We start from the raw sequence: 115,343 nt of genomic DNA, 5'->3' as shown, positions 1-115,343 counted from the left end.
GAGCACCGGCGTCAAGGTGCTCGTCACCGACGATGCCGGCACCGAGCTGCTCATCGAGCAGAGTCCCACACCGTGGCGGCACGGCCCGGGCGGAACCACCGACCTTGCCGCCGAGGACTTGCTGACCACCATCGGGCAGTTGCTCGACGCCGTCGCGCGTCGGCTGCCCGACGTCACCGGCGATGCGGCCGCCCGCATCGACGCCATCGCAGTGTCCGGGATGGGCGAAACGGGCTTCCTTCTCGATAAAGACAACGTTGTCCGCGCGCCGGCCTTCGCCTGGTTCGATCCTCGCGGTCAGCAGCAGGTCGACAACCTGCCGGCCGAATTGCGCGATCGGTTCGCCGGCAAGACGGGCCTTCCCGTCGGCGTGCAGGTCTCCGTCGTCAAGATCGCACACCTTCGCGACAACGGACTGAGCTTGAACGGGCTTCGCTGGTTCAACCTGCCGGAGTTCGTCGTACTGTCCCTCGGCGGCCGCGCCGTGGCCGATTACTCGCTGAGTTCGCGCACCGGACTACTCGATCAGGATAGCGGCGAACCCTGGTCGGAGATGTTGGCGCACTTGGGCGTCGGAGCCGATTTCATTCCGCCCTTGGTCGACGCCGGAACAGATCTCGGAACTGCCGACGCACCAACACTTCCCGAGACGATCGCCGGCGCTCGGTTGACCGTGGCCGGTCACGACCATCTCGTCTCCGCAGTATCCGGCGGGGCCATCCCTCACGACCGGTACCACGTGTCGATGGGCACCGCCGAGGTTCTGCTGCGGGTACTCGACGCTCCGTTGACCACGGCCGCGCGGAGCAGACTCGCCGAGCATCTCATCAATTCGGTCCGCCACGTGGTGCCGGGCCAACACGTACTCGTTGCCGGAGTCAAGACCGGCTTGCTGATGCGACGGGCATTGCAGCTCTGCGACATCAACGATCGAGCCGGACGCGATCTGCTGGATCAGCGAGTGTGCGCTCTGCCTGCGGGTGGGCCGTTCACCGATGGCGGTATCGACATCGCGGGTGCCCGTAACGACGACGGCGTTCTGTCCATCACGGTCCGCACCGACGGGATCGATTCGGCGGAGCTGTTCCGTTCGATTCTGTTGCACGGCAACGACGAAGTGGCTCGACTCATCGAGGCACTCGACGCGGAGGTGCCGCCCGCCAGGACGACATTGCTCACCGGTGGCTGGGCCGGGATGGCCAGCGTGCGAGACGCACGAGCTCAGGTGCTGCCCGGCGTTTCGGTCTCGACCCGCTCGCAGGACACCGCCTACGGTGCAGCACTGTTCGCTGCCCGCCTACTGACGCTCATAGGAATCTGAGCCCACATTTCTGCAGTGAGACAACGTTGTCTCCCTTGCGCTCGACCCCAACACCCACCAGGAGAAGAAGATGAACGAACTCACCACCCTCGAACGTCGCGGAATGGCTGCCATCTCCACCGCAGACGGCAACATGCTCATCGTCGCCGGAGATCAGCGCAACGGCATGAAGGCCGTCATGAAGGACGCCACCGACGGACCGGGCTCGATCACCGTCGATCAGCTCGCCGAGGCCAAGGCCGATCTGGTTCGCTACCTCGGCAATCACGCACCGGCGATCCTGCTGGACCCGGAGGTTGCACTGCCGAAGATCGTCGACGAGGGCGTGCTCTCGCGCAACACCGCTTTGGTGGTCGGCATGGATGCGTCGGGCTTCGAGGAGACCGACGGTTTGCGGTACACCCGCTTCGTCGACGGTGTCACTCCGCGCGTCGTGCGTGACCTCGGCGGCGACGTCGCCAAGATGCTGTTCTACATGCGCCCCGAGCAGCAGGGCGTCGATTCCCGTGTTGCCGAGGAGATCCGGGATCTCGTCAAGGCATGCTCCGCCGAGGGTCTGCTGCTCATCGTCGAGATCCTGACCTACCAGCTCGAGGGCGAGTCGGACGAGGATTACAAGGCCGGCTTCGGCAAGATCATCGCCGACTCCACGCGCATCTCGGTCGAGTGCGGTGCCAAGGTACTCAAGCTCCCGTACCCCGGTTCGGCCGAGGCCTGCAAGGCCGTTACCGAAGCGGCACAGGGTGTTCCGTGGGCCGTGCTCTCGGCAGGTGTCGATCACGAGACGTTCATCGAGCAGGTCCGCATCGCCGTCGCCAACGGTGCCCGCGGAGCAATGGCAGGCCGCTCGCTGTGGAAGGACAGCATGGCTGTCTCCGCCGAGACCCGCGAGGACCTGCTCACCAACCGCGCACTGCCCCGTCTGCGTGAGCTGAACGAGGCCGTCGACGCCTGATTCGCGTCCTTCGACCGAGCCCGAACTCGCCGTTCGGGCTCGGTCGACGCCCGGTGGGTAGCGTGAAACCCATGAACGACGTCTCGAAACACATCGACATCATTGCCGCGCCCGGGGTGTTCGCCGATCTCGCCACCGCGCAAGAACTGGCGGCCAGGGCTCTCGACGCACGCGGGCTGTCCGGCGGAATCGTCGACGCCGCAACCGGATCCGATGAGGCGATCGTCGTTCCCGGCGACAGAATTCCCGTCGACACGTCCTCGTACAGCAGTGTCGTTCGAGTCGACCTCGGGCAGTGCGCACCGGATCGATCCGATGGAATTCGCACTCACATTCGTGGCCGCGGACTCGACGGGCTGCGCTTCGCGATCGACAGCGTGTATTTCCACCGCTTCCACCCCGGCACGATCGTGTCGTACGGGGATCACCCGGAGCAACGCGGCGAACTGCGCGTGCCGGTCGGTGATGGCCCCTTTCCCGTTGCCGTGCTGATTCACGGTGGGTATTGGCGTTCGCGGTGGGAGTTCGATCTGATGGACGCGATGGCCGTCGATCTGACGGAGCGCGGCTTCGCGACCTGGAACGTCGAATACCGTCGCCCCGACGAGCACGAGTGGGATGCGATGACCGGCGATGTCGCGTCCGCCCTCGCTGCCTTGGAGACGGCACCCGGTGATCTGGATCTGTCTCGCGTAGTTCTGTTCGGCCACTCAGCAGGCGGTCAGCTCGCACTGCGAGTCGCGGCCGATTCCGTTGGACAGCCCGTGACACCTGCTCTCGCGGTCAGCCTGGCCGGTGTGCTCGATCTGCGGGTCGGCGACGAGCGCTGGCTCGGCGAGGGCGCGGTGTCGAATGCGATCGGTGCGCGATTCGCCGGAGCGCAGGAGACGTACGAGGCGTCGTCTCCGATCTCGAGGCTCCCGCTCGGTGTCCCGCATCTGGTGGTGAGTGCGGTATCTGACGACCCCAACCTGCTCGAGATCAGTCGGGCGTACTACGCCGCCGCTTCAGCCGGCCCGGATTCCGTCGACTACGTCGAGGGACCGGGTGGCCATTTCGCCGTCATCGATCCCGCGTCGGACATCTATCGAGACACCATTCGCGAGGTCGACGCCCGAATCCGAGGTACCCGCGACCACGCGTCCGAGTAAGTCCGTATCGTGCATGGTGTGACGCGCAGCACAACGACGTGTGTGCCGAGACTTCAGGAGCGAGATCGATGAAGAGCACCATGCAGGACACCCCTCTGTCCATCGGCCAGCTGGTTCGATTCGGGACGTCCATTCACTCCTCGGCCGAGATCACCACCTGGACGGACACTGGTCCGACCACAGTGACCTTCGGGGAATTGGGCAGGCGGGCAGCGCAACTGGCACACGGTCTGCGGTCGATCGGCATCGACGACGATCAGCGCGTCGGCACGTTCATGTGGAACAACGCCCCGCACATGGAGGCATACATGGCGATTCCTGCGATGGGCGCGGTGCTGCACACGCTGAACATTCGACTCTTTCCCGAGCAGCTCACCTACATCGTCAACCATGCCGAGGATCAGGTGATCATCGCGGACGCCAGCCTGCTTCCCCTCCTGACGCCGTTGTTGCCGACGTTCGAGACCGTCCGTCATCTCATCGTGGTTGGCGTCGACCCGGCACAGGTAACTGCACCCGACGGCATCGAAGTACTGGGCTACGAGGACCTGCTGGCGGGCCAGCCCGAGGAGTTCGACTGGCCCGAACTCGACGAACGATCAGCTGCCGCAATGTGTTACACCTCGGGCACCACCGGTGACCCCAAGGGGGTCGTGTATTCGCATCGCTCGATCTACCTGCATTCGATGCAGGCCTGCATGACCGACGCGATGGCGATCGCGCAGTCCGACAAGGTCTTGGCCATCGTGCCGATGTTCCACGCGATGTCGTGGGGCTTGCCCTATGCAGCGCTGATGGTCGGTGCGTCGCTGATCATGCCCGACAGGTTTTTGCAGCCGGCACCGTTGGCGGAGATGATGTCGACGTTGCGTCCGACGGCGGCGGCCGCGGTTCCGACGATCTGGCAGGCCCTGCTCGCTCACCTGGACGAGCACCCAGCCGATCTGTCGAGTCTGCGTGACGTGGTGGTCGGCGGTGCCGCGTGCCCGCCGAGTCTGATGAAGGCATTCCACGAGAAGTACGGCGTGCACATCTCCCAGGCATGGGGCATGACCGAGACCTCCCCACTGGGCACCTCCGGCAAGCCCGATGCTGGCCTGTCCCCGGAGGACGAGTTCGACTTGCGTTGCACACAAGGGCGATTCGTCGCCGGAGTCCGGGCGCGACTCGTCGACGATGCGGGAACGGTGTTGCCCTGGGACGGCAAGACCGTCGGCGAACTCGAGGTGCGTGGCCCGTGGATCACCGGCAGCTACTACCGCGCCGATGCGGACGACAAGTTCGACGACGGCTGGCTGCGGACCGGTGACGTCGGCACCATCTCCGAGGGCGGCTACCTTCGCCTGACCGATCGCTCGAAGGACATCATCAAGTCCGGTGGCGAGTGGATCTCGTCGGTGGAACTCGAGAACCAGGTAATGGGACATCCGGCAGTTCGTGAGGCCGCGGTCATCGGTGTGCCGGACGCCAAGTGGGACGAACGGCCTCTGGTGGCTGTCGTTGTCCGCGAGGGTGCGTCGGTGACGGCCGAGGAACTGAAGGAGTTCCTCGACAGCCGCGTCGCGCATTGGCAGTTGCCGGAGCGCTGGACCTTCATCGACGAGGTTCCGAAAACGAGTGTGGGCAAATACGACAAGAAGCGACTCAGGAGTTCACACGCCGACGGTGCGTTGGACGTCATCGAGCTGGTCTAGCGACACACGACAAGCCCGGTCGCTGCGAAGTGTCAGTAGCGACCGGGCTTGTACTGTGTCGAGAACTATCCGGTCACTCCGGTCAGTTCGTTGGGCGTGTGAGCGAGTTCGCCCGTAGCCGTGACGGTTCCGGTCGCCAGATCGACGGCGTGCACGGCGCTGTCGGCAGGCTCGGACACGTAGGCGGTGCCGTCCTGGACGAACAGAGCCGGACGTGGTTCTTGCCATTCGGTGGGCTCTTCCCACGCCTCGACCACCGGAATCGTGCGTGTGACGGCCTTGGTGTTCACGTCGATGACGTGCAGCGCACCGTCGGTGCCGAGGACGATGGCCTCACCGGCCGGGCCACGCCCGAGGGAGCGGAACGTGTAGCTGCTGCCGAGGTTGACGAGCGACAATTCGCCGGTGACCGTGTTCGTCAACGACACGCGGGTAGGACGCTCGAGCTCCGCATCGGGATCGACCTTGTAGTCGCCGAGGAGGATGGGTGACTCCTCGTCGCCGGCCTGGTTGCCGATGCGGCCGTACGTATCCGGGCTCTGCACCTTGGTGATGGCACCGTTCCGGTAGATCAGCAATCCGTCTTCGCAGCCGACGACGACGGTCTCGTCGGCGGCCACGGCTTCGCCGTGCACGCCGGGGCACTCTTCGTTGCGAGCGATCTCCTTGCGGTCGGCGTCGAGAACGACGATGCCGGTACGCTCGTCCTCGTTGCCCACTGTCGTCAGCAAGGATCCGTCCGACAGTTCCACGGCCACGCCGTGATGCGCCTCGGGCGTGGTGTAAGACTCGGTCTCGGGCTTGCTACCCGTGAGCAGTGCGGCAGAATCGAACACCTCGACCTTGCCGGTACCGTCGTCGAACAGGACGGTCTTACCGTCGTGACGAACGACGTGTCCCGGGGTCGCGGCATCGAACGCGATGTCGGTCATGGCGGGGGTCGAGGTGAAATGCTCCGAGCCTTCGGTCCAGGTGCCGGCGTCGAGCGCCGTGAATGCGCCTGAGCCGCTGACGAACACATGACGACCGTCTCCGGCCGGGTTGAGACGAGTGAATCCCTCGATACCACTGATGTCCTCGACTGTCTCCAGAGTCTGGGCGTCGAGAATCAGTACGCCGCCGTCGTAGCTGGTGGCAATACGCGGCGTCGCGTCCGAGACGCTTTGCGCTGCTGCGGTTTCGGCGGTGGTGGTGGACTCCGCTTCGGGGGCCGAGTCCGACGAGCAGGCCGCAAGTAGGGCCACCGAGGTGCCCAACGCGATGACTGCGCCGACAGTTCGTTGAGTGCGATAGTTCTTCATGACCCAAAGAAGTACAGGTTTTTGCAAACGATTGTCAAAGAGCCTGATGCGTACAAGTGCATGTGTCACAACGCCTTTCGACTTCAGGACAGACCGGAAGCGATGGCCGCAGTATTGAAGTCCATCATGTCCAGGTATGTCGGAGCCTCGGAATTCTCGTCTCCGAGCGATTCGGTGTACAGCGAAACAACGTTGATCCGGACCCCGGCCTCCGAGGCCATCACCTGCGCGAGTCGATCCGGTTGCGAGGTGTCGACGAAGATCGCCCGTACGCCTGCCTCCCGTACGGTGTTTGCGAGCTCCGAGAGGTCGGACGCACTGGGTGACGCAAGCGTGGTCCCGCTGGGAATCACCGCCCCCACCACCTCGAAGTCGTAGCGGTCAGCCAGGTAGCCGAACACGTGATGATTGGTCACGAGCTTGCGTTTCTCTGGAGCGATCGCCTCGAACTGCTCGGTCATTCGGGCATCGAGTTCGACCAGTCGTGAATCGTATTCGGTCGCAGCAGAATCGACGTCCACGCCCTCGATGTTGGTCGTGATCGCGTCTCGGATCAGGGCGACCACGTCGCGCATCCGCTGCGGGTCGGTCCAGATGTGCGGATCCTGTGCGCCCGACGATTGCCCGCTCACATACGGAATCGGGTCTGCGGCCGGGCCGGCCTCGACAATCGGGATTCCCTCCGCTCGGGCCGCATCGATCGTCGACACGATGCCCTCTTCCAACCCCAGCCCGTTGGCTATCAGAAGATCCGCTCGGGAGACACGGGCGGCGTCCGAGGCCGAGATCTCGAACGAATGCGGGTCGGAGTTCGCCGGCATGAGCACCATCACCTCGGCCTGATCCCCGACGATGTTCGAGGTGATGTCGCCCAGAATGTTGGTCGTCACCACGATCGTCGGCGGTCCCGTTGTGTCGGCATCGGCGCATGCACTCAGCAGAAAAAGCAGCGGCAACGCCAGCAGCAGAGCCCTTTTCATGATCCGACCACACCGATCGAGGCGGGCACGAAATCGAAGTCGAAGGTGCGCGCGACGCGGCCGCTGTCTCGATAGTCGATTTCGATCACGGCGCTCCCCGCCGGGTCTGCGACGTAGGCGCGAGTGCCCGCCACGTGCAGCGAAGGCTTGGGGTTCGTCTCGGCGTACGGTGCCGACAGCACCGGCGTCGAGGAAAGTTCGGCCCCGGTGGCAGCGTCGAACACTCGAAATGTGCCGTCGGCCTGCAGAGAGAGAATGGTCTTGCCGTCGCTCGACACACCGGTCGAGAGTGACTCACCCGCGGTGCGCGCCTGGACCCACTCGCCGGTTCTGGTGTCGAGCACCAGCACACCGGTCTCGGTCGGGGCCGCGACCAACGAGCCGCGTGTTCCTTCGGCGAAAGTGAACGCGCGAGCGTCCGGGTTCGGATAAGGGAACTTCGTGGTGGAGAACTCGTCGTTCGTCGCGTCCACCTTGACCACTCCGTCGGCGCAGGCCACCACGAAATAGCTCGAGAACACCGCCTCGCCGTGCATCTCGGGGCACGAGGCATCCAGCGCACGAGCAGGATTGCCCGCGGAGTCGCGTAGCTCGAGTCCGGTGGGCAGATCGTCCTGGGTGCCGCCGGTCGAGACGACGAGGTGATCGGACAACGGGACGGCGATGCCATGATGGGGATTGGTGTCGACGGTTGCTGCGACGGTCGTGTCACCGGCACCGAGGGAGTCGAAATCGACGACGTCCGCGGTACCGGCACCGTCGAAGAAGACTGCAACCTTACGATCTCCCGCGATGACATGGGCGGGGCTTTCTCCATCGAGTGCACCGAGCTCGACGGGATCCTTGGTGTACGAGTGCGAGTGGTCGCCGTGCTCGATGGTCCACGATCCCGGGTCGAGAAAACGTGCTCGGTCGTCGTCGGTCGCGACGATGTATCGGCCGTTGATCGTCGTCAGGCGCGATGCACTTTCGACGTCGAACGAATGCACGGTCTCGTCGGAAGCGAGATCGAGAACGTCGATCTTTCCGGAATCGGCGTCGGCCACAACGAGCCTCGGCTCGGGACCCTGCACTTCGGTGGAGCCGGCCTCGGCCGCGAGGTCGCTGCCCGGCTGAGCGGAACCGGTCGCCTCGACGGGCGCGTCCTCGGCGGTGTCGGCACTGCTGCATCCGGTGACGACCAGTGCGATCGCTCCGAGGGTCAGAACACTTCTACGCACGCACGAACTCCCAATCTTTATTGATAACGATTGTCGTTCACGTTAGACCATCATGGAGCAATTGTCCGAATCGACTCCCGTGCCGATCGAGCCGCGAACACGACGAAGAACTGCAGCACTGCAAGGCCGGCGATGGTCGCACCGGCCGCGGTGTCGGCGTTCCAGGACACCAGCAGGCCTATCGCCGTGGCCGACCATCCGAAGAGCGTGGCGATGATCATCGACACCGCAATGGATCGGCCGAACAGATACGCGGTGGCGGACGGGGCCACCAGCAACCCGAACACCAGCAACGTCCCCACGATGCGAAAAGAGGCGACGACGGCCAACACCACCAGGGCCAGCAGCAGGACGTGCGCGAGGCGAGGCCGGAACCCGAACGTGTGAGCTTTGCGCTCGTCGAACACCAGAGCAACGAAAGGTCGATACGCGAACACCGAGACCACAAGCGCTACCGCCGTCGCCACGACCAGGAAGGCGAGGTCGGCATAGGTCGCCGACAGCACATCGCCGAACAGGAAGGACGTGAGGTCGGTGGCGAACGATCGTGCCCGCGAGACGATCACCACCCCGAGGGCCAACATTCCGACGAACAGCAAACCAATTCCGGTGTCCTCGGACAATCGCGAATTGCGGGTCACCCAGGCCACTCCCCCGATCATCGCGACCGCACTGATGGCGGCTCCGACGAGGAGGTTGGCACTGAGAAGGTACGCGACGGCAACGCCGGGGAGCATGCCATGCGACACTGCCTCGCTGAGAAACGCCATGCCGCGCAACACAACCCAGGTTCCGACGAGGGCGCACAGAACCGACACGAGCATGCCCGCAACAAGGGCGCGCTGCACGAAGGAGACAGCGAAGGGGTCCAGTAGCCAATCCACGAGATCGAACCCTATGCGATAATGATTATCGTGAGCGAATCAATAGTCGTGCAATCCCTCTCCGTTCGGTACCGAAACACGACCGCTCTGCACAACGTGAGTGCCCGCTTCGAACCCGGTTCTCTCACAACTCTTGTCGGACACAACGGCTCCGGAAAGTCGACGCTGCTGCAGGTTCTTGCCGGGATCGTCGCGCCATCGACAGGTTCGGTGCATACCGGGAGTCGACGCGTCACCTACGTACCGCAACGCAGCGAGGTCGACGACCGGATGGCCCTCAGCGTCGGCGAGGTCGTCGCCATGGGCACGTGGCCTCGGCGCGGTCTGCTCGGGCGTGCGTCCGCTGATGATCTCCGAGCTGTAGAGCATGCGCTCGAACGACTGGGACTGACCGCACTGCGTTCTCGCCGATTGTCGGCGCTCTCCGGCGGACAACGTCAACGCGCGCTACTCGCTCAAGCGCTCGTCGAGAGCGGTGAACTCGTACTGCTCGACGAACCCACCACCGGCCTCGATGCCGAGGCGCGACAGATCATCGACGGTGTGATCGACGACGAGGTCGGTCGCGGCGCAGTCGTGGTGGTCGCGACACACGACGCCGAGAGTGCCGGCCGCGCCGATACGACCATCACCCTGGGACGCGGTGAGGTCTTGTCGGTTACTCGATGACGGCTTATCGACCGAACCACCCTCGCGCCCTGGTCAGCTGTGCGATAGTGACCTCCACTCTCCACACCCACGCGGGGAGCCACCGGTGAGGACTCGCTGCCATGAACATGCGACCAGGGTTTCGGATCGCCGTCTCGGTTGTCGTTCTCGTGCTCGCGGTCGGCTGTGCGAGTACCGATTCGGAGCAGGCGCCTGCTCCCGATTCGGCATCGCCAACCGCTGCATCGGTGCCGAATCCGGGCGCAGTGTTCGAGGGAACGTACGAGCTCGAGCAAGTCCAAGAGGTTCGGGCAGACCTGACACCCCTGGCACCCGAGTACCGAACGACGACCTTCGCGGTCAAGTCGTATTGCCCAGAGGCAACCGGCGCGTGTGTTGCGTCGGCATTGGTCACCTACCCCAAGATCGTTCCACTGCCTCCTCCTCAGCCCATCGCGCTGGACTACATCGACGGGAAGTGGGCTCTGAACGTCCCATCGTCGGGGCTCACCTGCGCCACCCAGGACGGCGCACCCCTGTCAGCACCGTCGTGGCAAGTGGCCGCATTCGAGCAATCGGAGGGAGTCGAAGACGGCTCGCTGATCGCAGGCACCGCGACAACACACGCCGGTCCTCCGTGCACGAAGCAATTCACCACCACATACACGTTCACACGCACCGGGCCACTCGACCCGGCGCTGAACATCCCGCCGCCCGAAGCCGTGCCTGCACTTGTGAACTCGCCCGGCTCCGCGTTGTCGGGAACCTACAGTTTCGACCTGAGTCCCCTCTCGGCGACGAATGGGCTGTCCAACTCGCCCGTTCAGGCGACGGGCAACTACCAGAGCTTCTGCACACGCACCGGCGACCGCTGCGTATCCGTGATCGACTCGACCACCGACGTTCTGCCTATGCTGGAGTGGTCGAACGGAGCATGGACGTCCGAAGCGACCTACGCAACGGCCTCCTGTGACGACGGATCGGGTCAGCAACAGACAACGATCCGAGTGTCCCTGACCAACCCCGATCCAAATGCTGCTCCAGCGCAGAGACTTTCGGGTGAGATCAGAAAGATCTACGTCGGCGATTGCCCCGGCGAGGTGGAGTGGAGTATCGACGCAACTCGCACCGGTGGCTGATAGATTCATTTCGCGTCGGCCATTGGCCGACGGTTCGTGCTACAGACATCTTCCTGGTCGATTATGGGTCGACGCACAGGGAACCAGCGGGGCGCGTTGGCCAGCTCGGTACCCGTCAGACCACAATGGTTCGCGGGATATCGGATCATCAGGATCGGTCAGCAGCAGGAAACCGGCTACCACCTCGTTGGCTGGTAGCCGGCACTTCCGACTGAACCCATCTCACTCAACCGGATTTTCAACCGACCCGGATAGTCTGCTGAAAGGTGGTGGGATGGAAGCTCTGACTGATTGTTCGATAACCGGCCGCTACCCAGATCGGACCGCGCTTGACTTCACACCGAACCTGCAGGCTCACGTTGTTTCTTACATTCTTGCACACCAGTGGATAGATGACGGAATCACCATTGTCCCAGGAGGTGGTCGTCCAACCTGTGGGCTGTACATTCCCGAGAATTCCACGCGGAGTTGCTGTTCCGCAAGCAGAGTTGCAAGCACAAGGAGCAAATGTGGCCACCCCGCGACGACGAACCCGACTGCATTCGAGTGAGCTGGCTGAATCCTCCGTCGCTCGTCGGCATCAATTGCGCCTCACTCGAGCAGAACTGGCATTGCTTGCAGGAGTTGGTCGATCGACAGTCCAAGCTCTCGAAGGCGGTAAGGACTCGGTCCAACTCGATGGTGCTATCGCAATTGCGGATGCGCTGGGCTGCAGGATCACTCTGAACAATCGATCTGGCATTCCTGTGCCGCCGCTCGATCCGCGTTGACCACAGGCTGCACGCCCCTCGGCAATCTGTTCGACTGACACGGATTGCATTCACAGTTTGCAGACTCCCAGGAGGAACCGTGACCGATCCCGCACGCACCGATGAGTACTTCCTCGGACTCGCAACAGAGCAAGCACAGATCGGCTGGGCTGAAGGCGGCGTTCCGATCGGCGCGGCACTTGTCCACGACGGCGAAGTTCTTGCTGTGGGGCGGAACCGCCGCGTGCAGATGGGCAGCGCAATCCGTCATGCAGAAACCGACTGTATCGAGCGGGCGGGTCGACTGCCGGCTTCGGTGTACCGCAACTCTGTCCTGTACACCACCTTGTCTCCGTGCTTCATGTGCGCGGGAACTGCTCTGCTGTACGAGATTCCTCGGATCGTCGTCGGCGAGAACCGGTCGTTCGAGGCATCGGAAAGCTTGCTACGCGAACATGGGGTTCAGGTCGACGTCCTCGACGACGCTGAATGTGTGCGACTGATGGAACGCATGTTGGCAGAGCGACCGGGCCTGTGGCTCGAAGACATCGGCGAAGAGGCGTGAGCAGCGCAGCCGACCATGAACCCACCGCTTAGGGTTATGGACGCGACTGTTGACCCAGTGTGTCGCGAACACTCAGAAACCAGTGTCGATCGAAGGAGGTAGGCGAAGCCGATGATCATCACCGGGTTGTTTTTCGCGGAGTATGCGCGAGCCTCCAACGACATGCTCGACATTCTCGGCGGCGTCTGGGATTCCTGCACAGTCCCTCGCGACACGCGCATGCTCGAATGCCGACTGGTCGCGCTCCTACAGACCGGGCCCGACGACATCGGCAAGGACTTCCCCGCGACGCTCGAAGTGCTCGACTCGAAAGGCGAACACATCGTCAATCAACGCGGCCTCCAGATCCCCGGTGCCGGCTTCACCGGCGAGAATCGGTTCTGGTTCCTGCCGATGCAGATGGTGTTTCGCGACGAAGGACGGCACAACTTCATCCTCAGCGCCGGTGGGGCCACGGCGAGCGTCGGGCTTCGCATCGCCTTCGGCTGATGGCGGGCCGCGATGCTCGTGCCCGCGCCGTCATCCGATTCCGACGGCGTTCTCGATGCCCGTCGCTATCGGACTTTCTGTGCCAGACGCCGTCCAGCAGCGATCAACCATCGTCGCGGATCCGCCATGGCCGCCTCGCTACTGCCGGCAAGGTCCGTCAGCGACACGGTCCGCACTTCGACGTCCGAATCCACTGCCCCGGCGACCACCGACACCGGAACTGAAGCGTCCGAACATATCTGGACCACATGTCCGACGAGTTTGCCCGTCAGCGACGTGCGGTCGAACTTGCCCTCACCCGTCACCACGAGGTCCGCTGCAGGAACAGCAGCCGACAGTCCTGTCAGCTCTGACACCCGTTCCGCCCCGCCGGATACACGAGCCCCCAGCGCGCACAGCCCAAATCCGACTCCGCCGGCAGAGCCGGTCCCCGGCATGAACGGGTCGGCCGGCAAGCCGGCGTCGGCGAGCAACTCGGCCCAGCGCTGCAATGCCCCGTCCAGCATCTCGATATCCGCGGCCGACGCACCCTTCTGCGGCCCGAATACCTGCGCGGCACCGTCGGGTCCGAACAACCCCGCGCGCGTATCGGTCAGCAATTCGATGTCGGACGGCACTCCCGCGAGGCCCGACGCGTCCACCGATCGGGCGACCAGCAGACCGGCACCGCCCTCCGGAACGTCCTGACCCGATTCGTCCAGCACCCGAACACCCAGTGCCCGGAGCACTCCCAACCCACCGTCGGTGGAGGCCGAGCCCCCGAGTGCCACCGAGATTCGATCCGAACCGCACTCCCGGATCACGTCTCCGAGCCCGCGCGTCGTCGCGGTCAGTGCATTCAGCGACTCCATCATCGCGATGCCCGAGGACTCCGCCAGCTCGATCACCGCCCGGCCGCTCTCGAGCGTCAACCATCGCGCGTCGACGGGCCGACCGTCCGGGCCGCAGACACCGGACACCGACGACCACGTCGGGTCAGCCGAGCACGCTGCAAGCACATCGAGTGTCCCTTCACCCCCGTCGGCCTGCGGCATCGACACCAGGTCGTCACCGGTGCGGACGGCAGCCCACCCCTCGATCAGCGCCGCGGCGGCGTCGACAGCGTCGATGGTGCCTTTGAAGGAATCGGGGGCGAAGAGAATTCTCATGCGATCAGACTGGGCAGAACCAGATCGCGGTAGCGCTGCTTCATCGTCTCGATCACCTGGTCCCCGTCGGTCGCCCACACAGCAGCGTTGAAGATCTCCACTTCCACATCACCCCGGTATCCAGCGCCTCGAACCCATCGGCCGATGGACTCGAAGTCGATCACACCGTCGCCCATCATTCCGCGAGAGAGGAGGGGGTCGGCTTCCATCGGCACCAGCCAGTCGCACACCTGGTACGAGCTGATGCGGCCACGCTCACCAGCTATTCGGATCAGCGACTCCAGCTCCGGATCCCACCACACGTGGAAGGTGTCGACGACGACGCCCACGGCCTCCACCGGGTGCGGCTCGGCCATCGACAATGCTTGTCTCAGTGTGGAGATGACCGCGCGGTCGGCCACGAACATCGGATGCAAGGGTTCGAGCGCGATGCGCACACCCCGCTCGAGTGCGTACGGAACGAGCAGGGCCAGCCTCTCCTCCACCCGAGCCCGAGCTCCGACGAGGTCGCGATCGGGGATGCCACCCATGACCATCACGAGCTCGGGCGCTCCGAGTTCGGCGGCTTCGTCGAGAGCGCGACGGTTGTCGTCGAGACCGTCGTCGTCGAGCGCCGTGAGGAAACCGCCGCGGCAAAGGCTCGACACCCGCAGACCGGCGTCCGAGATCAGCTTGGCCGACTCGCTCACACCGGCTTCCTGAATTCGATCCCGCCACGGACCTATTGCACCCAGCCCGGCTCGCGCGGCACCGTCGACGGCTTGCTTCAGCGTCCAGGCGTTCGTCGTCTTGGTGTTGAGAGACAGTGCTGCGTAGGGGTTGTCGAGGTCGAACGGTGCGATACTCACGACGCTGCCCCGTTCAGTTCGAGGTAGAGCCCCATGCGGTGCGCGGCCAGCGATGGATCCGCCAGCAACCCTGCGCGATCGGCCAGGACGAACAGCGTCGTCAGATGCTGCACGCTGCGTCCGGATGCCAAGCCGCCCACCATCGAGAACCCAGGTTGCTTGCCGTTGAGCCACGACAGGAACGCAATTCCGGTCTTGTAGTAATACGTGGGAGCGCCGAAGATGTGCCGGCCGAGTTCCTGCGTCGAGCGCAGAATATCCTCGGCGCGAGCGGTGTTGCCGAGGTCGAGTTCCTGCAGGGCCGTCGACGCCGCAGGGTAGATGCCGGCGAAGATACCGAGTAGTGCATCCGAATGATGCTGTCCGTCACCGATGATCAGCTCGGGATAGTTGAAGTCGTCGCCTGTGTAGAGGCGGACGCCGTCGGGTAGCCCGGCTCGCAGGGCGATCTCGTGCTGGGCGTCGAGCAACGACACCTTCACGCCATCGACCTTGGATGAATGCGAGCCGATCAGGCTCTCGAAAGTCGCAGTGGCCGAGGGGATGTCTGCGCTTCCCCAGTACCCGGCGAGCGCCGGATCGAACATCGTTCCGAGCCAATGCAATACGACTGGCTCATCGACCTCGCCGAGCAGGGTCGAGTAGACCGACAGATAGTCGTCGGGTGACGTCGCCACCCGAGCCAGGGCGCGTGAGGCCATCACAATCACCTTCGCGCCCGACTCGGTGACCACCGCGATCTGCTCACGGTAGGCGTCGAGTACAGCAGCGAGACCGTCCTTGCCCGACGGCAGCGCATCCAGGTCGAGTTGGTCCGTGCCCGCACCGCAGGCGAGTGACCCGCCGACGCGCGCCGCTTCGGCTCCGGAGCGGCGGATCAGCTCGGACGTCGCGGCCCAGTCCAGGCCCATTCCGCGCTGGGCGGTATCCATCGCGTCGGCGACGCCCAGTCCGTAGGACCAGAGTTCGTGGCGGTACGCCAGGGTGGAGTCCCAATCGATGTCGGCGAAAGCCCCCGGAGTGTTGTCCCCCGCGGCCTTTGGGATGACGTGCGCGGCGGCATATGCGACGCGTGAGGTGATGGGTGCAGTGGGCTTGGTCCACTCGCCCGGCTCACCGAGCGCGTGGACCCCGTGGCCGGGGAGGGTGATCGACACCCGGGAGTCGACGGCGGTCACAGCGCGATCTCCGGGACGTCGAGGCGACGGCCCTCGGCCGAGGATCGCAGACCGAGCTCGGCCAGCTGCACACCGCGGGCGGCAGAGAGCAGACCGTAGCGGTGCGGCCGTTCGGCGACGACGTCGCGCAGAAACTCTTCCCATTGCAACTTGAAACCGTTGTCCAGGTCGGCGTTGGCGGGGACCTCGAGCCACTGATCGCGGAACGGTTCGGTGACGGGCAGATCTGGGTTCCACACAGGCTTGGGGGTGTGCGAACGATGCTGAGCGACGCAGTTTCGCAACCCCGCGACCGCGGAGCCCTGCGTACCGTCGATCTGGAATTCGACGAGTTCGTCCCGGAACACCCGCACCGCCCACGACGAGTTGATCTGGGCGACAACGCCGTTCTCCATCTCGAAAATGCCGTATGCGGCGTCGTCGGCGGTGGCGGCGTATTCGTTGCCCTGTTCGTCCCAGCGCGTCGGAATATGGGTGGCGGTCTTCGCGGTGACCGTCTCGACCTTGCCGAGGATGCCTTCGAGAACGTAGTTCCAGTGGCAGAACATGTCGACGACGATGCCGCCGCCGTCCTCGGCCCGGTAGTTCCAGCTGGGACGTTGGGCGGGCTGGCCGTCACCTTCGAAGACCCAGTAGCCGAATTCGCCTCGCAGGGAAAGGATGCGACCGAAGAATCCTTCGTCGACGAGCCGCTTGAGCTTGACGAGTCCGGGGAGGTAGAGCTTGTCGTGCACGACGCCGGCCGTGATTCCAGCGTTCTGTCCGATGCGGGCCAGTTCGATGGCTTGTGTCAGTGTTTCGGCGGTCGGCTTCTCGGTGAAGATGTGTTTGCCGGCCTTCATCGCCGACGAGAGTGCCTCGGCGCGCCGCGAGGTGACCTGGGCGTCGAAGTAGATGTCGATGGAGGCGTCGTCGATGACGGATGAGCTGTCGGTGGTGTACTCGGCGATACCGTGCCGGCTGCAGAGCTCTTGGAGCTTGGCCTCGTTGCGTCCGACCAGGATCGGCTCGACCTGGATGCGCGTGCCGTCGTCGAGAAGGAGTCCGCCGGCGTCGCGGATGGGCAGAATGGACCGAAGGAGATGCTGACGGTAGCCCATGCGGCCGGTGACGCCGTTCATGGCGATGCGCAAGGTACGGGTGGGTGTGGGCATGAGAGATTGCCCTTTCTGTGCACTGATGACGAAGGACGTGGGACGACGGCGAGCCATGACGGATGGGGCCGTATCGACGGTGTGGCGGAAAGTCCACTACGCGTCGTGAGGGAAAGTCAGCTTCGGAATGCGCTTTCCAAGCTATGCTGTCGAAGTCGATCGGTCAAGAGGTGACCGTCGATCGCAATGATTTCGCAGGGGGTGAGGGGTGCATGGCCGCAGTACGACTCAGCGATGTGGCCGCGGCTGCGGGCGTCTCGCAGGCCACAGCGTCGCGGGTGCTCAACGGCTCGTCCCGAGTACCCGGCGAGGGTGTCGCCGATCGCGTCCGCGCAGCCGCGGCGGACCTCGGGTACGTCGCGAACGCGCAGGCCCAGGCGCTGGCTCGGGCGTCGACCGGCCTGATCGGGCTGGTGGTGCACGACGTGGCCGATCCGTACTTCTCATCCATCGTCAGCGGCGTACAGAACGAGGCGCGCGACGCAGCCAAGCTGGTACTCCTGGCCAGCACGGAGCGCGATTTTGCTCTCGAACGGCAATCGGTCGCCACCTTCATCTCGCACCGCGCCGACGCCATCATCCTGGCCGGCTCGAGGCAGAGCGGCGACTTGGACCGAGCACTGGAACAGGAGTTCGCGGCATACCGCGACAACGGCGGCAGGGTGGTGGTGATCGGGCAACCGGTACCGTTCGCCTCTGCGGTCGAACCCGAGAACTTCGCAGCATCAGCGGCTTTGGCAAAGGCCCTGTACGAACACGGCCATCGTCGCTTTGCGATCATCGGCGGCCCAGGAAACATCCGGACCTCGGCCGATCGTCGTAACGGCTTCGTCGAGACCCTGTGCACCCACGGCATCACACCGGAAATCGAAGTGTCCGGGGACTTCTCGCGAGACGGTGGCTACAGCGCGGCGCGGCGTCTGGCGGCTGCGCTCGAACTCTCCCCCGGCCACGGGGCTCCACCGTGCGTGTTCGCAGTCACCGACGTCATGGCCATCGGAGCAATCGCAGCGTGGCGTGAGCTGGGCCTGAGCGTGCCGGAGGACGTCTGCGTCGCCGGATTCGACGACATCCCCACACTGCGCGATCACTCCCCGAGCCTGACCACCGTCGCACTCTCTTTGGTGGATATCGGCGAGCGAGCCGTGCAGCTCGCCCTCGATCCGGATAGTCGCCCTGGAAGCCGGGAGTGGGCACCGGGCACCGTCGTCCTGCGGAGCAGCACGGCCCTGAACAGCTGATTGTCCGAATTGCTTGACACTGTGGGCGCGATCACACTACGTTGGGCGACAGCTTCGGAAAGCGCATTCCAGCGGGAGTAGACGGACCCGCCTCCTACTAGATCGAGGACTCCTTATGACGACAACATCGTCGGTCGAAGTCCGTTCTGCCACTGCGTCGGTTCCTCAACCCGCACCGACCCGTCGTCGACGGTTCCCTTCGCTCCGCAACACCTGGTCCGGCCTCTGGCGACCCTTGGCCCTCGTGGCTGTGCTCGTCGCGGCATGGTGGGCCGTCACGGCCTCCGAACTCGTTGCGCCCTATATTCTTCCGTCACCCGGTGACACGTGGTCGACGATGGTGGACAACGCGTCCTACCTCGCCGGCCACACCTGGGTTACGACGTACGAAACCGTCGCCGGCTTCATCATCGCCAGCGGCGTCGGTATCGCCGTCGCAGTGGTGATGATCTACTCGTCCTCGATCGAGAAGACGATGTACCCGCTCATCCTGTTCGCCCAGGTGATCCCGAAGATCGCCATTGCGCCGCTGTTCGTCGTGTGGCTCGGATTCGGTCCCAGCCCCAAGATCCTCGTGGCCGTCCTCATGGCCTTCTTCCCCATCGTCATCGCCGGAATGGCGGGATTGCGTTCGGTCGATCCCGAGATCCTCGAACTCACCTCGACAATGGGTGCGAGCAAGTGGAAGACGTTCTGCAAGGTGCGTTTTCCCGCGTCGTTGCCGCAGCTCATGTCCGGTCTCAAGATCGCCGCAACACTCGCGGTGACCGGAGCTGTGGTCGGTGAGTTCGTCGGTGCCAACGAAGGTCTGGGGTACGTGATCCTCCAGGCGAACGGAAACATCGACACAGCAATGCTTTTCGCCGCGCTCATCATCATGTCACTCCTGGGAATTCTCCTCTTCCTGATCATCGAGATTGCCGAGAAGTTCCTCATCCCCTGGCACGCATCGCGTCGCTCCACCGCGTCCGTCGGCGCTGTGTGATCCGCATGCTCTCCCTCCATCGAAGGACACATTTCATGAAGCTCAAGAACGTTCTGGTGGCGACCGTCGCGTCGTCCGCTCTCGTACTCGCCGGATGCAGCGGAGGAGGTGGAGGCGAGGAGAAGGCCCCGGGTGCCGACGGTGAAACCACCGCGACCTCGCTGATGCTCAATTGGTATCCCTACGGCGAGCACGCCCCGTTCTACTACGGAGTGCAAGAAGGCATCTTCGCCGAGCACGGTATCGACCTCACCATCACTGCGGGCCAGGGATCGACCAAGACCGCACAGGCCGCGGGCTCCAACCAGACCGATTTCGGCTGGGCCGACACTGCGGCCGTGATGTCCAACATCGACAAGGGGGTCAAGGTCAAGAGCCTCGGCGTATTCCTGCAGACGACGCCATCGGCCGTGCAGGTCTACGCAGACGGGCCTATCCAGACCACCGCCGACCTCGCCGGCAAGACCATCGCCGTCTCCGCCGGGGATGCGCCCACCACTACATTCCCCATCTTCCTCGACCGCGTAGGCGTTCCCGAGGACCAAGTTCAGCAGCAGAGTCTGGACTCCGCAGGCAAGATCGCCGCGATGCTCTCGGGTCAGGTCGACGGTCTCATCGGTTTCGCCCACGACCAGGGGCCCAACATCGCGAACAAGTCCGGACGCGAGATGCGCTACCTCCGCTACTCCGACGAGGGCCTGAACTTCTACAGCAACGGCCTCATCGCCAACACGTCCACCATCCAACGCTCCCCCGAACTTGTTCAGGCCATGGTCGACGCCACCCGCGAATCGTTCGAGGCAGCCATCGCCAATCCTGAAGCGGCCGTGGCATCGATGGTCGGTAAGGACCCGCAGACTCCGCCGGAGTCGGTGCTTCTGCAGCAGTGGCAGGAAACCATTCCGCTGCTCACCACAGACAACACGGAAGGAATGGCTCCGGGTGTCAACAGCGACGAGGACTGGGCCAACACCATCAGCATCCTCAGCGATGCCGGACTCACCGAGGCTGGAGCCGAGTCCTCGACCTACTGGGACTCGACCTTCACCTCCAACGAGGAATGAGACGTGACCATGAATGCGATCACCAGCGAACGGCCTCCCACCGTGACGGAGACCGCGGTCTCCGTCGACAACCTCAGCGTCCAGTTCTCGTCCAAACGAGGTGACGTCACCGCTCTCTCCGATGTCGACCTCCGGGTCGGGAAGGGTGAGTTCGTCTCCATTGCAGGGCCTTCCGGTTGCGGCAAGTCCACCCTTCTCAAAGTGGTCGCCGGTCTCACCGGTGCCTCACGTGGGTCCGTCCAGCTGGTCGGCAAGGAGGTCAAGGGCCCGCAACGCAACATCGGCTACGTCTTCCAACGTGCTGCACTGCTCGAATGGCGGACCGTGCGCAAGAACATCCTGCTTCAGGGTGAGATGCGCGGGATGAACAAGAAGGCAGCGGCCGCGAAGGCCGATCAGCTCATCGAGATGACCGGGTTGACCGGTTTCGAGGGAGCACTCCCCCATGAGCTGTCCGGCGGCATGCAGCAGCGCGTATCCCTCTGTCGCGCATTGCTTCACGAACCCGAAGTGTTGCTCATGGACGAGCCTTTCGGAGCTCTGGACGCTCTCACCCGCGAGAAGATGAACGTCGAGCTGCACCGCATCTGGCGAGAAACCGGAACGACGGTCATGCTCGTCACCCACTCCGTCGCCGAAGCGGTGTACCTCGCCAACCGAGTGGTCGTCATGAGCCCGCGGCCCGGACGAATAGTGGACATCCTCGATGTCGACCTGCCGGCACACCGGGACTACAGCGCGACGATGGAGAAGCCCGAATTCATCAGTGTTGCAAACACTGTGCGCGATCTGCTGGGAGCGACAACGAGCGCGGACTGAACGCTTCTGTGCGGCAGCCCCAGCAGACTTGTTCGTTCTGCAGGGGCTGTCGCGGTCAGACGGTGACACACTGTGGCAGACTCCCGTCGACGCTCAACGGGTCAACTGTTCTACTGGATTGACTAGGCTCGGGAACCATGACGAGTCTCGATCTCTCCCGCGTCATCTCCCGAATACTCGACGCAGTGTCAAGCGAATCGGAGGACGGGGACCTCGCCGCGTTGCTCGAGGAACTGGAGATCGATGATCGGACTCGCAGCTCGACTCTCGACCGCACGCGTTCGACTCGCGAGGAACTCTCTCGGTTGCGTCGCCGTGAGCACGAACTCGGTGCTCTGTTCGCCAGCGCGCGCGATCTCGCCGAAGTCAGGGACATAGACGGCCTGTTGGAACGTCTTGTGTCCCGGGCCCACGACATGATGGGCAGCGACGTCACATACCTGTCCGAGTTCGATTCGGAGACAGAAGATCTGCACGTACGAAAGACCACCGGATCGGTCACGCCGCAGTTCCGAAACTTGCGGGTGCCCGCGGGCACGGGTCTTGCCAGCCGTATTGCCGAGTCGAGAAGCGCGCAATGGGTCCGTCGTTACAGCGAATACAACGAGGGAACTCACGACACCGACATCGACGATGCTGTGTCTCTGGAGGGCATCGTCTCCATACTCGGGGTGCCGATGCTCTCGGACGGCCAGGTTCTCGGTGTACTGTTCTCGGCCACGCGACAGGAGCACGTCTTCGCGCCGGAGCAGATCGCACTGCTCTCCGCTCTGGCCGATCACGCGTCGATCGTCCTGCAATCTGCAAACACCCTCGCCCGCCTCCGTGCTTCCGAGGAGGATGCCCAAAGTGCGCTGCGACGATTGACGGACCACGTCGCGGTGCGTGATCGATCCAACACCGTCCATCAAGAATTGGTCCAGGCGGTGCTCGTCGGCGGCGGATTCATCGAGGTGACAACGACTCTGGCGAGGGCACTCGGGAGATGCGTCACCGTCGTCGATTCGGACATGCGGGTCCTCGCCTCGTCGGAAGCCCTTGTCCAAGTTCCGGCGACTGTCAGTGCATCCAGCGGCGTGCGCCTCGCAATCGAACGGAGTCGCGCAACCGGCCACTGCTCGTATGTGGAGCCTGGTACCTCCGATATCGAAGTCGTAGCGGCAGTGACCGCGGGCGAGCTCTTCTTCGGCGCAGTCCTTCTCAGCACGGGCGATTTGGAGTTGGGTGCAGTAGACGACCGCACGATCGAGCGGGCAGCACAAGTCGCTGCGCTACTGACGCTGCAGCAGAATGCCGTCGACGATTCCGACCGGCGCGCCAGACACGAATTGATCGCGGACGCACTCGACCCGTCCGCCGGACGCCGACGCGACTTCGATCGGCGTGCTCGCGCCCATAACGTGGACGCGTCAACACTCGATACGGTGCTGCTTTTCGTGGTCCCGTTGCAATCACGTTCGATCGCAACATCCCTCATAGCGTCACGATTCCACGATGGAGGCTTGGTCAGCACATACTCTGATGCCATCGTCGCGCTCGTGCACAGTTCGACACCCGCCGAATCGGCCGAGGAGGTACGGCAGGCGCTTCTAGCCGGGGGCGTCCGCCCTGCTCTTGTGATCGTTCCGACGCGTGCCGACTCTGTCGAGCTCTTATCCGCACGTTTCGAAGTTGCTCATCGGACTGCTCGGTTGTTGGAAGCATTGGGGATCGACGACCGAGTGGTCACCACCGAATCGTTTCTGCCGTACGTCGCGATGTTCGGGTCGGATCCCGAAAACGTCCACACTTTCATCGACCACGTCATTGGACCGGTCATCTCCTACGACGAGGCTCACGGTACCGACCTTCTCGCGACACTTCGCGCGTTCGTCCGCAGTGATTCGAGCCCGACCAAGGCTGCGCGCGCACTGAATTACCACACCAATACGATCCTGCAGCGACTCGACAGAGTGAGACTGATTCTTGGAGACCACTGGCGGGAGGACGAATCGCTGTTCCGCATCTCTACTGCGGTGCGACTCGAAGCCCTGCGATCACCGAGCACCCCCCGAACATAGGCTGATGGCCCATATTTCCAGCTAGATGATGTGCTGATACTACATATTCCAGGTCACACTTCGTCCGTAACGTTGCGCTCGCTTGCCAACGGACCGTGTCGCCACATGGGTCGAACCGAACGCGCGGAGGAACTGAAGTGCCGATCAGCAGTCGAATTGCGGGATTCAAAGATTTGTCACCAATGGAGCGTCGCCTAGCTCTGTCGGATCGCACGGGTCTCGACATCTCGGCCTTTGCCCCACTCGACCCCACTGCAGGATTGTCCGTCGAGCAGGCTGATCACATGGTCGAGAACGTCGTCGGTGTCCTCGGCATCCCGGTGGGCATTGCGACCAACATCGTGGTCGACAATCGCGAATACCTGGTTCCAATGGCAACCGAGGAGCCGTCGGTCGTAGCCGCTGCAAGTAACGCGGCCCGCATGACGCGTCCTCACGGCGGCTTCTTCGTGTCGCACACAGGCCCCATCATGCAGGCGCAGATTCAGTTGCTCGATGTGCAGGATCCAGAAGCAGCACGCCTTCGAATTCTCGAAGCACGCGATGAGATCATCTCGCTGTCCAACGCACAGGACCCCACCCTCGTCCGATTCGGCGGCGGAGCCCGCGACCTCACCGTCCGCGTCCTGCCCACCCGCACGGGAATTCATGTCGTCGTACACATCGTCGTCGACGTACGGGATGCCATGGGTGCCAACGCCGTCAACACGATGGCCGAGGCCGTCGCACCACGCATCGCCGACATCGCGGGCGGGCGGTCGCTCTTGCGGATTCTCACGAACAAGGCGGACCTCCGCATCACACGGGCCCGTGCGGTGTTCGATCGCGACCTGCTGGGCGGGCCGGAAGTAGTGGACAACATCGTTCATGCATCTGCGTTCGCAGAAGCCGATCCCTATCGCGCCGCTACTCACAACAAGGGCATAATGAATGGGATCAGCGCTGTGGTATTGGCTACCGGCAACGACACTCGCGCCGTCGAGGCCGGGTGCCACTCGCACGCAGTCGGTGCCGACGGCCGCTACACGGCACTGTCGCACTTCGAGAAGACAGCGGACGGTCACCTGTCGGGAACCTTGGAAGTTCCAATGGCCGTCGGCCTGGTCGGAGGTGCCACCAAAGCTCACCCGGTGGCACGCACGGCGATCGATATTCTCGGTGTCACATCCTCGACAGAGCTGGCATCGGTGATCGCCGCCGTCGGGTTGGCTCAGAACCTGGGTGCCTGTCGGGCGTTGTCCGCCGAAGGCATCCAACAAGGACACATGCGGCTGCACGCCCGAACGGTTGCTGTCACCGCCGGTGCCACGGCAGACGAATTGGACAGTGTCGTTCAGCGGTTGATCGGCGACCGATCGATCCGAGTCGAGCACGCCGAACTGGTGCTCGGCGAACTACGTAACGGCAGCTTCGTATGACCCCGGTCCAGGACGCGGCTCGTGTCCCGAGCCCAGACGTCTATCGTGCTGCAGCGCTACCCGACGCCGTCCGCGTCTACGAAGTCGGACCGCGCGATGGCCTGCAGGCCGAGCCCCACATCGTGCCGACTGAGACCAAGATCGAGTTCTGCCGAAGCCTAGTGGCAGCCGGCGTCACGAATCTCGAACTCACCAGCTTCGTCTCACCTCGTTGGGTGCCACAACTAGCCGACGCCGAAGATGTGATGACACAGGTGAACTTACCGGAATCCGTCCGCCGGATCGTGCTGGCCCCCAACGCACGCGGGCTGGATCGAGCGTTGCGCTCCGGTGCCTCCGAGATCGCCGTGTTCGTCAGTGCCACTGAAACATTCGCCCAGAAGAACCTCGGCACAAGTGTTGCCGCTTCCCTGGCCATGGCAGAGACCGTTGTCGCAGGTTCCACGTCGGCCGGTGTTCCAACTCGCGGATACGTCTCGATGTGCTTCGGCGACCCATGGGAAGGCTCGGTGGATCCCGTACGCGTCGCCGATGTCGCCGAACGATTGATTCAGATGGGGGTGGGCTCGTTGTCCCTCGGTGACACCATCGGAGTCGCGACGCCTGCACACATTCATGCTGTGCTCGACGCCGTCGTCGAGCGCGGCATCGCCGTCGAGCGAATTGCCCTGCATCTTCACGACACCTACGGGCAGGCGCTCACCAACGTCTACGCGGGACTCACGGCCGGGGTTGCCGAATTCGACTCTTCTGCCGGAGGTTTGGGCCGCTGCCCGTATGCCCGCGGTGCCACCGGAAATCTGGCCACCGAAGATCTGGTGTGGATGCTCGACGGACTCGGCATCGAGACCGGGATCGATCTTCACGCCCTGTCTGACGTTTCTGTGTGGCTCGCAGAGCAGATGGGACGGCCCAACACATCGGCAGTCGTCCGGGCTCTGTCCGCGGCGCGCGCCGACGCCATTCAGAACAACTCGACACTCTCCCCCACCCACTGATCACACATCCCCAAGGAACCGACATGTCCAATACCCAAGGCCTCCCCAGGGCTGACGCGAAGACCAAAGAGCAGCGTCGCCATGCCGTCATCGGCAGTTCGGTGGGCACCATCATCGAGTGGTACGACTTCACTCTCTACGGCCTTGCGTCGGCGCTGGTGTTCGCGCCGCTCTTCTTTCCGGGCGCTGGAACCTTCGCCGGGATGCTCGGCGCGTTCGCGGCGTTTGCAGTCGGGTTCGGCGCACGGCCGATCGGCGGTCTGATCTTCGCGCACTACGGTGACCGCGTCGGCCGCAAGATGACGCTTCTGGTGACCTTGATGATGATGGGCGTCGCGACCACATTCATCGGATTGCTCCCCACAGCCGAATCCATCGGCGTCTGGGCACCGATCCTGTTGATCGTGCTTCGCATATTCCAAGGCGCGGGTGCAGGTGCCGAATTCGCCGGGGCCATGACCATGGCAAGCGAATCCTCCGATCCTCAACGCCGTGCATACACTGCGGGATTCCCCGGCGCTTCGGTGTATATCGGAATGGCCCTCGCAACAACCACATTCGCTCTTCTCACTCTGCTTCCCGATGAGCAATTCCTCGCGTGGGGCTGGCGCATTCCCTTTGTTGCTAGCGCTGTGATCGTTGCCTTCGCCATGTATTTCCGTTTGCGGGTCAATGAGACCGCCGCATTCGAGGAAGCCGCGAAAGAGGGCGCCGTGATGAACTCGCCACTGGCCGGAGCCATCAAGAACCACTGGCGCGTGCTGATCTGTGGCATGGCCCTGTTCACGTTCACTCTGCCGTGGGTCTACATCGTGCAGACGTTCTCCGTTTCGTACGTCACCGGCACGCTCACCGTCAATCCGACAGCGGCATTGGTTGCCTTGATCATCGCCGAGCTTCTGACCATTCCGGCCACCCTCTACTTCGGCAAGCTGGCAGACCGCATCGGTCGTAAGCCAGTTCTGTTGGGCGCGGCCGTGTTCGGCATCTTGCTCGCCTTCCCACTGTTCTGGCTGTACGGCACCGAGAACATAATGCTGGTCGGCGTCGGCCTGGTCCTCGGACTCGCAATCATTCAGGGTGCAACGATCGGCGTCTCCGCCGCGCTACTCGCGGAGATTTTCCCAACGAACGCCCGCTGGAGTGGTATCGCGATCTCCCGTGAGATTCCCGCTGCTGCCGTCGGCGGTACCGCACCCCTCGTCGCGACCGCACTCGTCGCGACCTCGGGCGGGAGCCCTTGGCTGGTTGCCGCGTATCTGATGGGGCTCAGCATCATCGGTCTGATCGGAATCGCTTTCCTACCCGAGACTTTGCCCTCCAAGGTCGACGCCGACACACTGGATCCCATCATGGTCGCTGACGTCGAACCCGTCAGCTGATCTGAAGCAAGAACCGACGAAAGAGAATCATGACTTCCCTCGCTCCCGACTTCGTAGGTAACACCGGATCTCTGTCCGGCGTAGTAGTACTCGATCTATCGCACGTCCTGGCCGGCGCATATGCGGCTCAGATGTTCGCCGACTTCGGAGCTACTGTGATCAAGATCGAGAACCCGACGGGTCCAGACGTAGCTCGCGGTTTCCCGCCCTACATGAAGACCGCTGACGACGAGTTCAGCGCCTATTACGCCCAGTACAACCGGGGCAAACTGGGTCTGACACTAGATCTCCGTGCAGACGAGGGCAAGGCCGTCTTGAAGGACCTGGTGGCCAAGGCCGACGTACTGATCGAAAACTTTCGGCCGGGCACGACCAAGAAGTTGGGTATCGATTACGACGTCCTGGCCGCGATCAACCCGAGGCTCGTGTATCTCGCCATCTCCGGCTACGGCCAAACAGGTTCTCGCAGCCTACGTCCGGCGTTCGACAATACCGCTCAGGCAGCGGGCGGATTGTGGTCGATGAACGGTCAGGTCGGCGAAGATCCCGTCCGCGTCGGCGTCACGATCGGAGACCTCTCGGCGACCATGTTCGGGGTGATCGGCGCGCTCACTGCGCTTCGTCACGCGGAGCGGACCGGAGTCGGTCAGCTCGTGGACGTCGCCCAGGTGGACAGTATTTTGGCAATGACGGAGACGGCAGTCGTCGACTACACCGTCGACGGGAAGACGGCAGTGCCATCAGGCAACAAACATGCCTGGGTGAGACCGTACGAACTGTTCCCATGTGCGGACGGGCAAGTATTCTTCGGCGGCTACACGGACAAGCTGTGGAACGCTAGTTGCGAACTATTCGGTACGCCCGAGGCCGCGGTCGATTCCGAGATCGACACCATGAGAAAGCGATTCGATCCTGACGTCTACGAGCGCAGAGTCAAGCCGTTGATCGTCAGCTGGTTCGACGGGCGAAAGCGCTCCGAGCTCGAGGACCTTGCAGGTGCAGTCATCCCGCTCACTGCCATCAAGAACATCGGTGAGGTGGTCGACGACGAGGGCACCGCCGAACGCAACATGATCGTCGAGGCCGATTACGGGAAGTTCGGTGCCCTCCGAATGTTCGGGCAACCCATCAAGATGGGCGTCACTCCCGCGAACCCTGCACGCAGAGCCAACGGACTGGGTGAACACACCGATTCGGTCCTCGCAGGTTTAGTGGGGTACTCCCCGGAACGAATCGCCGATCTGCGCAATGGTGGCGTCGTCTGATGGCAGTGGTTCGAACCGATGAAATCGGGCTTGCCCCCGCACTCGCATATCGGGGAACATTTGCTCCCGATGCGGCAGAACCGAAGCCATTCGGTGCGCTCCCTCCTGGATGGGAGGGTATCTACTTCCCATTCGACGCCGAACTGGACGCGCTTCGGCCAGACGGCTCTCCAGCCGACGACGGCGTGCTGCCGGTAATCGATCTGCCTCGACGCATGTACGCGGGCGAGGACACCGTCTTCCACCGGCCGATCCACTACGGCGATGCTGTACAGCAAACAGTGACGGCCGGCTCGATCACCGAGAAACAGGGGCGCGGTGGACGCCTTGTATTCGCCGACGTAGAACGCACTTACAGAGTGGATGGTGAACTGGCGATATCGAGTGTCTGGCACGACGTGTTTCTCGACGCCGCGAAGCCCGGTGACACGGCCAAGCCCCCGACACCGGCACCTGAGGTCGATTGGTTGTGGTCGGAGTCCCTCGCACTCGATTCACGGCAACTGTTCAGATTCTCGGCGATGACGTTCAATACTCACCGCGTTCACTACGACCGAGACTGGGCACGGTCGATCGAAGGACTCGATGATCTGCTGGTGCACGGACCCCTGATACGAATGCTTCTGTTGGACTTCGCGCTTCGATCACAGCCTGCCGAACGACCTCGCAGCTATTCGATTCAGATGCAAGCACCGATGTTCGTCGATGCTGCCGTCCGCATGGTGGGTAACAGAACCGACAGCGGTTGCGAAGTATTCGCGCTGGACGCCAAGGATCGAGTGTTGGCTCGCGGAAGCGTCGTTTACTGAGGTACCCCAGAGTCCTCGATCGCCTCATCCGGAATCATGGACGAACCCTGCGGCGCATCCGTCGCAGTGCCGCAACGACGCCTCGCGCCGATGAGGCCGCGGCGAACGTGGGGCTTCGCATCGCCTTCGGCTGACGTCAGCTACTGATCGTCTCCCGCGCGGCACCTCGCTCCACCACTCGTCGAGCGGTTCGGGCAACGGCTTCGTCGATCAGGAATCCCTTGCTATCGACGGCCACACCGGACTCGGCACGTTCCAACTCGGCCAACAGTTCCTCGGCTTCGCGCACTTCCACCTCCGAGGGCACGAACACCGTTCGCACAGGGCCGAGTTGAGCCGGATGGATACACGCACGCCCGACAAAACCGAGACCAGCCAGCGTTCGAGTATCGGCCTCGAATGCATCGGCATCGCGGAAGTTTCGCGACACCGCTGCGGGAGGCGGATCTATTCCGGCCGCCACACTGGCTGCGACCACCTGAGCGCGCACGAACGACAGCGACTCCGCGGAGCCGTCGACGCCCAGATCGGCGGCCAGGTCCACCTCACCGATTTGAAGAAACTTGACCCGAGGCGCACGGGCGATCTCCAGTGCAGCGAACACTCCGGCGGCCGACTCGATGAGGGGCGAGACCACCGCGCTACTGCCACTCAGTAGAGCATCGGCCATCTCGACCTCTAGAGCAGACGACACCTTGGGCAGCCAGATGCCGGTCAAATTCGGGTGCAATACTGCACGAATATCATCCTCCTGCAACTGCCCTGGGTTCACGCGCACCCAGATCTGTACGTCCCCCGGATCGCAGGCGGCCACCCACGCGGCCACCGTCGCACGCGCATGATCCTTGTTCGTCGCGGTGACGGCGTCCTCGAGATCCAACACCACCGCGTCGGTACCCGAATTCAGTGCCTTGTCGAACCGCTCCGGCACATCCCCCGGGACGTAGAGGTACGTCAGAGCGGTCCTCATCCGATGACTCCCGTGCCCGCGACGAGGGACTTGGCGATGACGGTCCGCATGATGTCGTTGGTCCCCTCGCCGATGGCCATGAGCGGCGCATCGCGGTAGAGACGCTCGACGACGAACTCGGTGGAGTAGCCGTAGCCACCGTGAATGCGCATGGCTTCGAGGCTGGCGGTGATGGCGGCTTCGGAGGCGAAGTACTTCGCCATGCCGGCCTCCATGTCGACGCGCTTGCCCGAATCTGCCTGTGATGCAGCCCAGTACGTCATCAGGCGTGCAGCCTGCAGCTGGGTCGCGATGTCCGCGATCTTCAGCTGGATCGCCTGGAACTCGGCGATGGGCTGACCGAATGCAGTGCGCTGCTTCGCGTATTCGAGGGCGGCGTCGTACGCGGCCTGAGCGATTCCGACGCTCCGTCCGGCGATGTTGAGACGGCCGATCTCGAGACCCGACAGTGCCTGCTGCAGACCACGACCCTCCACACCACCGAGTAGCGCATCGACGGGCACGCGCACGTCGGTGAACGTGATCTCACACGATTCGGTGCCCTTGTAGCCGAGCTTGCCCATGTCGCGCTGCACCTCGAACCCGTCGGTGCTGGTGTCGATCAGCAGCATCGACATTCCCTTGTGCGCGGGGGTCGTGGTGGTGTCGGTCTTGACCAGTACCGGAAGCACATTCGCATGTCGGGCATTGGTGATCCAGGTTTTCGCGCCGTTGACGACGTAGTGGTCGCCGTCTCGCTTGGCGGTGGTCTTGATGCCCTGCAGGTCGGTTCCGGCACCGGGCTCGGTGAGGCCGACTCCCGTTCGCCATTCACCGGACGCGAGCTTCGGCAGCAGCGCCTTCTTCTGCTCCTCGGTGCCGTGCTTGCCGATCATCCAGCACGACAGGTTGTGGCTGCCGAGAATTCCGGCGACGCCCATCCACCCCCGGGCCAGCTCCTCGTAGACCAGGGTGAACGAGACCTTGTCCAGGTCGAGGCCGCCGTACTCTTCCGGCGTCGTGATCCCGAACAGGCCCATGGCCTTCATGTGCTCAACAATCTCCGTGGGGTACCGCCCCGTCTTCTCCCACTCGTTCGCGACGGGGATGATCTCCTTGTCGACGAAGGTGCGCAATGCTTTCCGGAAGGCCGACTGTTGCTCGTCGTACGTGAAGTCCATGATGATGTCCTGTCGATTGGGGTGTCGTCGATCGAGGTGTCAGGGTGCCGGCGCGATGGCGGCGGCGAGATCGAGAATGGCGGTCAGGTCGGTTTCGTCGACCAGTCCGAGGACGCGGTCGGACAGCTCGTTCGCGCGGGAGTCGTTGCCACAGTTGGCGAGAAACTTCTCCAACAGCCGGTCGTCGCTCAGGGGAAATCCGGCGGATCCCTGACTACCGCCGACGGAGGCGTCGAGCACTCGTCCGTCGGTGAGAGTGAGAACCGCCCTGCCCGACGCGGCCGCCGCGGGAACCTCGGACGGTAGGTTCGCCACCCGCACCTTGCGGGCAGTGACGAGGACGTCCTCACGTGCGATGGATTCGTCGGTGTAGGTCGAGACGGTGATCGCGCCGTCGTGCAGCAGAGCGGCCACGCTCCACGGCAGATCGAACTTGCCGTCGTAAGTGCTGCGCGGTGACGCGACCCCGGTGTTCGGTCCGCAGACGAACGGGCTCGAATCGGGGTGAACGAACACCTCGATGTCGGCCACGTCGCTCGCCTGAACCGCACTGTCCCCGAGCGCCTTCGACACTGCGTCGAGCGTGACGTGCATCAGCTGGCAACTGGGGTACGGCTTGATGCCGATTCGGGTGGCTTCCCACCGCGTGCCGAGTCCTTCTGTCAGTGCCGCGAAGTTCGTCGGCCGATCGGTCAGCGCAGCGTAGATGCCGCGTCGACCTTCCAGAACCGAGGACGGTCCAGTAGCACCGGCGGCGGCGAGCCGGGCGGCCAGCACACCGTTCATGCTGGCCGATCCTGGATGCAGCGCCTTGGTGTCCGCGTCCGTGTCGAGGAACTCGAGCAGTCCCGAACTCGACGATCCGGCGATCCCCAGAGCGTTGACCATCGTCTCGGTGTCGAACTTCGAGAGGTGTCCGGTGACGAGTGCGGCCGTCAACGGTCCCACCGCTGCGGTGGCATGCACGCCCCGAGCATGGAATCCGTGGGGACTGACTTCACCGAGACGACATGCGGTTTCGAGACCGAGGGCTGCTGCCGTCAACACATCGGAACCCGAGGCGTACACCTGTTGCCCGACGGCGATCGCCGCGGGAAGAGATACGGCCGTCGCGTGAACCAATGCTCCGGCGTGGGTGTCGTCGAAGTCCAGCGAGTGCAGCATCACCCCGGTCGCGAAGGCGGCCGCCGGCGCGGACAGGCCTCGGGTGCCGGTGAGCGGCCGCGCCTCGGGTGGTCCGCCGAGGGTGTCGGCCACCGTCCAGCCCGGTCGGCCGTAGCCGAGGCGTTGGGCCGCAACGGTATTGCCGACGCCGTCGAGTAGGTGACGCGCGGCCGCGTGCCGGACGTCCTCGGACAGATCGGCGACGGTGACACTCGATGCCCACTCCGCCAGGATCGTCGAGGTCACGCCCGTACCTCGTCCTTCGCCGTTCCGAAGGCGCCCTCCGCCTTCAGTTTTGCGACGCGCTCGTCGTCGTAGCCCAGCTGGTCGCGCACGATGTCGTCGAAGTGCTCGTTGCGCTGCGGCGCTCGGCGGTACTGCTTGGCCTCGGAACCGAAGTTCACCGGGGACGCGACCTGACGCACGGTGTCGTACACCGGGTGCTCGGTCTCGACCACAAGATTGCGTGCGAGCGTGTGCGGTTCGGTCAGCGCGTGCTCGACATCGTTGATCGGACCGGTCGGCACCCCGGCCGGGCCGAGCTTCGAGAGCCAGTGCTCGACGGTATTGGTGGCGAAGACTTCTTCCAGGATCGGCAGCAGCACGTCCTGATGCTTGCCACGGAGCGAGAAGTTGGTGAACCGTGGATCGGCACCGAGGTCCGGGCGATCGATGGCGACGACGAGTCGGTCCCAGAACTTCTCCTTGGCGCAGCCGACGATGAGCCAGCCGTCCGTCGCCTCGAAGGCCTGGAACGGAACCAGGGATGGGTGCGCCGAGTTCTTCGTACGGATCGGCTCGAAGCCGGCGTTGAGATGCCAGGTCGCGGGATAGGTGAGCAGAGACATCGCAGTGTCGTACAGCGAGACGTCGCAGTCACCGCCGATGCCGTCGCGTCGGGCAGCGTGCAATCCCGACAGCAGCGAAATGGCAGCGACGAATCCACCGGAGTAATCGACCAGCGACAGACCGGATTTGGTGGGCGGGCCGTCCGGGTCGCCGGTGACGCTCATCCAGCCGGCGAGACCCTGCAGAATGTAGTCGTAGCCAGGCTCTTTCGCGCGAGGGCCGGTCATACCGAAGCCGGTGAGACTGCAGCACACGATCGCGGGATTGAGGTGCTTGAGCTGGTCGTAGGTGATGCCGATCTTCTCGGGCACATCACCGCGGAGGTTGGAATAGACGGCGTCGCTGGTACGGACGAGGTCCTCGAACACCGCTCGACCGCTCGGGGTCGAAAGGTCAAGGGAAAGAGAACGTTTGTTGCGGTTGAAGCTCTCAAAAAACAACGAGTCCTCGCCCTCGTTGTAGGGCGGGACGTAACGGCCGACGTCACCGCCAACGCTGGGGTCCTCGATCTTGATGACATCCGCGCCGAGGTCGGCCAGATGCAAACTGCCAAACGGGCCTGCGCCGTACTGCTCGAGGGAGATGATGCGGACGTCTTCGAGTGGCCTCATGCGTCGGAATCCTTAATCTGGGGAAGTTCGAGCGGGCCGTTCTGCGCTTCGGGGAAGTAGTTCTGCCCGATGCCACTGTCGCGGGTGGCGACCATGACCGAGCGCTTCCATGAAATGACTTCGACGCCATCCTGATTGAGGCCGCGGGTGATCATCGAGACGATGCCGGCATAGGGGCGTGATTCGGACTTGCGCAGTCCGGTGCAGATGCTTTCGGCGTAGAGCGTGTCGCCTGCGTACACCGGGTGCGACATCTTGATGTCGGTGAAGGCGAGGTTCGAGATCGCGTTCTGACTCATGTCGATCACCGAAAGTCCCAGCACCACAGAGACTGTGAAACCGGAGTTGACGATGACCTTCCCATCGGTGATGGGGTTCTGCGATGCCAGGTGCGCGTTGAAATGGTTCTGGTTGGTGTTGAGCGACAGCAGCGTGATCCACGTGTTGTCGGTCTCCGAGATCGTCCGCCCGAAGGGATGTTGGTAGACGTCCCCCACGGCGTAGTCGTCGAAGAAGCGCCCCAGAACGGCCGGATGGATTGCCACCGTGTCTCCTCGTGTCAGTTTGGCGAGTGCCTTACCTAGACCATAAACATCAGATGTTTACGGCGTCAAGGGTTCGAGGAAACCGACAATCAACGAAGTTCAGGTGAATCGACCCGATAAAGAGCAGATGTTTACGGGTTGCGTAGTCGATCCATCTGTCGGTACGAGTCGCCGAGGTGGTCGAGATGCTTGCGCATCAAGTCCATCGCGGCCATCGAATCACCCGCTTGCACCACGTCCAGCAGTCCTCGGTGGTCGCTGTCGACGCACTGCCAGAAGCCCTCGGGCGCGTGGTCGCGACCGAATCGACCGGACAGGACGCGAAAGACAGGAGCGGTGATGAGCTCGAGCAGGGGGTTGTGGGCCGCGCGAAGCAAGACGAGGTGGAATTCCTGGTTCTTGGCGAAGGTCTCGGGCCCCTGCACTTGATTGGGGTCGAAGATCGTCGCGTTGAGCTGCTCTAGATGCTCGTCGGTGCGGCGGAACGCAGCAATGCCTGCGGCCGGTACCTCCATCAGGTTGCGGACTTCCATCAGCTGGTCGACGGTGACGGTTTCGGCTGCGGCCATCAGGGCCACACCGGTCTCCAGATGCTCACTGATGTGTCCGACGCTGGGGACGGCGACGAAGCTTCCTCCGGTCACTCCCCTGGTCGTCTCGATCAGGTTCTGACTGGCCAGGGATCGGAGAGCTTCACGAATGGTGCTACGTCCGACACCGAATTCGGCGGTGAGCTCGGACTCGCCTGGTAGCCGCTCCCCCGGTTGCAGCTCACCGGACAGAATGCGGCTCCGAAGATGGCCGGCGAGAACCGCATACGCGGGGACACTCTTGGCGGTGGCCTTGAGCGAAGCCGATTGAGCCACTTCTGCCCCCTGGTTGTCGACGACGGGTACTGGTCGGCTCGAGCTTAGCCTGGCCGATGCTCGGAGATGCAGGGATCGCAACCCTCGATACATCCGCTCTTTCGTAGGAAAACTCGGACACCGACGCGGACGAGACTGGATATTTGGACAAAGTAGACGCAATACATCAGAGGTATTGCTTTTCCGGTCGATCATCAGCACTATGACTCATGTCACCTCAGCGGTGACCCAACGACTTCGTAGGACAGGCGTAGCACGCCTTCCCGCTCCACTCGGGCACCGACAGAACGGACGCAGCATGAAACGCATTGGAGTCGACGTCGGCGGCACGTTCACCGACGTCGTCCTGTGGGACGACGACGGCACGGTCGTCGTGCACAAGACCCCGTCCACCAATCACGACCCCTCGATCGGCACGATGGACGGAATCACCGTTCTCGCCGAACGCGCCGGGATCGACCCGTCCGAGATCGACATGTTCTTCCACGGCACCACCGTGGCCACCAACATCGTGCTCGAGCACAACGGCTGCGACGTCGGCATGATCACCACCGAGGGTTTCCGCGACCTGCTGCACATCGCACGCAAGAAGCGTCCTCTCAATTACTCGAATTACCAGGATCTTCCGTGGCAGAAGTGGCAGCTCGTGCCGCGACGCAACCGTCGGGTAGTCCCCGAACGCATCGATGCAGCAGGAAATATTCTGACTCCGCTCGATGAAGATGCTGTGCGAGAACAGGTTCGACTGCTACGTGAGCGAGGCGTGCAGGCCATCGCCGTCGCATTCCTTCACGCGTACCGCAATCCGACTCACGAGCAACGCGTCAGAGCCATCATCGAGGAGGAGTTCCCCGGCGTCTTCATCTCCCTCTCCAGCGAGGTGGCCCCGCAATACCGGGAGTACGAACGCTTTTCGACCGCCGCGCTCAACGCCTTCATCGGACCGAAGACCTCGAAGTACATCGAGAACCTCGCCGGTAAGGCCAAGGCGGCGCAGGTCGGCGAAGACGTACACCTCATGACCTCGGCCGGCGGGCTAGTCACCTCGCGCAGCGCCAGCGAAATCCCGGTCTCACTCCTGACCAGCGGTGTGGTCGCCGGCCTGCTCGGTGGCTGCGCCATCGGCAAGGCATCCGGCTTCCCCAGTGTTATCACTCTCGATGTCGGTGGCACCTCTGCGGATGTCGGCGTGGCCCCGGACGGCGCGCTACGGATGAAGCATCTGCTCGACACGCGGATCGGTGACTATCACGCGATGGTGCCGATGGCCGAGGTCGACACCATCGGTGCCGGAGGCGGTTCCATCGCCGTGGTCGACGACGGGGGCATGTTCCGCGTCGGACCACGCAGTGCGGGTGCCGTTCCCGGTCCCGCCTGCTACGGACACGGCGGCATCGAACCGACCTCCACCGATGCCATGGTGATGATGGGATGGCTGCGCGAGAAGAGCTTCCTGTCCGGAACCATGGAGGTCAAGCCCGAGCTGGCGCGCGAAGCGATTCAGACTCACATCGCCGACAAGCTCGACACACCTCTCGACGACGCCGCGATGGGCATCTTCAAGATCCTCGCCCATTCCATGACCGAGTCGATCAGCCTGCACTCGGTGCGCAAAGGCTATGACCCGCGCGACTTCTCACTGATCGCCGAAGGTGGTGCCGGTCCGCTGTTCGCCTGGCAGATCGCTGACCAGCTCGGTATTCCGCGCGTGATCGTGCCCGGTCACCCCGGCATCACCTCCGCCGTCGGCCTGCTCACCACCGACATCCGCTACGAGGAGCCGACGACGGTGTGGACGTCGTCTGCAGACCCGAACATCGATCTGCTGCAGGAGCAGGTCGAGCGCCTGTCCGCGCTCGCCGTCGCGCAGCTCGAGAAGGACGGTGTTGCGGCCGAGAACATTTCGCTCGAACGCAGCGTCGACTGCCGTTACGTCGGCCAGGGCTACGAATTGCGCGTCGCTGCGCCGGACGGTGAGATCGACGACGTGTGGGTCAAGAGCGTCGCGGAGGCGTTCCACGACGTGCACGGCCGCACCTACTCACAACGGTTCGACGACAAGCCCGTGCAGCTGATCAACGTCCGAGTCACCGGTGTGGGTGCGGTCCCGCACGTGCAGATCGCCGACATCGCCGTGGGCACCGCCGACTCCTCGGCCGCGATCAAGACGACCACCAAGGCCCTGTTCTGGCAGGACGAGACATCCGCGCCGCAGTGGGTGGACACCCCGGTCTACGAGCGGTCGTTGTTGTTGGCGAACAACGAGATCGACGGTCCTGCGATCGTCGAGCAGTTCGATTCCACCACGATCATCGGTATGAACCAGCACGCCACCGTCGACGCCGTCGGCCACATCATCATCGAGAGGAACCCCGCATGAGCAAGGCGCTGATGCCCACCACCGGAGTGTCACTGGCGGGCGAATCCACTCGAACCTGGAACGACGTCGAGGTCGACCCCATCACGCTGCGCGTCATCGGCGGAGCCCTCCAGTCGATGGCCAAAGAGATGGCCCAGGTGCTCTACCGCATGGCGTACTCCTCGCTCATCCGAGAGTCCGAGGACCTCGGCGCGGGCATCTTCGACATCAACGGACGTGAACTGTGCGAATCGGATTCGACTCCGATGCACTGTGGTTCGATTCCCGCCTACATCAAGGGCGTCAACCGTCGCCTCGCCGGAACGTACAAGCCCGGAGACGTGGTGCTGCACAATCATCCGTACCACGGAGCGGCTCACTCCCCCGATTACGGCGTGATCATTCCGATCTTCTGGCAGGGCGAGCACATCGGCTTCGCCGGGTGTACCGGTCACGTGTCCGACGTCGGCGGTAACTTCCCCGGCCTGTGCATGGACGTCGTCGACGTGTGGGCCGAGGGCAAGCTGATGGACTCGATGAAGATCTACGAGGCCGGCGTCCGCAACGACTACCTGATCCAGCACATCCTCGACAACGTCCGTACACCGGAGCAGAACCGCGGCGACCTCGAAGCCTTGATCGCGTGCTCGCGGATCGGGGAAAAGCGATTCACCGAGCTGCTCGAGAAGTACGGCCTCGACACCGTGATGAGTGCGGGCGAACGCTGGATGGACTACTCCGAATCCATGCTGCGCAGAAAGATTCGAGAGATTCCCGACGGCAGCTACACCGCCCCCATCGGATACCTCGACGACGACGGTAAGAACCGCGACGAACCGCTCAAGGTGGCCGTGCGGGTGCAGGTCGAGGGCGAGGACATCCTCATCGACCTCACCGGCTCGAACAGCCAGGTGCCCACCGCGTTCAATGTCCCGTTCGAGGGTTCGGTGCTGCCGGTGGCCGTCTCGGCCATTCGTACGATTCTGCTCGACGAGGACCTGACCGAGGAATTCGTTCCGCAGAACGACGGGTGCTTCCGTCCGGTCAAGGCCTATGCGCCCGAGGGCACGATCTTCAACCCGGACTTCCCTGCGTCGTGCTTCGCGCGGTTCTCGCAGGTGAACCGGGTGTTCGACTCGATCAACCTGGCTCTGGCCCCGGTGCTTCCGGATCATGCGATCGCAGGGTCGTCTGCCGCTCTATGCGCCATCGCCTACTCCGGTATCGCGCCGGACGGCGAATCCTATTGGGTCTACATCGAAATCAACGAGGGCTCGTACGGCGGCCGCAACGGCAAGGACGGTATGGACGCCGTCGACGCCCTGATGGCGAACACTCGCAACAACCCGATCGAGGAGCTCGAGCTCAACCACGCCATGCGCGCGTTGCGTTACGAGCTGCGCGACGAGGCTCCCGCGCCAGGGAAGTGGCGCGGCGGTATCGGCAGTGTGCGCAAGTGGTTGATGGAGACCGATACGTTCCTCGGTTCCGAGGCCGACAACCGGTCGGATCCTCCGGCCGGAGCCCTCGGTGGCCACAACGGTGTGTCCGGCTCGTTCACCAGGAATGCCGGGACCGACCGCGAGGAAGTGTTGTACTCCAAGGTCACTCAAGAGACGATTCGTTCCGGTGAGACGCTGGAGATCAAGCTCCCCTCGGGCGGTGGCTTCGGAAACCCGTTCGAGCGTGATCCGTTCCAGGTGCTCAGCGACGTCTGGGACGAGTACCTCACCGAGGACGATGCTCGACGCGACTACGGTGTGGTCGTGAACACCGATTCGTGGACGGTCGACGAGGACGCGACGGCCGAGCTGCGCGCCCGGAGCGCAGCCTGATCGAGGACGGGACCTTCGGCGGTGTCGTCCGGTGGATCGACGACCGGAACGACACCCCGGGGCCCCTGTCCGGCCTGCGCATCGGCGTCAAGGACAACATCGACGTGGCCGGCGTCGAGACCACCTGCGCGTCGGAGTTCTTCGAGGACAACGTCGCCGCGTCGGACGCCGAAGTCGTCTCCCGCCTGCGACGCGCAGGCGGGTCGGTGTTCGCGAAACTGAACATGGCCGAGTTCGCCGTCGGCGTCACCTCGCAGAATTCGGCCGCCGGCCCGTCGTACAACCCGTGGAATCGCACCCGGGTGCCCGGCGGATCGAGTGGCGGATCGGGGATTGCCGTCGCCGCTGGATTAGTCGACGCATCCCTGGGCACCGACACCGGCGGGTCGGTGCGCCTACCCGCCGCGGCCTGCGGAATCACCGGTCTTCGCCCGAGCTGGGGATCGATCAGCAACGACGGCGTGTTTCCGGTGAGCGAGCAGTTCGACACCGTAGGCCCGATGGCGCGGTCGGTTACCGAGGTGAAAGCCCTGTTCGACGTCCTGTCCCCCAGCTCATCCGAGCCCTCGGAGGTCACACGCATCGGCGTGCCCACTGTGTTCCTCACCGCGGACGTGGACTTTGGCGTTGCGCAGACCGTGACGGCCGCGGTGCGCACGTTCGCCGAACTGGGGTACGAGATCGTCCCCATCGAACTCGCGCATGCAGCCGACGCCCAGGACATCGTCTACACGATCGTGTACGGCGACCTCGCTCGGCGCCATCGGCACCGGCTCGACACCGAGCCTTCACGCTTCCAACCCGCGACCTACGAGCGAATAGCGTTGGGCCTGAGCATCTCCGAGTCCGACCGTGCCCGTGCACTTGCTGGCCGTGATCGATTCCGCGAGGCCATGACCACCACGTTCGAGATGGTCGACGTGGCGCTAACCCCGGCCATGCCCGTCGATGTTCCCCCGAGGGACGGGGGTGACGACGTGGTCGCGCTCTCGCGCCGGATGGGGCAATTCACGTATCCGTGGTCGTTGCACGACGGCCCGACGCTGGCTCTGCCGGTCGGCTTCCACCCGTCCTCGGGCATGCCGGTGGGAGCGCAACTCACCGCTGCGGCGCACCGTGAGGGTGCGTTGTTCGGTGTCGGCGAGCGCTATCAGTCGGTGAGCAACTGGCATCGGGCCACGCCACCGCATACATCAGATCTTTAACCAGTGTTGCGTGGTCAATCTTCGGACTTTGTGCGCATTTACCCAACCTTGACGCCTAAAACATCTTATGTTTAGGTAGAAGGCAGCTGTTACATACGTCTCACTACAGGTGAGTATGCGACAGCCGACACTCCCACTTCGGCACCGTCACGCCGATCATCCAGCGAGGACGCAGATGCACTTACGCCGAGCCACGTCCATCATGGCAGCACTGATGCTGTCCACCGCATTGGTGGCCTGTGGATCCGATCCCGGTCCCGACGCGGACCCGGCCAACCCGGTCACGATCGACGTCACGGTCTCGGCAGCAGCCGAAATCTACAGCATCCCTTGGCTTGTCGCGCAGAAGCAGGGACTGTTCGAGAAGCACGGTGTGATCGTGGAGAACATCGTGCCGGGCAAGGGCGGCAGCGCGACCATGCGCACACTGCTCGACGGCAACATCCCCATCGGTGAAGTCAGCTACCCGTCGATCGTCCAGGCGGACGCGGCCGGCTCCGAACTGCGCATCGTCGGCGGTGGCACTCAGGGGCCGTACCCGATGAATTTCTACGCGCTCGCCTCGAACCCCAACATCAACTCCATCGAGGACGTCCGCCGGTGGGCCTACACCCGCCCCAACTCGGCCTCCGACGCCCTCACCCGCCTCATTCCCTCACTCGCGGGCGTCGACCCGAGCCAGATCGAGCGGGTTGCCTCCGGCGGAATCGGCGAAGGCTTCGCACTGCTCGAAGCCGGCAACGTCGATATCGCCCTCGTTCCCTCCATCGTCGCCGAGCAGCGACCCGAGGACTTCAAGCTGATCGTGAGCAGCCCCGACTACATGTCACGGTTCTTGCAGTCGACGATCACCACGACCAAGGACTACGCCGCGAGCAACCCCGGCGTCGTACGAGCCATCAACGCCGGCTACACCGAGGCGGTCGCGTCGATCGAGGCCGATCCTGTTGCGGCTGCCGAGATCTACGCGGCATACACGGGATTCGACGTCGAGTCGGCCACCGCAGTGGTCGAACGCGCGTCCTCGGTCGGCACGTGGGGCGGCGGATTCGACACAGCGTCCGTCGAATCCGCCCAGGACGGCGTGGAAGCGTCGGGGAGCGATCGTGTACCCAATTTCTGCACTCTGTTCGACCCGGAGTTCCTCGCCGAAGGAGTCGAAAGCGATGTCCCCGGCGACTGCGACTCCTGACCCAAATTTCCCACCACCAGAAGGTATCGACGTGACTCACGCAGCGACTCGACCCCGCCCCGACACCACCTCCGCCATCGCCGTCGCATCGTCGGTGTCACGGCGCTTCGGTGATGTGACCGCTCTCCACGAGATCGACTTGTCCATCGGCCGAGGCGAATTCGTCTCCGTTGTCGGGCCCAGTGGCTGCGGCAAGTCCACTCTGCTCGAGGTGTTCGCCGGACTACAGGATCACGACGGCGGCACCGTGCACGTCGACGGCCAACCGCTCACCGGCCCTCGATCCAAGACTGCAGTCATCTTCCAGGAATCGGCGACGCTGCCCTGGCGGACCGTCCGCGACAACGTCGCGTTCGCTCTCGAAGTCCGGGGTGTCGGGAAGAAAGAACGTTGGTCCCGCGCCGACGAGTTGCTGAACACCGTGGGGCTGAGCAAGTTCGGCGACCACTACCCCACCCAGTTGTCCGGCGGTATGCGCCAGCGTGTGGCCATCGCGCGCTGCCTGTCCATGGAGCCCGACCTGATTCTCGCGGACGAGCCGTTCGGTGCACTCGACGAGCAAACGCGACTGGTGATGTCGTACGAGCTGCTCAAGATCGTCGAAAAGCTCACGTGCGGAGTCTTGTTCATCACCCACAGCATCCAGGAAGCAGTACTGCTGTCCGATCGCGTGCTGGTGATGAGTGCGCGGCCCGGTCGATTCATCGACGAGGTGGACATCGACCTGCCGCGTCCACGGTCCGAAGACGTACTGGCCAGTCCCGACGCTGTGGCTCTGCACGAACGTATCTGGTCGCGGCTGCGGGACGAGGCCAAGAAGACGATGAGCATCGAACCATGAGTGCGCCCACGCGCGAGAGCACGCGCGCCTCCGTGGTCCCCGGATACATCCGGCCGGCCCCCTCCACCCAACTCGGTCTCCCCGCATGGGGATGGACGGTGCTCATCCTCGTCGCGGCACTGGTGGCCATCGACATCTCGGCCCGGTTCTTCGCCTCACCGCTCGACATCGTTCCGGTGACCGACATGATCTCGACGTCGCTGAGCCTGCTGACCGACCCAGAGTTCCTCGTCGACGAGTTGGGCCGGACGCTGGGCATCATCGTTCTGGCGTTTGTGCTCAGTTCCGTACTCGGTGTTGCCGCCGCCTACGTTCTGTGGCGGTACGAGCTGTGGGACAGAGCGTTTCAGCCGTATCTCAACGTCTACTACGCGGTCCCGACGTTTGCGCTCTACCCGATCATGGTGGTGTTGTTCGGTGCCGGTGTGGCTCCGATCGCCATTCTGTCCACGATCTTCGCGTTCGGTGTGGTGGCGTTGAACGCCCGCACCGGTTTCAACTCGGTATCGCCGATCGTCACCAAGCTCGGCACCACACTGATGCTCACGCGGTGGCAGTACTTCCGATCGGTTCTACTTCCGTATGCGTTGCCGAGCATCGTGACCGGACTGAAGCTGGGGCTCTCGTACGCCGTCATCTCGGTGTTGGCCAGTGAGTTCATCCTGTCGACTCAAGGCCTGGGCCACTTCATCTCCATCGCCTACGACGGGTTCGACATCGCCGACATGTACGCCGGGATCCTCATCGTGGCGCTGATCGCTCTGCTCTCGACCTCGCTGATCTCTCTCGCACTCAACCGATTCGATTGGAGGCGCCGCTGATGAGCAGCACCTTGGACAGAGTAGCCACCGCCCCAACAATTCCCCCGAAGGTCACCTCGTCCGCAGGCCGCACCAACGCCCGACGGTTCCTCCCACCACTGGTCGTGGCCGTCCTGGCAGTCTTGATCTGGTGGGTAGCGGCCGTTCTGGTCGACAGTCTCATTTTCCCGACGCCTGCCGAGGCCATGGCCTCACTCGTCGAGGACCTGGGCAAGGCAGACTTCCGGGCCAATGTCGGCGACTCCCTGCGCATCCTCGTGCTCGCGTTTCTCGCCAGCACGGTCGTGGGTTCCCTGCTGGGCCTGACGCTCGGACTGAGTCCGTTCTGGACCCGAACCATCGCCCCGATCGTCTACTCGATCAACAGCATCCCGAAGATCGTGCTGTACCCGATCTTCCTGTCATTCCTCGGTATCGGCGCATTGAGCCGATTCGGATTCTCCTTCTACGCCGCCTTCATCCCGATGTTCCTCGTCGCGGTCGAGGCGACGGCATCTGTCCAGAGAATCCACCTGAAGATGGCAGCATCCCTGCAGGTGAGCTGGCCCAGGTTGATCCGTCAGATCGTCATTCCCGCGGTGCTCCCGGCGCTCGCAACGGGTATGCGGATGACCTTCGGCTTGGCGTTCCTGGGACTGCTTCTCGCCGAGATGTTCTCGTCGTCCAGCGGAATCGGATACGAACTTCTGCGCAACGTCAGCCTGGTGCGGATGGAGAACATCATGGGCACGGTCGTGCTGATCCTCGCGATGGCACTGCCACCCACGATTGCGTTGCAGTGGTTGGAAACTCGCATGACCTCGAAATACGGCGGTCGGCATCAAAGACACGCCTAGCAGTGCACCCGCTCTAACCGCCTATCGCGGCCTGGGGTGAACGTCGTCCGCCCAGACCCGGGCACGAGTACGAGCAAACCTTACTAATTCACGATTAGCGTCGACCGCCGATCTCGACACCCTGCGCCTCGCGTGTCTGATCGGTGCCCGGCAAAAGACGGATCTGCGGTAACTGCGCAATATCGTTGACGACAAGGCGAGCTTCGTCTTCCCAACGGATTTGGCCGCTGACATCTACCATCATGAAGATGTGAGGACGATTGCATCCATCTGATTCGCATTGCTCGCGACGTCAACGCCAACGTCGACCACCGGCGTTCGGCTACCGCTTCGTCATCAAGGAGCTGACCATCCGCGACGTCGTCGCTAGGCAGACACATCGCGCCCGTGGTCAGAACGATGCTTCCGGGCCAGGTTTCCCGAAAAAGTGCGGCCTGAACAGTAACGCAGGTGCAACCATGCGCGACGATCTCGTGGACCGGCAGTTCTTCGCGCAGACTGAAGACAAGCGCAAGGCTCACGAACAACGCCAAACACCTCACGAATCAAACCAAGCAGTCTCTCTGCACGATCGAGGACGCGTGGTCGAACAAAATTGCCGGTTACTCGATCGCATTCAGGATGAAAGCACCACTAGCCGTGTTCGCGTTAAGCGACGCCGTAACGCAATTCGAGGCGTTCGGAGCCACAATCCACTCGGTCAACGCTAGTGGAGTGCCGTCTCTACTGTTCGTTCATGCGTTCACTAAAGACGGTCGAGCGAATCAAAGTACACCGGCGGCAGTGGCAACGTCGCAACGAAGTGGTTCGACACACTGCTACGACGCAAAATATCCTCGACAGCCTTTAGATTTCGCAGGATCGACTACGTCTGGCGACCGCGAGCTGGTCAAGCAAGAGCTAGCACCGCGAGCGCCGCCAACGCCGACTCGGTATGTTTACCACAATTAAGTTTGAGCTGACCAACCGGATTCCACACGACGTCTGATCCGTTCCATCCCAAGTCTGAACCGAACTGGAGCAGTCCCGAGGGCCGAGATCCGAGATCCGAGATCCGGGATCCGGGATCCGGGACCACCTCACATGGCCACGCGAGCAGCCAGCAAACGACGTGCAAGTCTCTTGACATCAACCATGCGACATCCCGTCACCAGCCACAACGCGAGGTCGCCCAAAAAACGTACGAACATGCGTACAGTAACTGAAACGATTGTTAACGCAAGGAGCGCAGAATGACAGAGCCGTCAAGTGCCTGGCTTAACTGACCGTGGTATCGCCGAAGTTGGCCACGGCGGTAGCACTGACGTAGAACTGCCAAAGGTCGTAAGCCTGTTCTCCGGAGCCGGGGGGTTAGACCACGGCTACCACTCGGTGGGGTTCCCTCTGGTACTCGCAGTCGACAGCTCAAGATTCGCGATAAAGACACATAAGCGTAATTTCCCATCGACCACGTCGGTCGCTGACGACCTTATCTCCATGCAGCCAGAAGGCGTACTAAAGTGTTTGGCAAATCGTCTTTCGCAAGGCGACTCAATAGGAATTATTGGCGGGCCACCTTGTCAGGGATTTTCGAGAGCGAACACTGGATCCAAGCCGGATGACCCACGCAATAAACTACCAACGCTTTACCTAGAGATAATCGAAGCTCTACAAACCAAATATGACGTTCGCTTTGTGATCTTTGAGAACGTTCAAGGCATTCGCGATGCAAAGCATTCGCAAGTATTCAATGCAATACTAGACAAATTCGCTAGCTTAGGACTTTCAGCTAAAGTTGAAGAGCACTCAGCTCTCGATTATGGAGTCGCCCAAACGCGCAACCGTGTAATAATTTCCGCCTTTGCGTCCGCGGAAGAGTCCGACGCCTTCCGACCTGCCAAGATCAGAAGCGACAGGCTCACAGTGCGCGATCGAATCGCGGGATTGCCCGAACCGGTCTATTTCTCGCGTGCAATCGACCCAGCCGATATACCGTTCCATCCGAATCATTGGACGATGAAACCAGTGTCCAAGAGATTCCGAGACCCCGACGGTGCCGGTTCATCCGGCAGAAGCTTTCGCCGTTTGGACTGGGACAAACCCAGTCCTACTGTCGCGTACGGCCACCGAGAAATCCATGTGCACCCGAGCGGCACTCGACGGCTCAGCATTTACGAGGCGATGCTATTGCAGGGATTTCCGCATGACTTTGTGCTTGAAGGTACATTGAGCGCGCAGGTTGAACAAATTTCAAACGCAGTTCCACCCCCTGTAGCTCTTGCACTAGCGGAGGCGACCGCAGCCGCACTCAATTACTCAACGGCGCAATCTATGCCTAGGCAACTACAGGGTTGAACTGCCCGAAGCTCAACACCAGGAGGACGCAGCAGTGCCACCAGGATCTCCGTCCGGTTATAAGGGCCTACAACTGTCTGACTCGGAGTCTGGACCTCGGCACGCGGGTTCGTGGATTGGGCATTTGTTGGTACTTGGCAGTCGGGTGAACCACTGGTCCCGCACAAATCCCGGACGTCAGGCGGTGGTAACGCTATCGGTGCCGACTCGAGATTTTGCAGCGGCACTCACCGGCTGCGGCTGGTTGATGGCCGCCCGACCAGCAGCGCTTCTCGCAGTACCGGACGCAGTAGGGAATCTGAAGGTTGGGGCGTCGGTTCGCATGCTGACCCCGACAAAAATCGTCGTGGGCCAGTTCAAAGGCGTCGACTACGCGAAAGACCGCCTAAACATCAGTGGCGACCGGTGGGTCTTAAGCAGCGTGCGAGCGATATGTCAGCTCGACTCAGATACCGAGTATCGTAGACAGACAATCCCTATCGCGGGTCCAATTAGTCGGTCAGCCGGTACGCACATCTGGTGGGAACGCAATCTATGCACGCCATCCGCCAGTGTCGCGATAGTAGGTACCTCGACCTGGCTCAAGAGCGAGATGGACTCATACATCTGGAACCGCCACGGCGGAGAGCAAATATCTAACTTACTGCGACCGTTCAGCCGCAGAGCAGCGACATGGTCTACACAGATCTATTCCACAGCCCATTTAAACCAGAATGACACAGCGCCAGATGGCACCGACCTCACAATTCTTGATGGCGCATCCGCCGCAATGTATTTACCCGCAATTTACTCACGAGCAATAGTAGTAATTCTCGACAAGAACATAGCCGATCAAACGGCAGGCGAAAGAATCCTGCAATATCGAAACACTCGAGGTCAACCTCTCTCGGCCCGAGATGATCTATCCTGGCCTACCCCGTCGGGAATTCAAGCGCTATTCTTTTCGGTTGCCCTATGAGTAATAGCCACACCGCGAGCCTACGCTATAAATATTCCGCGAAAATTGCCAACGAGGGGGTAGAACTCGTCCAGATCGAGGACGCAGTAGGTGCTCAAGTGGACAAAGCTGTTCGCGGTATAGTCAAAGTCTTTAATGATGAAAGACATGAAAACGAGGACTTCCTTGGCGCGACGAAATCTCTTCGATGGCGACTCTTAACACACCCTCAGCCCCTCGGATCCAACGAATCACTGAAGCAATCAGCGTCCGCAGCGATAACCGAGGTTAAAAAAATTGCGCCCGGCACCGTAGGCATTAGCCATCAAGTTCTTTCAGATTTTACATTCGCGGCAGAACTTACGATGCAACACGACTCACCAGTCGGTCCGATACTACTGCAATCACTTAAGGAAGTAGGTCCGAGGAATTGCGTGGTCATTGCCGCCAGCAGTTCCGCAGCTGCCGGCATGGCCTCTTGGCTGGCCCAAATAGGGACAAATATCTTGACACCTCAGCAGCTGTCCAAATCCGAAAAATTCTTCGAACAAGCATATGCCGTTGGTCCTCCTCGATTCTTTCCAGTGTCCGTACTGAACGCTCCAATGGCTGAGGCGTTGACATACCTTGTTCCGTCTTGGTTTACCGATAGATCTCTACCAACTTCAGTCCTTACGCAATACGCGGAGGGAACCACTTCGATAGAGATCCGCCTGCATCGGGTGGGCGTCACAGAGGCGACGCCAGGATTACCTGTAAGCCAGGAACCCACAGAGGATGACCTTCTGCCAAGGCCGGTCTGGAAAATAGAACAAACCACCGAATCTACTGCAGACGACACAGTAAGTGCCAGACACCTACTCTTAGCAGGAAACCGTGGGATCCTTCTGGATGACGGTGAACGAATCAGAACGCTCGACCCGAGCAAACCTCGCGGCGAACGAGTCGGATATATTCACGTCCATGACGTAATTGTCGGCACGTACCTACTGCTAAGAGACGGACGCACAGAGCGTCAAGTAATATACGACGCAGCAGTCGCCCTCCTCGGCGACACGGCACCGGCAATCGTCCGCACCCAGTCGAGCTGGAAAGAAGCGCTGCGGAAACAACTACAAGAACGCGGACACACAAGAACTTTAGCTGAACTGTCTAGTTTGGGATTGAGCACCCTTGACCGCGTAGAGGCGTGGGTTGATCCCACACTAGTCGCACCCAATAGCCCTGTGGACTTCGAGATACTACTTCGATGGCTGCATCAACCCGTCGCCCACACCGTCGAAAACGCCTACGCACTTCGAAGGGCTCGCGCACAAGTATCGTCAAATATGGCATCGCTGCTTGAGGACGCTATAGCTTCTAATGACCTCTCCGATCTTCACAGAAACGGCGTGCTTCAACTGTCGCACACTGACGGATTCCGGGGCGTCCTCGCAACCCGTGTTCTTGCAATATCGCAGCACCAAAATCTAGTCTCACGTAGCGCGGTTCGCGTACTTTTTAAAGATTGGGGAGCTCAATGGCTCGGATGATGCCTGCCTATTGCCCGATTGAAGCACCGCCTGGAGAACGCCTACTTTTCAAAATGCTGGCAGCTGATGACACGACCAGCGATTGGATAGCACTCCACTCACTCGGACTCGCGTCACATGTGAAGCAAGTAGATGGAGAAGCCGACTTCGTAGTTCTTGTGCCTAACCGGGGCATTGTTGTAATTGAAGTAAAATCACATCGACATGTCGAACGGACGGTAGATGGGCGTTGGAAGCTCGGCAATCATGCACCCGAACCCCGAAGCCCATTTCAACAGGTTCAGACTGCAATGTACAGTATCAGAAATTACCTCATCAATCACAACATTGACTTGCGCTCCGTTCCAATAGTCGACGTTGTCTGGTTCACTCATCTTCGTGCAAATCCGGAACTCCAAGTTAGTCCAGAATGGCACAAATGGCAGCTACTTGATTCATCCGACCTGCACAAAAGCGCATCGGCGGCCATACTGAAAGCGTTGACTAAGGGCACAGCACACCTACAATCGCGAATCCATGGCTTCGCGGTAAACGGTGCCGGTCCTGACCAACACGCCACGGCACGGATCGCTCACTCGCTCAGACCCCGCTTTGAAGTTGCCACCCTTCACGGAGACATGCGCAACCAGCGCACAAGCCAGATGGCTGAGTTTATTGACGAACAGTACGACGCACTTGACAACATGCAACAAAATAGTTCCGTACTTTTCACGGGGCCGGCGGGATCTGGCAAGACTTGGCTGGCTATTGAAGCAGCAAAGAGAGAGCTGGCAAAAAGTCAGGTGCAAGGACGACTACTGTGTTTTAATCGGTTACTGGGCGAACACACCAGAATACAGACAAAGACACTTGCCAACCTAACGACATCGACATTCCATCAGGAACTAATTCGAATCACCGGTTTAACCCCGCCCGATAGGGGTGTCGACGCCTTCTGGACTCAACATTTGCCGAACGCCGCCATTGACGCCATTCTAAACGATAGTGATGCACATACACTAGACTTTCTCGTAGTTGACGAAGTTCAAGATCTAGCGCAACCCCAGTACCTTGACGTGCTTGACCTGATGGTCAAAGGTGGACTCAAGGGCGGGCGAGTTTTACTGTTTGGCGATTTTGAGCGTCAAGCAATCTACGGTGCGAGACCTGATGGCCTGCAGCTTGTTAAAGCAGCAGCACCGGGCATCTCAACCTATTCGCTGACTATCAATTGCCGCAACCTACCCAGAATTGGAACTGTAGTAAAGAGGCTCAGCAAGTTAATACCCGGGTATCGCCGATATCGGCGCGAAGACGACGGGTTCGACCCCGCGTTCTTGCCATATGAGTCGAGCGATCAGCAAACTAGCCTACTCATTAAAGCAGTACGGGACCTAAAAGCTGAGGGTTACAAAAACGAAGAGATCGTCATCTTGAGCCCACTCAACCAAAAATCCGCCGCACGAACGACATCGGATCCATGGCTACGCCAGCTTCTCAGACCCGAAGACGGCCGGGCACCGGTTCCGGGAAAACTCCGTTTCACCACGATTCACTCATTCAAAGGTCTAGACTCACCAGCTGTAGTGCTGACTGACCTTAAATCGGACGCGGCAACTAGCTTCGAAGCAATACTGTATATCGGCTTAACCAGGGCCACTGACCGACTGACGGCCATCATCGAGATGAAAACACTAAAACAAATCTATGGAGGTCGAGCATGAGCGGTGTTCTAGCCCGTGACATCATGGACGCCGCGGTCAGACGCGAGCTCTTCGGTCCTCAGCCCGGTGCTGCACCCCAGGGCAGACCTTTGGATTGCACCTCAGGTTCCGTGTCGTTTCAAAAACGAGAAGATAGTTGGGGCGCGTGGCATGATTTGACAACGAAAGAAGAAATACTGACACAATCCGATCCCCTTCGTCGATACGGCATCGGAGTTCTGTTTCCAGGTGCCACTCTCAATACAAACAGAAGTACTCGAACCAGAATCACTGATGAAATCGAAGACACCGACTTATCCGGACTGACCGGGTTAAGTACCAACGAAGAGCCGATCGTCGGCCCCACCATTGAGATCGAACTCAAGGGCCAAAGCGTCGATCACGGAGACGCCGACAGTGACGATTTCGACCTATCGGACGCCAACTCATTTAAGCCCTCCGCGATGGCCGTGTCTTTTCAGTGCGATCTATCCTCCGGCAGTTTGGCGTTCGATGTAAGCGGTGCGTACTATGACCGCATCACCGCCAAGTTGCCATCTGTGACTAAACCCAGGGTCTGGTGGCTACGTAAGCCCTTCGAACTGACTGGCAGCATAGACAGTTCATCGCTAGTGAAACATACCGGACGAATGGTTCGAATACCCTTGTCAGGTCAGTCGCAGTATCGAATTGCTCCGACACTACAACTGCATTGTCGCAGAATGCATAACCAGCCCGATGATTCACCACGCCGAATCGTCACAATGGCGGTTTTGAACACATCTACCTCCTCCGGTCCGGCATCGACAATATTTCAGGTCGGCTTTCGTGTAACTGGCGTCAACGTCCCAGTCTTGCCATATCCCGATTCCGAGACCCATGATCCCGACCCCGAAGAACAATCGATCGCTCTGCTATACCGAAAAAAGCGAACATTCGCCATTGGTCATGGATGCTCCGCCAACTGGAAGCTATTATCAGACGAAATGGCAACCGCCGTATGGGCGGACCCCCTGCCTGCATACGAAGTGCCGAATCTGACTCCGAATATATTCACGATCGATGCAAAGGGTAACAGAAATCGAATTACCGTAAGTATGCAGGCGCTCGCAAGCGGATCTGATACAGGGGCCAATCAGGTTGAAACCGTTTTGCGGCTGTACACGGATTGGATCAACGCCCGATCACTTGAGATTGACGGACTGCCAAGCCAATATCAGAGTGCAGCCAAGCGCCACATGCGGCTTTGCGGCGAAGCTCTCTCGCGAATGGAACTGGGATGGCATATGGTTAATAGTGATCCTGTTGCGTCCAAGGCGTTCCGCCTAGCCAACGAAGCCATGTATTTTCAACAGATTCGTTCAGGCTTCGATCGGCGCAAGGTTGAACGGAGAAAAAACGGAACGCTATATATCCCAACGGATCACCCGATACCTTCTGAGAATACTTCGGTCGGTCAGTGGCGACCGTTTCAAATCGCGTTCATTTTAGCAACTCTTCCTGAGCTCGTAGATCGAACTGCGCCGAATCGCGAACTCGTTGATCTTATATTTTTTCCAACGGGTGGAGGTAAGACAGAAGCATATTTGGGTGCTTCAGCGATTAGCCTTCTAGCTCGGCGTCTGCACGATAAATCAGACACTGGTACAGACACTGTAATGCGGTATACATTGAGGCTACTGACAGCTCAACAGTTCTTGAGAGCCGCATCGCTCATCTGCGTTTTAGAAGACATCAGATCTAAGATGGAGGACGAACTCGGTTCCGGCCAATTCGGAATTGGAGTATGGCTAGGGGGTACGTCGACGCCAAATAGTTGGCCGGAAGCGACGGCAAATGTTAACGCGATGGGCCGCGACTTGTTTGCGCAGAACAAATTTTTGCTCTTGCGCTGTCCATGGTGTGGGACTCAGATGGGACCTAGGACAAAGCCGGGGGGTGGTCAGGACGTGATCGGGTACGAAGTGGTTGGAAAGAAAGTCGAGCTTCGTTGCTTAGATAGCCAATGCCGGTATGGCGGCCGGAAGAAACTACCGGTTCACGTGGTCGATACAGATATCTACGAAACAAGGCCCTCAATTGTAATTGGAACAGTTGACAAGTTCGCAATGCTAGCTTGGCGTCCTGAGGCACGCGCAATATTCGGAATTGGCGATGACGGACGCCGTACATCTTCACCCCCTGGACTAATTATTCAGGACGAGCTGCATCTCATCTCGGGACCTCTTGGTTCGATGGTGGGTCTTTATGAGCCTGTGGTCGAAGATCTGTGCACTGACAAACGCGTGTCTCCGCGAATACTGCCCAAAATAATCGCGTCGACCGCAACCATTCGAGAATATGAAGACCAGATCCGAAGTTTGTTCGGCCGCGACACCACCTCGCTGTTCCCCCCTCACGGGCTTGAAGAAGGCCGTTCCTTTTTTGCTGAGCCTGAGACCAATGACGATGGCACCCCGACTCCCGGTCGTCGCTACGTAGGGATAATGAGTGCCTCGCTGGGGTCGACTCAAACGGTGCAGGTCCGTGTCGCTGCTGCGACGCTGCAGGGTGCGCACACCATCCCAGAATCAGACCGAGACGGATACTGGACGAATGTAAATTTCCTTAACAGCCTTCGCGAACTAGGCAATACAGTTTCTCTAATTCAATCAGATATACCCGACTATTTGACTGGCTTACGAAGGCGCGATGACATAAAGGACGTGCGTTGGCCTCGTATACCGATGGAACTCACCGGTCGGCGTCGCGCTGACGACATTCCAAAAGCAATTGAACAGTTGCAAATAGGATATGGTGAAGCGGGATGCGTCGACATTTGTTTAGCGTCTAACATCATTGAGGTCGGCGTTGATATCAACCGCTTGGCGTTGATGACGATAGTAGGCCAACCTAAAACAACGGCACAGTACATCCAAGTAAGCGGACGTGTCGGTCGCAGAGCTGATGTCAGCCCTGGCCTGGTCTTAACCATATACGGTGCAGCTAAGCCACGAGACCGAAGTCATTATGAGCGATTTCGGACCTATCATCAGAGTTTATACGCGCAGGTCGAACCTACTTCCGTGACCCCCTTTGCTACTCCGGTACTACGTAGGGCAATGCACGCAGCCATCATTGCACATATCCGCCAGACTAGTCCAACGAACCAACCTGCCTACCCTTTTCCCGAAGCAGAATATTCACAGGCGGTCAAATTACTGCAAGATCGCGCCTCGGTTGCCGACATGGATGAGCTTGATACTTTGTCTGCTCTTGCGAGCAGCAAAGCAGATCAATGGTACAAGTGGGAAAGAACACAATGGAGTGCAAACGTTAATGGTGGCGATCCGAAGCAGGGTTTGATGCGGTTTGCAGGGACCCTTCCGGACCTCAAATCCAAAGCCACAATATGGGATGTTCCGACAAGCATGCGTAATGTAGATGCGGAATGTCGACTCGAGATTACGACTGATTACATAAATAGCGACCTTGCGACAGATTCGGAGTCTGACAAATGAGTTCTGGCAGCATTCGCCGTGCGCAACTCGTAAGTCCATTCGGCGTCGGCGCAATGAGCGTTCTCGTCAACGGAACGTCAGTGATAACGGCCGGGCTAGATCATTGGTTTGCGACTGATGACTCTTCTGACTTGCAACTGGACGAGTATGTGGCGCTCGACTGGCGACTACAGAGGCGACTCCAGGTTCGAGAGTTTAGACTCCCACCCGATTATCGAAGACGCAAGAAGGATTTCGATCAGCGTAATACAAACCTAAAAGTTCCTGCTTTAAGGTTTCCGAGATGGGCCTTCTGCATGTATTGCAAGCGGCTTGAGAAAAGCCCGTTGTCGATGACGCAACCAGTAGCATGCCCTGATCCGGGACATACAGCGGAAACTGCGACCAAACGCAAGCCGCCTCGAATGGCCCAGGTCCCGTTTGTAGCAATTTGCTCTGCCGGACACTTGGATGATTTTCCATTTCGCGAGTGGGTCCATAAATCGAGCTCAACCACATGCATTGGCACTCTCAGACTTGAATCGAGGGGAGGAGGTGGACTCGACGGCCAAGTTGTCGTATGCGACGGCAACGCAACACCTAAGGGGTGCGGAGCGGAGCGGTCACTGGAGGGCATTATGGGGTCTCACTTGGATGGACTGGTCGAGCACACGTATCTGACCGACCACCTCGATGCTGCGAAAGAGCTGTTCTACTGCACGGGCGCACGTCCGTGGCTGGGCGAGGCGGATGGTTTCTGCAGTGAGCCCATTCGGGGCGCGCTTCGTGCGGCTGGAAATGTCTATTTCCCGAAGGTCGAGTCTTCAATATATCTACCCCGCAAGATCGGTGCGGTCAGCGCCGAGGTACACGAGCTCTTGAAACGCCTCGATGTAAGCCCGGTTCTCCGGGTGCTTAACCGTATGCGGGGCGCTGATGTGACGGTGCAAGAAATTCGCGATGAAGTCCCTGAAGAATTATTTGCTCCCATTAAAGATGACGAACTCCTTGCTGGCTACAAAGATATGTTCGGGGTAGATCTAGACACATCCGTTCCGAACTCTCTGGTTGATACGAAAGGCGCCGGAGATGCCACACCGCTAGATCCAGAAAATCTGACCGGCAATGAGGAATGGCGCTATCCCGAGTATAGATTGCTTCGGGAAACTCCCGTCGATGATTACTTGACGAGCACGAATCCCGGTATTGATGTCAATCTAACGGACTTGCTCGATAGGATCAGGAGTGTAGAAACACTCAGAGAAACGCGTGTTCTGCGCGGGTTCACTCGAGTGCGTGACGCAGGCCTTAAGCTAACTACTGGTAAGACCCTCTTGCGTCGGCATCCGCTGGCGGTAGCGAGAGACTGGCTTCCGGCGTATGTCGTAAAGGGTGAGGGGATTTATTTCGAGTTGAAAGAAGAACGCCTGTCGGAATGGGAGAATAGACGCAGCGTAACCGAGAGAGTAGGCGCACTAAATGAGAGGTTCGGCGAAGTTGCTAGACACCGCGGGCTGGAGGATCGGCCCATCACGCCCCGCCTGGTCCTACTTCACACTTTTGCTCACCTAGTCATCAACGAGTTGATTTTTACTTGCGGTTACAGCTCGGCGTCCCTGCGTGAGAGACTCTATGTGTCGACGACCCCGGACCGAAAGATGGCTGGTCTACTCATATATACAGCGGCCGGGGACTCAGAGGGAACGATGGGTGGACTCGTGAGAATGGCCAAGCCCGCGAAACTTTGGTCCGTCGTCGCTAATTCGATTGCAAAGGCTGCCTGGTGCTCGACAGACCCTGTTTGCATGGATCTGGGCGAAAGCGGACAAGGCCCTGATTCGTGCAATCTTGCTGCGTGCCATGGTTGTGCGCTCTTGCCAGAGACAAGCTGCGAAGAATTTAACCGGTTCCTCGATCGCGCTCTTATCCTTGGTACATTCACGGATCCCGATATCGGATACTTCACCGGCCTAGGCCAGTGAATCCACAACCGCATAGTGTTTGGGTAGGCCTACCATTTAGCAAGCGTCGAAAGCTATCGCGTCCAGCCATCAACCGCCGCGGTTCTGCTGCGCGGGTGATCCTGCCGGAGCGGCGCGATACTGTGCGGCTTCTGGGCCCATTTCGGATATGTATTGTCCGCGAATCACGGCACTATATTGACGCTTAAGCCGAATTGCCGAGGCGAGTGTCACGAGTACTGTCATCGAGGATCAAAAATCTTGGCGGAGGCATCGTCATAACGGCTGAGTCGGCCGGGGAGTAAACAGTGCCTCCCTGGCATCCGTTTCTTCAGCGCTGGCAACCCGTCGGCCTATCTGCTTCGTGGTATTCACACTGGTCGGTGTGCTCGGAAGCGTCGAAAAAGACCTCGATGGTGTCTACCGGCGGTCGGTGTTGATTCCAATGGCACAACGCTTGATCATGAGGTCCCTCAACGCCTGGCGAGCGAGGATAGCCGAGGGACGGGCCGAGCCGCATGCAGCACCGTGAACTTTCATTGTGCGGCACTTCAGCGATTCGGCGTGCCCCTCCCGTTGCCGCCGGTTTCTTCGTGGTCATTCAGCGAGGGTCTCGTTAACCATCTCCTCCCAGCCGGTGACTGTTTCCTGCGTGATGAGTCGATCGCACTGTTGTTACACGACGATGTCTATGTTCTGTTCTTGAGCAGAACGTTGCCGGCGGCTCGCCAATCGACTTGGTTGCCCAATACCTGGTCGGTTTGCGCCGCAATTGACTGAACCAGGTCTTCTACGCGAAAGTACAGTTAGGCTGAGAGGGCCCGGCTGGCGTCCGAGGAACGATTACCGGCGGTTCACCAGCCTCGCAACGAGATTGCGCAGGGCAGACGGGAGATTGCTGACCGCTATCTGTCGCGATGATTAGGTTCCGCGCCGCACTTTTTGGCCGCCGCTCAGTGTAAACACTGGATGTCGTCGAGTATCTCTAGCCGGTGCCGACCCCACCACCGCAGTGCTCATCGCGGCCAAAACTGCTTCTTGCATGCCATCAGCACCTTCGAAGCCTGGCAACGCATAGTTTTGTTTCCACGTCGGACAGATCTTCGCCCGCGTGGATCACCACATCGACGAGGGGTTCCCGCCGCCCACGGCCTGTGTGCAGTGGTGTCAGCACCGCAGCTATGACCTCCATGTTCTTGACGACGGTGTGGAGGTGGACCTGGATTGGTGGAACGGACACCTCGACCGCGCAGGTCATGATCTCCGACTGCGCGGTCGCAACCTCGACGGCGAGATCGTCGAGTACGGCGGTGCCACCGTGCAGCGCAACGATCTGCGATTAGGTACCGATCTGACTGTAGGCGAACATGATTCACTCGGCTTGCTCTTTCTCTGCGCGGCCTGGCAGGGCAGCCATCGGCACCGCCGAGCGATGCGACGATTCCCTGACGTCATGAACCCGCACCTGAACCGTCCCGACGAGAACCCCGTTGCCAAGACTCTCGCTGTGCTCGACAGCTGCGTTCGAAATCGCGCAGTGCCCGACCACACCAACTCGACCTGGTCCGTATGGCCCGATGCGCCCGGGGTCGGAATGTCCCTGATGGCCACGTTCCTGTGGGCGGTGAAAGCCTCGGTCTACGGCGGCCCAGCGCAGCTGATCGATCAATACGGAGTCTCGACACTCATCCACGAAGGGTGGCTCGAAGACCCGTCCGTCACCGGATTCACTCGTCGCCGCTACGACCGCTACGTCGAACTCATCACCCACTGGGCCACCGACATCGGCACCAGCCCCGAGCTCGTCGAAATGTGGCTCGTGCAGCGCTGGAGCGCCCGACTGAACGAAGCACGACACGGTCGATACACCGCACCTACGTTGTTCTGAGCAGCCATTTCACACGCAAATTCCGTTCAGGTCTTGCGGCGTCCAACAGCCCGTTCTATGGTTATTCCGGAATTACGGAATAACGGATGGGAGAACTCGATGCGACGCTCGACCTGGATCTCGGCAGCCTGTGCAGCTGCGCTGTTGGTGGGCGGATGCGCCACCGACACGGACGCAACTGCAGCGACCACCACGACCCCGACGCCGGAGAACTGCGCTCCCGTCACGTCCACCGACCTCGCGACCGAGGACGGGTGGATCGGGCTGATCGATCAAGCACCCGACACCGTCAGCCTTGTCATCGACGACGGCCGCGGCCAAACCGTCGAACATCGAGCCGACCAGGAGCAGGTACTCGCCTCCGCCATCAAAGTGGTGCATCTCGCCGCGTACGCCCAGGCAGTCACGAACGGAACCATCGACCCCAATGAGCAAGTGGCTCTGTCGGATTGGGAGCGCTGGTACGTACCCGGCACCGACGCCAATGCACATCCGAAGGCCTTGACCCGGTTGGGTATTGCGAACGTCGGCACCAACGCAACCGACCCCAATGCCACGGTTCGCATCGACGACATGGTCTCGGCCATGATCCAGGAAAGCGACAACTCGGTTCCCGACTACCTCCGCTACCGACTCGGCGATCAGGCCCTCGTCGACGCCGCAGCAACCGGAGGTTGGGAGAACTTCGAGCTGCCGAGCATGGTGGCCGACATGCTCTCGGTCTTCGATCCCGAACTCGCCGATGCAGATACCTGGGAGACCGCACAGAAGTGGGCATTCGACACGCAGTTCCGGGCCCAGGTCGAGGCGTCCGTGCAAGTGCCGATCTACGAAGACCAGGCCACCAGGGTTGAGAGCAGTTTCCGCGGCGGTTCGGCCGAAGAATTGAACGGAATGTATCGCGCCTTCACGGACGGGACCTACGGCGACGCATCCGACACCATTCTGCGCCAACTGGAATGGCAACCCGCAGGTGACGGCGTTCTCGGTGTCGGCTTCAAAGGTGGCAGCCTCCCCGGTGTCCTGACCCAGGGATTCGAGCTGCGCCGCAACGACGGAACAGTAGCGACGGCCGTGTGGCTTACCGACGGACTGTCGGCCGACCGATTCGATCAAGCCATGGCCGGAGCCGGCTCGCAGCAGCAACTCATCATCGAGGCGATGCTCTCGACGGAGGTTCTAGACCGGATAGCCTGCGTGGTGTGAGCACAGAGTTCGAATCGAGACTGGCAGAGCTGGAAGCCCGCGTCGCCGAACTGGAACGACGCGACGCTCCCCAGCAGCTCGAGGCCGCACCGTCGACCGGCGGCTTGATCGCCTACCAAGGCGACGTGCATCTGTACGGCACGGTCCGCTGGGACATCGGCTACTCCCCCGACGCCATCGTGGAGTTACCAATTCCGTCGGCATCAGAAGTGCTCGCCGCCCTGGGACATCCGGTGCGGTTGCAAATCGTGCGGACACTGCTGCGCGGCCCCGCGAACGCGGCGGATCTGCACGCCACGGTGGGAGTCGGCTCCTCCGGTCAGATCTATCACCACCTCAAGACGCTGAGTTCGGCGAACATCGTCGAGCAGCAGGGCCGCGGCGACTACCGAATCGCCGCGAAACGCGTCGTGCCGGTGCTTGTTTCGATGCTCGCTGCTGCTGATATCGCGGGCGATCTGGGCACCTGACCGCCTCGCGCAACCGTCGGATCAGGGCACGAACAACACACCCAAGCCGGGGATGAGGGCGTTCGATGCCGGCGGGGCTTGCCACTGCTCACGGTTGTGGGTGACCATCACGACCACCGGGCCTGCACCGGTCTGCGTGGTCGCTTCGAGAGGCAGATTGACCGGATATCTCGGCTCCGCGTTGATCGGTAGCGATGGATTCTCGAGGGCTTCCCAGTGCCGTATATCGACCGCTCCGACGGCACCGGTGGCGAGATTGCGCCAGTTCACCGTCAGGAAGCGGTAATTGAACTGGTAGTAGTACGGCCTGATGTCTGCAGCCGCGAAGCGCACCTCACCCGGCTTCTCACCTACTGTCGCCTTGATCGGAATCGTCTGAACGAGTCCACCTGGAACCCCAGCCGGTCCGAACTCCGGCCCGGTGACGACGGGCACCAGAAGCTCGGACGTCGTGGGTGCTGCCGTCGCCTCGCCCACTCCCACACCCAGAACCAGTGGTACGGAGACCACCAGCGCCACTACTCCGCGTCGCAAAGATGTTCGCATTGTGTGCCTTTCGTTCGCGTTCGAATCAGGGGACCAGTACTACGCCGGCACCGGGGAGAAGCGTGTCGAGGTACGGAGAGCCCCACTGACCGCCGTTTGAGTAGTCCCGGGTATGCGTTACCGTCACCACGACAGGACCAGAGCCGGTGTTCGCGACCACCTCGAGCGGAAGATCCTCCCGTCCATAGGGTCCCTCGGGCGACGGTGTCGGATCGTGTTGCCAATGCCGAAGGTCGGCGGCACCCGTTGCGCCCGTTGCCAGGTTCCGCCAGGTCAGATTGAGATACCGGTAGGGATACTGATCGGCGAACGGGGCAATGTTCGCGGCTGAGAACCTAGCGACACCGGGCTCGTCGCCCACGGTGGCGTTCATCGGAATGGTCTGAAAGAAGCCACCAGGGACGGCTCCGGGAGCGATCTGGAACCCGGTCACGATCGGCACTTGCAGATTCGTCACCTGCGGGGCCGCAGCAGCCGTGCCCGCTCCGATACCGAACACCAAGGGAACAGTGAGTGCCGTCGCTACTACCGCTTGCCGCAATGACTTTCGCATAGTGCACGCCTTTCATCGATGTCACACAACGTGATTCCAGACAAGAACAAGTCCCACACCAGGCGTCTCGGGTTGAAGCTGAAACATCAACTGGTTCTTGAGTGTTCCGTCGATTTCACCCTCGCAGGCGAAATGTCCGATAGTCCAGCCGTATACCGATTCGTGACGCGGTCGTGACACGAAAGACGTTAACAGACCACTTGGCCTGCTCGATAAGCGTGCCAAGAGGTGATGCACTTCGCAGCCACCGGTGAGGACGAACGAATGAGGCAAGTCCGCAACATCGTGGCCATGTGTGCGCTGGTCGCCGCTACCACCCTGACCGTCGCGGCCTGCGGGTCCGAGGCACCGACCAGCACCGATGCTCCGCCGGTCACCAGCGCAGCTCCTGCTCCGTCAGCCGCCGACTCCCCCGACGTGGGCGGTGGCACCGGAACGGACGGACCAGCGGTCGAGGCTCCGGAGGTGGTAACTCCGGCACCGGAGCAGCCGGCCGACGCGGCACCAGCCGCTGTGGCGCCCGCTCCCAACCGCGACGACGTCAACGTCGATGCGCGCGATTTCGAGGAGGCCGGCAGCCAGTACTTCTTCCAGTCCCCCAGTGGAAATGTCTTCTGCGCATTCGGTTCGGTCAATGCACCAGGAACCATCGTGGGCTGCCAAGTTCGATACTCGGTACCCGGCAACACCGGGCGCGAGTGCGCGAATACGGCAAACAACACCTACGGGGTGCAGATCCGCGAAGGCGGCACCGTCGAACAGATCTGCACCAACCAGGGGATCTTCTTCGGCGGGAATCCCGGCCCCCGAGTTCTGGAATACGGTCAGGTCATCGGAGTGACCGGCAACTTCTGCCGCTCCACCGAAGCCGGCATCACCTGCTACGACGGCGACAGAGGCTTCATGATCTCCCGCGACGTCAACATCGCGTTCTGATGAAGGAGATACGAATGTTCCATAGAACAGCCCTGATTGCGGCCACTGCTGCCCTCGCGTTCACGCTGACGGCCTGCGGTAACGAAGATGCCCCTGCAGCCGAACTGGCCCCAGCTCCCAGCGCCGCGTCGCAGATTCCCGCGCCGCCCCAGGTGACCATTGCAAACCCCCCGGTCGACACCACGGACACCGCCTCCGCACCGGAGGCCACCGATCCAGCGCAGACCGGCGCGAACCCGGTGAACAACACCGCCCCCATCACACCCGTCGACCCGGCCCGCTACACCGCGTACGGCAACGAGGTCGGTTGGAAGTCGCCGTCCGGCAAGATCTATTGCAAGATCGGCTCCACCGAATTCGGGTCCGGTTGCCAGTCAGGAGATGCTCCGGTCCCGGACGGCGCGAACTGCGTCACTCCGTCGTTCACCATCGACCAACTGAGCAAAGGCTTCTACATGACGCCGGGCAAGGTGACGCCGACCTGTTTCAATCAAGGCGAATTCGGAGTCGAGAATGCGCAGACGTTGGAATACAACACCTCCATCACGTTCAATGGGATGACGTGCTTCTCCCGCGTCGAAGCGATGATCTGCGACGCCGGCGGCGGACACGGATTCGTGTTGTCGATGCAGCAAGCGACGTCGAACTGATGACGCGCAACAGGATTCGCACCGTTGTCTCCGCCCTGGCCATTGCGTGTACCGGGCTGGTCCTGACGGGATGCAGCAGTTCGACCGCACCGACGAACGCCATGCCGTCGGTCATCCCCACCGTGGTCGGGGGTGCGCCGACGGCATTGAACGACGCGTCGCCACCGGTCTCCAACGTTCAGCCCCCGATCAGCAGTGACCCCGACTCCGGTTCTGTCGCAACACCGTCTGCCGACTCGACACAGATCACCCCCGTCGACCCGGCGCGATATGCCGCGATCAACAACGAAGTCGGATGGAAATCACCGTCGGGCAACGTCTATTGCAAGCTCGGTTCCACCGCGTTCTCTTCGGGCTGTCAAGCCACGAACGCACCGGTGCCCGACGGTGCCGACTGCGACAAGCCGCCGTTTTCGGCCGACGAAATGAGCAAAGGCTTCCTCCTAGATCCCGGGCAGGTGACGCCGATGTGCTTCAACCAAGGCGCTTTCGGGGTCGAGAATGCTCAGCCGCTGGAGTACAACACATCGATTTCGTTCAACGGCTACACCTGCTATTCGCGGGTCGAGGCAATGGTCTGCGACGCGGGCGGCGGGCACGGATTCGTGTTGTCGATGCAGCAGGCGACGTGGAACTGATCAGCGAGCCTCATCCAGACGAGGCTCCGTGACGAAGTCGTCCAGATCGACCCGCCGCGTCATCTCCCAGTAGTCGACGATGCGCCATGGCAGCGTCGAGACCACGCGTCCGGCGTCGTTGCGGTACCAGTTGTCCATGCCGCCGTGCGACCAGATCATCTTCGCGTGCGCCTCGTCGTGTTTGCGGACATACTCCGTCTCCACGTCGGCCTTGCACTCGATGGCTCCGATCCGCTTGTCCACCATGTCGATCAACACATCGACGATGTAGCGCACCTGGCACTCGGCGATGGTGATGTAACTGCCCCCGTGGCCCAGCACCGTTCCGGGGCCGCAGGTGATGAAGAAGTTCGGGAAGTCCGGGACGGTGATGCCGAGGTACGCGTGCGCATCTTCCGGGCCCCAGATATCGCGGATGGACTCCCCCGACCGTCCGCGCACGTCGATCGGCGTCAGCAGCTTGTGGGTCTCGAATCCCGTCGCGAGGATCACCACATCGACCTCGGTCTCCGAACCATCCCGTGCCACAACCGAGTTGGCAGTGATCGAGGAGACAGCGTCGGCGATGAGGGTGACGTTGTCGCCCTTGAGCGCGGCGTACCAGCCGTTGTCGAGCAACATCCGCTTACCGAAGGGCGGGTAATCGGGCAGTGACTTCTCGATGAGGTCGGGTCGGCCTTCGAGTTCACTTTCAATGTAGCGGGTGAAGACCCGTCGGTGGGCGTCGTTCGCCGGGTTGATCGAGCGCTGCGGATGCTCCCATTCCGGATCGACCTGCAGCGAGCTGTGCACGCGGTCGTTGAAGTTCCAGGCCAGCCTGGTCCGATACCAAAGCCGATACAGCGGAACGACATCCATCAGGTAGTTGGCGTCGTCGCCCATCTCGGTGAAGTACACGTCACTCGACGACACCCACTGCGGCGAACGCTGAAACACCGTCGCATGCCCCACCGTCGACGCGATGGCCGGCAGCACCTGCATGGCACTGGCCCCGGTTCCGACGATAGCGACGCGCTTGCCGGTCAGATCCAGATCGGCCGGCCAGTTCGCCGTATGGAAGATCGGGCCGTCGAACGACTCGAGCCCGGGAATGTGGGGCACCTTCGGCCGATTGAGCTGACCGGTAGCGGTTATCACCACGTCGGCGGTCAGCGTGTCGCCGTCGACAGTCGTGACGGTCCAGCCCTGTCGCTGGGCGTCGTACTCGGCGGTCGCAACCTCGGTGTCGAATCGAATACGTTGCCGCAGATCGTGTTCGGACGCGACATCGCTGAGGTACCGCCACACCTCGTCGCGTTTGCCGAAGTGGGTGCTCCAGGCCCGCGGCGCGAAGGAGTAGGAGTACAGGTGGCTGGGGGTGTCGACACCGGCACCGGGGTAGGTGTTCTCGAACCAGCCGCCGCCCACGTCGGAGTTCTTCTCCAGCACTGTGTGACTGATGCCCGCCTCGTGCAGCTTGATGGCCGCGAGCATCCCGGAGACACCGGCACCGATCACGATGACCGACAGATCGTTCGGCGCGGTCACGGGAGTGTCCGCGGCGGTGAACCCCATGTCCTCGGCAACCATGACGCCGAACTCAGGAGGAACCTGCTCACCGACGGCCACGCTGATCATCTCGACGATGTGCTCTGAGTCGGGCGAGGGCACCGCCATGGGCGCACCCTCGTGGAACGCGCAGATCGCGTCGAGCGCCGCAGATCGGATGCGGTCGGCAACTGCGTCGTCGAATCCGCCCGTGTCGTTGTTGTCCATGCCCCGACTACGCGTGGGGCGATACGGATCGGCGAGCCACATGGGATCTCCGGTCAACTGATAGAGCACCGCCACCAGCGTGGGCAGATTGGCCGCGGTAAGAGCACGTGAGAGCCGGTCCCGATCTACCCGGTCCCGATCAACCCCACCCACGGTCTCCGCTGCCGTTCCTGCGTCTGTGGACACCGGTACCTCCTGCTGCGCGCTGCTCCATCCGACTCCGACAGCTCAACTAACCATGGTTAGGCAATTTCACGCAAGGGATTCGCGATCTCGAAATTCACAGCGATTCGAGTCTTGACAATGTGGCCCACGCCACACGATGCTTCATGGCACTACCTAACAGCGGACAGGCGAAGGGAAACACCCATGGAACTCACCGAGGCGATGCGTACCACCGGCACCTGCAGGCGGTACCTCAGCGATCCTGTTCCCGACGAGGTGTTCAAGGCCGCGTTCGACGTCGCCCGCTTCGGCCCGCAGGGCGGCAACCGTCAGCCCGTGCGGTGGATCGTCGTGCGCGACGCCGCCCGTAAGCAGGCCCTCGCCGATCTCTACCTCCCGATGTGGGACGCCTACTTCGCCGGCATCACCGGCGGAACCGTCGCCGTCGGCGCATTGCCCAAGACCGTCCAGGACGCCGACTACTTCGCCCGCCACCTCGCCGAGGTGCCCGCCATCGTTGTGGTCTGCGCCGCGCTGGACGGACTGCACCCCACCGACCACGAACTCGGCCGACTGTCCGTCGTCGGCGGCGCATCGATCTACCCCACCGTCCAGAATTTGTGCCTGAGCCTGCGCGATCAGGGCGTCGCGACCGCGGTGACGACGTTGCTGTGCCACGAGGAACCGGCCATTCGCGAACTGCTCGGCATCCCGGACGACTACATCACCGCCGCGCACATCGCCGTCGGCTATCCGGAAAAGTCCTTCCCGCGCAAGCTCACCCGTGATCCGGTGGAGCAGATCGTTGCGGCAGAGACGTTCTCGCAGCCGATGTTCGACTCCGCTGCACTCTCGCCTGCTCTCTGAAACCCCTCCACCTGAAGGAGTCCGCCGTGCCCGGTACTGCCATCCACCACCGCTCCCCCATCGGCCGCGCCACCATCGGCGATCAACTGCGTCGCCATGCACGGACGCAGCCGAACAAGGTTGCGTTCATCAGTTACGCGGCGGACGGTACTCGCGAGGTCACCACCTACGGCGAACTCGATTCTCGCGCAAACCAGTTCGCCAACCTGCTGGTGGATCTCGGGGTGACAGCAGGCGATCGCGTCGCATCGATGGCTCGCAACAGCGTTGATGTGGTGGTGGCGTACTACGGCACACTCAAAGCCGGTGCGGCCTTCACCGGCATCAACGTGATGTATCGCGCGGCCGAAGTGAAGCACCAACTCGAACACGCGGAACCGACTGTGGTGGTGGCCGATCCGGCCTACGCCAATATCATCTCCTCGGTGAAGCCGGACACAACCACCCTGGTGACGTTCGGACCCGAATACGCCGCACTGACGGCGAACACCCCGTCCACCGAGCCGGACGTCGAGATGGACGAGAACGACGTCGCGATGGTCATCTACACCTCCGGAACCGAAGCGGCCCCCAAGGGCGTGATGATCCCGCACCGCAACTTCCTCATCTCCACGGCACCCGCGTGGAGCTGGGGTCTGCGCACCGGACCGGAGGACACCTGGCTGTTCGTCATGCCCTTCCACACCATCGCCGGACTCGGCTCGATGACGACCCTGACGCTGATGGGTGCCACCCTCGTGCTGCCTGCGACGGTGGATCCGGCTCAATCGCTGCGCATCATCGCCGCCGAGAAGATCTCCGTCATCGCGCAGACGCCGACGTTCTACCTGGCTCTGGCTCGTGACGCGCAGTTTGGCTCCGAGACCGTGAGCCAGGTTCGGCGCTGCCTCACCTACGGTGGCCAGGTGTCACCGCACACGATCAGCGCCTGGGCCGCCGCGGCACCCGAGGCCATCTGGGGTACCTACTGGGGACAGTCGGAACTCTCGCAGCTCGGCTCGGTCGGCTGGTTCTCGAACCTCGACGACATTCCCGACGGCGACGCGTCGTGGATCGGCAAGCCCGTCACTCACCTCGAGATCAAGGTGGTCGACCCCGCGGGGAACGAGAGCGAGATCGGCGAATTGCTCTGCCGCACTCCATCGGTGATGCTCGGCTACTTCAAGAACCCCGAGCGCACTGCCGAAGTGTTCCGGGACGGATGGGTGCACACCGGCGACATGGTGCGCATCGACGCCGATGGCAACCTGTTCTTCTACGATCGGATGAAGGACATGATCAAGTCGGGAGGGATGAACGTGTCGTCGCAGGAAGTGGAACGCACCATCCACACTCACCCGGATGTGCTGCGTGCCGCCGTGGTCGGTGTACCCGACCCGTACTGGTCCGAGGCCGTGACCGCCTTCGTCATCGCCCGCGACGGGGTGACCGCCGACCCGGCCGCGATCATCGAGTACTGCCGCACCGAGTTGGCGTCGTACAAGGCCCCGAAATCGGTGCACATCGTGGCCGAACTGCCCGTCGACCCGCAGGGCAAGATCCTCAAGCGTGAACTGCGAATGCTGGCGGCGGTCGAGGAAACTGTATGACGCAGCCATCCGAGGTCACCGCTCTCCCCCGACAGCAACGCACTCGCCAACGACGAGACGACATCGTCGCCAATGCCGCCAATATTTTTGCGCGTGAGGGCTACTCGAACGTGGGTATGCGCGACATCGCCGACGCCGTCGGCATCAAGGGTGCCAGCCTCTACCACCACTTTCCGTCCAAAGAAGACATCCTGTTCGCGATCTGTCTGACGGTCACGCAGGAACCGGCCGAGGAGAACCTGCCGCTGCTCGACGCGGCCGGAACCCCTACCGAGCGCATGTCGTCTCTGGTGCGTGCGCACCTGGTGCATCTGAACCGGCGGCGGGTGGAGTACATCGTGGGGCTGCACGAACTGGCCTCGCTCACCCCCGAGCACCGCACTGTTGTCGAGGACTACCGCCGCCAGTACCAACGACGCGTCCGCGACGTCATCACCGCCGGAATGCGCAGTGGTGAATTCACCGTCCCAGATGCGCGGCTGGCGTCGTTCGCTCTGACCGACATGCTCAACGGCATCAGCAACTGGTTCCACGACGGCGGCGAACTCAGCATCGAAGACGTCGCCGACAACTACGTCGAATTGGCCGTTCACCGCATTCTGGGTGCATCACATGGCAATTGACGGTCACTGTGACCCCCGCTTCACGGCGGTGCGCGACGCGTTGGCTACCAACCTCGACAGCGGAGAGGAACTCGGTGCCTCCATGGTGGTCGACATCGACGGCCACACTGCGGTCGACCTGTGGGGCGGGTATCGCGATACGGAGCGCCGCCTGCCGTGGGAGTCGGACACTATCACCAACGTGTGGTCGACGACCAAGATGGTGACGTGCCTGGCGGCACTGATGCTCGTCGACCGCGGACAGCTCGATCCGGATGCGCCGGTCGCGACCTACTGGCCCGAGTTCGCGGCCGCCGGCAAGCAGGACATCGCGGCTCGGCACCTGCTGTCGCACACCTCCGGCGTATCAGGATGGGACCGACCGTTCAGCGAAGACGACCTCTACGACTGGGAACTCTCTACCTCGCGTCTGGCCGCGCAGGCTCCGTGGTGGGATTCGCGTACGACGTCGGGATATCACGCGGCCAGTCAGGGCCACCTGATCGGAGAAGTTGTTCGCCGCGTCACCGGAAAATCGTTGCGGCAGTTCGTCGCCGAGGAGATCGCCGGTCCTCTCGGAGCCGACTTCCAGATCGGTGCCGACCATGGCGACTGGGATCGGATCGCCGACGTCGTACCGCCGCCCCCACCGACCGGTGATGCCGCTCCCGATCCGACGATGGTGCGTCGCAAGACCTTTCTCGGACCATTGGTGCAGGCCTCATCGGCAAACACCCCGGCGTGGCGCGCCGCGGACATGGGCGCGTTGAACGGGCACGGCAATGCGCGATCGGTGGCGAGGATCCTGTCGGTCATCTCCCGCGGCGGAACAGTGGACGGCGTACGGCTACTGAAACCGGAGACCATCGACACGATCTTCGAGGAGCAGGCAAACGGAGTCGATCTGGCCCTGGGCATCCCGTTGCGCTTCGGCCTGGGGTTCGGTCTGCCCCAGCAGGAATCGATGCCCTACATCCCCGAGGGCAAGATCTGCTTCTGGGGCGGATGGGGTGGATCGCTGACCGTGCTGCACCCGGAATCGAAGCTGACCATCTCCTACGTCATGAATCGAATGGGGCCGGGAATCATCGGCTCCGACCGCGCCGAGCAGTACGTACGCGCAACCTACGAGGGACTGGCCGCCGCAACTTCACGATGAGGTCATTCCGTTCAGCCCGCCAACAGAGCATTCGGCACATCCTATGCAGCAGCCTCCAGGTACGGAGGTCGTACGGAGCGGGCAAGAAATTGTCGTTGTCCGCCACTAAAATCATCACCTACTGAACAGGTGACGAGATCGACCTCGTTGCGGTGAGAGGGGTACGACGATGGCTGATTTGATATCCACGACGACACGGGGGCTGTTTAGAGACCTGGCGACGGCGAGCACCATCGGCATCATTAGGACGGCGTTTCAAGATGAAGGCTTTCCTCCCGACCCAGATTGTCAGTACGTCGACAGCAGCGAACGCCGCACCTGCGCCCAGGAGTACATGTCCAGCGTCAGGTGGTCTGACTACAGCAACGTACAGAAGGCCCTCCGTGCCATGGAACGAATAGTCGGCGATTTTGAAGGGGGGTACACGGAAAAGTTCTGGAAGTCGCTCGCTCGAGATGGCTTCACTTACAACGTCGAAACGGGGGCTATCGAGTCGACAACTCGTACGTTCCCGTCTCAGTCGCTCTCCAATCTTACTGACGCGTCAGCCATCGAAGCGCATCTAGATCGCATTCAACGTGCACTACCGGGAGATCCTGAGCAGGTGATCGGGAGTGCCAAGGAACTGATCGAAAGCACTGCCAAGGTAGTGCTCAATGCGCAGAAGATCGCATACACGAAAGACGATTCGATCAAAGCTCTCATCAATCGGTCGCAGGAGTCTCTTGGTCTCGCAGCATCTGGTGTGGCCAGTGGACCGGACAACGCCGCCAGCGTGAAGCGGATACTCGGCGGCGCTTCCTCAGTGGCCATCGGAGTGGCAGAACTCCGCAACACTCATGGGACCGGCCACGGTGAAGCAGCACGGAAGTCGGGGCTGGGAGAACGTCACGCATCCCTTGCATTCAACGCTGCGTTCATGTGGTGCCAGCTGATGCTCGAAACACTCGAAGACCCCGCAGCACCATGGCGGAAAGTGCAGAAGCAATCCGCTTAGACTCCGCCCATGCCGCACAATCTTACGTCCATGTCGGTTCAGGAACTCCTCAGTCTATGGGCAGGGACGATGACAGAGCTCCAGGCGCGAGACATCCTGCGAACGAACAACAACCCGGTGGGGGACCTCGCAGAAGCCATCGTTCATGAACACTTCGGCGGAACACGGGGATCGTTTGCCCAGAAGGGGTGGGACGTTCTGACGGACAGCGGAGAACGCGTCCAAGTCAAGGGAGTCCGACAAGCAGGGACTCGTACTCGACGGAATGTGAGCCCGATCCGAGACGCCGAATACGATTCGGTTGTGATCGTTATGTTCGACGCGGACTTCCAACTTACAAATACGATTGGGATGAACCGCGCAGTAGTGGAGAAGCTCTTCTCGGTGAGGACATACGTCAATGGGCGCATCATTACGGTGACAGACAAGCTGCTAACCCACCCGGAAGTGCAGCAGTTAGACATGACTGAGGCATACCAACGCGTGAGTCGCCCGCGTGGCTTATCGGAACTTGGCTAGTCGATGGTCGGACTCGTGAAGTTCCACGCCGTACCGATCAGCCCACGCTCGCGCATCCAGACTGTAACCATTCGCCGAGAAGAAGAGCGCGACGTTGTTCAGAGAGCAGGCGACCCCGTACAGACGCTGTACATCTGGTCTGCCAACTTGAGCCCTAGTTTGCTTGACCTGCGCCACTGCGGTAGAAGAATCAACATCTATCCCACCATCCGCTCCGGGGCCGTCGTTCTTGCGTCCGGTTAACGATTCGCAATCATGTACCGCTTGGCCAGAGTTACAAGCACTTGCCAGGTGAAAGCGGGACTTTTTGCCGCATCTTCGTCAAAGAAGTAACGAACAGTCGTGACACGGTTATAGACGCGGTCTATTACGCCGTCAACCGAGGCGCTGGCCGTGGACTTCTCGGCGTTACGGATCTCGACTAACTTTTCGGAACGTCCTGAATGCCCGAAAATTCCTCGATGACGAGAAGTTCGAAGCTGGCAACATCAAGGCTGATGCAAAGGCGGAAGGTCAAAAGACTGCCCAGGAAGCCGCCGAGTTCATTGCATAGACCCAAATCATCCAATTCATAACAGGCGACGTTGGGACGCAACGCAATGCAACACACGAAACCGCCCGATGAAGGCGGTGTTTACTTGGAGTCAGACTCCCCCTCGGCATTCTCTCTTTCGGTCTGTTGCTTTCGGATCACTTCCTGTTCAGCAACCTCCTGTTCGTATTTGTAGATAAAGCTTTCCATAAAACCCGTCTGTTCCATGATTGTCTTCTTATGCTCTGAATACGGTTGCATCTCTGTGACTTTATTCGCTATGGCAGGAAGACCGTCCAAATCGCGTACGGCGTTAACAAGCGCCTGCCGTTTTGAATAGTATTCAAGCCTGTTTTCGGCATTAATCTCTTCGTGCCATATTGGCATTACCATAATATAGGTATGTGCGATGAGCGCTTTCCCGGCATCGGCCACAGATGCAGGGGCGTGCATTTCGGGGTCTCCAATGGATTCTGAGAGGTTTTGAACAAGGTCTGGTATCTCGCGTATCGCTTCACGCATCGGCTTCTTGTAGGTCCTAGTCTCTTGCTTTAAAGCCCATGCTGCGATCTTGCCAGTCTCTTTTAGTACTGTGTCGGCCCACTCTCTCGCGGTCCTGTTGATTTCTCTCTTCTGGTCTGCAGCATTCTTCTGCGCTTGCAGGGATTTATTACCAAACCAACTTATGGCAACACCAAGAATCGTGAATACTCCGGCAATTAGTGGGATCGCCCATCCCGGCAAGTCAGGCATCGGTGTGTTGATAATGACATCGGGCGGAGTGATGATTATCGGTGATGGGTCTGGGACTGCCTCGGTTGGGACTGCGGGAACGCCGCTTGGCGGTGGCTGGTTCAGAAGGATCACCGCGAGATCATATCGGCCAGCTTGCTAGGCGCCGAGACCGTTCGTGCAGTTCGTCGAGCCGATTCTCACTGCTTCACGCGTGAGCGCATCCACTGGGTCGAGCTTGGGCACCTTCATTCCGATGGTGTCCGAGTCGATAGTCGATCCAACCGGGATGCCATGAGCCGACACCAGATAGGTGACGATGCTCGTGTTCGTCGGAGAGTAGATGCAGTTCGACGCCCCGCCACCCACGTTTACCTTCCTAGCCGTCGAGGTTTCCTTGTCAATCCACCCCGTTTTCATCGAAGACGAACATTCGTTGGAATGCAACACATCCATCACGCTCAACGGCTACACCGGGTGTACACGCTCGAAGCGGTGATCTGCGACGCGGGCGACGGCCACGGATTTGTGCTGTCGATGCAGCAGGCGACCTGGAACTGACCCCGACGGTCAGGCGGGCATGAAATCTCGGAGCACGGGGAGTCTCGTCGCCGAACGGTTCGCAAGAGTGGGGACGCAGCCCAACAGACCCTTGGTGTACGGATGCATCGCGGTTGCGACGATTTCCGCGGACGCCTTCTGCTCCACCAACTCGCCCCGGTACATCACCAGCATGGTGTCGGAGAATTCGAGGCACAGCTTGATGTCGTGACTGACGATGAGTAGCGCAGTCCCCTGCTCCTGGGTCAGGTTCTGCAGCAGCTCCATCGTTCCGCGAGCAAGAGATGCATCGAGCGCGCTGGTCGGCTCGTCGGCAATCAGCAGTCGCGGAGACCCGCACAACGCCAGAGCCGTCATCACCCGTTGACGCATTCCGCCGGACAACTCGTACGGCCGACTCCGCATCACCCGCTTCGTGTCGGAGAGCCCGACCTTGTTCAGCCAGTACGCGGTGGTATCCGCACGCTCACGCCTGCCCTTGATTCCCGCTCCCGCGAGCACATGCTTGAACTGGCCCCCGATGGTCCACACCGGATCGAGTGCCGTCATGGCGTCCTGAAACACCATCGCAATTCCGTCGGTGCGCCGTGGCACGCTGCGACCGGTCTCCGGCCGGGCCGGGCTACCCTCGAATTCGAGACGCGTCGATTCGACCGTTGCGCCCGCCGATACGTCGAGCAATCCCGCGATCGTCATGGCCAAGGTCGACTTCCCCGAACCCGACTCACCCACCAGAGCAACTCGCTCGCCGGGTGCAATCTCGAACGATGCCTTCCTCACCGCGACCACCGCAGAGTCACCGGTTCCGTATGTCACAGTGAGATCCTCGACACCGAGAACCGGCCGGTCGGTTACCAGCGAGTAGTCATCGGTGTCATGATCGCGACTGGAAAGCGAAAGCGATTCTCGCTCTGCGGTTGTCGTCATAGGGAACTCCTGCCGATACGCCGTCGATTTAAGTACGGTGTCCATGGTCGCGGCACGGTGTTTCCCAGAGCCGCGTCGGCGGTAAACAGCGCATTACGCAGCACATGCGCCGCGCCCATACGTCCCTGAGCAGGTATTTGTTCTTAATTTTCTTCGTTAAGGCCGCTGCGCTGACAACGGGTCGAACGCCGATGTCCGATATGCTCGTAGTCATCATCGGTGATCTCGACGCTGCGGCCACCTCGGATCTCCCATGCGCATCCCCGAAAGGCGATGACAGATGACTCGCCCCTTCTTCGACGACCAATCCGGCTCCGTTGCCGCCCATCTACGCAGACAGGCCGACGAGCAACGCGCCAGATACATTCGCGCGCAATCGAACCGCGGCGAGAAGTCCGTAACCTCCCCCCGCCGTGTGTACGAACTGATCCGCTCGGGAATCCGCCGCGGCACGATGCCGCACGACGAGGTTCTCTCGGAGCAGCATCTCATCGAGACGTTGGGAGCGACGAGAAATGCTGTGCGCAAGGCACTTCAGATGCTCGCCGACGATGGCGTCGTGCTGCGGGCGCGTCGAGCAGGGACATCGATCGCTCACGACATCGTGGCCGTACGCGAAGGCGAAGTGGGCCCGAGAGCGTGGGCGGGCATGCCGGACGCGGGCCGACTGACGGTGGAGACACTGGAATGCCGGCGCATCACTGCACCTGCGGTCATTCAGGAGTTCATCGGTAGCGACGTGGAGTCGGTGATTCTGCTCGAACAGATCGGCCGGATGAACGCAAAGCCGCTCTACCTTCGCGTCGGCTACTGCATCACGGACTTCGACATCGACGAGTTCACCGAACGCATCGAGAGCAACCACTCGGAGTTCCCACCGATCGCCGTCGCGCATCATCGAATCTTCGGCACCACCTACGGCGGAAGCAGCTCCGTGGTAGAGGCGATCTCCTGCCAGGAACGGGCGGCCGAGCTACTCGAGATGCAGGTAGGATCACCGGTATTGTTGCGCGAGTTGATCACTCGAGATACCGATGGCCGTCCGTCCGAGCTCAGCTTCACACACTTCCGAGCCGATCGAGTCGCCATCATCGGATCCACTGTCACGGCCGGCACCACCACTCTGAACTGACACCAGGGGGTCGTGCGAATACCGACCCCCTGGTGTCGATCAGTCAGAAGTCCAGCAGATTGTCGCGGAACTGTGTGTGCGCATATGCGTCTCGCACCAATCCGCGGCGACGCAGCGCGGGCACCAGACCGTCGGTCACCTCGGTGTAGTACCGACGCCCGAGCCGACCGGTCATGAGGAAGCCGTCGCCGCCGACTGCATCGATGACGTCCTCCATCTGCTCTGCCACGGTATCGGGAGTACCCACCAGCGGCACCGAGGTGATTGACCACGTGGCAGCCAACTGGCGCAACGTCTTCGGAGTTCCGTCCTCGTTGAACTTGCTGCTACCCGAGCCCGCGAGAAAGTCCGCGAGCGTCGTGCGGTGCCCGTTGGTCGTCAGCTCCGGTGGCGGAGCATCGATATCCATCGTCGACAGGTCGTTGCCCGTCACCGCGGAAATATGCGCCAGCGCAGCGTGCACGCGCCCATCGGTGGCCTCGCGGGACCGTGCATCGAGTTCGCGCGCTTCGCTGTCGGTCTCACCCAGCACCGGGGACACGATGTAGAGAATCTTGATCGAATCCGGATCGCGACCGGCGTCCGACGCCATCGCTCGAACATTGTCGCGATAAGCCTTCATCGCTTCGATGCCCTGGGCCTGGCAGATGATCGTGTCCGCATTGCGCGCGGCGAATGCGCGTCCGCGCGGTGATCCACCGGCCTGGCAGATCACCGGCCGGCCCTGCGGCATCGGCAGCGTGTTGAGTGGGCCGCGGGTGCGGTGGAACTTGCCGACGTAGTTGGCGTCGTGCACCTTCGTGTGATCGACGTAGGTGTTCGACGCGGCATCCATCACCAGAGCATCCGGTTCCCACGAGTTCCACAGAGCGTCGACAGCCTCGACGAATTCCTCTGCTCGCTCGTACCGTTCGTCGTGGGGAGGGAGAGCGTCCATTCCGAAGTTCTGAGCGGCGCGGTCCTCGCTCGAGGTCACCACGTTCCACCCGACCCGTCCGTGAGACATGTGATCGAGAGTCGAGACCACCCGTGCCAGCAGATACGGCGGGTAGAAGCTGGTGGACATCGTGGTGACGATCCCGAGTCTCGACGTTGCCGCGGCCAACATCGGCACCAGCGCAACCGGGTCGTGCTTCGGCGCATACTGCGCCTTCGCCAGGTCGAACTCCGTGGTGCCGCCGTAGATGTCGGACACCATCGACGAGTCCTCGAGCATCAGATAGTCGAATCCTGCACGCTCGAGCGCCTGGGCCATCTCGACGTGAAAACGCCCGTCGGCCCAGGAGTCGGAATCGGATCCGGTCCAGTGCGAGCTCCACACCGGTGGACGAAAGCTGGTGAACCAGCCCAGATGCATGCGTGGTGTGCTCATCGGGCACCTGCCAGATGCTCACGGAGATTGCTGCCGCGATATCCGGTGCCTGCGACGCCGCGTCGTGCGAGTTCGGGCATCAGCCCGTCGCACACGTCGTCGACGTAGCGACGATTGAGCACTCCGCCGCCACCCCCGTAAAACAGGAAGCCGTCTCCGCCGACCTCGTCGATGACGCTTTCCATCTCGTCCGCCACACTGGCCGGCGTGCCGACCAGTCGCAAGGATTCCGTCCGTTCGGTGGCCACGGTTTCGCGAATCGATCTGCCGTTCGCCCATTTCCGCAGGTTGTCCAGAATGCTGGTGCTCCCCTCGGTCTTCAGATCCTCCGGAATTGGCTTGTCCACGTCGAGCACGGAGAAGTCGATGTCGCCGGACAGCATGATCAAACGGCGTGCGATGGCCGCATCGGTGGGCTCGTAGTAGCGCTCCGCCTTGCGCTTCGCGTCCTCCTCGGTCTCACCCAGAATCGGCGTCACCATGTAGAGGACCTTGATGTCGTCGGGGTTGCGTCCGAATTCTGCGGCACGGGCCCGCACCGTGTTCCGGTACTCGCGCATCGCATCCCGGCCCTTGGGCGCAGCCACCACGAGGTCGGCTACTCGTGCGGCGAGATCGATCCCTGACTTCGACGCTCCGGCCTGGCACAGCACCGGCTTGCCCTGCGGACTCGGCAAGGTGTTGAGCGGCCCACGGACCGAGAAGTGTTCGCCGACATGATCGATGGTCCTGACTTTGGTGTGGTCCACGTAGGACTCGAGGCCGGGAGCGATCGGGGATGCGGCATCGGCGTCCCAGGATGCCCACAGCTGGTTAGCGACGTCGACGAATTCCTCGGCGATCTCGTACCGGGCATCGTGGGTCGGCAGCGTGTCCTTGCCAAAATTCTGTGCCGCACGGTCACCGGTCGAGGTGACGATGTTCCACCCCATCCGGCCACGACTGAGATGGTCGAGCGTAGACAGCAACCGGGTGAGCAGGAACGGTGGGTAGAAACTCGTGGACGCGGTGACGACGATGCCGATTCTGTCGGTCTCGTACGCCAGTCGTGAGGCCAGCGCCATCGGGTCATGCTTCGGCGCTCGCGGTGTCCACTTGAGTTCGGACTCGAACGTGCCGCCGTAGATATCGGTCAGCGCGGTCGAATCCTCCAGCATCACGAAGTCGATTCCCGCTCGCTCGAGCGCGCGCACGACGTCGACAGCGAAAGTGCCGTCGACCCAGTCCGTTCCACCGGTTCCGGCAAAGGGTCCGGTCCAGTCGGGGACGAGGTAGTTGGTGAACCAACCGAGAGTGAACGGTTGTGACATCGATCCTCTTTTCCAAAGTGGTGGTCGTGAATGGTCGGGGCAGGGACGGCGGACTCCTCGGTGACGACCACCTTCGATTCGGGGGTCGACAGAGCGACGGTCCGCCAGGGTCGAAGCGCCAGTAGGACGGCCAATGCCGCGACGGGGATACACGCAGTAAAGGCGAGTGAGTAGGACGCCTGGGCGACGACAGCGCCGGCGACGAGCGGGCCGAGCATGGTGCCGACATCGAACGTGACCTGGTACACGGCAATGGGACTGCCGCCTCGCCCTGCCAGCACGTCGCCGACGGTCGCGGCGCTGGCGACCATGGCGCACGTGCCGCCCACTCCCCACAACACCATCGTCAGCACGAGGATCGGCAGTGTGGGAACGAGAGCGAGAACGACGAGCCCGAGCAGGATCAGCGCGGACCCGAAGGCCAGCATGGGCCGTCGACCCCAGCTGTCGACGAGCCTGCCTGCAGGTTTGACGACGACGATCTGCACGACGGCTCCGACGACGAGAACCAGACCCGAGACGAAGGGGCTGCCGCCGATCACCGTCGCAACGAACAGTGGGATGAGGGTGAACCGCACCCCGTTGCCGACCCAGCCGTTGGCGAAGTTCGACGCGATGGACGCGCGGAATCCGCGGTGGCCGAGAGCACTTCGCAGGGTCATCGGTTCCGGTCGGGTCGTCGTATCGTGCACGACACCGTTCGCGGCGTCCTTCCTGTCACTCGATCGGAACGCGAACCATACAACGGCGACCCCGACGATCAGCGTCAGTGCGTGCGTCAGGAACGGAGCCCGAAGCGAGACCAAAGCGACCGCACCGCCGATCACCGGGCCCAGTACCCCGCCGATGAGGAAGCCGGACTGGAAGACGGACGCAGTTCTACCCCCGGTTTCCGGGGTGCTGTAGCGGAAGAGCAACTGCTGCCCGGCCACGGTGAACATCGCAGTTCCAACGCCGCCGACGGCCCGGAGCAACAACAGTGAGAGAAACGTCGGAGCGAATGCTGCCGCCAGCGACGAGGTGGCCGCCAGCAGCAGCCCCGCGGTGAGGATCGTGCGTTCGTCGAACCGCATCAACAGACGAGATGCGCCGAACGACGACAACACTCGGGTGAAGGCGTAGATGCTCACCACCGAGGACGCCGCCAGATCGGACACCCCGAAATCCCGGGCGAAGACCGGAATGACCGGAGCCACAACGCCGTAGCCGAGACCGATGCACACGTTGACGAACGCCAACGCATACACCGGCCCCGGCACCACCGAATCTCTGCGCAGCAACCGCATCAGAAGGACATGAGATTCTCACGAAACATGTCGTGCTCGTATTCGGTGCGGACGAGTCCACGTCGCTGCAGCGCAGGGACGAGGCCTTCGGTGATCTCGCCGACGTAGCGTCGACCTATGTTGCCGGTGATCAGGAATCCGTCACCCCCGACGAAGTCCATCGTCTCGCCCATCTGCTCGGCAACGGAGTCAGGGGTGCCGACGTAGTGCACGTTCTTCATGGTCCAACCCAATGCCGCTGTGCGGGGTGTGTTTCCGTAGGACAGGAAGTCACCGAGCGTCGTCCGGTGCCCGTTGGTGGAGAGCTCGGGGAACTCCTCGTCCAGCTCGTACGTCGACAGGTCGATCTCGGTCAGCGCCGAGATGTGGCCGAGCGCCGACTCGATGCGTGAATCGACATCGGCGGACATCCGCTCCACCTTGGCGCGGGCATCGGATTCGGTGTCGGCCAGCACCGGCTGCGTGATGAACATGATCTTGCAGCTGTCGGGATCACGCCCGGCCTTCTCCATCCGCATCCTGATGTCGTCGCGAAATGCCTTCATCGCGACCGGGTCCTTGGCTGCGCTGAGGATGGTCTCTGCGTTGCGGGCGGCGAATTCGCGACCGCGCGGTGAGCCGCCGGCCTGGCAGATCACCGGCTCGCCCTGCGGTGACCGCGGCAGATTCAGCGGTCCGCGAGATGCGTGGTACTTGCCGCGAAAGTTCGTGACATGGACCTTCGTGTGGTCGACGTACGTGCCGGTGTCCCGGTCGAGGACCATCGCGTCCTCCTCCCACGAAGCCCACAACTGCTTGACGAGATCGACGAACTCGTCGGCGCGCTCGTACCGTTGGTCGTGCTCGGCCAGCTTGTCCATACCGTAGTTCTGCGCGGCGCGGTCCTCGCTGGACGTCACGACATTCCAGCCGACGCGCCCGCCGCTGAGGTGATCCAGGGTGGAGAACCGGCGCGCAAGTAGCCACGGCGGGTAGAAGGACGTCGAACACGTCGCGATGATGCCGATGTGCTTCGTCGACGCCGTCAGCACCGGAACCAGCGTCACCGGATCGTGTTTCGGTGCATACAGGCCGTACTTCAGGTCCACCCTCGACGTCTGCTCGAAGGCGTCGGAGACCATCGAGGAGTCCTCGAGCATGATGTAGTCGAAGCAGGCTCGTTCCAGTGACCGAGCGAAGTCGACGTGCAATTCGCCGTTGGCCCAGGTCTTGCCTTCGTCGCCGGCCCAGGTGGTGTTCCACGGCGGGTTGGAGAAGTTGGTGAACCACCCCAGATGAAATTTGGTCATGCCGTGCTCCTTGCTCTCGATGTGGGTAGATCACTTCTGTGCAGCCGAGACAGCTCGGCGGGTTCTTTCGGGTGAATTCCGCGCAGGCCCGACGCCACGCTCGCCAGTAGCGCTGCGAATGCCATGGCGGCCACGGCGATGACGAATCCCGTTGTCAACGAATCGGATCCGCCGTCCGGCAACATGTCGCTGTCGCCGGAGTACACCAACTCGCGCAGCGCAGGCGGAAGTGCAGACACTGCGAGCACCAGAGCGAGCGCCGTGCTGAGGGTGACCGCAGTGTTGTCGAGGGACACCCGAAGTCCGTTCGCCATTCCCGAACGGTTCGGTGCCACGCCCACGTTGATCGCCGACGCATTGGCCGTCTTGAAGATCCCGCCACTGAGACCGAGGGCGAACAGCAGGGCAACAACGGGAATGCCTTGGGCCGGACCCGCTATATGCAGGGCAAGCACGGTCAGGACTGCTGCGGTGCCGAGCGTGGACACCGTCGTCAACGTCCTCGTCGATACCCGGGTGGCCAGTGTGCCCGCGATCGGCGACATCACCGTGGTGCCGACGGCAAGCGCGGTGATCTGCAATCCGGCGTCGATAGGACTCGAGCCCCGGACACTCTGCAGGTACAGCGACATGGTCACCGCCACCGCGCCTTCCGCCATCGTCACCAGAAACGATGCGGTGTAGGCACTCCCCCGGAATCTGTCCATCAGTAGCTTCGGATCCACGATCGGATCCGCGGCTCGCTTCTCCCACCACCAGAACAGCGGCACCGCGACCACGACGCACGCGAGCGGTGCCACCGACTGCCACGCACCGAAACCGTCACTGCCACCACGATTAACCCCGTAGACCAGGCCGCCGAGGATGACCATCGATCCCACTGCGCCTGCGTAGTCCAGGGGTGCCCCGGCCTTCGGCCGCGGAGTCCGGCGCAGAGTGAGCCAGGCCCACACTGTTCCGACGACACCGAGGGGAACGACGATTCCGAATACTCCACGCCATCCGACGGTTTCGGTCACCACGCCGCCGAGCAGCGGGCCGATGGAGACGGCGAGCGACATGATCGTGATGTTCCAGCCGATGCCGATCGAGAGCTTGTGCGGCTCGAACGCGTCGACGAGAAGCGCAGTGGTGTTGGTGATCACCGCCGCAGCGCCGATACCCTGCACCACCCGCAGCCCGATCACGACGTCCGGGTCACTCGCCATCGCGATGACCGCGGCGCTGACGGTCAGGCAGGCCAAGCCGGCGAGGTAGACCGGGCGTCGGCCGACGAGATCGGCGAGTTTACCGAGCACCAGAATGAACACTGCTGTGGTGAGAAGGTAGGCGAGCATGAACCAATCGGTTTGCGCTGCAGAGGCTCCGAGTCCCGCGCTCATATCCGGAAGAGCGACGGGGAGCATCGACACCGATACGAACGTGATGCTCATCCCGAGTCCGGTGACCGACAGCACGCGCCAGGGATACGAGTCGGGTCGCACCTGCGTCGACGGGCCGACCCCTGCAGCGACGATCAGAAGTCCATCAGGTTGTCGCGGAACAACTCGTGCGCATATCCGTCACGAATCAGTCCACGCTTACGCAGTTCGGGTGCCAGACCGTCGGTGATCTCGCTGATGTACCGCCGGTTCACGCTTCCCGCGATGAGGAAGCCGTCACCGCCGACCTCGGCCGCGATATCGCCCATCTGCTCCGCCACCGCGTCGGCTGTGCCGATCAGTTGGACGGACTTCCTGATGTCCGAACTGGCAGCCTCGCGCAGTGTCATCCCGGTGGTGTTGGCACCGATCAGGGCCATCGTTCCCCGGCCCGCATTGGTCTCGACGGTGGGAATCGGCGCGTCCAGATCGAATTTCGAGAAGTCGATACCGCTCGCATAGGACATCGAGGCCAGATTGACGTCGATGTTGTTGCGGAAGCCGTCGAGGATCCGCTCGTTCTTGTCCTGCGCCTCTTGCTCGGTCTCACCGAGTACCGGGCTGACGATGAACATGATCTTGCACGAATCCGGGTCCCGGCCCTCCACGATCATGCGGGCCCGGACGTCGTCGCGATACGTCTTCATGGCCTCGACACTCTCGACCTGAGCCAGAATGGTCTCGGCATGCTTGGCCGCGAAGCCGCGCCCTGCAGGCGAACCGCCGGCCTGGCAGATCACCGGTCGGCCCTGCGGCGTCGGAGTGGTGTTGATCGGCCCACGGGACGAGTGGTACTTGCCCTTGAAATCGATGTTGTGGACCTTCGCGAAATCGGCGAAGACGCCCGCTTCTCGGTCGAGCCGAACCGCATCCGGCTCCCACGAGGACCACAGTTGCTTGACGAGATCGATCCATTCGTCGGCCATCTCGTACCGGTGGTCGTGCTCGAACATTTCCTCGTAGCCGAAGTTCTGTGCCGTCCGAACATTGTGTGAGGTCACCAGATTGACCCCGGCGCGCCCGTTGCTGAGGTGGTCGAGCGTTGCTGCCGTGCGGGCCGCCATGTACGGCGGATGGAACGACGTCGTCATCGTGGCGATGAGGCCGAGACGCTCGGTGTGCTGACTCAGGATGGGCAGCAACGAGTTCGGGTCCTGCTTGGGGACCGACCGCGCATTGGCCAACCACCACTCCGAGGAACCACCGAACGAGTCCGGGACGAACGAGCCGTCCTCGAACATGATGTAGTCGAATCCGGCACGTTCGAGCGATCGTGTCATGTCGATGTACAGCTCGGGGTGGTTCCATTCGGTTCCGCCCTCCCCCGACCACATCTGGTTCCACGACTGCACCTGCCAGCTCAAGAACCAACCAAGGTGGAACATGTCTTCTCCTCTTGTGTCGAGACCTACGGTCGGTCGATCAGAATGCGCGAAGGTTCTCGCGGAAGTGGCTGTGCTCGTATGACGTTCGGGTCAGTCCTCGACGCTTGAGCGCAGGCACCAACCCGTCGGTGATCTCGGCGACGTAGCGCCGGTTCATCGGAGCGCCCGCGATGAGGAAACCGTCGCCGCCTACCTCCTGCATGACGCCGTCCATCATGTCGGCGACGTCGTCGGGAGTGCCCACGAACTCCAGGGTGTCGATGGCGCTGTGGCCGGTGATGCGCTCGCGCAGGGTCTGCGTGCCGTCGCCCTTGAACTCGGCGAAACTGCTTCGGTGCCCGTTGCTTTCGAGATCTGCCGGCAACGGCTCGTCGAGGTCGAACTGGCTCAGATCGATACCGGACAGGTGCGAACGCCCGGCGAGGAGCGCATCGATGTTGCTCGACGCTGCATCTGCCCGACGCTTCTGCTTGGCCTTGGCCTCGGCCGTCGTCTCACCGAGGATTGGGGAGATCAGGTACATCACCTTGACGTCGTCGGGGTTGCGGCCTGCCTCGACGGCACCCTGGCGGATGTCCTCGCGGTAGCGGCGCATCTTCTCGGTCCCATGAGGATTGGAGATGATGGCGTCGGCATGCTTGGCGGCGAACTCCTTGCCTTTGTCCGAGCCACCTGCCTGCAGAAACACCGGCCGACGTTGCGGGCTGGGTATGGTGTTCAACGGTCCCCTCGACTTGAAGAACTTGCCCTCGAAATCGATTCGGTTGACTTTCTCGTGGTCGGCGTAGATGCCGCCCGCCGAGGTGTCCGCGTGCACCGCTCCGTCTTCCCACGAGTCCCACAGTTTGCAGGCGAGCTCGACGAACTCGTCGGCGATGTCGTAGCGGAGATCGTGCTCGGGCATGTCGAATCCGTAGTTCTGCGCGGCGCGAGTGTTGCTGCCGGTGACGATGTTCCAGCCGATTCGCCCCTCGGCGATATGGTCGAGCGTCGACATCAGACGCGCCACGGTGTACGGGTGGTAGAAGGTGGTGGTCAGGGTCGGAACGATGCCGAGGTGCTTGGTCGTGTAGGACAGAATTCCGGCGAGGACGGCAGGATCGTGTTTCGGTGCCGCGGATGCCGTTGCCAGGTAGTACTCCATCGAACCCTTGTAGGTGTCCGAGACCTGCACCGAATCCTCCATGATGAGGAAGTCGAAACACGCCCGCTCGAGCGAGTGCGCCAGGTCCACGTACTGATCGGGCATCATCCAGTCGGTCGCACCGGTACCCGACCACGGCTGGTTCCAGGACTGGACGCCGAAGCCGGCTCCGAGGAACCATCCGAGGTGAAATTTGTTGGCAATCATAGTTTTTCTCCAGATACGAAACGAGTGAAAGGGTCAGAATTCGAGCAGGTTGTCGCGCAGATGATCGCTGCTGTACTCGGTGCGCATCAGGCCACGACTCTGCAGAGCGGGCACGAGTCCGTCGGCGATCTCACCGATGTACCGTCGGTTGTGCGGCTGGCTCCAGATCAGGAACCCATCCCCGCCGACCTCGGCCATGGCGTCGCCCATCTGCGCGGCAACAGCATCTGGTGTACCGACCAGCTCCATCGATTCGGTTCGGTACGCAACGCAGGCCTCGCGGAGCGTGCGGCCGTCGGCCCAGTTGCGGAAGTTCTCCAGCGTGGACTGGTGCCCGTTGGTGTGTACGTCCTCGGGCATCGGCTTGTCGAGATCGAACGTGGAGAAGTCGATCTCCATGCTCGCCGACCAGCCGACCAGGACGCCGGCCGGGTTGGCGCGCACGGCCTCGGCTTTGCGCTGCTGGCGTGCCAGCGCGTCCTCGTGCGTCTCACCGAGGATGGGCGAGACCACGTACATCACCTTTGCCGAATCGGGATCGCGGCCGTGCAGCGCCATCCGGCGCCGGATGTCGGCTCGGTACTCCTTCATCGCGGCAACACCTTTGGGCAGGGCCATGATCATGTCGGCGTGCTTGGCCGCGAAGTCGCGGCCTGCCGGTGAACCGCCCGCCTGCGTGATGACCGGTCGCCCCTGCGGTGACGGCAGCGTGTTGAGCGGCCCGCGCGAGGAGTAGTACTTGCCCTGGAAGTCGATGGTGTGAACCTTGGTGTGGTCGACGTAGGTGGACGTCTCGCGGTCCATCACCACAGCGTCGGCGTCCCACGAGTCCCACAGCTTTTCGACCAGCTCCACGTACTCGTCGGCGCGTACGTAGCGCTCGTCGTGCGGAGGTAGCGCGTCCATACCGAAGTTCTGAGCCGCACGATCTTCGCTGGACGTCACCACGTTCCACCCGATACGACCCGAGGACAGGTGATCGAGCGAGGAGATCGAGCGTGCGAGAAGGTAAGGCGGATAGAAGGAGGTCGAGGCGGTCAAGGCGATACCGAGATGGCTGGTGGCCCGGGTGAGCAAGGGAGCCAACGCCATCGGATCACCCTTCGGTGCCCACCCGCCGGTCTTGAGGGTTGCTTCCGAACTGCCACCGTACGTATCCGAGACCATCGACGAATCTTCGAGGAGCAGAAAGTCGAAGCACGCACGTTCGAGTGTCTTGGCGAAGTCGACGTAGAAGTCTCCGTTCAGCCAATCCCCACTGTCGGAACCCTCGAACGCGGTATTCCAGGACGTCGGTACGAAGCTGCCGAACCAACCGAGATGAAATCTGTTGTCTGTCATGGTCACATTCGTTCCTCGCTGGTCGTTCTTCCTCGGTGTCGGTCAACTACACCGCGCGGATGTTTCGCCCGGCCACGTTCTCGGTAGCCGTCGGATTTCGCCGCGGATCACGGGCGTTTCCGCACGCAGTTCGGTCGGGAAGCCCGATATGACCACCGACCGAACTGCCTTCGGGAGTGCGCTCTACGAACCGAGCGTCAGATTCGAGTAGTCGATCCGGAAATCGGTGCGCTGTACGAACCCGCCGATGCCGGCCTCGAGCGCCACCGACGGCCGCACCCTGGCGATGAAGATGTAGGGCGCCTGCTCGGTCATGCGCAGCTCTGCCTGATTCCAGAACACCCCGGCCTCGGGGCTCAGTGCATCACCGGCATCGAGTCCTTGATCCACCATCGCGAGAAACTCGGGGTCGTTCCACAGCGCGATGTTGGAGCCACCACCCGGCTGCGTGAGCAACTGCAGCGAGTACGGCGGAGTCATCGTCACCGATGCACCGATACTGAGGCTGGCCTGGACCTTTCCGGCCAAGGTGTCGGCATTGAGCTGCGCTGCAGGCACTTCCGCGATCGTGACGTCGATGCCCGCTTCGGCCGCAAACGACTGGATCTGAATCGCCGTGTCCTGCGCCGCCGGAAGCTGATTGTTGACACTGAGGGTGAACGCAAGACCATCGGTCAAGCCGGCCTCCGCCAGCAGCGACTTGGCTCGCTCGGGGTCGCTGTCGTACTGGGGAAGATCGCTCCCGTCCCAGTTCGGCGCTTTGTCGTCGAGTACGTGGTTGTACTTGTAGGCCCTGCCGAAGAAGACGTCGGACATGATCTGGTCGTACGGGATCGCGTAGGCCATCGCCTGGCGGACACGCACGTCGTCGAACGGCGCGGTGGTGGTGTTCATCGAGAACAACAGGTACTGATTCGATGTCGTCGTCGGGACGGTCACGGCGTCGTTGCTCTCCAACGTGGCCTGGTCCGACGAGCGCAGCGCCAGGGCGACATCCGCGTCGCCGCGGGTGACCATGTTCGCTCGTGTCGCGGGGTCCGCCACGACGCGTCGGATCATGCGCTTCACCTCGGGCTCACCGAGAACGAAGTTGGGGTTCGCCGTCATGACGATCTCCTGGCCGGGAGTGACGGACTCCAACATGTATGCGCCGTAACCGAAGTTGCCGCGCATCATGTCCTCGGCACCCCACGCGACGGCGTACGGGTCCTCGGGAGTGGCGTTCTCGATGAGGTAGTTGCTGTCGTAGATCGACCCGATGTTCTCGGCGAGGTTCGCCAGCAGGGTCAATCCGTAGCCGGCCTTCTGCACCGTGAAACTGACGGTGTAGTTGTCGACCTTCTTGATCTGGGTCGCCGGGTCGGTCAACATCGGCTTGTAATAGCCGGCCATACCGCCACCCGGGGTGGCGAACTTGCGCTCGAAGGACCACAGCACGTCATCGGCGTCGAGCTCGTTGCCGTGCTCGCTCATCACGCCCTGCTTCAGGGAGAAGGTGTAGACGAGTTGGTCGGGGCTGACGTCGTAGCTCTCGGCCAGGTACGGCTCGAAATTGTAGTAGTCCTGTACCAACGCATCCGAGCCGTCCTCCTCGACGTACGGCTTACGAATCAGCTGCGCGTGCATGTTGTTGGTGACGTCCTGATTGTCGGTGCCTGCGGTGTAGCCGTAGTCGCGCACCACATTCGACGCCTGGTCCGGTGTCACGACGACGATCTCACCGGGAGTCGACGCCGAGGACTCGGTTCCGCCGTCCGAGCAAGCGCTCAAGGCGAGGGCACCGACGAGCAGCGGGACCGTCCACCTGAGTCCGATGGAAAGACGATGAGAGGTTTTCACGAGAGTTTGTTCTCCTTCTTCGGTGCACGAGTGCAGGTGTCATCGCCGGTCGAGCCGGTGGCTTCGATCGCGTGAGATGAGGGACTAGAGAGGTTTTCGCGGACCGCACTGTCCGTTGTGGCAGATGGCCGCAGTCAGTGGGAGCGGCGGGTGCCCTTGGTCAGCCTGCGACCGACGATGGCCACCGAGGCGACGGTCAGACACAGCGCGAACGCGGGAGCGCCTGCCGACCAGAGCTTTCCGATGGCGGCGTCGCCTGCGCCGCGGGTGATCATAGAACCCCATTCGGGGGTGGGCGGCGGCAGACCGACACCGAGAAAGCCGAGCGCTGCGGTGAGAATGATCGTCATGCCGAACACGACCGACGCGTTCTGCAGCGCCGGAACCGACGAATTGGGCAATACGTGTCGGAACACCAGTTGCGTCTCGGACAGTCCTGCCTGACGGGCGGCATCGAGATACGCGTCGCCGCGCACCCGCAGTACTTCGGTACGGACGAGCCTGGCCTGAATCGGCGCGAGAATGATCGAGAGCGTGAAAATCATGGTGATCGAGGACGTTCCGAAGAACGACACGACAACCAAGGCGACGATCACTGTGGGAACGGCTTCGAGCAGATCGAGGAAGCGCGCCGCGCCGCGAGCCAGCAAGCCGCCCAGTCCGCGTCCGGCCTCGTTCATTCCGATGGTGAGTCCGATCAGAATTCCCGCCACGGTGGCGGCAACCGTGACGGCGAGGGCGATCGTCACGTCGATGCGGGCCCCGGCGATGGTGCGTGAGAACACGTCGAGGCCGTTGGAGTCGGTGCCGAGAAGAAACTCGGAATCCGGTGACAGAGAGGGTGCACCGACGACCTTGGTCGGATCGAACGGGACGATCCACGGCCCGATCAGGGTGATCAGCAGAATCACGGCCAGCGGAACGAAGAGCAGGACAGTGCCGACCGAGACCGACCTTCGAGTCGGCCGTCTCGCACTGCGAGTATCGGACTCGACTTTCTTCGGTACCAGAGCAACCATCAGGAACCACCTCCTGCTCGGCCCGGCTTGCGCCGCGGGTCGAGCAACATGTTGACGAGATCGACACACAGGAACACGACCAGTGAAATTGCCGCGACGACGAGCAGGAACCCCTGCAGCGCAATCAGATCCGTCGCCGCGACTGCCTCGACGGCGTATCGGCCCATGCCGCCGAGGCCGAACAGGGTCTCGAGGATGACCGCACCACCGAGAAGAGAGCCGAAGACCATGCCGAACAGCGCGACGGTCGGCGGCAATGCGCGCCGGTACGCACTTGCATAGATGTATTTGCGGGCCGAGCCGGTGGCGATCTTGAACATCGTCGGTTGCGCGGTGAGGCTCGAATCGAGAGCTGTCAGAAGCTGTTTGAGCAGAATCGGGGTGACCGAGAGCACCAGCACAGCGATCGGGAGCAGCAGGTGCGAGATCATCGAGGACACCACAACGGTGTCTCCACGGAGAATCGCGTCGAGCAGCGGGAACGAGGTGAGCGGCTCGGGTTCGGTCAATCCGGCCCGCACTCGGCCGGTAGGGGCGGGAACCACCTGCAGCGTGGCGTAGAACAGGAAGATTCCGACCACTCCGACGACGAATTCCGGAACGGCTCCCGCTGCTTGGGCATAGCCGCGAACAGCCCGCGCAGCAATGGATCTGGGCCGGGAGACGACTACTGCCGACAGCAGCAAGGTGATCGCCAGGAGAAAGAAGAACGCAATTCCTGCGAGTTCGAGCGTGCCCGGTAGCCGGTCTGCGATATCGGTTGTCACCGGCCTACCGGTCATGATCGCGTTGCCGAGGTCGAAGTGCAGTAGGTCGCTCAGATACGACATCAACTGAGACCACAGGCTGCCGTCGAGACCGAGCTCGGCCTTCGTCGCCAGATAATCGGCTTCGGTGGCTTCCGGACCGACCACTTCGCGGGCCGGGTCACCCGGGATAGCGCGTACCAGGAAGAAAGCGGCGACCGCGAAGACCAACAGATGCAGCGGTAGGACGGCCACTCGGCCGAGCCACCACCGTTGACGTCCGAGAAATGTCTTCATCGCGCTGCCGCCACGGCGAGTTGCTCGACTGCTTCGTCACCGCGGTACGCGTCGAGCAACGCCGCCGTGTACGGGTCCTGTGGTCGCTCGACGACATCGTCGGTGCTGCCCTGCTCGACGACGACTCCGTTCCGCATGACTACGAGGTCGCGGGCGATGAACGCCGTAGCGGGAAGTCCGTGCGAGACGAAGACCAGTCCGCATTCCGATTCGATGCAGTACCGACGAAGCATGTTCAGGATTGCGCCCTGAACCGAGACGTCCAATGCGGACACCACCTCGTCGCACAGCAAGATCCGGGGCCGAACGACCAACGCCCGAGCAATCGAAAAACGCTGCCGTTGACCTCCCGAGACCTCCGAGGGATATCGGTCCGCCATCGCGGGGTGGATTTCGAGTGACTCCAATGTCTCGTCCACTCGTGCGTCTGCGGCCTTGTTGTCCATACCGAGAAGCCGGACGGCAGGTAGCCGCACCGCATCACGCAATGTTCGGCGCGGATCGAAGGACGATGTCGTGTCCTGCGCGACATACTGCACCTTCGACCTGAATTGACGCCTGCCTGACTTCGAGGACAGCACCCCGTTCAGTTCGGCTCCGTTGTAGCGCACCGAACCCGTCGTGGGTGAAAGCAGCCCGCACATCATCCGAACCAACGTCGACTTGCCGGATCCCGACTCACCGACGATTCCGATTGCCGAACTCGACGTGATCGTCATGTCGATGTCGTTCACGGCCGGTGCGCTGGATCCCGTGCGATCGAAACTCTTGCCCAGGTGTTCGACGTCGATCTCGGCGTACGCAGTGCGCGAATTGCCACTCATCAAGATCCTCCAAGCCGGTTGTCTCCAGCAGATCTGCTGCTTGTTCGCACAGCTTTCTCGACACGCATTACTGAAAACGACCTCCGGCGTAACTGAAGTATTACGCCGCCTGAATCCGCTGGTCAGAGCCCCCGGAACTTTATTAACGCCGCAGTGACGTAGGTCTCGGCCACCCTGCGCGCCGGCGACGAGCGGCGTTATCGGAACCTACAAACGGCTCGAGCAGGGGTTGTTCGCGGCGTAATAACTCATTTACGCCTGCGCCACGTTCAGTAATGCCGCTGCAGCAGGCTTCGTTCATGAGCAACCGATGAGTTGCCCACCATCACGAAAGGATTGGCATGAACGAGCACGCTTCCGCCGACTGCGTCGAGCCGACGCAGTTGTCCACCGATCGACTCCACTCGGGCGTTGCCCGATGATGCACCTCGGATGGTTCTTCACCACGGGTTTCGGTGTCTACGGCTGGAACCAACCGTGGTCCGGCAACGTGGCGTCGGACATCGGTCGCCCCGATCTGTTCGTCGACGCGGCAAAGAGCCTGGACCGCGCCGGATTCGACTACATCATGCTCGAGGATTCCTCCGTGTTGTCCGACGTGTATCGCGGAACGTTCGAGAGCTCGGTTCGACGCGGGACCACCGTACGTTTCGACCCGATGCCACTCGTCCCACTGATGGCCGACGCCACCGAGCGCATCGGCATCATCGCCACCGTCGCGACGACGTTCTACCCACCGTTTCTCGCCGCACGGTTGATGTCGACCCTCGATCATGTGACCAAGGGCCGCGTCGGAATCAACCTCGTCACCGCGAGTGCCGACGGAGCCGCGCAGAACTACGGACTACCCAAGCAGATCGAGCACGATCTCAGATACGAGATGGCAGACGAATGGGTCGATGTCGTGTCGCAGCTGTGGGATTCATGGGACGAGGATGCTCTGGTCCTCGACCCGGAGTCCGGTGTGTTCGCCGATCACGAGAAGATCCACAAGATCGACTTCGAGGGAAAGTACTACGCCTCGCGTGGCCCGTTGAACGTTCCGCGCGGCCCCCAAGGGCGGCCGGTGATCTGCCAGGCCGGCGGCTCCCCTGCCGGCCGGGCGTTCGGTGCCAAGCACGCGGACACCATCATTGCCAACGTCCGCGGACTCGACGCGATGAAGGAATACCGCGAGGACATCAGCCGTCGACTGGTCGATTACGGCCGCAAGCCGGACGACGTCAAAGTGCTGTTCCTGGTCAGCCCCATCATGGCGGACACCGATGAGGAAGCCGTCGTCAAGCGCGATCGCATGCGCGAAGTCCAGAAGAACAACATCGACGGAGTACTCGCTGCGATGTCGTATCTCAGCAGTACCGACTTCTCGCAATTCGACATCGACGCACCGGTTCCCGATCTGACCAAGTACAACGGCCACAAGAGCACGCTCGAGGACATGGCCAAATCGGGAAAGACGCTGCGCGAGATCATCGCCAATTATCCGACCGTCGAATCGATGGAACTCGTCGGAACAGCCGAGACCGTCGCCGAGAAGATGGACGAGGCAATGGAGTTCGTCGGCGGCGACGGATTCCTCATCGCCTCCCCCGTGACCCGAAAAGTGATCTCCGAGATCAGCGACGGTCTCGCTCCCGCATTGCGTCGACGCGGGGCAATACGCGACGGCTACTCCCGAATGACGTTCCGCGAGAACCTCGCCGCCTTCTGAATCGGTGGCGTTGTGATCGCCACGTGCGCTAACGCCGCAGCGTGCACCGTTTTCACAGCCCTTGCGAGCGGCGCAATGGTTCCGCAACGATGGGGTGTCACGACCGTCACGCGCCTGGTGTTGGCTGATGTCATCGCCTCGAAGAATAGGTTCACCAATGAAAATCACTGTAGTAGCAGGCAATCCGAAACCCGAGTCGCGCACACTCGACGCAGCGCATGTTCTCGCAACCGCACTGACGGGTGAACCCGGAGAGACCATCGACGTGATCACCCTCGGGGCCGGTCTGCTCGGCTGGGGCGATCCGGCAGTGAAGGCTGCAGTCGAATCCGTCTCTTCGTCGGACCTCGTCGTCTTCGCCAGTCCGACGTTCAAGGCGACATACACCGGCGTACTGAAGCTGTTCCTCGATCAATTTGCCGGAGGCACCGGCCTGCAGAATGTCGTTGCCGTTCCGCTCATGTTGGGTGCCGGGCCCGCTCATGCGATGGCACCGGATCTGTTTCTCAAGCACGTTCTGGTCGAACTGGGCGCGATCACCCCCGCCCCCGGGCTCTACCTGATCGATTCCACCTACACCACCGATTCTCTTATCGCCGACTACGTCTCACGCTGGGGCGACACCATCGTCGCCGTGGCCCGAACCCGAACGGATGCATCATGACCCTGACCACCACAAGCCTCGACCAGTCCGTTCTACGAAACGCGTTCGGGCAGTTTCCCAGTGGTGTCGTCGCCGTCTGCGCCGAGATCGACGGGGTCAAGATCGGCATGGCCGCAAGCAGTTTCGTTGCGGTATCGATCGATCCGCCTCTCGTCGCCTTCTGCGTACAGGACACCTCGACGACGTGGCCCAAGTTCGCAGCAGCACCGCGCATCGGTATCAGCGTGCTCGGTGAGCTCCACGACGTCGCCGCACGAACCCTCGCGCAGAAGACAGGCAACCGCTTCGAGGGATTGACCACGACGACGACCGATGACGGTGCAGTCTTCATCGACGGTGCGAGCATGTGGCTCGACGCCACCGTGACCGAGCAGATTACTGCCGGTGACCACGACATCGTGCTGATGCGCATCAACGAGCTCGAAATCAAGGACGGTATCGCACCGATAGTGTTCCACGGCAGTAAGTTCCGACGCCTCGCTGTGGATCTGTGATGAGTGCCGTCGAGCATGCCCTGGATGCGCTGCGAGCAGGAAAGCCGGTGTTCGTCACCGACTCGGCAGATCGCGAGAACGAGGGCGACGTCATCCTCGCGGCCGACCGGGTCACTCCTGCGTGGACGGCGTGGACCGTCCGCAACACCTCGGGCCTGCTGTGCGCTCCGATGAGTGACGCCCGCGCGGACGCCCTGGAGTTACCGCCGATGGTGTCGAACAATCAGGACCCGAAGAAGACCGCCTACACCGTCACTGTCGATGCGGCCGTGGGCATCACCACCGGAATCAGCGCAGCGGATCGAGCCAGGACCCTGCAGGTCTTGGCCGATCCCGGTTCCGTCGCCACCGACATCATCCGTCCCGGCCACGTCCTACCGCTCCGGGCACGCCCCGGTGGCGTCCTCGAGCGGCCGGGTCATACCGAAGCCGCCGTCGACCTGTGTGCGCTCGCCGGGCTTCCCGCGGTAGGTGTGATTGCCGAACTCGTCGCCGACGACGGTTCGATGATGCAATTCCATGAGATCGAACGCCTCGGCTCTCGCATGCATCTGCCGGTACTGACCATCGAGGAACTCATCGCTTATCGCCGGCTGGTCGATCCCGCGCCGGTGGCCGTCCCCGCTCGTGTGGAACGAATCGTGGAGACCGTTCTCACGACACCGCACGGCGAGTTCCGGATGTTCGGCTACCTCGACCTCGAAACCGGCGCCGAGCACGTGGCGCTCGTCTCGGGAGATGTCCGCAACGACGCCATGGTTCGCGTTCACTCGGAGTGTCTGACCGGCGAATCGTTCCTGTCGCAGCGCTGCGAATGCGGCCCACAACTCACCACCGCTCTCGAGCGGATCGCCAACGAAGGAGGCGTACTCGTCTACCTCCGCGGTCACGAAGGTCGCGGAATCGGGTTGCTGAAAAAGCTTGCCGCATACCGACTTCAGGACGAGGGATTCGACACCGTGCAGGCCAACCTCGAACTCGACGAGCCTGCCGACGGACGCGAATACGGCGGTGCGGCAGCCATTCTGCACGATCTCGGCCTGACGACCGTCCGATTGCTGACGAACAACCCGGACAAGATTCGCGGCCTCGAAGCGCACGGTGTCGATGTCAGTACCCGCTTACCGATCGTCGTGGGTGCGGCGCAGGCGAACATTCACTACCTCGAAACCAAGCGAGCTCACATGGGCCACCTGCTCCCCCGCAGTGTTGCCCAGGGTTGGTAGCCCCACCCACTCGAACCGAGAACTACACCCGGCGGGCCGGAACGGTGATTCCTCGTGCGTCGAGGATGGGACGAACTCCCTCGGCGAAGTGATACGCCTCCTCGAGATGCGGGTAGCCCGAGAGGATGAACTCGTCGAACCCGGCGTCGTGGTATTCGCCGATCAGGTTCGCGACCTCCTCGTGTGAACCGACCAGAGCGGTACCCGCGCCGCCACGAACGAGTCCGACACCGGCCCACAGGTTCGGGTAGATCTCGAGAGAGTCCTTGCTGCCGCCATGCAGTGCGGCCATCCGCCTCTGTCCCTCGGACTGCGACGACGAGTGCAGCGCGTGTGCCGCAGACACCTGATCCTCGGGGAGCTCGTCGAGGAGCTTCTGCGCGACTGCCCAGGCCTCTTCGGACGTGTCGCGGCTGATGGTGTGCAGGCGAATGCCATAGGTGAGCTTGCGGCCCTCGGCGTCCGCGAGCGCCTGCACCTTCTCGATCTTGGCGCGAGCGTCGGCCGGTGGCTCGCCCCACGTCAGGTACGTCTGAACACGCTTGGCTGCCACGGCCAGAGCCGGCTCGGAGGAACCACCGAACCAGAACTCCGGCAATGGATCCGGCGCTTCGGACACTCGCGCATCGGCGACCTTGAAGAACTCACCCTCGTGGTCCACCGACGGCTCGGTCCAAATGCGTTGCACCAGTTCGAGGAACTCGTCGGTGCGGGCGTAGCGCCGATCGTGGTCGATCCAATCCCCGAAACGACGCTGCTCGACGTCGTCGCCACCGGTGACGATGTTGAACAGCACCCGCCCTTCCGAGAACCGCTGCAAGGTCGCGGCCTGCTGCGCCGCCAACGTGGGCGGCGTGAGGCCGGGGCGGAAAGCAACGAGGAACTTCAGCCGTCGGGTGCTCTGCAGCAACGCGGCCGTCGTCAGCCACGCGTCCTCGCACCACGTTCCCGTCGGGGTCAACACACCCTCGAAATCGAGTCGGTCCGCGGCCTGAGCGACCTCGGTGAGGTAGCGCAGCGACGGGCGTCGAAACCCGGCCGGTTCGCGGAGGTTGCCGGATGCGTGGGACGCGCCGACGATGGAGCGGCCGTCGCCAGCGGTGGGAAGGAACCAGAAGATGCGTGCGGTCACGAGCGAACTCCTACGACGTGGTGGCTGGTCAGTTGCTGGAGAGGGTCGCGCCGGCGATGGCGTCGTTGTAGCGCGTGTCGACGAAGTCTGCGAACGTGTTGCCGCCGGGGATACTTCCGCTCTCGACGAACGCATCGAAGAGCGCCTGCTCGGACTCGATCACTGTGTTGTCCAAAGCAATTGCGGGTCGCTGGCTTCGTCCCTGCGCCAATTCACCCGCGGCCGGGTCGATGCCGACGGCCGTGGAGTACGCCGTCGCCCACTCGGCCGGATTGGCTTCCGCCCATGCGGACGCCTTGGCCAGACGAACCACGAAGTCCTGGAGGGCAGTGTTTTTCGCGGGATCGTCCAGCGCCTGCTGCGAGGCAATACCGAAGCCGTAACCGTTGGCAACGCCCTCGGCGGTGGTCAGCGTCTTCGACCCGTTCTGGACCTGCGCGATCGCGGTGAACGGATCCCAGATTGCCCAGGCATCGACCTCGCCCGAGGTGAATGCCGTCAGCGCATCGGCGGGCTGGAGGAAGATCAGCTGAACGTCGTCGGTGGTCAAACCGGCCTTCTGCAACTGCAGCAGCACGTGACCGTGCGCCGAACTGCCCTTGCCCACTGCGATCTTCTTTCCGCGCAGGTCTGCGAACGACGCGAGAGTCGAATCGGCCGGCACGAGAATCTGGTCCCCACTCGCGTCGTTGGTATAGGCGGAGACGACCTTAATGCGGGCATTGGCTGCGACACCGAACACCGGCGGCGTGTTACCCGTGACCGCGAAGTCGATCTGGCCGGCCGTTGCGGCCTCCACCTGCGGCGGGCCGGAAGTGAAGGTGGAGAACGCGACATCGTAGGGAGCCGAGTCGAGCTCACCCGACGCACGAAGCAGAGCTTCGGTGCCGCCCTTCTGGTCGCCGACGTCCAGTGTCACGGTGGCGAGCTGGTCGTCGGAGACGAGTGCAGGGGCTTCGGAGGTCGAAGTGTCGCTGCCACGGGAGACGCAACCGGTGAGGCCGACGACGGTCAGCGACAGGGCAGCGAGAACGCCGAGAGCGCGCAGAGATCGGGGGCGAGCGAGTGACGACATGCGTGAAAGATCCTTCTTATCAGTCGAATTGATGGTTCAGTGAACGCCGAGGGCACCGAGAAGGTGGTTTCGGACACGAGAGAAGCCGGGTGTTCCCCGGTCGCGGGGACGAGGCAGGTCGACCGTGACGGAGTCGGCAACGGCACCGCCGTCGAGCACCAACACCCTGTCCCCCAACGCAATCGCTTCGTCGACATCGTGGGTGACCAGCAGGATGCCGAAGCCGTGCCGCCCCCACAGATCGAGCAGGAGTGACTGCATGGTGAGCCGCGTGAGTGCGTCGAGCGCGCCGAACGGTTCGTCGAGGAGTAGCAGTTCGGGCTCCCCCACCAACGCCCGCGCCAGTGCTGCGCGCTGGGCTTGACCGCCCGACAGTGTGAGTGGCCATGCGTCCCGCTTCTCGGCGAGACCTACCTCGTCGAGGGTGGCATCCGCGGCGATCAGTGCCTCGTTGCCCGTCACGCCCGCGGTGTTCAGACCGTAGGACACATTCTGGCGGACCGACCGCCACGGAAACAGCCGTGGCTCCTGGAACGCCACCGCGGGATGTCCAGCGACATGCCGCTCCCCCGTGTGGTCCGTGGACAGTCCTGCCAAGACACGCAGAATGGTCGACTTGCCGGAGCCGGATCGTCCGACCAGCGAGACGATTTCGCCACGTTCGATGGACAGGTCGACGCTTTGCAGCACATGGCTGGAGCCGTAGAACTTGTCGATTCCGCGCAGAGAGGCGACGGACGTCGTCGTCGAAGTCATGAATCAAGCATCCAATCGGTAACGGAGGGCGCGCTTTTCGAGGACTCGCACCATTCCGTCGGTGGCGATACCCATCAGCGCGTAGATGACGAGCCCGAAGATGATGGTGTCCAGCCGCAGGAAGTCCCGGGCATTGTTGATGATGTAGCCAAGCCCGGATTCGGCGTTGATCTGCTCGGCAACGATCAACGACAACCACGCGATGGCCAACGACTGCCGAAGTCCCACCAGCAGTTGGGGGGCGATGCTGGGCAGGATGATCGTGGTGAACCGCTGACGCCACGAGAAACCGAGTACGACGGCCGTGTCGAGGAAATCGCGATCGATCTGGCGGATCGCCGAGAACGTGTTGAGGTACAGCGGAAACGCGACGCCTAACGCAACCAACAGGATCTTCGGAGTCTCGCCGATCCCGAACCACAGGATGAACAGCGGGATGAGGCCGAGGTGCGGAATGGCGCGCAGCATCTGCAGCGGTGGGTCGACGGTTGCCTCGGCGAGCTTGGACAGCCCGACGAGTGCTCCGAGCGCCACCCCGATCACCCCGCCCAGCACGAGCCCCTGAACAACGCGTGTTCCCGAAATGGCCAGGGCATCGGCCAATTCACCGTTGCGCAGCAATTCCAGGCCCGCGTCGAAGATCAGGGACGGTGCGGGCAGCACTCGCTCGGAGAGAACTCCGGCAGCACTGGCGATCTGCCACAGGACGAGGAGGAAGACTGGCGACAGGGCGCGCAGGACGGTCCATCGGTACCGCTGCCACACCGACTGATTCGGTGAAACGGGTGCCGGGCCGACCCCCTTCACGTCGCTGACACGCGTGTCCACGGGTCCCGCGGGAGCGGCGTACGACGTCACGACCATATTCACGTGCCTTCCACTTGATGACGAGCAGGTTCGACTCACCACCATCGGTCACGATGCCGGTCCGAGACCAGGGTTCGAATCAGCGTGAATGCAAGTCGGGCAGAATCGGACACATGACTGTCGAGCCCATCCACACCGAGCGCCTGACCCTTCGTCTGTACGAACCCGACGACGCAGACAGGATTCTCGCGTACTACAGCGACCCCGAAGTCTGCCGCTACCTGCTCCACGAAGCGTGGACACACGCCGATGCGGTTACGGCAGTGGGCAAACGGATGAAGCGAACCGGATTGCACACCCAGGCACTCGCGATGGTCGTCGAACACGAGGGAACTGTGGTGGGCAACGTCGAGGCGTGGTTGATCGACGGGTCACCGGCTCTCGTCGAACTCGGGTGGACGTTCTCCCCCACTGTGGCCGGCCGCGGATACGCCACCGAGGCGGTACGGGCTTTGATCGAGCACGCATTCTCGCTACCCCAGATCCACCGTGTCAGCGCACAGCTGGATGGACGCAACGACGCGTCGGCCCGGTTGGCGGCGCGGGTGGGGATGCGTCAGGAAGCGCACTTCCGCCAGAACTGGTGGTGCAAGGGTGAATGGACCGACACCCTCGTCTACGCGATGTTGCGCGGGGATCGCTGACCACCACAGACCGGCCGAGTTGTGCGGAGGCACCGTGAGCAGAACCCGTGAGTGACGTCTCGACGCCCGGCCGTCGTTCGTCGTTTCGCCGGTTTCTGACGGCCGCAGTGATCAGCTCGGCCGGCTCGTCGGTGACAGCGGTTGCGATGCCCATCTTGGTAGTGCAGCTTCTGGACGCGACACCCTTCGAGGTCGGGGTGGTGAACGCTGCACAGTTCATCCCATATGCGGTACTCGGGTTGGTCGCCGGGGTGTACGTCGATCGGTGGCGTCGCAAGCCGATTCTGGTGTGGGCCAGCGTCGGCCGCGCCTTGACGCTCGGCGCTGTGCCGCTTTTGTGGCTCGCAGGCCTACTTCACATCTGGGTACTGATCGTCGTGTTGCTCTTGTTCGGATCCTTCTCGGTGTTCGGATTCGCGGCGATGCAGTCGTTGCTGCCTCGGTTGGTACCACGCGGTCAACTGGTGCAGGCGAATGCTCGACTCGACCAAGCCGACGCGGCAGCAACGACATTGGGGCCGACGATCGGAGGCGGACTCGTAGGAGTGCTCGGCGCTCCCCTGGTGATTGCCGTCGACGCCATCAGCTATCTCGTCGATGCGGCACTCAATTCGAGTCTCGATGTGGACGAGGCTCGACCTACTGCTCACGACCGCAACCTCATCGGCGAAGTACGTGACGGTCTGAAGTTCACGTACCGCCACCGCACGCTCAACCCGCTCGCTGTCTCGACACACGTGTGGTTCCTCGCCAACGGAGCCGCATTGACCGTGCTGTCGCTCTTCGCGCTCCGCTCGCTCGGGTTCAGCGCCTACGCCTACGGGTTGCTGCTGACGACGTTCGGTGCTGCCAGCTTGTTCGGAGCGTCCATTGCCCACACGCTCGGCAAGCGAATCGGCTCGGGTCGAGCAGTCATCCTCGCCCGCACGCTGTATCCCCTCGCCTGGATTCTCGTGGCCCTCGCAACCGACACAACGGTCGGCCATTTTTTGCTTTTCGCAGCCCTGGGCCTGCAAGGCCTAGCGGCGGGCGCGGAGAACGCGAACGAGATGGGGTACTGGCAAGCGCTCACTCCGGATGAGCTACTCGGGCGTGTGAATGCAGCCAGGCGCTCCGTCAACCGCACCATGGCCGCCCTCGGTGCCGTGATCGCGGGCCTGTTGGTCAGCGTGATCGGTGAACGACCGACCCTGATCGGCGTCATCGTCGTATTCACCATCGCCGCAGCCATTGTGGCATTCTCGCCACTGCGACACCCTGAAGCCGAGTTCTGACCAAGCATCCCAGTGCTGTGTCCGCGAAGTAGCGCGTTCACTTCGCGACCATCTTTCGTTCGGTTCCTCGACATCGGCCGGTGACCGGAGTGCGACAGTCTCCGGGGAACTTCACTCGAACTCATAGGAGTTTCACGGATGACCTCGCGTCGTAGAGCAGCCCTGCTGGGCACACTCGCACTCATTTCTTTCGCATCCGCGTCGATGGGCACCGTTGCCACTGCCGCCCCGGCCCGGACGGCGTCGCCGCTGTGTCAGGTCGCAGCCCTCATCCCGACCGGATCGTCTTCGGGCCTCGGTTACCAATGTGCCGAAGCCGGTGAGCTTCTCGATCTGCCGATCGGCGAAGTGCGTGCGACGCAACCCTCGCTCGGGTACGACGAGGTGTATTACAAGCTCGGTCGATACACACTCGGCAAGGACGAGATCAACAAGAAGTTCGACGACTGGTGCGAGGCCAACGGCAAGGAAGAGGCCGCCTCCGCGTTACCCGATGCACGACTGGACAATCCGTCGTCGTTCACCTGCACCGTCCCCGTCGGCCAGGAAACGCCCGACACCATCGCGCCGATGAAGACTGTCGTCATCGGGCCGGGCGGTGTGCCTTACCTGACCGACGGACACCACACACTGACCTCGTTCTACGAAACAGCCGACGGCGGACCGAATCTGCACCTCCGCCTGCGGGTGGTCGCGAACCTCAGTGACCTGAGCACCGCCGATTTCTGGGCGCGAATGAAAGCCGAGAAGTGGGTGTGGAACTACGACGTCGACGGTAACGAGGTTCCAGTGGAACAACTGCCGTCGGGAGTCGGCCTCGCCAAGTTCCAGAACGACAAGTACCGCAGCCTGATGTACTTCGCCCGCGACATCGGCTTCACACCCGGAACCATCCCATTCCAGGAATTCTATTGGGGTGCATGGGTTCGCGACTCGGCGGAAGTCGACATCAGCGGCTGGGACAGCAACAACCTGGCGAGCTACCTGAGCACCGTCGAGTCGGTCTCGCGCGCGCAGGTCGCGGCCCCGAAAGACAGTGTGATCGACAGTGGCCGGACCGCAGCGGAACTCGGCGCTCTGGACGCCTGGAACGACGGGAAGGCAGCCGGCAAGGGCGAGTTCGGGAAGCTCTCGGCACCGTACTCGGACGACAAGCCCGGCAAACTGGCCTACGCCTTGCAGTACAAGTTAAGACTGCCCCGCTAGTTCCACGTCGCGTCAGTTCCACGTCGCGGTAGATCCAAGTCATGTCGCCGGGCCCGCGTCGTCACAGACCGGCCCGGCGGCGAGACCGCAACCGCAAGGCCACGAAGACGACGACAGCAATCACGACAGTCATGACGACGATCTTCTGCAGGATTTCGGCATACGCGTCGACCACGTGCCAGTTCTCGCCGAGCTGATATCCCGCGGTGACGAAAATGGTGTTCCAGATCAGACTGCCGATCGTGGTGAGTACGAGGAACTTCACCATTCCCATCCGCTCGATTCCGGCGGGCAGGGAGATGAAGCTGCGAAACAGCGGGACCATGCGTCCCAGCAACACCGCCTTCGAGCCGTGCTTCGCGAACCACGCTTCCGTTCGGTCGAAGTCGCTGGCCTTGATCAGTGGGATCCGTGCCACCAGTGCTCGCGTGCGCTCGCGTCCGATGAGCGCACCGACCGCATAGACGATGACCGCGCCCAAGACCGAGCCGAGCGTGGTCCAGAAGAGCGCGGCACCGAAGGAGAACACTCCCTGACTGGCCGAGAACCCGGCAAGTGGGAGAACGAGTTCGCTCGGGATCGGCGGGAAAAGATTGTCGGCACCGACGACAACGGCGGCACCGGGGCCGCCGAGCGCATCCATGACGCCGACCGCCCATCCGGCCAGCCCGTCGAGTTGCTCGGTTTCAGCAGTTGCGGCAATCAGCAAGTTGGACATATTCATTCCCCTGTTCGTTGGTGACGTCTCCGGTCGAGACGGCCACTGAGAACGCTAGAAATCTTTCGACTGGGGGACATCGAGGAAAACCGTCGACCATTCATGGGGACTCCCCGTCGAAACCCTGCGGTTTACCGCAGTATCAGCGGCCACATACCCCGCTACGCTGCTCGAGTGCCCGGAAACGACGTCGTACATCCACCTGACCTGGCGGATCGCATTGCCGTCAGCTCACTTCTTCGGCAATGGTTCGGTGCGCTGGTCGGTGTTCTGCTCGGTAGCCTCACGGCGATCGCGGCCCTGCTGTTCTCGGTTGCGGCAGTACTCGCCCTCACTCTGGCGCGCATCCTCGGCCGCTGGGGAACGCCACTTCGGAGGGCAGTCGATGAGAGCACACTGGCGTTGTCCGAGTTGGAGATTCGTCGAATCACTCGCTTTCATGGCACGGTGCACACGGATGCGGCGACCCCTCGACGTTGCCGCTGGTATCTCGGGATGCGCTGGTCTATCGGACTACTCGGAATCGGCGTGGTCCTTCTTCTGATGCTCTGTCTCGTCGTGGCCGGCTCGATGATCTCGGCGTGGATCCTGAATGGCAGCTGGGGCCTGATCGAGAACTCCGACCGCGTCGACGGTGGACTCGTAGCGGTCGCGGCCGTACCTGGGATCCTCTTGATCTTCGTCGCGGCCGTCGGCGTGGCCGGGGTGGGATCGCTGGACCGCTGGTTCGTCATCCAGGTACTGGGCCGGCAGTCGGATCGGTTGCTGCATCAGCGGGTTGCCGAACTGACGAGCAGCCGCGATCACGTTGTCGATGCCATCGACGACGAACGCCGCCGCATCGAGCGCGATCTGCACGACGGTGTACAGCAGCAATTGATTGCTCTGGGGATGCTCATCGGCCGGGCCCGCCGGGCCGACGAACCCGACAAGGTGCACGAGCTGCTCGCTCAAGCCCAGGCAACATCGCAGGGGGCGATCAGCGAGCTACGCGAGGTCGCCAACCGGGTGTACCCGATCGCGCTCGACAAGGACGGCCTGCGCGCAGCTGTCGAGACGATGGCCGAGCGCGCCAGTGTTCCCGTCCGACTCACCTACGAACTGACGGAGAGACTACGGCCCGCTGTGGAGGCGGTCCTCTATTTCGTCATCTCGGAGGCTGTGACCAACGCAGCCAAACACGCCTTCCCGAAACTGTTGGAGGTCAACGTCACTCACCAGAAGTTCGACCGCGCTCTCGCGACCATCACCGATGACGGTCCCGGCGGGGCCGATCCGTCCGGTACCGGCTTGTCCGGGCTGGCCCGCCGCGTCGCGGCCGTGGACGGCACCCTGACCGTGCACAGCCCGGACGGCGGCCCGACCGTCGTGATGGCGAGCGTCCCATGCGGGTGATCGTTGCCGAGGACTCGACGCTGCTGCGTGAGGGACTGGTTCGTCTGCTCGCCGAGGAAGGCCACGACGTGATCGCGTCCGTAGGCGACGCCGACGCGCTCTTGGCTGCCGTGGAACGGGATCGTCCGGACATCGTCGTCACCGACGTCCGAATGCCTCCAGATCACAGCGACGAGGGACTGCAAGCGGCACTGACCATTCGCGATCGATGGCCCGAGGTGGCGGTTCTCGTGCTTTCCCAGTACGTCGAAAACCGTTACGCAGCAGAGCTGATCAGTGGATCCGGAGGCAAGGTCGGTTATCTGTTGAAAGACCGCGTCGCGCAGGTCGACGAGTTTCTGGACGCCCTGGAAAGAGTTGCGGACGGAGGGACCGCCTTCGACCCGGAAGTGGTGCGCCAGCTGCTGTCACGCACGACCCGATCGAATCCACTCGAACGACTTACTCCCCGAGAGCGCGATGTTCTCGAGCTGATGGCGCAAGGGCTCACCAACGCTCGAATAGCGGCTGATCTGTACATCTCGGTGAGCTCGGTCGAAAAACACATCAACGCTGTGTTCGACAAACTCGGATTGGCGAACTCCACCGGTATTAGCCGACGCGTCATGGCTGTGGTGGCCTACCTGCGCACATGATGTCGGTGGGGCAGGCGTTACCGAGCGAGTCCTGGTACGTGCTTCCGGTACCCTCTCGCGTCATGAACCTGAAACTGTGTGTGCTGCTGTGGGCGTCGGACGGACAGGAAGAAGCTCTCACCCGCTACGAGGACACGGTGCTGGACCTGATTCCGAAGTACGGCGGCGAAGTGGTAAGCAGGGTTCGCCGCGTCGACGCGGGCGACGGACCACTCGAGGTACAGGTCATCCACCTGCCGGACGATTCGGCCTTGAAAGCCTACTTGGAGGACCCCGAGCGGCTTGCACTCGCCGATGTCCATCGCCGGGCGGTGGCGAGAACCGAGATAATTCACGTGGAGACGCTCGTCTGATGGCTGCGCCGGGCCGGTGCGTCTACCAGCGATCGACGTGCAGAACCGTCTCGATCGGATCCCGCGGAGCGACCTTGAACGTCTCACCCGTGTAGTACGCCGTTGGAATGAGCGCACCCTGGTGGAATCCCTCGGGGATGCCGAGTAGCTCGGAGATCTCGGCTTCCTTCGCGAGATGGATTGTCGTCCAGGCCGTTCCGAGGCCACGAGCGCGTGCGGCCAAGGCGTAGTTCCACACCGCAGGTAGCAGCGAACCCCACAGCCCCGCTTGATTACCGGCCGGAAGCGTCTTACCGGCCTGGATGCACGGAATCAGCAGCACCGGAACTTCACCCATGTGCTCGCCGAGCCATCCGGCACTGTCTCCGACGCGCTTCTGCACCGATGCGCGTTCCGGATCGTCGGCGAACAAGGCCGATGCGGAATGCTTCGACGCTTGATATGCGGCGAACAATTCGCCGTAGATCGAACCGATGCGGGCACGAAGATCAGGATCGGTGACGACGATCCACTGCCACCCCTGCTTGTTCGAGCCGGACGGTGCCTGCAGCGCGATCTCCAGACATTCCTTGATCAGCTCCATCGGCACCGGCCGCGTCAGGTCCAGGCGCTTGCGGACGGTGCGCGTCGTGGTCAGCAGTTCGTCGGGAGTCAGATCGACAATCGGAAAGGAAGTCACCTCTCGATCATGCACCATGCGGTCACCTCTGGGCCCGATCGACCAGTTCCTCGTTCGCAGCGTCCCACTGCGCGGCCATGGACCTGCCCCCGTGCCCGTCACCCTCGTCGACGACGAGTGTCGATCCGGGCCACTTCCGGTGCAGACGCCACGCAGTGAGGGCGGGTCCGGATACGTCGAGTCGGCCGTGGATCAGGACGCCCGGGACATCGCGTAGACCGCCGGCACGATCGAGCAGAGGCGGATCGCAGAACCCGTCGTGCGACCAGTAATGCGTGGCCAGCCGCACGAAGGCCAGGCGGAACCGGTCATCCTCCCACCTGGGATCGCGTCGGATACCGCCGGTGCCGATCGAAATGTGGACGTCTTCCCACAATGCCCATTCTCGGGATGCGCTGTCGCGCAGTGCAAGGTCGGATGAATTCAACAGACGGTCGTAGGCGTCGACGATTCGACCGTGCCCGCGGCGATAGCCGACGCCGGCCTGCTCGGCGAACGTGGCGAAACGATCCCACGCCTCGGGGAAGATCGCGCCGACGCCCTCGGTGATCCAGTCGACCTCTTCACGACCGGTCGTAGTGACGGCGCACAAGACAATGCCGAGGACACGCGTCGGATGCGCAAGGGCGTAGGCGACGGCGAGGGTGGATCCCCAGGACGCGCCGTTGACGATCCAGGCGTCGATGCCGAGGTGCTCACGCAGGGCTTCTATATCGGCGATCAGGTGCGCAGTGGTGTTGGTAGCCAACGACATCGAGGGATCCGACGCGTGCGGAGCGGACCGTCCGCACCCGCGCTGCTCGAATCCGACTGCGCGAACACGGGACAGGTCGAAGTGTCGACGAAACTGGCTCTCGTTCAGGGTCCCGCCTGGTCCGCCGTGCAGGTAGACCGCCGGGACGCCGCCGGAAGGACCCCATTGCTCCCAGTAGATTCGCTGCCCATCCCCTACATCCAACATTCCGTGCAGTGTCGGCTCGTCCTCCAGTGTCATACCGCCATCACATCACTGGATGACCGGCAGCATCGGACGAATTGCAGCCCATGCGGTGGCGTCGACCCAGGAGGGGTTGGATTGCTGCGGTGAGCGGAACACCTCGAGCATCGACAGCTCCTCGACCAACTGAATATCCGACGCGAGAATGGGCTCGTCGAACAGCGCGATGTTCGTCGAGATCTTCCACTGCGAGCCGGGGACCGGGGTGCCGGTCAATCGACCCGCACCCCAGATCCCGCGTCGCGGATGGCTACTGACCCAGAACAGAACGGGTTGCCCGGGTGCCATCAGGCGCGTTCGATAATTGTCGGCCACACACCAATGCTCGTGCGCACGTCCGGCTTCGACCATCGGTGCCAGATCGGTCTTGTGCGGATTGCACTTGATTACCCACGCACCGAGCGTCTGGTTCGTTATCGCACGTGACGTCACCGCCGCCAGGGTACCGATCGTCAGGCCACTGCGTCGTTGCCCTGAGCTGCCGAGACCACCAGATTGTTTGCGGTGAGCCCGTTTCCGTTCTTGGCGGCGTCGATCCACTGATCTGTCGTGGCCACCGCTGCGAAGTTCGACTGGTAGAGCACCATCAATGCCTTGTGCAGTTGTTCGCCCGAGACGGTGCCCGCCTCGTTGGAGAGGTTGATCGCGCCGGTGGCGTCGGACAGAATTTCGACGGTCAGATCCAGCGCTTCGGCGTCCGCGCTGGAGGCGAGGTCGCAGTTGTTGGTCATGTATCCGACGATGGTGACAGTGTCGACGTTGTTGTTCTGCAACCACTTCGCGACACCGGTGCCGGCGAACACGCTGCTGTACTTCTTCTCGACCCGCTCGAAGGATGGCTGCACGACGGCCTGAATGTCGGGGTGGAGCTCGTACGTCGGGGTGCCCTTCACGAAGGCCGGTGCACCCTCGGGCATCTCGTGCTGCACGATCGCAACGGGAAGATCCTGCGCCGCAGCCGCTTCGATCGCGCGGACGATGTTGGCCAACGACTCGTCTCGCGGCGGGTACTGAATCTTCAGAACTCCCTCGAAGTATTCCTGCTGGACATCGATGACGATGAGGGCTCTACGCGGTGCAGTCATGGGCGTTCTCCTTCAAGTGACGTTCTCGGTCGAGACTCATACTTCGGCACCGACCTTGCGTTCACGAGTGGCACGGATGCATACTTTCGATTGATTTGCGCCAACGTTCGAGATCGGAGCCGGCCATGCGAATAGCGCTCTACGTGTTCGACGGAATCACGATGTTTCACCTCGCCGCGCCGTTGATGGTGTTCGGCGAGGTGACCCGACTCGGCCTCGCCGCGGACTGGGAGACGCGAGTGTGGTCCGACGAACCAGGCGCAATCCGCACCGAAGAGGGGTTTCCGATCGGTGAGATCGCGGGTCCTGACACTGTCGACTGGGCCGATATCGTCATCGTGACGTCGTGGCCGGAGTCGTTGCCCCACATAGGCACTGACTTCTCGAAGGCACTCCGCGGAGCTCATACCCGAGGCGCAGAGATCGCGGGTCTGTGTCTCGGTTCGTTCGCCGTCGCAGATACTGGATTGCTGGCCGGCCGCCCCGCCGTCACGCACTGGACCAAGATGACCGAACTGCGGGAGCGAAACGCACACGCCGGCGTCGACGAGTCGGTTCTATACATCGACCACGGCGACGTGATGACCTCAGCGGGAACCGCGTCGTCGATCGATTCCTGCCTCCACATCGTGCGCAAGCACCTCGGTTCGGCTGCGGCGACGCGGGTGGCCCGCAGTTTGGTGGTCGCACCGCATCGCGACGGCGGTCAGGCGCAATACATCGAACGGCCGGTCATCGAGGCATCCGGAGATACTGCGATCGCCGACGTACAGAGCTGGGTACTCGAACGACTGGACGAGGCGTTGCCCATCGAGCGACTGGCCGAACACGCGCGCATGAGCAGGCGCAGCTTCATCCGTCAGTTTCAGCTCGAGACAGGGTCCACTCCCGCTCGCTGGGTGCTGGACAAACGTCTCGAGGAAGCGCGAAGCCTGCTCGAAACGACCGATCGCAGTATCGAGAACATCGCTGCCCTGTGCGGATTCGGCAGCGCTGTCACTCTGCGTCAGAACTTCCGCTCGGCATTCGCGGTGACACCGACGGCATATCGACGGCAATTCGCCGTCGGTTGTGCGCCCACAGGTGCGGTCGACAGGCAAGGATGAGCGACGTGATCCTGTGGATAGTTGCCGGAGTAGAGCTCGCCGCTATCATTGCGCTCGGCGTGGTCTTGATCGTCTCGCGCCGACAGTTGAAGCACACGCGCCGAGCACTCGACCGCGCTCTCGAATCGCAGCAACGCCGTAAGCGACGCGGCCTGGTTCCCTTCGCTATCAGAACCGCCTTCCACACCACGGACCTACTCATCAACAAGGGCTTCAGCGCAACAGTGCGGAACTCCGTCGAGGATCTCGCCGGCTGGGCGAAGGTGGAACGCCCTGATCTGGCACGCATGACCGCCGACGGCGACATCGTGGTGATGTTCTCCGACATCGAGGGGTCGACCGCACGCAACGAGGAACTGGGCGACCGCGGCTGGGTGAAGCTGCTCGAAAAGCACAACAAGTTGATCCGCAAACACGTCGACGACCACGGCGGTCACGTGGTGAAGAGCCAGGGCGACGGATACATGATCGCTTTTTCTGACCCAGCGCAGGCGGTGCGCTGCGGAGTGAAGGTGCAGGAAGCGCTCTTGGAGAACCCCGATCGGTGGGACCGCATCCGCGTCCGAATGGGCGTCCATGTGGGCAGCTCGGTGCGCCGAGGTGACGACCTGTTCGGTCTCAACGTCGCGATGGCGGCACGAGTGGCAAACCAAGCCGACGGTGGCGAAATCCTGGTCAGTGAACCGGTCCGCAATGCCATCGGCGCGGCGCACGACCTGAACCTCGGGACGCCCCGCGACGTCGAACTCAAAGGAATGAGCGGAAGTTTCCAGTTGTATCCGGTGGCGTTGCCCGTGTTGCCGGCTGCCGAGGTCACTTAAGGAATGAATGGCCCATTCACAACGTCTGAGCGCGTGAAAGTCGCATTGATCCCAAACCGGGGTGGGCGGTCAACCCGAGTGTTGTTACACCCCAATACGAATGAATGGCCCATTCACAACGTCTGAGCGCGTGAATGGACCATTCATTCCATGAAGGGGTGAGCCAGAAAGAACTACTGCTTTGCCGACTCCAGAGCCTCGTTGAAGGTCTTCGACGGACGCATCACAGCGGCCGTGGCTTCGGGGTCCGGGTAGTAGTAGCCGCCGATGTCGACTGCCTTGCCCTGGACCTCGTTGAGCTCGGCGACGATTTTCTCTTCGTTGTCTGCCAACGTCTTCGCCAGTGCGCCGAAGTGCTTGGCCAGTTCGGCGTCCTCGGTCTGCTCGGCGAGTTCCTGCGCCCAGTACAGCGCGAGGTAGAACTGGCTGCCACGGTTGTCGAGTTCACCGGTGGAACGCGACGGGCCCTTGCTGTTCTCGAGCAGCTTGCCGGTGGCGGAGTCGAGTGCCTTGGCGAGGATGGTCGCCTTGACGTCGCCGGTCTTGGTGCCGAGGTCTTCGAGGCTGACTGCCAGAGCCAGGAATTCACCCAGCGAATCCCAGCGCAGGTGGTTCTCCTCGATGAGCTGCTTGACGTGCTTGGGAGCCGATCCGCCTGCGCCCGTCTCGTACAGTCCGCCGCCTGCCATCAGAGGAACGATGGAGAGCATCTTGGCGCTGGTGCCGAGTTCGAGGATCGGGAACAGGTCGGTGAGGTAGTCACGCAGGATGTTGCCCGTCGCGGAGATGGTGTCGAGTCCGCGGACCAGACGCTCCATCGTGTACCGGATGGCACGAACCTGCGACATGATCTGGATGTCGAGGCCGTCGGTGTCGTGATCCTTCAGGTACTTGCGCACCTTGCCGATGAGCTCGTTCTCGTGCGGGCGGTACGGGTCGAGCCAGAAGACGACCGGCATGCCGGATTCACGCGCGCGCGTCACGGCGAGCTTGACCCAGTCCTGGATCGGGGCATCCTTGACGATGCACAGACGCCAGATGTCGCCCTCTTCGACGGTCTGCGTCAGCAGCACCTCGCCGGTGGCCTTGTCGGTGATGTTCGCGACGCCTGCCTTCGGTACCTCGAAGGTCTTGTCGTGCGAGCCGTACTCCTCTGCCTTCTGCGCCATCAAGCCGACGTTGGGAACGGTGCCCATCGTCGTCGGATCGAACTGGCCATTGGTCTTGCAGAAGTTCACCATCTCCTGGTAGATCCGGGAGAAGGTCGACTCGGGGTTCACGGCCTTGGTGTCCTTGGGACGCCCGTCCGCTCCCCACATCTTGCCGCCGGCGCGGATCATCGCGGGCATGGATGCGTCGACGATGACGTCGCTGGGCGAGTGGAAGTTCGAGATGCCGCGAGCGGAGTCGACCATCGCGAGCTCCGGACGGGTCTCGTGACACTTGTGCAGATCTTCGATGATCTCGTCACGCTTGGACGCCGGCAGCGTCTCGATCTTGGTGTACAGGTCCGACAAGCCGTTGTTGACGTTGACGCCGAGCTCTTCGAAGATCTCGTTGTGCTTGGCGAACGCGTCCTTGTAGAACACGCGAACGGCATGGCCGAAGACGATCGGGTGCGAAACCCGCATCATCGTCGCCTTGACGTGCAGCGATAGCATGACGCCGGTCTCGTAGGCATCCTGCATCTCGGCCTCGTAGAAATCGAGAAGCGCTTTCTTGCTCATGAACATCGAGTCGATGACGTCACCGTCGGTGAGCGAGACCTTCTCCTTGAGCACGATCGGCTCGCCATCGGCGGGCAGCAGCTCCATCTTGACCTCGCGGTCGCCGTCGACCACGGTCGACTTCTCTCCGTGGTAGAAATCGCCCTCGCGCATGTGCGCGACGTGGGTGCGCGACGCCATCGACCACTCGGTCATGCTGTGCGGGTGCTTGCGCGCGAACTCCTTGACGGCCTTCGGCGCGCGGCGATCCGAGTTTCCTTCACGCAGAACAGGATTGACCGCGCTGCCGAGGCACTTGGTGTACCGGTCGCGGATCTCGCGCTCTTCGTCGGTCTTCGGGTTGCCGGGGAAGTCGGGGATCGCGTAGCCCTTGTCCTGCAGCTCCTTGACGGCAGCGAGCAACTGCGGCACCGAAGCGCTGATGTTCGGCAGCTTGATGATGTTGGTTTCGGGCAGCTGTGTCAGCTTGCCCAGCTCGGCGAGGTTGTCGGTCACTCGCTGGTCTTCGTTGAGGTAATCGGGGAACTCGGCGAGGATGCGGTTGGCAACGGAGATGTCACTCGACTCGACGTTGATCTCGGCCGCGCTGGCGAAAGAACGTATGACCGGCAGAAACGCGTGAGTCGCCAACATGGGCGCCTCGTCGGTCAGGGTGTAAATGATGGTCGGCTTCTTCGCTGTCATGTTTCGCCTTTGCCTCAGTTTCAACGTCGTCTTTTGGATGCGTCCAACCTCGACTTTAATCTTCGAATCTGCTGCTGTGCGGGGCAGTGGGGTATCACTCCATCCACGCGCCAAAGTTACCGACCAGTAGCAGTTCCGCAGGTCGGCAGACCCACCTCTCCAGGCCCGGATCGACTGGCATGGCGCACCGGTACAAAAAGATGGCCGATTCTTACAATCGAGACACCGCACTGCGGGGGCAACATGGAGCGCACACCCCCACGACCGCCCCCGCAAGCCGAGCGCACGCAAATCCACGAGAAAGAATTCCTCCGACAACAGGCTCGGCAAAACAGGCCCTTGCACCGATCGAAACCGACTTTCCGTAACCCGATTATCCGGGATGCACATTCCCGATAGAACGCCGCACATCTGCCGAAAAACACGAGCAGGGTGCGGCTTTCGCATGCCCTTTTCACGAAAGTCAGTCCCAACGCTGGCCTACCAATCATGTTGCATCACAACATATTCGGTGATCCCTTCCCCCTCACTGCCCACTGGAAGTACCGGTGAGGTGATGGAAACGCAACCGATTCCGCGTTTAATGGATGCGACACAAGCGCTGTTTACATTTCTCTCCATGACACGCAATCGAATGATCTTCAACGCATTCCAGATGAATACCGTCTCGCACACCTATCACGGTCTGTGGCGCAATCCGAAAACCACCCAGGTGCACTTCGACACCCTCGATACGTGGGTCGACCTCGCCAAGACGCTCGAACGCGGCAAGTACGACGCCCTGTTCCTGGCGGACGTCGTCGGGATCGATCCCGCGTACGAGGGCAAGTGGAACGCGTACATCGAGGAGGGACTACACATGCCCTGCCACGACCCGGCTGCTCTCTGCGCTGCTCTCATCGGGGCGACCGACAACCTCGGACTGACGTTCACCAGCTCGATCCTCACCGAGCACCCCTTCAGCTTCGCTCGCAAGATGTCGACGATGGACCACCTGAGCAAGGGGCGAATCGGGTGGAACATCGTCACCAGCGCCACCCACTCGGCCGCGCAGAACTTCGGCTTCGACAAGATCGTCGAGCACGACGAGCGATACCGCTGGGCCGACGAGTACATGAAGGTCGTCTACAAGCTGTGGGAAGGATCGTGGGACGACGGCGCGGTGCTCGCAGATCGCGAAGCCGGGGTCTACGCCGATGCCGACAAGATTCACCGGATCTACCACCAGGGAGAGCGTTACAAGGTCCTCGGCCCACACATGGCGTCCCCGTCCCCGCAGCGCACACCGGTCATGTATCAAGCCGGATCGTCGAAAGTGGGACGCGAGTTCGCATCTCGTCACGCCGAGGCCACGTTCGTCGTGTATCCGACAATCGAGGGAGCTCGCAAGGGCATTGCCGAGCAGCGCAAGGAAACAGTGACTGCCGGCCGAAACGCAGGCGACCTCAAGTTCATCCAGGGCTTCTCCTTCGTCGTCGGGTCCACCGAGGAAGAGGCGTGGCGCAAGTCCGCCGAGATCGACGAGGACATCAGCTATCGAGGCCTGGCCGCACACATCGGCCGCGACATGGGCATCGACGTGTCCGGCCTGGACCCGGACATGCCGATCGAGCAGACCTCGATGTCCGGAGTGCAGGGGTACGCCCGCATGTTCGAGGACTCCAACAACGGACAGAAGGCCAAGGTCTCCGATCTCGTCGGGGCCCTCTCCTACGCCAGCCGCATGGTGGGCACCCCCGAGCAGATCGCGGATCAGCTCGAGCAGTGGCAGGACGCGGGCGTGGACGGCATCAACCAGATCATCCAGTACTTCCCACAGTCGGCGGAGGACTTCGTCGACTACGTCATCCCGGTGCTGCAGGAACGTGGACTCGCGCAGAAGGAATACGGATCCGGCACGTTGCGCGAACGCATGTTCCCGGAGATCGGCCCTCAGCTCCCCGATCGGCACGCCGCGGCCAAGTACCGAGGTGCCTTCGTGCGCGACGCCGAGGTCAGTGGCACGGGCGGAACACACGTCGACTGGGTCACCGCGGGCGTCTGACACGTCGCCGCAGCTCTCACACATCGCTCTCCTCCGGACGGGGGATGGCCGCACTCGGCGGCCATCCCCCGCTCGACCACCCCCAAGCACTCAGAACGGCGGTCACACATGACCCGGATGGCAACACCACCCTCACTCTCGCTAGTCGACGTCTCCGACGACGCGAGCCTGCTTCGAAAAACCTTCGCACTGTTTCCGTCGGGCATCGTCATGTTGTCGGCCGTCATCGACGGCGTGCCGGTCGGTCTCGTGGCGTCCTCCTTTCAGGTCGGGATCTCCGCCGACCCGCCCCTCGTGCTGTTCGCCGTGCAGCACACCTCGACCACCTGGCCGAGGCTGCGCAGAGCGCCGAGCCTCGGGGTGTCCGTGCTCAGTGGACTCCATCGGTCCTCGGTCGGTCAGCTGTCCTCGAAGTCCGGAAATCGATTCGACGGGATCGACTCGTTCACCTCCGAGACCCAAGCGCATTTCATCGGCGGTGCCGCAGCACACCTCGAGTGCAGCATCCACAGCGAGATTCGAGCCGGCGACCACGACGTCGTGCTGATGGAGGTGCACCGCATGGGCAGCGACCCGAGCACCGAACCCCTCGTATGGCACGGATCCACCCTGCGGTCCCTGACCCCACCCGAACCCACCCACTGACCTCGACGCGAACGGACCCCTCATGCTCACCACGAATATGGCTGTCGCACTGTCTCTCACACCGACCGACCAGTCGAATCCACGGTGGCTGACCGACCCACCGGTCACCGAGACCGTTCACATCCAGGCAGATGACCTCGCCACGGCCCAGCTCGCCCGAGCCCGCCTGCGTGCAGCGCACAACGACCGTGAGCACCGGACAGATGCGCCGTCGGTCGTTCTCGACGTCGCGGTTCACATAGCGCACGACGCGAGAACAGCGCGCACGGAACTGGCCGACGCACGAGTCCACGCCCCCAGGACCGTCTGTTACATCGGCACACCGTCGGGTCTGGCCGGACTCATCGCCGACATCGAGGCAGCACACGTGGCAGACGGGGTGACGATCGTTCCCCTGCTCGACACTCATCGCGCCGAACTCGAATGCTCCCTCCTCAACGAGGTCCTGCCGATGCTGCACACCAGGGCAGCCCACTGCGAATCGACGTACCGCAGAACGGCCTGACGCGCGACGACCGCCACGGTCGAGGTTGTTACGCCGGGGAAATACAGCTGTCGATCAGGCGATCTATCGTCGGTTCCAGTGGACATGCCGACACCACGGGAGGAGGACCATCGTGCCGTACTGGTCCACGTCCGGGCTGAGCCCCCCAGGAGCAGGTGAGCTACTGGGGTGACGTGGTGTGCGAGGCCTTCACACCGTTGGCTCCCCATCGAGGGCGCTCGCAACGAGACCGCAGCTCCGTTCCCGACGGTGTCCCGGGTTGGGTCGACTCTCAGGAACTGGCGGTGGTCAACTGCGCCGAGATCTCCTCGGTCACCCAGGTCCTCAAACACGGTCGACGTGAAGTCACGCG

102 protein-coding genes (2 of these 102 running past the window's edge) are annotated in these 115,343 nt (G+C 62.2%); 59 read left to right on the top strand and 43 right to left on the bottom strand.

What is annotated here, in order from left to right:
- The 4 genes from CH305_RS17365 to CH305_RS17350 form a co-directional block, all read left to right on the top strand.
- On the top strand, positions 1-1,321 hold the 3' portion of the coding sequence (locus CH305_RS17365; RefSeq protein WP_218828600.1) for an L-fuculokinase. It extends 35 nt beyond the left edge of the window; only the last 1,321 of its 1,356 coding nucleotides appear in the window; its start codon lies beyond the left edge, outside the window; the stop codon is at positions 1,319-1,321.
- A gap of 70 nt (positions 1,322-1,391) precedes the next feature.
- Positions 1,392-2,276: a tagatose-bisphosphate aldolase gene (locus CH305_RS17360; RefSeq protein ID WP_094704392.1), complete on the top strand. Its 885-nt coding sequence runs from the start codon at positions 1,392-1,394 to the stop codon at positions 2,274-2,276.
- Between the two features lie 71 nt (positions 2,277-2,347).
- Positions 2,348-3,427 (top strand): alpha/beta hydrolase, encoded by a 1,080-nt coding sequence (locus tag CH305_RS17355; protein ID WP_094704391.1) that lies wholly within the window; start codon positions 2,348-2,350, stop codon positions 3,425-3,427.
- 68 nt (positions 3,428-3,495) lie between these two features.
- Complete coding sequence (locus CH305_RS17350; protein WP_094704390.1) at positions 3,496-5,121, top strand: long-chain fatty acid--CoA ligase; 1,626 nt, start codon at positions 3,496-3,498, stop codon at positions 5,119-5,121.
- A gap of 65 nt (positions 5,122-5,186) precedes the next feature.
- On the opposite strand, the gene aztD is transcribed toward CH305_RS17350, so the two are convergent.
- From aztD to aztB, 4 genes are all read right to left on the bottom strand, one after another.
- The gene (gene aztD / locus CH305_RS17345) at positions 5,187-6,422 is read right to left on the bottom strand and encodes a zinc metallochaperone AztD (protein WP_094704389.1); all 1,236 of its coding nucleotides are present in this window, start codon (positions 6,420-6,422) and stop codon (positions 5,187-5,189) included.
- 83 nt (positions 6,423-6,505) lie between these two features.
- A complete protein-coding gene (gene aztC, locus CH305_RS17340) occupies positions 6,506-7,402 on the bottom strand; it encodes a zinc ABC transporter substrate-binding protein AztC (RefSeq protein WP_094704388.1) in 897 nt (298 codons plus the stop codon).
- Positions 7,399-8,622 (bottom strand): hypothetical protein, encoded by a 1,224-nt coding sequence (locus CH305_RS17335; RefSeq protein ID WP_256983835.1) that lies wholly within the window; start codon positions 8,620-8,622, stop codon positions 7,399-7,401. Before CH305_RS17335 ends, aztC begins: the two co-directional genes overlap by 4 nt.
- Positions 8,623-8,672: 50 nt before the next feature.
- Complete coding sequence (gene aztB, locus CH305_RS17330) at positions 8,673-9,506, bottom strand: zinc ABC transporter permease AztB (RefSeq protein WP_094704387.1); 834 nt, start codon at positions 9,504-9,506, stop codon at positions 8,673-8,675.
- A gap of 21 nt (positions 9,507-9,527) precedes the next feature.
- On the opposite strand from aztB, the gene aztA reads away from it, so the two are divergent.
- The 5 genes from aztA (at position 9,528) to CH305_RS17305 (ending at position 13,096) form a co-directional block, all read left to right on the top strand.
- Entirely contained in the window at positions 9,528-10,175 is a 648-nt protein-coding gene (aztA, locus tag CH305_RS17325; protein ID WP_094704386.1) for a zinc ABC transporter ATP-binding protein AztA, read from the top strand.
- A gap of 101 nt (positions 10,176-10,276) precedes the next feature.
- Entirely contained in the window at positions 10,277-11,293 is a 1,017-nt protein-coding gene (locus CH305_RS17320) for a hypothetical protein (RefSeq protein WP_094704385.1), read from the top strand.
- 392 nt (positions 11,294-11,685) lie between these two features.
- Positions 11,686-12,063, top strand: coding sequence for a helix-turn-helix transcriptional regulator (locus CH305_RS17315; protein ID WP_256983833.1), 378 nt, complete (start codon positions 11,686-11,688; stop codon positions 12,061-12,063).
- Positions 12,064-12,142: 79 nt separating this feature from the next.
- Positions 12,143-12,607: a nucleoside deaminase gene (locus CH305_RS17310; protein ID WP_094704383.1), complete on the top strand. Its 465-nt coding sequence runs from the start codon at positions 12,143-12,145 to the stop codon at positions 12,605-12,607.
- A 111-nt stretch (positions 12,608-12,718) separates the two neighbouring features.
- On the top strand, positions 12,719-13,096 hold the full coding sequence (locus CH305_RS17305) for a hypothetical protein (protein ID WP_094609966.1): 378 nt from the start codon (positions 12,719-12,721) through the stop codon (positions 13,094-13,096).
- A gap of 65 nt (positions 13,097-13,161) precedes the next feature.
- On the opposite strand, the gene CH305_RS17300 is transcribed toward CH305_RS17305, so the two are convergent.
- From CH305_RS17300 to CH305_RS17285, 4 genes are read right to left on the bottom strand one after another with little or no spacing between them, the layout of a single operon-like run.
- Positions 13,162-14,244 (bottom strand): glycerate kinase, encoded by a 1,083-nt coding sequence (locus CH305_RS17300; protein ID WP_094704382.1) that lies wholly within the window; start codon positions 14,242-14,244, stop codon positions 13,162-13,164.
- The gene (locus CH305_RS17295; RefSeq protein WP_094609964.1) at positions 14,241-15,092 is read right to left on the bottom strand and encodes a sugar phosphate isomerase/epimerase; all 852 of its coding nucleotides are present in this window, start codon (positions 15,090-15,092) and stop codon (positions 14,241-14,243) included. The genes CH305_RS17300 and CH305_RS17295 overlap by 4 nt, the downstream gene beginning before the upstream one ends.
- The gene (locus CH305_RS17290) at positions 15,089-16,270 is read right to left on the bottom strand and encodes a dihydrodipicolinate synthase family protein (protein ID WP_094704381.1); all 1,182 of its coding nucleotides are present in this window, start codon (positions 16,268-16,270) and stop codon (positions 15,089-15,091) included. Before CH305_RS17290 ends, CH305_RS17295 begins: the two co-directional genes overlap by 4 nt.
- Positions 16,267-17,424 (bottom strand): Gfo/Idh/MocA family protein, encoded by a 1,158-nt coding sequence (locus CH305_RS17285; RefSeq protein WP_094704421.1) that lies wholly within the window; start codon positions 17,422-17,424, stop codon positions 16,267-16,269. The genes CH305_RS17290 and CH305_RS17285 overlap by 4 nt, the downstream gene beginning before the upstream one ends.
- A gap of 212 nt (positions 17,425-17,636) precedes the next feature.
- On the opposite strand from CH305_RS17285, the gene CH305_RS17280 reads away from it, so the two are divergent.
- From CH305_RS17280 to CH305_RS17235, 10 genes are all read left to right on the top strand, one after another.
- The gene (locus CH305_RS17280) at positions 17,637-18,665 is read left to right on the top strand and encodes a LacI family DNA-binding transcriptional regulator (RefSeq protein WP_094704420.1); all 1,029 of its coding nucleotides are present in this window, start codon (positions 17,637-17,639) and stop codon (positions 18,663-18,665) included.
- 244 nt (positions 18,666-18,909) lie between these two features.
- The gene (locus CH305_RS17275; protein WP_256983829.1) at positions 18,910-19,650 is read left to right on the top strand and encodes an ABC transporter permease; all 741 of its coding nucleotides are present in this window, start codon (positions 18,910-18,912) and stop codon (positions 19,648-19,650) included.
- Positions 19,651-19,685: 35 nt separating this feature from the next.
- The gene (locus CH305_RS17270) at positions 19,686-20,714 is read left to right on the top strand and encodes an ABC transporter substrate-binding protein (protein WP_094704380.1); all 1,029 of its coding nucleotides are present in this window, start codon (positions 19,686-19,688) and stop codon (positions 20,712-20,714) included.
- 9 nt (positions 20,715-20,723) lie between these two features.
- Positions 20,724-21,533 (top strand): ABC transporter ATP-binding protein, encoded by an 810-nt coding sequence (locus tag CH305_RS17265; RefSeq protein ID WP_094704379.1) that lies wholly within the window; start codon positions 20,724-20,726, stop codon positions 21,531-21,533.
- Positions 21,534-21,670: 137 nt separating this feature from the next.
- A complete protein-coding gene (locus CH305_RS17260; protein WP_094704378.1) occupies positions 21,671-23,593 on the top strand; it encodes a GAF domain-containing protein in 1,923 nt (640 codons plus the stop codon).
- A gap of 137 nt (positions 23,594-23,730) precedes the next feature.
- The gene (locus CH305_RS17255; protein WP_094704377.1) at positions 23,731-25,011 is read left to right on the top strand and encodes a hydroxymethylglutaryl-CoA reductase, degradative; all 1,281 of its coding nucleotides are present in this window, start codon (positions 23,731-23,733) and stop codon (positions 25,009-25,011) included.
- Complete coding sequence (locus tag CH305_RS17250; protein ID WP_094704376.1) at positions 25,008-26,009, top strand: hydroxymethylglutaryl-CoA lyase; 1,002 nt, start codon at positions 25,008-25,010, stop codon at positions 26,007-26,009. Before CH305_RS17255 ends, CH305_RS17250 begins: the two co-directional genes overlap by 4 nt.
- A gap of 23 nt (positions 26,010-26,032) precedes the next feature.
- Complete coding sequence (locus tag CH305_RS17245) at positions 26,033-27,391, top strand: MFS transporter (protein ID WP_094704375.1); 1,359 nt, start codon at positions 26,033-26,035, stop codon at positions 27,389-27,391.
- Between the two features lie 29 nt (positions 27,392-27,420).
- Positions 27,421-28,656, top strand: a complete 1,236-nt coding sequence (locus CH305_RS17240; RefSeq protein WP_094704374.1) for a CaiB/BaiF CoA-transferase family protein — start codon at positions 27,421-27,423, stop codon at positions 28,654-28,656.
- On the top strand, positions 28,656-29,465 hold the full coding sequence (locus CH305_RS17235; protein ID WP_094704373.1) for a MaoC family dehydratase N-terminal domain-containing protein: 810 nt from the start codon (positions 28,656-28,658) through the stop codon (positions 29,463-29,465). Before CH305_RS17240 ends, CH305_RS17235 begins: the two co-directional genes overlap by 1 nt.
- A 136-nt stretch (positions 29,466-29,601) precedes the next feature.
- On the opposite strand, the gene CH305_RS17230 is transcribed toward CH305_RS17235, so the two are convergent.
- The 6 genes from CH305_RS17230 to CH305_RS17205 all read right to left on the bottom strand — a co-directional run bounded on the left by CH305_RS17230 (position 29,602) and on the right by CH305_RS17205 (position 35,630).
- Positions 29,602-30,435, bottom strand: a complete 834-nt coding sequence (locus CH305_RS17230) for a CoA ester lyase (RefSeq protein ID WP_094704372.1) — start codon at positions 30,433-30,435, stop codon at positions 29,602-29,604.
- A complete protein-coding gene (locus CH305_RS17225; protein WP_094704371.1) occupies positions 30,432-31,595 on the bottom strand; it encodes an acyl-CoA dehydrogenase family protein in 1,164 nt (387 codons plus the stop codon). The genes CH305_RS17230 and CH305_RS17225 overlap by 4 nt, the downstream gene beginning before the upstream one ends.
- Before the next feature lie 39 nt (positions 31,596-31,634).
- On the bottom strand, positions 31,635-33,005 hold the full coding sequence (locus tag CH305_RS17220; protein ID WP_094704370.1) for an MmgE/PrpD family protein: 1,371 nt from the start codon (positions 33,003-33,005) through the stop codon (positions 31,635-31,637).
- Positions 33,002-34,219: a CaiB/BaiF CoA-transferase family protein gene (locus CH305_RS17215; RefSeq protein ID WP_094704369.1), complete on the bottom strand. Its 1,218-nt coding sequence runs from the start codon at positions 34,217-34,219 to the stop codon at positions 33,002-33,004. The genes CH305_RS17220 and CH305_RS17215 overlap by 4 nt, the downstream gene beginning before the upstream one ends.
- A complete protein-coding gene (locus tag CH305_RS17210; RefSeq protein WP_032379726.1) occupies positions 34,216-34,764 on the bottom strand; it encodes a MaoC family dehydratase in 549 nt (182 codons plus the stop codon). The genes CH305_RS17215 and CH305_RS17210 overlap by 4 nt, the downstream gene beginning before the upstream one ends.
- A 131-nt stretch (positions 34,765-34,895) precedes the next feature.
- A complete protein-coding gene (locus tag CH305_RS17205) occupies positions 34,896-35,630 on the bottom strand; it encodes a FadR/GntR family transcriptional regulator (protein ID WP_249305372.1) in 735 nt (244 codons plus the stop codon).
- Positions 35,631-35,928: 298 nt separating this feature from the next.
- Here CH305_RS17205 and CH305_RS17200 point away from each other — a divergent pair, with 298 nt between their 5' ends.
- The 14 genes from CH305_RS17200 to CH305_RS17135 all read left to right on the top strand — a co-directional run bounded on the left by CH305_RS17200 (position 35,929) and on the right by CH305_RS17135 (position 60,208).
- Positions 35,929-38,010, top strand: a complete 2,082-nt coding sequence (locus CH305_RS17200; RefSeq protein WP_094704368.1) for a hydantoinase/oxoprolinase family protein — start codon at positions 35,929-35,931, stop codon at positions 38,008-38,010.
- Positions 38,007-39,824 carry a hydantoinase B/oxoprolinase family protein gene (locus tag CH305_RS17195; protein ID WP_032402635.1) on the top strand — a complete coding sequence of 606 codons (1,818 nt, stop codon included), beginning with the start codon at positions 38,007-38,009 and terminating at the stop codon, positions 39,822-39,824. The genes CH305_RS17200 and CH305_RS17195 overlap by 4 nt, the downstream gene beginning before the upstream one ends.
- Positions 39,770-41,029 (top strand): amidase, encoded by a 1,260-nt coding sequence (locus CH305_RS17190; RefSeq protein WP_256983827.1) that lies wholly within the window; start codon positions 39,770-39,772, stop codon positions 41,027-41,029. The genes CH305_RS17195 and CH305_RS17190 overlap by 55 nt, the downstream gene beginning before the upstream one ends.
- 175 nt (positions 41,030-41,204) lie before the next feature.
- The gene (locus tag CH305_RS17185) at positions 41,205-42,221 is read left to right on the top strand and encodes an ABC transporter substrate-binding protein (RefSeq protein ID WP_094704367.1); all 1,017 of its coding nucleotides are present in this window, start codon (positions 41,205-41,207) and stop codon (positions 42,219-42,221) included.
- 76 nt (positions 42,222-42,297) lie between these two features.
- On the top strand, positions 42,298-43,062 hold the full coding sequence (locus CH305_RS17180; protein WP_179278325.1) for an ABC transporter ATP-binding protein: 765 nt from the start codon (positions 42,298-42,300) through the stop codon (positions 43,060-43,062).
- Positions 43,059-43,883, top strand: coding sequence for an ABC transporter permease (locus CH305_RS17175; RefSeq protein ID WP_094704365.1), 825 nt, complete (start codon positions 43,059-43,061; stop codon positions 43,881-43,883). The genes CH305_RS17180 and CH305_RS17175 overlap by 4 nt, the downstream gene beginning before the upstream one ends.
- The gene (locus CH305_RS17170) at positions 43,883-44,719 is read left to right on the top strand and encodes an ABC transporter permease (RefSeq protein ID WP_094704364.1); all 837 of its coding nucleotides are present in this window, start codon (positions 43,883-43,885) and stop codon (positions 44,717-44,719) included. Before CH305_RS17175 ends, CH305_RS17170 begins: the two co-directional genes overlap by 1 nt.
- 1,248 nt (positions 44,720-45,967) lie before the next feature.
- Entirely contained in the window at positions 45,968-47,053 is a 1,086-nt protein-coding gene (locus CH305_RS17165) for a DNA cytosine methyltransferase (RefSeq protein WP_256983825.1), read from the top strand.
- Positions 47,054-49,509: 2,456 nt separating this feature from the next.
- Entirely contained in the window at positions 49,510-51,225 is a 1,716-nt protein-coding gene (locus CH305_RS17160) for a nuclease-related domain-containing DEAD/DEAH box helicase (RefSeq protein WP_218828599.1), read from the top strand.
- Positions 51,222-54,704: a helicase-related protein gene (locus CH305_RS17155; RefSeq protein WP_094704363.1), complete on the top strand. Its 3,483-nt coding sequence runs from the start codon at positions 51,222-51,224 to the stop codon at positions 54,702-54,704. Before CH305_RS17160 ends, CH305_RS17155 begins: the two co-directional genes overlap by 4 nt.
- Complete coding sequence (drmB, locus tag CH305_RS17150) at positions 54,701-56,665, top strand: DUF1998 domain-containing protein (protein ID WP_094704362.1); 1,965 nt, start codon at positions 54,701-54,703, stop codon at positions 56,663-56,665. The genes CH305_RS17155 and drmB overlap by 4 nt, the downstream gene beginning before the upstream one ends.
- 1,090 nt (positions 56,666-57,755) lie before the next feature.
- The gene (locus CH305_RS17145; RefSeq protein WP_094704361.1) at positions 57,756-58,532 is read left to right on the top strand and encodes a hypothetical protein; all 777 of its coding nucleotides are present in this window, start codon (positions 57,756-57,758) and stop codon (positions 58,530-58,532) included.
- A 99-nt stretch (positions 58,533-58,631) separates the two neighbouring features.
- Positions 58,632-59,738, top strand: a complete 1,107-nt coding sequence (locus CH305_RS17140) for a serine hydrolase (protein ID WP_094704360.1) — start codon at positions 58,632-58,634, stop codon at positions 59,736-59,738.
- On the top strand, positions 59,735-60,208 hold the full coding sequence (locus tag CH305_RS17135; protein ID WP_094704359.1) for a helix-turn-helix transcriptional regulator: 474 nt from the start codon (positions 59,735-59,737) through the stop codon (positions 60,206-60,208). Before CH305_RS17140 ends, CH305_RS17135 begins: the two co-directional genes overlap by 4 nt.
- A 21-nt stretch (positions 60,209-60,229) precedes the next feature.
- Here CH305_RS17135 and CH305_RS17130 read toward each other — a convergent pair whose 3' ends face one another.
- Positions 60,230-60,754 (bottom strand): hypothetical protein, encoded by a 525-nt coding sequence (locus CH305_RS17130; protein WP_094704358.1) that lies wholly within the window; start codon positions 60,752-60,754, stop codon positions 60,230-60,232.
- A gap of 25 nt (positions 60,755-60,779) precedes the next feature.
- The gene (locus CH305_RS17125; protein WP_094704357.1) at positions 60,780-61,307 is read right to left on the bottom strand and encodes a hypothetical protein; all 528 of its coding nucleotides are present in this window, start codon (positions 61,305-61,307) and stop codon (positions 60,780-60,782) included.
- A 264-nt stretch (positions 61,308-61,571) separates the two neighbouring features.
- Here CH305_RS17125 and CH305_RS17120 point away from each other — a divergent pair, with 264 nt between their 5' ends.
- The 3 genes from CH305_RS17120 to CH305_RS17110 are packed head-to-tail and all read left to right on the top strand — an operon-like array spanning position 61,572 to position 63,531.
- On the top strand, positions 61,572-62,243 hold the full coding sequence (locus CH305_RS17120) for a hypothetical protein (protein ID WP_094704416.1): 672 nt from the start codon (positions 61,572-61,574) through the stop codon (positions 62,241-62,243).
- A gap of 14 nt (positions 62,244-62,257) precedes the next feature.
- Complete coding sequence (locus CH305_RS17115; protein ID WP_143545294.1) at positions 62,258-62,893, top strand: hypothetical protein; 636 nt, start codon at positions 62,258-62,260, stop codon at positions 62,891-62,893.
- Positions 62,893-63,531: a hypothetical protein gene (locus tag CH305_RS17110; RefSeq protein ID WP_094704355.1), complete on the top strand. Its 639-nt coding sequence runs from the start codon at positions 62,893-62,895 to the stop codon at positions 63,529-63,531. The genes CH305_RS17115 and CH305_RS17110 overlap by 1 nt, the downstream gene beginning before the upstream one ends.
- On the opposite strand, the gene CH305_RS17105 is transcribed toward CH305_RS17110, so the two are convergent.
- Positions 63,532-65,472 carry an NAD(P)/FAD-dependent oxidoreductase gene (locus tag CH305_RS17105; RefSeq protein WP_179278321.1) on the bottom strand — a complete coding sequence of 647 codons (1,941 nt, stop codon included), beginning with the start codon at positions 65,470-65,472 and terminating at the stop codon, positions 63,532-63,534.
- 183 nt (positions 65,473-65,655) lie between these two features.
- Between CH305_RS17105 and CH305_RS17100 the strand changes: the two genes are divergently transcribed.
- The 6 genes from CH305_RS17100 (at position 65,656) to CH305_RS17075 (ending at position 71,184) form a co-directional block, all read left to right on the top strand.
- A complete protein-coding gene (locus CH305_RS17100) occupies positions 65,656-66,318 on the top strand; it encodes a nitroreductase family protein (protein ID WP_032383742.1) in 663 nt (220 codons plus the stop codon).
- A 26-nt stretch (positions 66,319-66,344) separates the two neighbouring features.
- Entirely contained in the window at positions 66,345-67,907 is a 1,563-nt protein-coding gene (locus tag CH305_RS17095) for a class I adenylate-forming enzyme family protein (protein WP_094704354.1), read from the top strand.
- On the top strand, positions 67,904-68,530 hold the full coding sequence (locus tag CH305_RS17090; protein WP_094704353.1) for a TetR/AcrR family transcriptional regulator: 627 nt from the start codon (positions 67,904-67,906) through the stop codon (positions 68,528-68,530). Before CH305_RS17095 ends, CH305_RS17090 begins: the two co-directional genes overlap by 4 nt.
- A complete protein-coding gene (locus tag CH305_RS17085; RefSeq protein ID WP_094704352.1) occupies positions 68,520-69,668 on the top strand; it encodes a serine hydrolase in 1,149 nt (382 codons plus the stop codon). Before CH305_RS17090 ends, CH305_RS17085 begins: the two co-directional genes overlap by 11 nt.
- Before the next feature lie 169 nt (positions 69,669-69,837).
- Positions 69,838-70,665 (top strand): abortive infection family protein, encoded by an 828-nt coding sequence (locus CH305_RS17080; RefSeq protein ID WP_094704351.1) that lies wholly within the window; start codon positions 69,838-69,840, stop codon positions 70,663-70,665.
- Positions 70,666-70,674: 9 nt separating this feature from the next.
- The gene (locus CH305_RS17075) at positions 70,675-71,184 is read left to right on the top strand and encodes a hypothetical protein (RefSeq protein WP_143545293.1); all 510 of its coding nucleotides are present in this window, start codon (positions 70,675-70,677) and stop codon (positions 71,182-71,184) included.
- Here the strand turns inward: CH305_RS17075 and CH305_RS29755 are convergent.
- The 4 genes from CH305_RS29755 to CH305_RS17055 all read right to left on the bottom strand — a co-directional run bounded on the left by CH305_RS29755 (position 71,167) and on the right by CH305_RS17055 (position 73,936).
- The gene (locus tag CH305_RS29755) at positions 71,167-71,475 is read right to left on the bottom strand and encodes a restriction endonuclease (RefSeq protein ID WP_094704349.1); all 309 of its coding nucleotides are present in this window, start codon (positions 71,473-71,475) and stop codon (positions 71,167-71,169) included. The two genes, CH305_RS17075 and CH305_RS29755, sit on opposite strands and share 18 nt — an antisense overlap.
- Before the next feature lie 343 nt (positions 71,476-71,818).
- Entirely contained in the window at positions 71,819-72,583 is a 765-nt protein-coding gene (locus tag CH305_RS17065) for a hypothetical protein (RefSeq protein WP_143545292.1), read from the bottom strand.
- A 24-nt stretch (positions 72,584-72,607) separates the two neighbouring features.
- Positions 72,608-72,913, bottom strand: a complete 306-nt coding sequence (locus CH305_RS17060) for a hypothetical protein (protein WP_143545291.1) — start codon at positions 72,911-72,913, stop codon at positions 72,608-72,610.
- Between the two features lie 105 nt (positions 72,914-73,018).
- The gene (locus CH305_RS17055; RefSeq protein WP_094704346.1) at positions 73,019-73,936 is read right to left on the bottom strand and encodes an ABC transporter ATP-binding protein; all 918 of its coding nucleotides are present in this window, start codon (positions 73,934-73,936) and stop codon (positions 73,019-73,021) included.
- Between the two features lie 280 nt (positions 73,937-74,216).
- Between CH305_RS17055 and CH305_RS17045 the strand changes: the two genes are divergently transcribed.
- A complete protein-coding gene (locus tag CH305_RS17045; protein ID WP_094704345.1) occupies positions 74,217-75,068 on the top strand; it encodes a GntR family transcriptional regulator in 852 nt (283 codons plus the stop codon).
- A 43-nt stretch (positions 75,069-75,111) separates the two neighbouring features.
- On the opposite strand, the gene CH305_RS17040 is transcribed toward CH305_RS17045, so the two are convergent.
- From CH305_RS17040 to CH305_RS16980, 12 genes are all read right to left on the bottom strand, one after another.
- A complete protein-coding gene (locus tag CH305_RS17040; RefSeq protein ID WP_094704344.1) occupies positions 75,112-76,440 on the bottom strand; it encodes an NtaA/DmoA family FMN-dependent monooxygenase in 1,329 nt (442 codons plus the stop codon).
- Positions 76,437-77,600: an NtaA/DmoA family FMN-dependent monooxygenase gene (locus CH305_RS17035; protein WP_373454570.1), complete on the bottom strand. Its 1,164-nt coding sequence runs from the start codon at positions 77,598-77,600 to the stop codon at positions 76,437-76,439. Before CH305_RS17035 ends, CH305_RS17040 begins: the two co-directional genes overlap by 4 nt.
- Complete coding sequence (locus CH305_RS29505) at positions 77,597-79,036, bottom strand: MFS transporter (RefSeq protein ID WP_094704342.1); 1,440 nt, start codon at positions 79,034-79,036, stop codon at positions 77,597-77,599. Before CH305_RS29505 ends, CH305_RS17035 begins: the two co-directional genes overlap by 4 nt.
- Positions 79,036-80,325, bottom strand: coding sequence for an NtaA/DmoA family FMN-dependent monooxygenase (locus CH305_RS17025; RefSeq protein WP_094704341.1), 1,290 nt, complete (start codon positions 80,323-80,325; stop codon positions 79,036-79,038). Before CH305_RS17025 ends, CH305_RS29505 begins: the two co-directional genes overlap by 1 nt.
- A complete protein-coding gene (locus CH305_RS17020) occupies positions 80,322-81,758 on the bottom strand; it encodes an MFS transporter (RefSeq protein WP_143545290.1) in 1,437 nt (478 codons plus the stop codon). Before CH305_RS17020 ends, CH305_RS17025 begins: the two co-directional genes overlap by 4 nt.
- Before the next feature lie 83 nt (positions 81,759-81,841).
- Positions 81,842-83,131 carry an NtaA/DmoA family FMN-dependent monooxygenase gene (locus CH305_RS17015; RefSeq protein WP_094704339.1) on the bottom strand — a complete coding sequence of 430 codons (1,290 nt, stop codon included), beginning with the start codon at positions 83,129-83,131 and terminating at the stop codon, positions 81,842-81,844.
- A gap of 37 nt (positions 83,132-83,168) precedes the next feature.
- Positions 83,169-84,482 (bottom strand): NtaA/DmoA family FMN-dependent monooxygenase, encoded by a 1,314-nt coding sequence (locus CH305_RS17010; protein ID WP_094704338.1) that lies wholly within the window; start codon positions 84,480-84,482, stop codon positions 83,169-83,171.
- Between the two features lie 33 nt (positions 84,483-84,515).
- Positions 84,516-85,823 (bottom strand): NtaA/DmoA family FMN-dependent monooxygenase, encoded by a 1,308-nt coding sequence (locus CH305_RS17005; RefSeq protein WP_094704337.1) that lies wholly within the window; start codon positions 85,821-85,823, stop codon positions 84,516-84,518.
- 183 nt (positions 85,824-86,006) lie between these two features.
- Complete coding sequence (locus CH305_RS16995; RefSeq protein ID WP_094704335.1) at positions 86,007-87,662, bottom strand: ABC transporter substrate-binding protein; 1,656 nt, start codon at positions 87,660-87,662, stop codon at positions 86,007-86,009.
- Between the two features lie 134 nt (positions 87,663-87,796).
- The gene (locus CH305_RS16990) at positions 87,797-88,681 is read right to left on the bottom strand and encodes an ABC transporter permease (RefSeq protein ID WP_052077540.1); all 885 of its coding nucleotides are present in this window, start codon (positions 88,679-88,681) and stop codon (positions 87,797-87,799) included.
- The gene (locus CH305_RS16985; RefSeq protein ID WP_094704334.1) at positions 88,681-89,724 is read right to left on the bottom strand and encodes an ABC transporter permease; all 1,044 of its coding nucleotides are present in this window, start codon (positions 89,722-89,724) and stop codon (positions 88,681-88,683) included. The genes CH305_RS16990 and CH305_RS16985 overlap by 1 nt, the downstream gene beginning before the upstream one ends.
- A complete protein-coding gene (locus CH305_RS16980; protein ID WP_094704333.1) occupies positions 89,721-90,548 on the bottom strand; it encodes an ABC transporter ATP-binding protein in 828 nt (275 codons plus the stop codon). Before CH305_RS16980 ends, CH305_RS16985 begins: the two co-directional genes overlap by 4 nt.
- Before the next feature lie 418 nt (positions 90,549-90,966).
- Here CH305_RS16980 and CH305_RS16975 point away from each other — a divergent pair, with 418 nt between their 5' ends.
- The 4 genes from CH305_RS16975 to ribA all read left to right on the top strand — a co-directional run bounded on the left by CH305_RS16975 (position 90,967) and on the right by ribA (position 94,643).
- The gene (locus CH305_RS16975) at positions 90,967-92,259 is read left to right on the top strand and encodes an NtaA/DmoA family FMN-dependent monooxygenase (RefSeq protein WP_094704332.1); all 1,293 of its coding nucleotides are present in this window, start codon (positions 90,967-90,969) and stop codon (positions 92,257-92,259) included.
- 157 nt (positions 92,260-92,416) lie between these two features.
- On the top strand, positions 92,417-92,923 hold the full coding sequence (locus CH305_RS16970; protein ID WP_094609851.1) for an NADPH-dependent FMN reductase: 507 nt from the start codon (positions 92,417-92,419) through the stop codon (positions 92,921-92,923).
- Entirely contained in the window at positions 92,920-93,417 is a 498-nt protein-coding gene (locus CH305_RS16965; protein ID WP_094609850.1) for a flavin reductase family protein, read from the top strand. Before CH305_RS16970 ends, CH305_RS16965 begins: the two co-directional genes overlap by 4 nt.
- Positions 93,417-94,643, top strand: coding sequence for a GTP cyclohydrolase II (gene ribA, locus CH305_RS16960; RefSeq protein ID WP_094704331.1), 1,227 nt, complete (start codon positions 93,417-93,419; stop codon positions 94,641-94,643). The genes CH305_RS16965 and ribA overlap by 1 nt, the downstream gene beginning before the upstream one ends.
- Positions 94,644-94,665: 22 nt before the next feature.
- Here the strand turns inward: ribA and CH305_RS16955 are convergent, their stop codons facing one another.
- The 4 genes from CH305_RS16955 to CH305_RS16940 are packed head-to-tail and all read right to left on the bottom strand — an operon-like array spanning position 94,666 to position 98,470.
- Positions 94,666-95,775, bottom strand: a complete 1,110-nt coding sequence (locus CH305_RS16955; protein WP_094704330.1) for an LLM class flavin-dependent oxidoreductase — start codon at positions 95,773-95,775, stop codon at positions 94,666-94,668.
- Between the two features lie 28 nt (positions 95,776-95,803).
- Positions 95,804-96,850: an ABC transporter substrate-binding protein gene (locus tag CH305_RS16950; protein ID WP_094704329.1), complete on the bottom strand. Its 1,047-nt coding sequence runs from the start codon at positions 96,848-96,850 to the stop codon at positions 95,804-95,806.
- Between the two features lie 36 nt (positions 96,851-96,886).
- Complete coding sequence (locus tag CH305_RS16945) at positions 96,887-97,606, bottom strand: ABC transporter ATP-binding protein (RefSeq protein ID WP_094704328.1); 720 nt, start codon at positions 97,604-97,606, stop codon at positions 96,887-96,889.
- Positions 97,607-97,609: 3 nt separating this feature from the next.
- On the bottom strand, positions 97,610-98,470 hold the full coding sequence (locus CH305_RS16940; protein WP_094704327.1) for an ABC transporter permease: 861 nt from the start codon (positions 98,468-98,470) through the stop codon (positions 97,610-97,612).
- A 116-nt stretch (positions 98,471-98,586) separates the two neighbouring features.
- Between CH305_RS16940 and CH305_RS16935 the strand changes: the two genes are divergently transcribed.
- From CH305_RS16935 to CH305_RS16925, 3 genes are all read left to right on the top strand, one after another.
- Entirely contained in the window at positions 98,587-99,117 is a 531-nt protein-coding gene (locus CH305_RS16935; RefSeq protein WP_094704414.1) for a GNAT family N-acetyltransferase, read from the top strand.
- A gap of 47 nt (positions 99,118-99,164) precedes the next feature.
- Positions 99,165-100,391, top strand: a complete 1,227-nt coding sequence (locus tag CH305_RS16930) for an MFS transporter (RefSeq protein WP_094704326.1) — start codon at positions 99,165-99,167, stop codon at positions 100,389-100,391.
- 138 nt (positions 100,392-100,529) lie between these two features.
- Entirely contained in the window at positions 100,530-101,597 is a 1,068-nt protein-coding gene (locus CH305_RS16925) for a ParB/Srx family N-terminal domain-containing protein (RefSeq protein WP_094704325.1), read from the top strand.
- Positions 101,598-101,658: 61 nt separating this feature from the next.
- On the opposite strand, the gene CH305_RS16920 is transcribed toward CH305_RS16925, so the two are convergent.
- Positions 101,659-102,315, bottom strand: a complete 657-nt coding sequence (locus CH305_RS16920; protein ID WP_094704324.1) for a DedA family protein — start codon at positions 102,313-102,315, stop codon at positions 101,659-101,661.
- 174 nt (positions 102,316-102,489) lie between these two features.
- Between CH305_RS16920 and CH305_RS16915 the strand changes: the two genes are divergently transcribed.
- The 3 genes from CH305_RS16915 (at position 102,490) to CH305_RS16905 (ending at position 104,698) form a co-directional block, all read left to right on the top strand.
- Positions 102,490-103,710, top strand: coding sequence for a sensor histidine kinase (locus CH305_RS16915; protein ID WP_094704413.1), 1,221 nt, complete (start codon positions 102,490-102,492; stop codon positions 103,708-103,710).
- Complete coding sequence (locus CH305_RS16910; RefSeq protein WP_094704323.1) at positions 103,701-104,345, top strand: response regulator transcription factor; 645 nt, start codon at positions 103,701-103,703, stop codon at positions 104,343-104,345. The genes CH305_RS16915 and CH305_RS16910 overlap by 10 nt, the downstream gene beginning before the upstream one ends.
- A gap of 62 nt (positions 104,346-104,407) precedes the next feature.
- Positions 104,408-104,698 (top strand): DUF1330 domain-containing protein, encoded by a 291-nt coding sequence (locus CH305_RS16905; RefSeq protein WP_094704412.1) that lies wholly within the window; start codon positions 104,408-104,410, stop codon positions 104,696-104,698.
- A 22-nt stretch (positions 104,699-104,720) separates the two neighbouring features.
- Here the strand turns inward: CH305_RS16905 and CH305_RS16900 are convergent, their stop codons facing one another.
- Genes CH305_RS16900 through CH305_RS16885 form a run of 4 tightly spaced genes read right to left on the bottom strand, consistent with a single transcriptional unit; the run spans position 104,721 to position 107,459 of the window.
- On the bottom strand, positions 104,721-105,377 hold the full coding sequence (locus CH305_RS16900; RefSeq protein WP_094704411.1) for a nitroreductase family protein: 657 nt from the start codon (positions 105,375-105,377) through the stop codon (positions 104,721-104,723).
- 22 nt (positions 105,378-105,399) lie between these two features.
- Complete coding sequence (locus CH305_RS16895; protein WP_094704322.1) at positions 105,400-106,371, bottom strand: alpha/beta fold hydrolase; 972 nt, start codon at positions 106,369-106,371, stop codon at positions 105,400-105,402.
- Positions 106,372-106,383: 12 nt separating this feature from the next.
- A complete protein-coding gene (locus CH305_RS16890; RefSeq protein WP_179278320.1) occupies positions 106,384-106,806 on the bottom strand; it encodes a hypothetical protein in 423 nt (140 codons plus the stop codon).
- Between the two features lie 20 nt (positions 106,807-106,826).
- Positions 106,827-107,459 (bottom strand): isochorismatase family protein, encoded by a 633-nt coding sequence (locus tag CH305_RS16885; protein ID WP_094704321.1) that lies wholly within the window; start codon positions 107,457-107,459, stop codon positions 106,827-106,829.
- A gap of 125 nt (positions 107,460-107,584) precedes the next feature.
- On the opposite strand from CH305_RS16885, the gene CH305_RS16880 reads away from it, so the two are divergent.
- Positions 107,585-108,565: a GlxA family transcriptional regulator gene (locus tag CH305_RS16880; protein ID WP_094704320.1), complete on the top strand. Its 981-nt coding sequence runs from the start codon at positions 107,585-107,587 to the stop codon at positions 108,563-108,565.
- Entirely contained in the window at positions 108,562-109,386 is an 825-nt protein-coding gene (locus CH305_RS16875; protein WP_179278319.1) for an adenylate/guanylate cyclase domain-containing protein, read from the top strand. Before CH305_RS16880 ends, CH305_RS16875 begins: the two co-directional genes overlap by 4 nt.
- 173 nt (positions 109,387-109,559) lie before the next feature.
- Here the strand turns inward: CH305_RS16875 and CH305_RS16870 are convergent, their stop codons facing one another.
- A complete protein-coding gene (locus tag CH305_RS16870; protein ID WP_094704319.1) occupies positions 109,560-111,797 on the bottom strand; it encodes an NADP-dependent isocitrate dehydrogenase in 2,238 nt (745 codons plus the stop codon).
- 619 nt (positions 111,798-112,416) lie between these two features.
- Between CH305_RS16870 and CH305_RS16865 the strand changes: the two genes are divergently transcribed.
- From CH305_RS16865 to CH305_RS16850, 4 genes are all read left to right on the top strand, one after another.
- Positions 112,417-113,841 carry an NtaA/DmoA family FMN-dependent monooxygenase gene (locus CH305_RS16865; protein ID WP_094704408.1) on the top strand — a complete coding sequence of 475 codons (1,425 nt, stop codon included), beginning with the start codon at positions 112,417-112,419 and terminating at the stop codon, positions 113,839-113,841.
- 117 nt (positions 113,842-113,958) lie between these two features.
- A complete protein-coding gene (locus CH305_RS16860; protein ID WP_218828598.1) occupies positions 113,959-114,486 on the top strand; it encodes a flavin reductase family protein in 528 nt (175 codons plus the stop codon).
- Positions 114,487-114,508: 22 nt separating this feature from the next.
- Positions 114,509-114,991, top strand: coding sequence for a hypothetical protein (locus CH305_RS16855; protein ID WP_094704317.1), 483 nt, complete (start codon positions 114,509-114,511; stop codon positions 114,989-114,991).
- Positions 114,992-115,146: 155 nt separating this feature from the next.
- On the top strand, positions 115,147-115,343 hold the 5' end (the start) of the coding sequence (locus CH305_RS16850) for a helix-turn-helix domain-containing protein (RefSeq protein ID WP_256983817.1). 748 nt of this gene lie beyond the right edge of the window; the window shows 197 of its 945 coding nt (coding positions 1-197); its start codon is at positions 115,147-115,149; the stop codon falls past the right edge of the window.

The organism is Rhodococcus sp. 15-649-2-2, from assembly GCF_002258645.1.
Classification (GTDB): domain Bacteria; phylum Actinomycetota; class Actinomycetes; order Mycobacteriales; family Mycobacteriaceae; genus Rhodococcoides.
The sequence above is the reverse complement of the archived record's forward strand: the minus strand, read 5'-3'. Positions and strand labels throughout refer to the sequence as shown.

What these genes read in the sequence shown, in the direction of transcription:
- CH305_RS17100 (WP_032383742.1), top strand. Translation starts at nt 65,656, where the DNA reads ATGGAACTCACCGAGGCGATGCGTACCACCGGCACCTGCAGGCGGTAC.
- CH305_RS17280 (WP_094704420.1), top strand. Translation starts at nt 17,637, where the DNA reads ATGGCCGCAGTACGACTCAGCGATGTGGCCGCGGCTGCGGGCGTCTCG.
- CH305_RS17350 (WP_094704390.1), top strand. Translation starts at nt 3,496, where the DNA reads ATGAAGAGCACCATGCAGGACACCCCTCTGTCCATCGGCCAGCTGGTT.
- CH305_RS17260 (WP_094704378.1), top strand. Translation starts at nt 21,671, where the DNA reads ATGACGAGTCTCGATCTCTCCCGCGTCATCTCCCGAATACTCGACGCA.
- CH305_RS17160 (WP_218828599.1), top strand. Translation starts at nt 49,510, where the DNA reads ATGGCTCGGATGATGCCTGCCTATTGCCCGATTGAAGCACCGCCTGGA.
- CH305_RS17355 (WP_094704391.1), top strand. Translation starts at nt 2,348, where the DNA reads ATGAACGACGTCTCGAAACACATCGACATCATTGCCGCGCCCGGGGTG.
- CH305_RS17045 (WP_094704345.1), top strand. Translation starts at nt 74,217, where the DNA reads ATGACTCGCCCCTTCTTCGACGACCAATCCGGCTCCGTTGCCGCCCAT.
- CH305_RS16865 (WP_094704408.1), top strand. Translation starts at nt 112,417, where the DNA reads ATGACACGCAATCGAATGATCTTCAACGCATTCCAGATGAATACCGTC.
- CH305_RS17200 (WP_094704368.1), top strand. Translation starts at nt 35,929, where the DNA reads ATGAAACGCATTGGAGTCGACGTCGGCGGCACGTTCACCGACGTCGTC.
- CH305_RS16885 (WP_094704321.1), bottom strand. Translation starts at nt 107,459, where the DNA reads ATGACTGCACCGCGTAGAGCCCTCATCGTCATCGATGTCCAGCAGGAA.
- CH305_RS16980 (WP_094704333.1), bottom strand. Translation starts at nt 90,548, where the DNA reads ATGAGTGGCAATTCGCGCACTGCGTACGCCGAGATCGACGTCGAACAC.
- CH305_RS16985 (WP_094704334.1), bottom strand. Translation starts at nt 89,724, where the DNA reads ATGAAGACATTTCTCGGACGTCAACGGTGGTGGCTCGGCCGAGTGGCC.
- aztC (WP_094704388.1), bottom strand. Translation starts at nt 7,402, where the DNA reads ATGAAAAGGGCTCTGCTGCTGGCGTTGCCGCTGCTTTTTCTGCTGAGT.
- CH305_RS17125 (WP_094704357.1), bottom strand. Translation starts at nt 61,307, where the DNA reads ATGCGAAAGTCATTGCGGCAAGCGGTAGTAGCGACGGCACTCACTGTT.
- CH305_RS17265 (WP_094704379.1), top strand. Translation starts at nt 20,724, where the DNA reads ATGAATGCGATCACCAGCGAACGGCCTCCCACCGTGACGGAGACCGCG.
- CH305_RS16975 (WP_094704332.1), top strand. Translation starts at nt 90,967, where the DNA reads ATGATGCACCTCGGATGGTTCTTCACCACGGGTTTCGGTGTCTACGGC.
- CH305_RS17090 (WP_094704353.1), top strand. Translation starts at nt 67,904, where the DNA reads ATGACGCAGCCATCCGAGGTCACCGCTCTCCCCCGACAGCAACGCACT.
- CH305_RS17010 (WP_094704338.1), bottom strand. Translation starts at nt 84,482, where the DNA reads ATGATTGCCAACAAATTTCACCTCGGATGGTTCCTCGGAGCCGGCTTC.
- CH305_RS16905 (WP_094704412.1), top strand. Translation starts at nt 104,408, where the DNA reads ATGAACCTGAAACTGTGTGTGCTGCTGTGGGCGTCGGACGGACAGGAA.
- CH305_RS29505 (WP_094704342.1), bottom strand. Translation starts at nt 79,036, where the DNA reads ATGCGGTTGCTGCGCAGAGATTCGGTGGTGCCGGGGCCGGTGTATGCG.
- CH305_RS17155 (WP_094704363.1), top strand. Translation starts at nt 51,222, where the DNA reads ATGAGCGGTGTTCTAGCCCGTGACATCATGGACGCCGCGGTCAGACGC.
- CH305_RS16965 (WP_094609850.1), top strand. Translation starts at nt 92,920, where the DNA reads ATGACCCTGACCACCACAAGCCTCGACCAGTCCGTTCTACGAAACGCG.
- CH305_RS17115 (WP_143545294.1), top strand. Translation starts at nt 62,258, where the DNA reads ATGTTCCATAGAACAGCCCTGATTGCGGCCACTGCTGCCCTCGCGTTC.
- CH305_RS17130 (WP_094704358.1), bottom strand. Translation starts at nt 60,754, where the DNA reads ATGCGAACATCTTTGCGACGCGGAGTAGTGGCGCTGGTGGTCTCCGTA.
- CH305_RS16875 (WP_179278319.1), top strand. Translation starts at nt 108,562, where the DNA reads ATGAGCGACGTGATCCTGTGGATAGTTGCCGGAGTAGAGCTCGCCGCT.
- CH305_RS17055 (WP_094704346.1), bottom strand. Translation starts at nt 73,936, where the DNA reads ATGACGACAACCGCAGAGCGAGAATCGCTTTCGCTTTCCAGTCGCGAT.
- CH305_RS17120 (WP_094704416.1), top strand. Translation starts at nt 61,572, where the DNA reads ATGAGGCAAGTCCGCAACATCGTGGCCATGTGTGCGCTGGTCGCCGCT.
- CH305_RS17240 (WP_094704374.1), top strand. Translation starts at nt 27,421, where the DNA reads ATGACTTCCCTCGCTCCCGACTTCGTAGGTAACACCGGATCTCTGTCC.
- CH305_RS16940 (WP_094704327.1), bottom strand. Translation starts at nt 98,470, where the DNA reads ATGGTCGTGACGTCGTACGCCGCTCCCGCGGGACCCGTGGACACGCGT.
- CH305_RS16990 (WP_052077540.1), bottom strand. Translation starts at nt 88,681, where the DNA reads ATGGTTGCTCTGGTACCGAAGAAAGTCGAGTCCGATACTCGCAGTGCG.
- CH305_RS16920 (WP_094704324.1), bottom strand. Translation starts at nt 102,315, where the DNA reads ATGTCCAACTTGCTGATTGCCGCAACTGCTGAAACCGAGCAACTCGAC.
- CH305_RS17250 (WP_094704376.1), top strand. Translation starts at nt 25,008, where the DNA reads ATGACCCCGGTCCAGGACGCGGCTCGTGTCCCGAGCCCAGACGTCTAT.
- CH305_RS17080 (WP_094704351.1), top strand. Translation starts at nt 69,838, where the DNA reads ATGGCTGATTTGATATCCACGACGACACGGGGGCTGTTTAGAGACCTG.
- CH305_RS17015 (WP_094704339.1), bottom strand. Translation starts at nt 83,131, where the DNA reads ATGTTCCACCTTGGTTGGTTCTTGAGCTGGCAGGTGCAGTCGTGGAAC.
- CH305_RS17320 (WP_094704385.1), top strand. Translation starts at nt 10,277, where the DNA reads ATGAACATGCGACCAGGGTTTCGGATCGCCGTCTCGGTTGTCGTTCTC.
- drmB (WP_094704362.1), top strand. Translation starts at nt 54,701, where the DNA reads ATGAGTTCTGGCAGCATTCGCCGTGCGCAACTCGTAAGTCCATTCGGC.
- CH305_RS17305 (WP_094609966.1), top strand. Translation starts at nt 12,719, where the DNA reads ATGATCATCACCGGGTTGTTTTTCGCGGAGTATGCGCGAGCCTCCAAC.
- CH305_RS17005 (WP_094704337.1), bottom strand. Translation starts at nt 85,823, where the DNA reads ATGACAGACAACAGATTTCATCTCGGTTGGTTCGGCAGCTTCGTACCG.
- CH305_RS17040 (WP_094704344.1), bottom strand. Translation starts at nt 76,440, where the DNA reads ATGAGCACACCACGCATGCATCTGGGCTGGTTCACCAGCTTTCGTCCA.
- CH305_RS17225 (WP_094704371.1), bottom strand. Translation starts at nt 31,595, where the DNA reads ATGGACTTCACGTACGACGAGCAACAGTCGGCCTTCCGGAAAGCATTG.
- CH305_RS16950 (WP_094704329.1), bottom strand. Translation starts at nt 96,850, where the DNA reads ATGTCGTCACTCGCTCGCCCCCGATCTCTGCGCGCTCTCGGCGTTCTC.
- CH305_RS17020 (WP_143545290.1), bottom strand. Translation starts at nt 81,758, where the DNA reads ATGAGCATCACGTTCGTATCGGTGTCGATGCTCCCCGTCGCTCTTCCG.
- CH305_RS17195 (WP_032402635.1), top strand. Translation starts at nt 38,007, where the DNA reads ATGAGCAAGGCGCTGATGCCCACCACCGGAGTGTCACTGGCGGGCGAA.
- CH305_RS16970 (WP_094609851.1), top strand. Translation starts at nt 92,417, where the DNA reads ATGAAAATCACTGTAGTAGCAGGCAATCCGAAACCCGAGTCGCGCACA.
- CH305_RS17085 (WP_094704352.1), top strand. Translation starts at nt 68,520, where the DNA reads ATGGCAATTGACGGTCACTGTGACCCCCGCTTCACGGCGGTGCGCGAC.
- CH305_RS17075 (WP_143545293.1), top strand. Translation starts at nt 70,675, where the DNA reads ATGCCGCACAATCTTACGTCCATGTCGGTTCAGGAACTCCTCAGTCTA.
- CH305_RS17300 (WP_094704382.1), bottom strand. Translation starts at nt 14,244, where the DNA reads ATGAGAATTCTCTTCGCCCCCGATTCCTTCAAAGGCACCATCGACGCT.
- CH305_RS17215 (WP_094704369.1), bottom strand. Translation starts at nt 34,219, where the DNA reads ATGAGGCCACTCGAAGACGTCCGCATCATCTCCCTCGAGCAGTACGGC.
- aztD (WP_094704389.1), bottom strand. Translation starts at nt 6,422, where the DNA reads ATGAAGAACTATCGCACTCAACGAACTGTCGGCGCAGTCATCGCGTTG.
- CH305_RS17270 (WP_094704380.1), top strand. Translation starts at nt 19,686, where the DNA reads ATGAAGCTCAAGAACGTTCTGGTGGCGACCGTCGCGTCGTCCGCTCTC.
- CH305_RS17140 (WP_094704360.1), top strand. Translation starts at nt 58,632, where the DNA reads ATGCGACGCTCGACCTGGATCTCGGCAGCCTGTGCAGCTGCGCTGTTG.
- CH305_RS16880 (WP_094704320.1), top strand. Translation starts at nt 107,585, where the DNA reads ATGCGAATAGCGCTCTACGTGTTCGACGGAATCACGATGTTTCACCTC.
- CH305_RS16860 (WP_218828598.1), top strand. Translation starts at nt 113,959, where the DNA reads ATGGCAACACCACCCTCACTCTCGCTAGTCGACGTCTCCGACGACGCG.
- aztA (WP_094704386.1), top strand. Translation starts at nt 9,528, where the DNA reads ATGATTATCGTGAGCGAATCAATAGTCGTGCAATCCCTCTCCGTTCGG.
- CH305_RS17245 (WP_094704375.1), top strand. Translation starts at nt 26,033, where the DNA reads ATGTCCAATACCCAAGGCCTCCCCAGGGCTGACGCGAAGACCAAAGAG.
- CH305_RS17170 (WP_094704364.1), top strand. Translation starts at nt 43,883, where the DNA reads ATGAGCAGCACCTTGGACAGAGTAGCCACCGCCCCAACAATTCCCCCG.
- CH305_RS16935 (WP_094704414.1), top strand. Translation starts at nt 98,587, where the DNA reads ATGACTGTCGAGCCCATCCACACCGAGCGCCTGACCCTTCGTCTGTAC.
- CH305_RS17360 (WP_094704392.1), top strand. Translation starts at nt 1,392, where the DNA reads ATGAACGAACTCACCACCCTCGAACGTCGCGGAATGGCTGCCATCTCC.
- CH305_RS17110 (WP_094704355.1), top strand. Translation starts at nt 62,893, where the DNA reads ATGACGCGCAACAGGATTCGCACCGTTGTCTCCGCCCTGGCCATTGCG.
- CH305_RS16870 (WP_094704319.1), bottom strand. Translation starts at nt 111,797, where the DNA reads ATGACAGCGAAGAAGCCGACCATCATTTACACCCTGACCGACGAGGCG.
- CH305_RS17025 (WP_094704341.1), bottom strand. Translation starts at nt 80,325, where the DNA reads ATGACCAAATTTCATCTGGGGTGGTTCACCAACTTCTCCAACCCGCCG.
- CH305_RS17185 (WP_094704367.1), top strand. Translation starts at nt 41,205, where the DNA reads ATGCACTTACGCCGAGCCACGTCCATCATGGCAGCACTGATGCTGTCC.
- CH305_RS16945 (WP_094704328.1), bottom strand. Translation starts at nt 97,606, where the DNA reads ATGACTTCGACGACGACGTCCGTCGCCTCTCTGCGCGGAATCGACAAG.
- ribA (WP_094704331.1), top strand. Translation starts at nt 93,417, where the DNA reads ATGAGTGCCGTCGAGCATGCCCTGGATGCGCTGCGAGCAGGAAAGCCG.
- CH305_RS16855 (WP_094704317.1), top strand. Translation starts at nt 114,509, where the DNA reads ATGCTCACCACGAATATGGCTGTCGCACTGTCTCTCACACCGACCGAC.
- CH305_RS17315 (WP_256983833.1), top strand. Translation starts at nt 11,686, where the DNA reads ATGACGGAATCACCATTGTCCCAGGAGGTGGTCGTCCAACCTGTGGGC.
- CH305_RS17230 (WP_094704372.1), bottom strand. Translation starts at nt 30,435, where the DNA reads ATGAGGACCGCTCTGACGTACCTCTACGTCCCGGGGGATGTGCCGGAG.
- CH305_RS17235 (WP_094704373.1), top strand. Translation starts at nt 28,656, where the DNA reads ATGGCAGTGGTTCGAACCGATGAAATCGGGCTTGCCCCCGCACTCGCA.
- CH305_RS17175 (WP_094704365.1), top strand. Translation starts at nt 43,059, where the DNA reads ATGAGTGCGCCCACGCGCGAGAGCACGCGCGCCTCCGTGGTCCCCGGA.
- CH305_RS16895 (WP_094704322.1), bottom strand. Translation starts at nt 106,371, where the DNA reads ATGACACTGGAGGACGAGCCGACACTGCACGGAATGTTGGATGTAGGG.
- CH305_RS17285 (WP_094704421.1), bottom strand. Translation starts at nt 17,424, where the DNA reads ATGCCCACACCCACCCGTACCTTGCGCATCGCCATGAACGGCGTCACC.
- CH305_RS16910 (WP_094704323.1), top strand. Translation starts at nt 103,701, where the DNA reads ATGCGGGTGATCGTTGCCGAGGACTCGACGCTGCTGCGTGAGGGACTG.
- CH305_RS16925 (WP_094704325.1), top strand. Translation starts at nt 100,530, where the DNA reads ATGACCTCGCGTCGTAGAGCAGCCCTGCTGGGCACACTCGCACTCATT.